Origin of the sequence: Actinomycetospora flava (assembly GCF_037400335.1) — a bacterium.
Classification (GTDB): domain Bacteria; phylum Actinomycetota; class Actinomycetes; order Mycobacteriales; family Pseudonocardiaceae; genus Actinomycetospora; species Actinomycetospora flava.
In genome coordinates, this window is the sequence record NZ_JBBEGM010000019.1 from 1 (window position 1) to 109,139 (window position 109,139).

At 74.3% G+C, this 109,139-nt stretch carries 119 protein-coding genes and 2 pseudogenes; 69 read left to right on the forward strand and 52 right to left on the reverse strand.

Features of this window, described 5'->3' with window-relative positions; genetic code table 11:
• A partial coding sequence (locus WCD58_RS30425; protein WP_337706884.1) for an HNH endonuclease occupies positions 1–214 on the forward strand: 214 nt, incomplete at its 5' end.
• Positions 215–335: 121 nt separating this feature from the next.
• Here WCD58_RS30425 and WCD58_RS30430 read toward each other — a convergent pair.
• Entirely contained in the window at positions 336–1,175 is an 840-nt protein-coding gene (locus WCD58_RS30430) for a helix-turn-helix transcriptional regulator (RefSeq protein WP_337707002.1), read from the reverse strand.
• Between the two features lie 182 nt (positions 1,176–1,357).
• On the opposite strand from WCD58_RS30430, the gene WCD58_RS30435 reads away from it, so the two are divergent.
• A complete protein-coding gene (locus WCD58_RS30435; RefSeq protein WP_337706885.1) occupies positions 1,358–2,338 on the forward strand; it encodes an SDR family oxidoreductase in 981 nt (326 codons plus the stop codon).
• Here the strand turns inward: WCD58_RS30435 and WCD58_RS30440 are convergent.
• Entirely contained in the window at positions 2,308–3,039 is a 732-nt protein-coding gene (locus WCD58_RS30440; protein WP_337706886.1) for an SDR family NAD(P)-dependent oxidoreductase, read from the reverse strand. The two genes, WCD58_RS30435 and WCD58_RS30440, sit on opposite strands and share 31 nt — an antisense overlap.
• Positions 3,040–3,172: 133 nt before the next feature.
• Here WCD58_RS30440 and WCD58_RS30445 point away from each other — a divergent pair, with 133 nt between their 5' ends.
• On the forward strand, positions 3,173–4,045 hold the full coding sequence (locus tag WCD58_RS30445) for a bile acid:sodium symporter family protein (RefSeq protein WP_337706887.1): 873 nt from the start codon (positions 3,173–3,175) through the stop codon (positions 4,043–4,045).
• Positions 4,046–4,062: 17 nt separating this feature from the next.
• Positions 4,063–4,518 carry an NUDIX hydrolase gene (locus WCD58_RS30450; RefSeq protein WP_337706888.1) on the forward strand — a complete coding sequence of 152 codons (456 nt, stop codon included), beginning with the start codon at positions 4,063–4,065 and terminating at the stop codon, positions 4,516–4,518.
• A gap of 1 nt (position 4,519) precedes the next feature.
• On the opposite strand, the gene WCD58_RS30455 is transcribed toward WCD58_RS30450, so the two are convergent.
• Both WCD58_RS30455 and WCD58_RS30460 read right to left on the reverse strand, forming a co-directional pair.
• Positions 4,520–5,629: a mandelate racemase/muconate lactonizing enzyme family protein gene (locus tag WCD58_RS30455; RefSeq protein WP_337706889.1), complete on the reverse strand. Its 1,110-nt coding sequence runs from the start codon at positions 5,627–5,629 to the stop codon at positions 4,520–4,522.
• Positions 5,630–5,654: 25 nt separating this feature from the next.
• On the reverse strand, positions 5,655–6,404 hold the full coding sequence (locus tag WCD58_RS30460) for an SDR family NAD(P)-dependent oxidoreductase (protein ID WP_337706890.1): 750 nt from the start codon (positions 6,402–6,404) through the stop codon (positions 5,655–5,657).
• A 128-nt stretch (positions 6,405–6,532) separates the two neighbouring features.
• On the opposite strand from WCD58_RS30460, the gene WCD58_RS30465 reads away from it, so the two are divergent.
• Complete coding sequence (locus WCD58_RS30465; protein ID WP_337706891.1) at positions 6,533–7,399, forward strand: MBL fold metallo-hydrolase; 867 nt, start codon at positions 6,533–6,535, stop codon at positions 7,397–7,399.
• Positions 7,400–7,489: 90 nt separating this feature from the next.
• Complete coding sequence (locus WCD58_RS30470; RefSeq protein WP_337706892.1) at positions 7,490–7,642, forward strand: CsbD family protein; 153 nt, start codon at positions 7,490–7,492, stop codon at positions 7,640–7,642.
• A 12-nt stretch (positions 7,643–7,654) separates the two neighbouring features.
• On the opposite strand, the gene WCD58_RS30475 is transcribed toward WCD58_RS30470, so the two are convergent.
• Positions 7,655–7,927, reverse strand: coding sequence for a hypothetical protein (locus tag WCD58_RS30475; RefSeq protein ID WP_337706893.1), 273 nt, complete (start codon positions 7,925–7,927; stop codon positions 7,655–7,657).
• 133 nt (positions 7,928–8,060) lie between these two features.
• Between WCD58_RS30475 and WCD58_RS30480 the strand changes: the two genes are divergently transcribed.
• Both WCD58_RS30480 and WCD58_RS30485 read left to right on the forward strand, forming a co-directional pair.
• Positions 8,061–9,233, forward strand: coding sequence for a uroporphyrinogen decarboxylase/cobalamine-independent methonine synthase family protein (locus tag WCD58_RS30480; protein ID WP_337706894.1), 1,173 nt, complete (start codon positions 8,061–8,063; stop codon positions 9,231–9,233).
• 104 nt (positions 9,234–9,337) lie between these two features.
• A complete protein-coding gene (locus WCD58_RS30485; protein ID WP_337707003.1) occupies positions 9,338–9,724 on the forward strand; it encodes a GNAT family N-acetyltransferase in 387 nt (128 codons plus the stop codon).
• 3 nt (positions 9,725–9,727) lie between these two features.
• Here the strand turns inward: WCD58_RS30485 and WCD58_RS30490 are convergent, their stop codons facing one another.
• A complete protein-coding gene (locus tag WCD58_RS30490; RefSeq protein ID WP_337706895.1) occupies positions 9,728–10,306 on the reverse strand; it encodes a TetR/AcrR family transcriptional regulator in 579 nt (192 codons plus the stop codon).
• A gap of 73 nt (positions 10,307–10,379) precedes the next feature.
• Here WCD58_RS30490 and WCD58_RS30495 point away from each other — a divergent pair, with 73 nt between their 5' ends.
• Genes WCD58_RS30495 through WCD58_RS30510 form a run of 4 tightly spaced genes read left to right on the forward strand, consistent with a single transcriptional unit; the run spans position 10,380 to position 14,248 of the window.
• Positions 10,380–11,252 carry an SDR family NAD(P)-dependent oxidoreductase gene (locus tag WCD58_RS30495; protein WP_337706896.1) on the forward strand — a complete coding sequence of 291 codons (873 nt, stop codon included), beginning with the start codon at positions 10,380–10,382 and terminating at the stop codon, positions 11,250–11,252.
• A 53-nt stretch (positions 11,253–11,305) separates the two neighbouring features.
• Entirely contained in the window at positions 11,306–11,971 is a 666-nt protein-coding gene (locus WCD58_RS30500; RefSeq protein WP_337706897.1) for a hypothetical protein, read from the forward strand.
• 58 nt (positions 11,972–12,029) lie between these two features.
• Positions 12,030–13,268 (forward strand): MFS transporter, encoded by a 1,239-nt coding sequence (locus WCD58_RS30505; protein ID WP_337706898.1) that lies wholly within the window; start codon positions 12,030–12,032, stop codon positions 13,266–13,268.
• Positions 13,269–13,279: 11 nt separating this feature from the next.
• Positions 13,280–14,248 carry a zinc-binding dehydrogenase gene (locus WCD58_RS30510; RefSeq protein WP_337706899.1) on the forward strand — a complete coding sequence of 323 codons (969 nt, stop codon included), beginning with the start codon at positions 13,280–13,282 and terminating at the stop codon, positions 14,246–14,248.
• Here WCD58_RS30510 and WCD58_RS30515 read toward each other — a convergent pair.
• On the reverse strand, positions 14,238–15,530 hold the full coding sequence (locus tag WCD58_RS30515; RefSeq protein WP_337706900.1) for an alpha-amylase family glycosyl hydrolase: 1,293 nt from the start codon (positions 15,528–15,530) through the stop codon (positions 14,238–14,240). The two genes, WCD58_RS30510 and WCD58_RS30515, sit on opposite strands and share 11 nt — an antisense overlap.
• Before the next feature lie 11 nt (positions 15,531–15,541).
• Here WCD58_RS30515 and WCD58_RS30520 point away from each other — a divergent pair, with 11 nt between their 5' ends.
• Complete coding sequence (locus WCD58_RS30520; RefSeq protein WP_337706901.1) at positions 15,542–16,519, forward strand: alpha/beta hydrolase; 978 nt, start codon at positions 15,542–15,544, stop codon at positions 16,517–16,519.
• A gap of 13 nt (positions 16,520–16,532) precedes the next feature.
• On the opposite strand, the gene WCD58_RS30525 is transcribed toward WCD58_RS30520, so the two are convergent.
• Positions 16,533–17,456 carry a LysR family transcriptional regulator gene (locus WCD58_RS30525; protein ID WP_337706902.1) on the reverse strand — a complete coding sequence of 308 codons (924 nt, stop codon included), beginning with the start codon at positions 17,454–17,456 and terminating at the stop codon, positions 16,533–16,535.
• 72 nt (positions 17,457–17,528) lie between these two features.
• Here WCD58_RS30525 and WCD58_RS30530 point away from each other — a divergent pair, with 72 nt between their 5' ends.
• On the forward strand, positions 17,529–19,871 hold the full coding sequence (locus WCD58_RS30530; protein WP_337706903.1) for an arylsulfatase: 2,343 nt from the start codon (positions 17,529–17,531) through the stop codon (positions 19,869–19,871).
• On the opposite strand, the gene WCD58_RS30535 is transcribed toward WCD58_RS30530, so the two are convergent.
• Genes WCD58_RS30535 through WCD58_RS30550 form a run of 4 tightly spaced genes read right to left on the reverse strand, consistent with a single transcriptional unit; the run spans position 19,863 to position 23,333 of the window.
• Positions 19,863–20,711: a formylglycine-generating enzyme family protein gene (locus tag WCD58_RS30535; protein ID WP_337706904.1), complete on the reverse strand. Its 849-nt coding sequence runs from the start codon at positions 20,709–20,711 to the stop codon at positions 19,863–19,865. The two genes, WCD58_RS30530 and WCD58_RS30535, sit on opposite strands and share 9 nt — an antisense overlap.
• Positions 20,711–21,475, reverse strand: a complete 765-nt coding sequence (locus tag WCD58_RS30540) for an SGNH/GDSL hydrolase family protein (RefSeq protein ID WP_337706905.1) — start codon at positions 21,473–21,475, stop codon at positions 20,711–20,713. Before WCD58_RS30540 ends, WCD58_RS30535 begins: the two co-directional genes overlap by 1 nt.
• A gap of 15 nt (positions 21,476–21,490) precedes the next feature.
• Positions 21,491–22,318 carry a sulfite exporter TauE/SafE family protein gene (locus tag WCD58_RS30545; protein WP_337706906.1) on the reverse strand — a complete coding sequence of 276 codons (828 nt, stop codon included), beginning with the start codon at positions 22,316–22,318 and terminating at the stop codon, positions 21,491–21,493.
• 16 nt (positions 22,319–22,334) lie between these two features.
• Positions 22,335–23,333, reverse strand: a complete 999-nt coding sequence (locus WCD58_RS30550; protein WP_337706907.1) for a carbon-nitrogen hydrolase family protein — start codon at positions 23,331–23,333, stop codon at positions 22,335–22,337.
• A 133-nt stretch (positions 23,334–23,466) separates the two neighbouring features.
• Between WCD58_RS30550 and WCD58_RS30555 the strand changes: the two genes are divergently transcribed.
• The 3 genes from WCD58_RS30555 (at position 23,467) to WCD58_RS30565 (ending at position 25,703) form a co-directional block, all read left to right on the forward strand.
• Positions 23,467–24,510: a methylenetetrahydrofolate reductase C-terminal domain-containing protein gene (locus WCD58_RS30555; RefSeq protein WP_337706908.1), complete on the forward strand. Its 1,044-nt coding sequence runs from the start codon at positions 23,467–23,469 to the stop codon at positions 24,508–24,510.
• Entirely contained in the window at positions 24,507–25,289 is a 783-nt protein-coding gene (locus tag WCD58_RS30560; RefSeq protein WP_337706909.1) for a class I SAM-dependent methyltransferase, read from the forward strand. The genes WCD58_RS30555 and WCD58_RS30560 overlap by 4 nt, the downstream gene beginning before the upstream one ends.
• A 90-nt stretch (positions 25,290–25,379) precedes the next feature.
• Positions 25,380–25,703: a putative quinol monooxygenase gene (locus WCD58_RS30565; RefSeq protein WP_337706910.1), complete on the forward strand. Its 324-nt coding sequence runs from the start codon at positions 25,380–25,382 to the stop codon at positions 25,701–25,703.
• Positions 25,704–25,745: 42 nt separating this feature from the next.
• Here WCD58_RS30565 and WCD58_RS30570 read toward each other — a convergent pair whose 3' ends face one another.
• Both WCD58_RS30570 and WCD58_RS30575 read right to left on the reverse strand, forming a co-directional pair.
• Positions 25,746–26,579 (reverse strand): SAM-dependent methyltransferase, encoded by an 834-nt coding sequence (locus tag WCD58_RS30570; protein ID WP_337706911.1) that lies wholly within the window; start codon positions 26,577–26,579, stop codon positions 25,746–25,748.
• Between the two features lie 402 nt (positions 26,580–26,981).
• Positions 26,982–27,470: a GNAT family N-acetyltransferase gene (locus tag WCD58_RS30575; RefSeq protein ID WP_337706912.1), complete on the reverse strand. Its 489-nt coding sequence runs from the start codon at positions 27,468–27,470 to the stop codon at positions 26,982–26,984.
• Positions 27,471–27,542: 72 nt separating this feature from the next.
• Here WCD58_RS30575 and WCD58_RS30580 point away from each other — a divergent pair, with 72 nt between their 5' ends.
• The 12 genes from WCD58_RS30580 to WCD58_RS30635 all read left to right on the forward strand — a co-directional run bounded on the left by WCD58_RS30580 (position 27,543) and on the right by WCD58_RS30635 (position 38,160).
• Positions 27,543–27,896, forward strand: coding sequence for an ArsR/SmtB family transcription factor (locus tag WCD58_RS30580; RefSeq protein ID WP_337706913.1), 354 nt, complete (start codon positions 27,543–27,545; stop codon positions 27,894–27,896).
• A 20-nt stretch (positions 27,897–27,916) separates the two neighbouring features.
• Entirely contained in the window at positions 27,917–29,353 is a 1,437-nt protein-coding gene (locus tag WCD58_RS30585) for an ABC transporter substrate-binding protein (RefSeq protein WP_337706914.1), read from the forward strand.
• Between the two features lie 136 nt (positions 29,354–29,489).
• The gene (locus WCD58_RS30590) at positions 29,490–31,046 is read left to right on the forward strand and encodes an amidase (RefSeq protein WP_337706915.1); all 1,557 of its coding nucleotides are present in this window, start codon (positions 29,490–29,492) and stop codon (positions 31,044–31,046) included.
• A gap of 29 nt (positions 31,047–31,075) precedes the next feature.
• Positions 31,076–31,765: a nitrile hydratase subunit beta gene (gene nthB / locus WCD58_RS30595; RefSeq protein ID WP_337706916.1), complete on the forward strand. Its 690-nt coding sequence runs from the start codon at positions 31,076–31,078 to the stop codon at positions 31,763–31,765.
• 23 nt (positions 31,766–31,788) lie between these two features.
• Positions 31,789–32,418: a nitrile hydratase subunit alpha gene (nthA, locus tag WCD58_RS30600; protein ID WP_337707004.1), complete on the forward strand. Its 630-nt coding sequence runs from the start codon at positions 31,789–31,791 to the stop codon at positions 32,416–32,418.
• Positions 32,419–32,429: 11 nt separating this feature from the next.
• Complete coding sequence (locus WCD58_RS30605; RefSeq protein ID WP_337706917.1) at positions 32,430–32,843, forward strand: nitrile hydratase accessory protein; 414 nt, start codon at positions 32,430–32,432, stop codon at positions 32,841–32,843.
• The gene (locus tag WCD58_RS30610; RefSeq protein ID WP_337706918.1) at positions 32,840–33,028 is read left to right on the forward strand and encodes a hypothetical protein; all 189 of its coding nucleotides are present in this window, start codon (positions 32,840–32,842) and stop codon (positions 33,026–33,028) included. Before WCD58_RS30605 ends, WCD58_RS30610 begins: the two co-directional genes overlap by 4 nt.
• Positions 33,025–34,437: an amidase gene (locus tag WCD58_RS30615; protein WP_337706919.1), complete on the forward strand. Its 1,413-nt coding sequence runs from the start codon at positions 33,025–33,027 to the stop codon at positions 34,435–34,437. Before WCD58_RS30610 ends, WCD58_RS30615 begins: the two co-directional genes overlap by 4 nt.
• Before the next feature lie 56 nt (positions 34,438–34,493).
• A complete protein-coding gene (locus WCD58_RS30620; protein ID WP_337706920.1) occupies positions 34,494–35,519 on the forward strand; it encodes a hypothetical protein in 1,026 nt (341 codons plus the stop codon).
• A 39-nt stretch (positions 35,520–35,558) separates the two neighbouring features.
• Entirely contained in the window at positions 35,559–36,110 is a 552-nt protein-coding gene (locus WCD58_RS30625; protein ID WP_337706921.1) for a Clp protease N-terminal domain-containing protein, read from the forward strand.
• A gap of 26 nt (positions 36,111–36,136) precedes the next feature.
• The gene (locus tag WCD58_RS30630) at positions 36,137–37,126 is read left to right on the forward strand and encodes an alpha/beta fold hydrolase (protein ID WP_337706922.1); all 990 of its coding nucleotides are present in this window, start codon (positions 36,137–36,139) and stop codon (positions 37,124–37,126) included.
• A gap of 77 nt (positions 37,127–37,203) precedes the next feature.
• Positions 37,204–38,160 carry a helix-turn-helix transcriptional regulator gene (locus WCD58_RS30635; RefSeq protein WP_337706923.1) on the forward strand — a complete coding sequence of 319 codons (957 nt, stop codon included), beginning with the start codon at positions 37,204–37,206 and terminating at the stop codon, positions 38,158–38,160.
• Between the two features lie 20 nt (positions 38,161–38,180).
• Here the strand turns inward: WCD58_RS30635 and WCD58_RS30640 are convergent, their stop codons facing one another.
• From WCD58_RS30640 to WCD58_RS30670, 7 genes are read right to left on the reverse strand one after another with little or no spacing between them, the layout of a single operon-like run.
• On the reverse strand, positions 38,181–39,224 hold the full coding sequence (locus WCD58_RS30640; protein ID WP_337706924.1) for a 2,3-butanediol dehydrogenase: 1,044 nt from the start codon (positions 39,222–39,224) through the stop codon (positions 38,181–38,183).
• Positions 39,224–39,982: an SDR family NAD(P)-dependent oxidoreductase gene (locus tag WCD58_RS30645; protein ID WP_337706925.1), complete on the reverse strand. Its 759-nt coding sequence runs from the start codon at positions 39,980–39,982 to the stop codon at positions 39,224–39,226. The genes WCD58_RS30640 and WCD58_RS30645 overlap by 1 nt, the downstream gene beginning before the upstream one ends.
• Positions 39,983–40,021: 39 nt before the next feature.
• Entirely contained in the window at positions 40,022–41,545 is a 1,524-nt protein-coding gene (locus tag WCD58_RS30650) for an FAD-dependent monooxygenase (protein WP_337706926.1), read from the reverse strand.
• On the reverse strand, positions 41,546–42,154 hold the full coding sequence (locus WCD58_RS30655) for a VOC family protein (RefSeq protein ID WP_337706927.1): 609 nt from the start codon (positions 42,152–42,154) through the stop codon (positions 41,546–41,548).
• Entirely contained in the window at positions 42,151–43,149 is a 999-nt protein-coding gene (locus WCD58_RS30660) for an alpha/beta fold hydrolase (RefSeq protein WP_337706928.1), read from the reverse strand. The genes WCD58_RS30655 and WCD58_RS30660 overlap by 4 nt, the downstream gene beginning before the upstream one ends.
• Positions 43,146–44,015 carry a fumarylacetoacetate hydrolase family protein gene (locus WCD58_RS30665; protein WP_337706929.1) on the reverse strand — a complete coding sequence of 290 codons (870 nt, stop codon included), beginning with the start codon at positions 44,013–44,015 and terminating at the stop codon, positions 43,146–43,148. Before WCD58_RS30665 ends, WCD58_RS30660 begins: the two co-directional genes overlap by 4 nt.
• Positions 44,016–44,028: 13 nt before the next feature.
• Entirely contained in the window at positions 44,029–45,246 is a 1,218-nt protein-coding gene (locus WCD58_RS30670) for an acyl-CoA dehydrogenase family protein (RefSeq protein ID WP_337706930.1), read from the reverse strand.
• Positions 45,247–45,364: 118 nt separating this feature from the next.
• Here WCD58_RS30670 and WCD58_RS30675 point away from each other — a divergent pair, with 118 nt between their 5' ends.
• Positions 45,365–46,141: a GntR family transcriptional regulator gene (locus WCD58_RS30675; protein ID WP_337706931.1), complete on the forward strand. Its 777-nt coding sequence runs from the start codon at positions 45,365–45,367 to the stop codon at positions 46,139–46,141.
• Here WCD58_RS30675 and phtC read toward each other — a convergent pair.
• The 7 genes from phtC to WCD58_RS30710 all read right to left on the reverse strand — a co-directional run bounded on the left by phtC (position 46,108) and on the right by WCD58_RS30710 (position 52,021).
• Entirely contained in the window at positions 46,108–46,824 is a 717-nt protein-coding gene (phtC, locus tag WCD58_RS30680; protein WP_337706932.1) for a 3,4-dihydroxyphthalate decarboxylase, read from the reverse strand. The genes WCD58_RS30675 and phtC overlap by 34 nt on opposite strands.
• The gene (gene hcaB / locus WCD58_RS30685; protein WP_337706933.1) at positions 46,821–47,600 is read right to left on the reverse strand and encodes a 3-(cis-5,6-dihydroxycyclohexa-1,3-dien-1-yl)propanoate dehydrogenase; all 780 of its coding nucleotides are present in this window, start codon (positions 47,598–47,600) and stop codon (positions 46,821–46,823) included. The genes phtC and hcaB overlap by 4 nt, the downstream gene beginning before the upstream one ends.
• Entirely contained in the window at positions 47,593–47,817 is a 225-nt protein-coding gene (locus WCD58_RS30690) for a dihydrodiol dehydrogenase (protein WP_337706934.1), read from the reverse strand. Before WCD58_RS30690 ends, hcaB begins: the two co-directional genes overlap by 8 nt.
• Positions 47,814–48,380 carry a 3-phenylpropionate/cinnamic acid dioxygenase subunit beta gene (locus WCD58_RS30695; protein ID WP_337706935.1) on the reverse strand — a complete coding sequence of 189 codons (567 nt, stop codon included), beginning with the start codon at positions 48,378–48,380 and terminating at the stop codon, positions 47,814–47,816. Before WCD58_RS30695 ends, WCD58_RS30690 begins: the two co-directional genes overlap by 4 nt.
• Positions 48,377–49,753, reverse strand: coding sequence for a Rieske 2Fe-2S domain-containing protein (locus tag WCD58_RS30700; RefSeq protein WP_337706936.1), 1,377 nt, complete (start codon positions 49,751–49,753; stop codon positions 48,377–48,379). Before WCD58_RS30700 ends, WCD58_RS30695 begins: the two co-directional genes overlap by 4 nt.
• 85 nt (positions 49,754–49,838) lie before the next feature.
• Positions 49,839–50,624, reverse strand: coding sequence for an IclR family transcriptional regulator (locus WCD58_RS30705; RefSeq protein WP_337706937.1), 786 nt, complete (start codon positions 50,622–50,624; stop codon positions 49,839–49,841).
• 38 nt (positions 50,625–50,662) lie between these two features.
• A complete protein-coding gene (locus WCD58_RS30710) occupies positions 50,663–52,021 on the reverse strand; it encodes an SLC13 family permease (protein WP_337706938.1) in 1,359 nt (452 codons plus the stop codon).
• A gap of 66 nt (positions 52,022–52,087) precedes the next feature.
• Here WCD58_RS30710 and WCD58_RS30715 point away from each other — a divergent pair, with 66 nt between their 5' ends.
• The 3 genes and pseudogenes from WCD58_RS30715 to WCD58_RS33810 all read left to right on the forward strand — a co-directional run.
• The gene (locus WCD58_RS30715) at positions 52,088–53,782 is read left to right on the forward strand and encodes a thiamine pyrophosphate-binding protein (protein ID WP_337706939.1); all 1,695 of its coding nucleotides are present in this window, start codon (positions 52,088–52,090) and stop codon (positions 53,780–53,782) included.
• Positions 53,783–53,801: 19 nt separating this feature from the next.
• The gene (locus WCD58_RS30720; RefSeq protein WP_337706940.1) at positions 53,802–54,791 is read left to right on the forward strand and encodes a substrate-binding domain-containing protein; all 990 of its coding nucleotides are present in this window, start codon (positions 53,802–53,804) and stop codon (positions 54,789–54,791) included.
• A 334-nt stretch (positions 54,792–55,125) separates the two neighbouring features.
• Positions 55,126–55,542 (forward strand): annotated as a pseudogene (locus WCD58_RS33810) (GNAT family N-acetyltransferase); the annotation flags it as partial.
• A 212-nt stretch (positions 55,543–55,754) separates the two neighbouring features.
• On the opposite strand, the gene WCD58_RS30730 reads toward WCD58_RS33810, so the two are convergent.
• Complete coding sequence (locus WCD58_RS30730) at positions 55,755–56,207, reverse strand: MarR family winged helix-turn-helix transcriptional regulator (RefSeq protein WP_337706942.1); 453 nt, start codon at positions 56,205–56,207, stop codon at positions 55,755–55,757.
• Between the two features lie 50 nt (positions 56,208–56,257).
• On the opposite strand from WCD58_RS30730, the gene WCD58_RS30735 reads away from it, so the two are divergent.
• On the forward strand, positions 56,258–56,740 hold the full coding sequence (locus tag WCD58_RS30735; protein ID WP_337706943.1) for a VOC family protein: 483 nt from the start codon (positions 56,258–56,260) through the stop codon (positions 56,738–56,740).
• Positions 56,741–56,750: 10 nt separating this feature from the next.
• Here the strand turns inward: WCD58_RS30735 and WCD58_RS30740 are convergent, their stop codons facing one another.
• Together WCD58_RS30740 and WCD58_RS30745 are read right to left on the reverse strand one after the other, a co-directional pair.
• Positions 56,751–57,656: a DUF5996 family protein gene (locus WCD58_RS30740; protein ID WP_337706944.1), complete on the reverse strand. Its 906-nt coding sequence runs from the start codon at positions 57,654–57,656 to the stop codon at positions 56,751–56,753.
• Positions 57,653–59,182, reverse strand: a complete 1,530-nt coding sequence (locus WCD58_RS30745; protein WP_337706945.1) for a S10 family peptidase — start codon at positions 59,180–59,182, stop codon at positions 57,653–57,655. Before WCD58_RS30745 ends, WCD58_RS30740 begins: the two co-directional genes overlap by 4 nt.
• Positions 59,183–59,306: 124 nt before the next feature.
• Between WCD58_RS30745 and WCD58_RS30750 the strand changes: the two genes are divergently transcribed.
• A complete protein-coding gene (locus WCD58_RS30750; protein WP_337706946.1) occupies positions 59,307–59,723 on the forward strand; it encodes a cupin domain-containing protein in 417 nt (138 codons plus the stop codon).
• Between the two features lie 88 nt (positions 59,724–59,811).
• Here the strand turns inward: WCD58_RS30750 and WCD58_RS30755 are convergent, their stop codons facing one another.
• On the reverse strand, positions 59,812–60,192 hold the full coding sequence (locus WCD58_RS30755; RefSeq protein ID WP_337706947.1) for an MDR/zinc-dependent alcohol dehydrogenase-like family protein: 381 nt from the start codon (positions 60,190–60,192) through the stop codon (positions 59,812–59,814).
• Between the two features lie 8 nt (positions 60,193–60,200).
• Here WCD58_RS30755 and WCD58_RS30760 point away from each other — a divergent pair, with 8 nt between their 5' ends.
• On the forward strand, positions 60,201–60,458 hold the full coding sequence (locus WCD58_RS30760; RefSeq protein WP_337706948.1) for a hypothetical protein: 258 nt from the start codon (positions 60,201–60,203) through the stop codon (positions 60,456–60,458).
• Here WCD58_RS30760 and WCD58_RS30765 read toward each other — a convergent pair.
• Complete coding sequence (locus tag WCD58_RS30765; RefSeq protein ID WP_337706949.1) at positions 60,430–61,272, reverse strand: alpha/beta fold hydrolase; 843 nt, start codon at positions 61,270–61,272, stop codon at positions 60,430–60,432. The genes WCD58_RS30760 and WCD58_RS30765 overlap by 29 nt on opposite strands.
• A gap of 56 nt (positions 61,273–61,328) precedes the next feature.
• Between WCD58_RS30765 and WCD58_RS30770 the strand changes: the two genes are divergently transcribed.
• From WCD58_RS30770 to WCD58_RS30785, 3 genes and pseudogenes are all read left to right on the forward strand, one after another.
• Positions 61,329–61,742, forward strand: a complete 414-nt coding sequence (locus tag WCD58_RS30770; protein WP_337706950.1) for a winged helix-turn-helix transcriptional regulator — start codon at positions 61,329–61,331, stop codon at positions 61,740–61,742.
• Positions 61,743–61,836: 94 nt separating this feature from the next.
• Complete coding sequence (locus WCD58_RS30775) at positions 61,837–64,035, forward strand: HNH endonuclease signature motif containing protein (RefSeq protein ID WP_337706951.1); 2,199 nt, start codon at positions 61,837–61,839, stop codon at positions 64,033–64,035.
• A 242-nt stretch (positions 64,036–64,277) separates the two neighbouring features.
• Positions 64,278–65,824, forward strand: a pseudogene (locus WCD58_RS30785) (ABC-F family ATP-binding cassette domain-containing protein).
• Positions 65,825–65,830: 6 nt separating this feature from the next.
• Here the strand turns inward: WCD58_RS30785 and WCD58_RS30790 are convergent.
• Entirely contained in the window at positions 65,831–66,046 is a 216-nt protein-coding gene (locus tag WCD58_RS30790; RefSeq protein WP_337706952.1) for a hypothetical protein, read from the reverse strand.
• A gap of 43 nt (positions 66,047–66,089) precedes the next feature.
• Positions 66,090–66,557, reverse strand: coding sequence for a cupin domain-containing protein (locus tag WCD58_RS30795; protein ID WP_337706953.1), 468 nt, complete (start codon positions 66,555–66,557; stop codon positions 66,090–66,092).
• A gap of 29 nt (positions 66,558–66,586) precedes the next feature.
• On the opposite strand from WCD58_RS30795, the gene WCD58_RS30800 reads away from it, so the two are divergent.
• The 10 genes from WCD58_RS30800 to WCD58_RS30845 all read left to right on the forward strand — a co-directional run bounded on the left by WCD58_RS30800 (position 66,587) and on the right by WCD58_RS30845 (position 77,348).
• On the forward strand, positions 66,587–67,051 hold the full coding sequence (locus tag WCD58_RS30800) for a MarR family winged helix-turn-helix transcriptional regulator (RefSeq protein ID WP_337706954.1): 465 nt from the start codon (positions 66,587–66,589) through the stop codon (positions 67,049–67,051).
• 50 nt (positions 67,052–67,101) lie between these two features.
• On the forward strand, positions 67,102–67,446 hold the full coding sequence (gene fdxA / locus WCD58_RS30805) for a ferredoxin (protein WP_337706955.1): 345 nt from the start codon (positions 67,102–67,104) through the stop codon (positions 67,444–67,446).
• Positions 67,447–67,479: 33 nt separating this feature from the next.
• Positions 67,480–69,066: a Na+/H+ antiporter gene (locus tag WCD58_RS30810; RefSeq protein ID WP_337706956.1), complete on the forward strand. Its 1,587-nt coding sequence runs from the start codon at positions 67,480–67,482 to the stop codon at positions 69,064–69,066.
• Between the two features lie 19 nt (positions 69,067–69,085).
• Complete coding sequence (locus WCD58_RS30815; protein ID WP_337706957.1) at positions 69,086–70,024, forward strand: NAD(+)/NADH kinase; 939 nt, start codon at positions 69,086–69,088, stop codon at positions 70,022–70,024.
• A 196-nt stretch (positions 70,025–70,220) separates the two neighbouring features.
• A complete protein-coding gene (locus WCD58_RS30820; RefSeq protein WP_337706958.1) occupies positions 70,221–70,952 on the forward strand; it encodes a GOLPH3/VPS74 family protein in 732 nt (243 codons plus the stop codon).
• 14 nt (positions 70,953–70,966) lie between these two features.
• Positions 70,967–71,347, forward strand: coding sequence for a GYD domain-containing protein (locus WCD58_RS30825; protein WP_337706959.1), 381 nt, complete (start codon positions 70,967–70,969; stop codon positions 71,345–71,347).
• Positions 71,348–71,544: 197 nt separating this feature from the next.
• A complete protein-coding gene (helR, locus tag WCD58_RS30830; RefSeq protein WP_337706960.1) occupies positions 71,545–73,749 on the forward strand; it encodes an RNA polymerase recycling motor ATPase HelR in 2,205 nt (734 codons plus the stop codon).
• On the forward strand, positions 73,746–74,633 hold the full coding sequence (locus tag WCD58_RS30835) for an MBL fold metallo-hydrolase (protein WP_337706961.1): 888 nt from the start codon (positions 73,746–73,748) through the stop codon (positions 74,631–74,633). Before helR ends, WCD58_RS30835 begins: the two co-directional genes overlap by 4 nt.
• Before the next feature lie 75 nt (positions 74,634–74,708).
• Entirely contained in the window at positions 74,709–76,670 is a 1,962-nt protein-coding gene (locus WCD58_RS30840) for a SpoIIE family protein phosphatase (protein ID WP_337706962.1), read from the forward strand.
• Positions 76,671–76,805: 135 nt separating this feature from the next.
• Entirely contained in the window at positions 76,806–77,348 is a 543-nt protein-coding gene (locus tag WCD58_RS30845) for a hypothetical protein (protein ID WP_337706963.1), read from the forward strand.
• On the opposite strand, the gene WCD58_RS30850 is transcribed toward WCD58_RS30845, so the two are convergent.
• A complete protein-coding gene (locus WCD58_RS30850; protein WP_337706964.1) occupies positions 77,305–77,499 on the reverse strand; it encodes a helix-turn-helix domain-containing protein in 195 nt (64 codons plus the stop codon). The genes WCD58_RS30845 and WCD58_RS30850 overlap by 44 nt on opposite strands.
• A gap of 75 nt (positions 77,500–77,574) precedes the next feature.
• Between WCD58_RS30850 and WCD58_RS30855 the strand changes: the two genes are divergently transcribed.
• Complete coding sequence (locus tag WCD58_RS30855) at positions 77,575–78,408, forward strand: enoyl-CoA hydratase-related protein (RefSeq protein WP_337706965.1); 834 nt, start codon at positions 77,575–77,577, stop codon at positions 78,406–78,408.
• On the opposite strand, the gene WCD58_RS30860 is transcribed toward WCD58_RS30855, so the two are convergent.
• Genes WCD58_RS30860 through WCD58_RS30880 form a run of 5 tightly spaced genes read right to left on the reverse strand, consistent with a single transcriptional unit; the run spans position 78,405 to position 83,995 of the window.
• A complete protein-coding gene (locus tag WCD58_RS30860) occupies positions 78,405–79,568 on the reverse strand; it encodes an acetyl-CoA hydrolase/transferase family protein (protein WP_337706966.1) in 1,164 nt (387 codons plus the stop codon). The two genes, WCD58_RS30855 and WCD58_RS30860, sit on opposite strands and share 4 nt — an antisense overlap.
• Positions 79,565–80,731 carry an acyl-CoA dehydrogenase family protein gene (locus WCD58_RS30865; protein ID WP_337706967.1) on the reverse strand — a complete coding sequence of 389 codons (1,167 nt, stop codon included), beginning with the start codon at positions 80,729–80,731 and terminating at the stop codon, positions 79,565–79,567. The genes WCD58_RS30860 and WCD58_RS30865 overlap by 4 nt, the downstream gene beginning before the upstream one ends.
• A gap of 10 nt (positions 80,732–80,741) precedes the next feature.
• On the reverse strand, positions 80,742–81,311 hold the full coding sequence (locus tag WCD58_RS30870) for a hypothetical protein (protein WP_337706968.1): 570 nt from the start codon (positions 81,309–81,311) through the stop codon (positions 80,742–80,744).
• A gap of 34 nt (positions 81,312–81,345) precedes the next feature.
• Positions 81,346–81,786 (reverse strand): CBS domain-containing protein, encoded by a 441-nt coding sequence (locus tag WCD58_RS30875; protein WP_337706970.1) that lies wholly within the window; start codon positions 81,784–81,786, stop codon positions 81,346–81,348.
• A gap of 37 nt (positions 81,787–81,823) precedes the next feature.
• Positions 81,824–83,995 (reverse strand): molybdopterin-containing oxidoreductase family protein, encoded by a 2,172-nt coding sequence (locus WCD58_RS30880; protein ID WP_337706971.1) that lies wholly within the window; start codon positions 83,993–83,995, stop codon positions 81,824–81,826.
• A gap of 290 nt (positions 83,996–84,285) precedes the next feature.
• Between WCD58_RS30880 and WCD58_RS30885 the strand changes: the two genes are divergently transcribed.
• The 3 genes from WCD58_RS30885 to WCD58_RS30895 are packed head-to-tail and all read left to right on the forward strand — an operon-like array spanning position 84,286 to position 86,438.
• Positions 84,286–84,636, forward strand: a complete 351-nt coding sequence (locus tag WCD58_RS30885) for a cupin domain-containing protein (protein WP_337706972.1) — start codon at positions 84,286–84,288, stop codon at positions 84,634–84,636.
• A gap of 3 nt (positions 84,637–84,639) precedes the next feature.
• The gene (locus tag WCD58_RS30890; RefSeq protein ID WP_337706973.1) at positions 84,640–85,794 is read left to right on the forward strand and encodes a GAF domain-containing sensor histidine kinase; all 1,155 of its coding nucleotides are present in this window, start codon (positions 84,640–84,642) and stop codon (positions 85,792–85,794) included.
• The gene (locus WCD58_RS30895; protein WP_337706974.1) at positions 85,791–86,438 is read left to right on the forward strand and encodes a response regulator; all 648 of its coding nucleotides are present in this window, start codon (positions 85,791–85,793) and stop codon (positions 86,436–86,438) included. Before WCD58_RS30890 ends, WCD58_RS30895 begins: the two co-directional genes overlap by 4 nt.
• A 7-nt stretch (positions 86,439–86,445) precedes the next feature.
• Here the strand turns inward: WCD58_RS30895 and gad are convergent, their stop codons facing one another.
• Genes gad through WCD58_RS30915 form a run of 4 tightly spaced genes read right to left on the reverse strand, consistent with a single transcriptional unit; the run spans position 86,446 to position 91,033 of the window.
• Positions 86,446–87,843, reverse strand: coding sequence for a glutamate decarboxylase (gad, locus tag WCD58_RS30900; RefSeq protein ID WP_507237437.1), 1,398 nt, complete (start codon positions 87,841–87,843; stop codon positions 86,446–86,448).
• A gap of 54 nt (positions 87,844–87,897) precedes the next feature.
• Entirely contained in the window at positions 87,898–89,286 is a 1,389-nt protein-coding gene (locus WCD58_RS30905) for an alkaline phosphatase family protein (protein WP_337706975.1), read from the reverse strand.
• Positions 89,283–89,801: a cytidyltransferase gene (locus WCD58_RS30910; RefSeq protein WP_337706976.1), complete on the reverse strand. Its 519-nt coding sequence runs from the start codon at positions 89,799–89,801 to the stop codon at positions 89,283–89,285. The genes WCD58_RS30905 and WCD58_RS30910 overlap by 4 nt, the downstream gene beginning before the upstream one ends.
• A complete protein-coding gene (locus WCD58_RS30915; protein WP_337706977.1) occupies positions 89,798–91,033 on the reverse strand; it encodes an acyl-CoA dehydrogenase family protein in 1,236 nt (411 codons plus the stop codon). The genes WCD58_RS30910 and WCD58_RS30915 overlap by 4 nt, the downstream gene beginning before the upstream one ends.
• A gap of 62 nt (positions 91,034–91,095) precedes the next feature.
• Between WCD58_RS30915 and WCD58_RS30920 the strand changes: the two genes are divergently transcribed.
• The 9 genes from WCD58_RS30920 (at position 91,096) to WCD58_RS30960 (ending at position 97,567) form a co-directional block, all read left to right on the forward strand.
• Positions 91,096–91,611, forward strand: a complete 516-nt coding sequence (locus tag WCD58_RS30920) for an isochorismatase family protein (RefSeq protein WP_337706978.1) — start codon at positions 91,096–91,098, stop codon at positions 91,609–91,611.
• Between the two features lie 62 nt (positions 91,612–91,673).
• Positions 91,674–92,021: an ArsR/SmtB family transcription factor gene (locus WCD58_RS30925; RefSeq protein WP_337706979.1), complete on the forward strand. Its 348-nt coding sequence runs from the start codon at positions 91,674–91,676 to the stop codon at positions 92,019–92,021.
• Positions 91,999–92,508, forward strand: coding sequence for an SRPBCC domain-containing protein (locus WCD58_RS30930; RefSeq protein ID WP_337706980.1), 510 nt, complete (start codon positions 91,999–92,001; stop codon positions 92,506–92,508). Before WCD58_RS30925 ends, WCD58_RS30930 begins: the two co-directional genes overlap by 23 nt.
• A 359-nt stretch (positions 92,509–92,867) precedes the next feature.
• A complete protein-coding gene (locus WCD58_RS30935) occupies positions 92,868–93,527 on the forward strand; it encodes a hypothetical protein (RefSeq protein WP_337706981.1) in 660 nt (219 codons plus the stop codon).
• 83 nt (positions 93,528–93,610) lie between these two features.
• Positions 93,611–94,426, forward strand: a complete 816-nt coding sequence (locus WCD58_RS30940) for an MOSC domain-containing protein (protein ID WP_337706982.1) — start codon at positions 93,611–93,613, stop codon at positions 94,424–94,426.
• Between the two features lie 10 nt (positions 94,427–94,436).
• Complete coding sequence (locus WCD58_RS30945; protein ID WP_337706983.1) at positions 94,437–95,198, forward strand: crotonase/enoyl-CoA hydratase family protein; 762 nt, start codon at positions 94,437–94,439, stop codon at positions 95,196–95,198.
• A gap of 40 nt (positions 95,199–95,238) precedes the next feature.
• The gene (locus WCD58_RS30950) at positions 95,239–95,718 is read left to right on the forward strand and encodes a DUF1707 SHOCT-like domain-containing protein (protein WP_337706985.1); all 480 of its coding nucleotides are present in this window, start codon (positions 95,239–95,241) and stop codon (positions 95,716–95,718) included.
• A gap of 99 nt (positions 95,719–95,817) precedes the next feature.
• Positions 95,818–96,264 (forward strand): hypothetical protein, encoded by a 447-nt coding sequence (locus tag WCD58_RS30955; RefSeq protein WP_337706986.1) that lies wholly within the window; start codon positions 95,818–95,820, stop codon positions 96,262–96,264.
• 91 nt (positions 96,265–96,355) lie between these two features.
• Complete coding sequence (locus WCD58_RS30960) at positions 96,356–97,567, forward strand: alpha/beta hydrolase family protein (RefSeq protein ID WP_337706987.1); 1,212 nt, start codon at positions 96,356–96,358, stop codon at positions 97,565–97,567.
• Here WCD58_RS30960 and WCD58_RS30965 read toward each other — a convergent pair.
• Positions 97,560–98,165 carry a TetR/AcrR family transcriptional regulator gene (locus tag WCD58_RS30965; protein WP_337706988.1) on the reverse strand — a complete coding sequence of 202 codons (606 nt, stop codon included), beginning with the start codon at positions 98,163–98,165 and terminating at the stop codon, positions 97,560–97,562. The genes WCD58_RS30960 and WCD58_RS30965 overlap by 8 nt on opposite strands.
• A gap of 5 nt (positions 98,166–98,170) precedes the next feature.
• Positions 98,171–100,066, reverse strand: a complete 1,896-nt coding sequence (locus WCD58_RS30970; RefSeq protein WP_337706989.1) for a flavin-containing monooxygenase — start codon at positions 100,064–100,066, stop codon at positions 98,171–98,173.
• 138 nt (positions 100,067–100,204) lie between these two features.
• On the opposite strand from WCD58_RS30970, the gene WCD58_RS30975 reads away from it, so the two are divergent.
• Genes WCD58_RS30975 through WCD58_RS30995 form a run of 5 tightly spaced genes read left to right on the forward strand, consistent with a single transcriptional unit; the run spans position 100,205 to position 104,099 of the window.
• The gene (locus tag WCD58_RS30975; RefSeq protein ID WP_337706990.1) at positions 100,205–100,855 is read left to right on the forward strand and encodes a nitroreductase family protein; all 651 of its coding nucleotides are present in this window, start codon (positions 100,205–100,207) and stop codon (positions 100,853–100,855) included.
• A gap of 1 nt (position 100,856) precedes the next feature.
• Entirely contained in the window at positions 100,857–102,395 is a 1,539-nt protein-coding gene (locus WCD58_RS30980) for a class I adenylate-forming enzyme family protein (RefSeq protein ID WP_337706991.1), read from the forward strand.
• A 19-nt stretch (positions 102,396–102,414) separates the two neighbouring features.
• Positions 102,415–103,062 carry a Dph6-related ATP pyrophosphatase gene (locus tag WCD58_RS30985; RefSeq protein WP_337706992.1) on the forward strand — a complete coding sequence of 216 codons (648 nt, stop codon included), beginning with the start codon at positions 102,415–102,417 and terminating at the stop codon, positions 103,060–103,062.
• A gap of 12 nt (positions 103,063–103,074) precedes the next feature.
• Entirely contained in the window at positions 103,075–103,749 is a 675-nt protein-coding gene (locus WCD58_RS30990) for an MBL fold metallo-hydrolase (protein ID WP_337706993.1), read from the forward strand.
• A 26-nt stretch (positions 103,750–103,775) separates the two neighbouring features.
• Entirely contained in the window at positions 103,776–104,099 is a 324-nt protein-coding gene (locus WCD58_RS30995) for a hypothetical protein (protein ID WP_337706994.1), read from the forward strand.
• Positions 104,100–104,127: 28 nt separating this feature from the next.
• On the opposite strand, the gene WCD58_RS31000 is transcribed toward WCD58_RS30995, so the two are convergent.
• From WCD58_RS31000 to WCD58_RS31020, 5 genes are all read right to left on the reverse strand, one after another.
• On the reverse strand, positions 104,128–105,648 hold the full coding sequence (locus WCD58_RS31000; protein ID WP_337706995.1) for a CoA-acylating methylmalonate-semialdehyde dehydrogenase: 1,521 nt from the start codon (positions 105,646–105,648) through the stop codon (positions 104,128–104,130).
• Positions 105,649–105,682: 34 nt separating this feature from the next.
• Positions 105,683–106,468, reverse strand: coding sequence for a CYTH domain-containing protein (locus WCD58_RS31005; protein WP_337706996.1), 786 nt, complete (start codon positions 106,466–106,468; stop codon positions 105,683–105,685).
• Between the two features lie 135 nt (positions 106,469–106,603).
• Positions 106,604–106,807 (reverse strand): hypothetical protein, encoded by a 204-nt coding sequence (locus WCD58_RS31010; protein ID WP_337706997.1) that lies wholly within the window; start codon positions 106,805–106,807, stop codon positions 106,604–106,606.
• 95 nt (positions 106,808–106,902) lie between these two features.
• The gene (locus tag WCD58_RS31015) at positions 106,903–107,451 is read right to left on the reverse strand and encodes a TetR/AcrR family transcriptional regulator (protein ID WP_337706998.1); all 549 of its coding nucleotides are present in this window, start codon (positions 107,449–107,451) and stop codon (positions 106,903–106,905) included.
• Positions 107,448–107,783, reverse strand: a complete 336-nt coding sequence (locus WCD58_RS31020) for a DMT family transporter (protein WP_337706999.1) — start codon at positions 107,781–107,783, stop codon at positions 107,448–107,450. The genes WCD58_RS31015 and WCD58_RS31020 overlap by 4 nt, the downstream gene beginning before the upstream one ends.
• A 62-nt stretch (positions 107,784–107,845) precedes the next feature.
• Here WCD58_RS31020 and WCD58_RS31025 point away from each other — a divergent pair, with 62 nt between their 5' ends.
• Together WCD58_RS31025 and WCD58_RS31030 are read left to right on the forward strand one after the other, a co-directional pair.
• The gene (locus tag WCD58_RS31025) at positions 107,846–107,971 is read left to right on the forward strand and encodes a hypothetical protein (protein WP_337707000.1); all 126 of its coding nucleotides are present in this window, start codon (positions 107,846–107,848) and stop codon (positions 107,969–107,971) included.
• A gap of 167 nt (positions 107,972–108,138) precedes the next feature.
• Positions 108,139–109,119: an AraC family transcriptional regulator gene (locus WCD58_RS31030; RefSeq protein WP_337707001.1), complete on the forward strand. Its 981-nt coding sequence runs from the start codon at positions 108,139–108,141 to the stop codon at positions 109,117–109,119.
• Positions 109,120–109,139: the final 20 nt, after the last annotated feature.

The window sequence follows — 109,139 nt, forward strand, 5'->3', positions numbered from 1 at the left end:
CCGCTGCCACGCCCACCACATCCGCCACTGGCGCGACCACGGCCCCACCCGGATCGACAACCTGGTGCTGCTGTGCAGCTACCACCACCAACTGCTCCACCACGGCCACTGGACCGTCACCATCCGGGACGGCCGGCCCTGGTTCACCCCACCCCACTGGATCGACCCCCACCAACGACCACGCCTCGGCGGACGACCCCGCGTCCCCGTCTGAGGCATGTGCTTCGAAAATCGAAGCAAGTTCACGAAAGCCGACGCGCCCTACGGCCGGTCGAGCCGTGCTTCACGTCGGCGGTGTCCGTGATCAGGAGCAGCGCCGGCCCGAATGACGCGCGTCAGTGCAACGCCTGCGCCCCGATCACGGACAACAGCTGCAGCTTTTCGTAGCTCTCGCTGCCCGGGACGGCCGTGTAGACGAGCAGCGACTGCGACTGCTCGGGGTCGAGGAGCGCCTGGCAGTTCAGGTCGAGCCGCCCCAGTTCGGGGTGGACGAAATGCTTCACGTCGTGCGGGCGGATGCCGACCTCGTGCTCGTTCCACACCGCCCGGAACTCCTCGTTGTCGGCGAAGAGCAGGTCCGCGAGGTACGCCGCGCGGGAGTCGCGGCCGCGCCGACCCATGACCTCCCGCAGGCCCGACGCCCACATCCGGGAGAGGAACTCGTGGTCCTCGGGCGCGTACAGCGAGCGGGCGGCAGGGTCGGCGAACCACCGGTACCCGATGCTCCGGAACGGCCCGGTGAAGCTCGTCGTGTCGCCGGTCAGGGCGACGCCCAGCGGGGTCTGGCGCAGCGTCTCGCCGAGCTCGGTGACGATCTCCGCGGGCGTGTCGTCGAGGCGGTCGAGCACCCGGAGCATGCCGGGACTGATGTGCTCGGCGGCCGCGCCCCGGGCCGGCGGGTGCTGCCCGGCGAGCCGGAAGAGGTGGTCGCGCTCGTCGAGCGAGAGATGCAGGCCCTGCGCGATCGAAGCGATCATCTGCTCCGAGGGCTGCGGCCCACGCTCACGCTCCAGCCGCGCGTAGTAGTCGGTCGACATGTGACACAGCGCCGCCACCTCCTCACGCCGCAACCCGCTCGTGCGGCGCCGCTGCCCCCGCGGCAGACCGACGTCCTCGGGCTGCAACGACTCCCGACGACGCCGCAGGAACTCCGCCAGCCCGGCCCGATCGATCATCGCCACCGCCCTCTCCCCGGTTCCTCTCGTTCGTACCGCCGACAACGGCCGCCAACCACGACCTGCCGATCCCCCCTTCGCGCGAGAGGGGTTCCCGTGATCCACGGATCGTCAGGCCGTGGTTGTCCGCGCGGTGACGCCGGAGTCTCGGTGGCAGACCCACCGACGAGAGGACGGCCGACATGGCCCGCACGCGTCCCGACATCACCCTCCCCGGCCTCGCCCCGCAGCGCGCCGTCGTCACCGGCGCGAGCGACGGCATCGGCCTCGGCATCGCGACCCGGCTCGCCCTGGCCGGCGCCGAGGTCGTCCTGCCGGTGCGGAACCCGCAGAAGGGAGAGGCCGCGCTCGCCTGGATCCGCGAGCGCGCGCCGAAGGCGACCGTCTCGCTGCGCGCGCTCGACCTCTCCTCGCTCGACTCCGTCGCCGCCCTCGGCGAGACCCTCCGCGAGGAGAACCGGCCGATCCACCTCCTGATCAACAACGCCGGCGTCATGACCCCGCCCGACCGTCAGACGACCGTCGACGGCTTCGAGGTGCAGTTCGGCACCAACCACCTCGGCCACGTCGCCCTCGTCGCCCAGCTGCTGCCGCTGCTGCGCGCCGGCCGCGCCCGCGTGACGTCGCAGGTCAGCGTGGCCGCGCGCGGCGGCGCCATCCACTGGGAGGACCTGAACTGGGAGCGCTCCTACGACGGGATGGGCGCCTACCGGCAGTCCAAGATCGCGTTCGGGCTCTTCGGGCTCGAGCTCGAGCGACGCAGCCGGGCCGGCGGCTGGGGCATCACCAGCAACATCTCCCACCCCGGGGTCGCACCCACGAACCTGCTGTCCGCCCGCGCCGAGCTCGGCCGCGAGCAGCCGACCCTGGGCCGCCGGATCATCGGCGCCATGGCCGCGCGCGGGCTGGTCGTCGGGACCGCCGAGTCGGCCGGGCTCCCCGCGCTCTACGCCGCGGCCATGCCGGACGCCCGCGGCGGGCGCTTCTACGGGCCGAGCGGGCTCGGGAACATGGGCGGCCCGCCCGCCGAGCAGAAGCTCTACGCGCCGCTGCGCAGTGAGGAGGAGGCCCGGCGCGTCTGGGAGGTCTCGCAGGAGCTGACGGAGTGCCGCTTCCCTGCCGCCGACGAGACTCAGGCGCGGACGAGCCCGCCGTCGACGTAGAGCGTCTGGCCGGTGACGAACGCGGCGTCGTCGGAGACGAGGAAGGCGAGCGACCCGGCGAGGTCCGCGGGCTGCTGCAGGCGCTTGATGGCCTGCAACTGCGGGACGATCTCGAAGAACGCCTCGGGGCCCGCCTCGGTGCCGGGCGTGCGGGTGAGGCTGGGCGCGATGGCGTTGACCGTGATGCCGTGCTCGGCGACCTCGGTCGCCAGCCCGCGGGTGAACCCGATGACGGCCATCTTGGTCGCCATGTAGTGGGTGAACCCGGTGACCGCCAGGGCGATCGAGTTCGAGGACATGTTGACGATCCGGCCCCAGCTCGCCGCGCGCATGGCGGGCAGGAACGCCTGCGTGACGTGGAAGAGTGCATCCACGTTGACGTCGAAGATCGCGCGCCAGTCGGCGAACGTGAGCTCCTCGAACGGCTTGTTCGGGTAGATGCCGGCGTTGTTGACGACGATCGACGGCGCGCCGACGCGCTCGGCGACCTCCTCGGCCGCGGCGGCCACCGAGGCGGGGTCGGTGAGGTCCACGCGTACCCCGATCCCGTCCCCGCCGGCCTGCTTGACCTCGGCGAGCGTGTCGGCGGCGTCGTCGCGGTCGAGGACGGCGACCGTCAGGCCGTCCGCCGCCAACCGCCCGGCGTAGCCGCGGCCGATACCGCTCGCCGCCCCCGTCACCACCGCGACCCGTGCACTCATCCCGGACCTCCTCGTCAACGACCGTTACCGGGACAAAGTGTGCACAGTTGACGAGCTCACGTCGAGGCTTGTCCGGACCGTCAGTTCTGTCCGAATATGAGCGCGCACCCGCCGCCGGCGCCCGGGAGAGCCGATGGACACCGCCCTGACCACCGTCGCCCTGGCCGTGGTGATGTTCGGCCTCGGGCTCTCGCTCACCGTGGGCGACTTCGCGCGGATCGCGAAGGAGCCGCGGGCCGTCGGGGTCGCGCTCGCGACGCAGATCCTCCTGCTCCCGGCGGCGTGCTTCGCGCTGGTCGTGGTCCTCGGCCTCGACCCGGTGCTCGCGGTGGGCATGATGCTGCTGGCCGCCTCCCCCGGCGGCACCACGGCGAACCTGTTCAGCCATCTGTTCCGCGGCGACGTCGCCCTCAACATCACGCTCACGGCCGTCAACTCGGTGATCGCCGTGCTGACCCTGCCGCTGGTGGTCAACCTCGCCCTCGGCTGGTTCGCGCCCCCGCTCGGGTCCACGGTCGGCCTGCAGTTCGACAAGATCCTGCAGGTGTTCGCGATCGTGCTCGTGCCGGTCGTCCTCGGGATGCTGGTGCGGCGGCTGTCGCCGGCGACGGCGGAGCGCGCCGAGCGTCCCGTGCGCATCCTCTCGGCGGTGGTCCTCGTCGGAGTGATCGCCGGCGCGCTGCTCGCCGAGCGCGAGGACCTCGGGACGTACCTCGCCGACGTCGGCGTCGTCACCACGCTGTTCTGCCTGATCAGCCTGACCGCGGGGTTCCTCGTGCCGCGGTTGTTCCGGGTGGGCTACCGGCAGTCGGTGGCCTCCGCCTTCGAGATCGGCATCCACAACAGCACGCTCGCGATCGCGGTGGCGCTGACGGTGCTCGGCGACGAGCGGCTCGCGGTGCCGGCGGCGGTCTACGGCGTGATCATGTTCCCGCTCGCCGCCGGCGCGGGCTACCTGCTCTCGCGCCGCGCCCCGACCCGCGAGCCGTCGGTCGTTCGTCCCTGACCCTGGACGATGGGCGGGTGCAGGAACGTCCCACCGCCCGCGTCGTGCTGCTCGACCCGCGCGGCGAGGTGCTCCTCATGCGCGTCGCGGGGCAGGACCCCGAGCTGTGGGTGCTGATCGGCGGCGGGATCGAGCCGGGCGAGACGGTGCTCGCGGCGGCGCGCCGGGAGCTCGCGGAGGAGACGGGCATCGTCGACGCGGAGCTGGGTCCCGTGCTCTGGTACGGCGAGCAGGTCCTCGAGTTCGACGGTGTCCCGCTCCTCTTCCGCCAGCACTTCGTCCTCGCCCGCTGCGCGTCGCGGGTGCTGTCCGACGCCGGCTGGACCCCCGAGGAGCGGGAGTTCGTCGCCGAGATGCGGTGGTGGTCGGTCGACGAGCTCGCCACCACCCCGCACACGATCGTCCCGCGGGACTTGGCGGCGCTGCTGCGCGACGGCGTCCCCCACGAGGTCCGCACTATCCCGCTGCGGTAGCTCAGGCCTCGTACACCGCCACCTGCCCGGTCAGCCGCTCCGGGCGCGGACGCACCCCGAGGCCGGGGCCCTGCGGCACCGCGATCTCCCCGTGCTCCACGACGACGGGGTGGTCGGGGTCGTAGTGGTGGCCGATGTACTCCTGGGCGATCCAGACCCCGTCGAGCAGGCGCGGCTCGACGGTGGCGGCGAGGTGGACGCACGCCGCGGCGATGACGTCGCCGCCCCACGCGTCGTCGACGGTGTGCGGCAGCGAGCGCAGCGCGCACAGGTCGCGGGCGACCGCGGCCTTCGTCAGCCCGCCGAGGCGGGTCACCTTGAAGGAGAAGCCGTCGCAGATCCTGTCGCCGATCGCGCGCAGCACGGTGTTGAGGTCGATCGTGGTCTCGTCCAGGGAGACCGGGTGGTCCAGGCGCCCGCGCAGCAGCTCCATCTCCTCGAGGGTGTTGCAGGGCTGCTCGAGCACGAAGGGGATGTCGGCGGTGAGCCGGTCGAACTGGATCGCGTGGGCGACGGTCATCCCGCGGTTCGGGTCGACGGTGAGGCGGGCGCGGTCACCGATCGCCTCCCGGACCGCGCGGACGGCCGCGACGTCCTCGCCGAGGTCCCGGCCGGCGACCTTGAGCTGGACGTGGCGGTACCCGCTGTCGACCTGCTGCGCCGCGCTGCGGGCGCTCGCCTCGGCCGACCCCACGATCACCGAGTAGTACGACGGCACGCGGTCCACCAGCGCGCCGCCGAGCAGCGTCGAGACCGGGACCCCGAGGCGCTGCCCGACGAGGTCGAGCACCGCGATGTCCACGGCGGCCTTCGCGTACTCGTGCCCTCCGAGCAGCGCGTCCATCCGCGCCGCGACGACCCGCGCCGACGAGGCGTCCGTGCCGACCAGGCCGGGGCCGATCCGCTCGAGCGCCGCGCGGGCCCCGAGCGCATGGTGGGGCTGGTACACCGGCCCGAGCGGGCACGTCTCGCCCCACCCCGACAGCCCCTCGTCGGTGACGATCTCGACCAGCGTGCTGTCGAGCGCCTCGACCGTCGTGCTCGACGTCCGGTAGGTGCCCGACGCCACCGGCAGCCGCGCCTCGTGGACGGTGATGCGCTCGATCCTCATGCGCGTCATGAGATCAGACATGAGCTCAGAACAGCCCCGGGTTCAGCGGTGACGCCGCGGTCATCCCGCCGTCGATGGTGAAGAACTGGCCGGTCACGTACCGCGCCTCGTCCGAGGCCAGCCAGGCCACCAGGTTCGCGACGTCCGCCGGCTCCCCGAACCGCCCGACCGGCAGGCGGGCCAGCGCGTCGCGGCGCGCTGCGTCCGGGTCGTCGGCCAGCGCGAACGCGTCCTGCGCCATCGCCGTCATCACCCATCCCGGAGCAACCGCGTTGCAGCGGACCGCGGGCCCGGGGTCGACGGCGATCGACCGCGTCAGCCCGTGCACGAACGCCTTCGACGCGTTGTAGAGCGCGAGCGACGGGTCGGCGACCTCCGCCGACGTGGAGCCGGAGTTGACGATGACCCCGCCGTGCTCGCCCATCTGCGGCAGCACGGCCCGGCAGAGGTTGAACACCCCGCGGCAGTTCGCCCCGACGACGAGGTCCCAGTCGGCGTCGGTCGAGTCGGTCACCGTCTTCTCGAGCTGCACGCCGGCGTTGTTGACCAGCACCGACACCGGCCCGAACGCCGCGTTCGCCTCGGCCACGATCCGCTCGGCGTCCGCGGGGACGGCGACGTCGGCGCGCACCCAGCGCACCCCGGGCGGGAGGTCACCGGGATCGGCGGACCGGCCGCAGGCCACCACCTGCGCGCCGTCGCGGTGCAGGCGGTCGACGACGGCCCGGCCGATGCCCCGGCCGCCGCCGGTGACGATCGCGGTGTGTGCGCTCATGGGCACAGCTTCCATCGCGATCGAGGACGCGGTGTCCAGCACCGTCGGACACCGGCCTTCCCGCCTGCCGTGCGGCGCGCTGCGATCGCGTCCGGGACGGGGGGCGTCCGCACCGGTGGAGGCTGCACATGCCCGACTACTCGATCCGCCCGCTGTGCTTCGCGCACGTCGACCTGCCTCGCGAGTTCTTCGGCGGGGTCCCGATCCACAGCGGCGAGGGGGTCTCGGCGTCCCCGATGATCTACGTGCTCGTGACCGGGCGGGACGACGACGGCACGACCCACCACTACCTCGTCGACGCCGGGTTCCACGCCGACAAGTGGATCCACCGGTTCGGCTTCTACGACTGGGAGTCGCCGGAGACGGTGCTGGACAAGGTCGGAGTGCGCCCGGCGCAGATCGAGAAGATCTTCCTGACGCACATGCACTTCGACCACGCCAACAACGTCGGCGCGTTCCCGAACGCCGAGGTGTTCGTGCAGTGGGACGAGTACCAGGGCTGGCTGAAGGCTCTCGCGCTGCCGGATCTGTACACCCCGCTCGGCGAGGAAAGCTGGATCACGTCGTCGTTCGACCGCGACGACGCCCGGGTGTTCGGCGAGCTCGCGCGCGACCACCGCCTGCTGTTCGTCGGCGACGACGAGGAACTCGCTCCGGGCATCCGCGGCCACCTGTCGAAGGACGGCCACACCTTCGGCACACAGTGGGTCTCCGTGGAGACCTCTGGCGGGCGCTACGTCGTCGCCGGGGACGCCGTGATGTGGTACTCGAACGTCGAGGAGATGTGGCCGAGCGGCTACACGAACGGCAACACCTACTCGATGCTCATGACCTACGGCGACATCCACCGCTACCTCGGCGGCGATCTCGACCGGATCGTCCCGGGCCACGACACCCTGCTGTTCGACCGGCACCCGAGCTGGACGGTCGGCCCGAACGAGGTCGCCGAGGTGCACGTCGCCGCGTGGGACACCTCCCTGCGCCCGGAGTCCTGAGCACCTCCGGACGGAGTCACTTCGCCGGGCAACCGGCCTCTTTACCGATGGCGCGCGACTGGTCGTGCACGACCCGGGAATCTCGATCACATGAGTGCCGACAAGACCGCCAAGAACCGCACGCAGCAGGTGAAGGGGAAGGCGAAGGAGGTCACCGGGCAGGCCACGGGCAACAAGAAGCTCGAGTACAGCGGCAAGAAGGACATGGCCGCCGGCGAGGTCAAGCAGCGCAGCGGGAGGTGACCGCCTCGCGGGTCATGCCCGGCGGCGGCGGTAGACGTTGCCGCCGGCATGGCTCGCGATGTCGGCGAACAGCGCCAGCGCGAGCCACAGGAAGTCGATCCCGACGACACCACCAGGCGCGACCAGCACGTACATCAGCGTCGTCCACGGCAGGATCAGGAAGCCGAGGATCGGCAGCAGCAACGTCCCGCCGAAGGCGACGCTCCAGGTCAACGGAGCGACCAGCCACCAGACGACGATGACGAAGCGGGGCCCGAGGAGCAGCAGCAGGATGAACAGGCACACACGTCGGTCGTAGTCCGCGCGGGCACCGGCGTCGCCACCCGTGGAGGATGAGGTCGCACGTTGACGTGATCTAGGTCACATCCTAGCGTCGGCGGCGGCTCCCCAGTCGCGACGACGAACCGGGAGCACCGTCATGACCGAGTACGACCCCCGCACCGCCACCGGGATCCCCACCGAGCCGGTCGGCTCGATGCCGCGGCCCGCGAAGCTCCAGGAGGCGTACGCGGCGTACGACGAGGGGAAGATCGACAAGGCGGCGCTCGAGGCCGAGCAGGACGCGGCCGTCGACGACACCCTCCGCCGTTACGAGGCCACCGGCGCTCCGATCATCTCCGACGGCGAGCAGCGGTGGTCGTCGTTCGCGACCTACCCGATCACCGACACCCTCGCCGGCACCGGTCTCGCGCCCTCGCTCGGGCCGGGCGGCCAGTTCTTCGCGATCTTCGCCGACGGCCACGGCCGCCAGCTGCCGCAGCTCGTGAAGGGCCCGTTCGAGTACGTGAACTACGCCGCGGACTCGCTGCGCAAGTCGATCGGGAAGACGTCGACACCGATGAAGCAGGCCGTCATCGCCCCGTCGATGCTCGCCCTGCTCTACCCGCTGCGCGACCCGGTGGAGGGCTACAGCCGCGAGGACTTCGAGGCGAAGCTGATCGACGAGTGCGAGAAGGACATCCGCCTCGCCTTCGACGCCGGCGCCGCGCGAGTGTCGGTCGACTTCACCGAGGGCCGCCTCGCGACGCGCGAGGACCCACGCAACCCCTGGACCGGCGCGGGCCTGCTCCCCCACTTCGTCGAACTGATCAACGGCGTCATGGCGCGCTTCACCCCGGAGGAGCGCACCCGCATCGGCATCCACACCTGCCCGGGCGGCGACCGCGACTCGGTGCACTCCGCCGACGTGCCCTACAACAACCTGCTGCCGGAGATGTTCAAGATCGATGCCGGCTACTTCCTCATCCAGCTCGCGAGCGAGCGGGAGAAGGACCCGGTCTACGAGTCGATCGGCAAGCACCTGCGCACCGACGCCAACGGCGTGATGCAGATGGCCTACCTGGGCGTGATCAACCCGGGCAACCCGCGCGTGGAGAGCGCCGAGGAGGTCGCCGACCGGCTCGTCCGTGCCGCCGACTTCATCGACCGCCAGCAGCTCGGCTCCACCGACGACTGCGGCTTCTCACCCTTCTCGATCGACGAGAAGCCCAACCACGGCTCCCCCGACTTCGCCCGCGAGGTGGCGTTCCAGAAGATCACGAACCGCGTCGCGGGGACGCGGATTGCCGCGGAACGGCTCGGGGTCTCCTGACGGCGGGAGACGGAGCGAAGCGGAGCTCGACCCAACACATCGTCTTCCGGGCCGCACGCGCCGACGAGTCGCCGGGCCGGGAGCTGCTCGCCGAGCTCAACGCGCTGCTCGACGCGCAGTACCCGGGCCGGGCGGCACGTCCGGGGTCGGTGACGACGCCCGACGAGATGGCGCCGCCGCACGGGCGGTTCCTCGTGGGCCACGTCGACGGCCGCCCGGTGGCGGTCGGCGGGGTACGGCGCCTGGAGGACGACGTCGCCGAGATCAAGCGGATGTACGTCGTGCCGTCGGCCCGCTCGCGCGGGGTGGGACGCGCGCTGCTGGCCGCCCTCGAGGAGGCCGCCCGCGAGCTCGGCTACGCCCGGGTCCGCCTCGACGCCGGCGCCGCGCAGCGGCACAGCCGGGCGCTGTTCGCCGACGCCGGCTACCGCGCGATCCCCCCGTACAACGGCAACCACATCGCGGTGTTCTTCGGGGAGAAGGCGCTGTAGCCCTCACGGCGTGAGCGTGCGCACCTCGGCCTCGACGGCGTCGAGGGCCTCGTCGAGCGTGGTGCCGTCCGGGCCCTCGAGCCAGCGGGTCAGCGCCTCGGTGACACACGCGATCCCGACGCCGGCCGTGAGGCGCGCGCGATCGTGGGGGTGGCCGCGGCGCACGAGCTCGTCGACGAAGAGCTGCTGCATCCGGGCGTGCTTCATGCCGTCGCGAGCCTGCAGCGCCGGCGTGCGGGCGATCACCCGCGCGCGCCGGGCCAGCGTCGCGCGGTCGGGCTCGATGACCTCGGCACCGGCGCGCACCGCGTGACGGAGGATCGCGGGCCCGGTGCTGCCGGCGGGCGCGGACGCCGCCGCCGCGGCCATGACCTGCGCGACCTCCTCGTCGCCGCCGAAGAGGAAGTCCTCCTTGTCGGCGAAGTGCCGGTAGAGGGTCCGCTGCCCCACCTCGGCGGCCTCGGCCACCTGGGCGACGGTGACCGCGTCGTAGCCGTGCTCGTCGAAGAGCCGGGTCGCCGCCGCGACGATGGCGTCACGGGTGCGCCGCTTCTTCACCTCGCGCAGGGACGGCGTGCTCACGAGCCCAGTGTGACAGGCTGCGCCATCTGGCAAAAATTGCCACATGGCACGTGTTGCCAGTAGCGTCGGCGTCATGCGCATCCTCATCACCGGGGCCACCCGCGGTCTCGGACTGGCCACCGCCCGCACGCTCGCCCGCCGCGGCGCCGACGTCGTCGTCAGCGGCCGCGATCCCGCCGCCGTCACGCGCGTCGCCGACGAGATCGGCGGGTCGCCGCTGCTCCTCGACCTCGCGCGCCCCGAGCACGTCCGCGAGGTGGCGGCGGGGCTGCCGGCCCTCGACGCGGTCGTCGCCAACGCCGGCGTGCAGTTCAGCGGGCCGACGCCGTCGTTCACCGCCGACGGCGTCGAGGAGACCCTCGCGATCAACGTCCTCGGCCACGTCGTCCTGCTCGACGCGCTGATGGCGGGCCCGCGCCCGCCGGCCCAGGCGGTTCTCCTGGGCTCGGGCACCCACGTCCCGGGCCTGACGGTGCTCATCCCGGACCCGGTGGAGGACCTCGACCTCGGCGCCCTCGCCCGCGGCGAGACGGCGGGCGCGAGCGGTCCGCAGCGCTACAGTACCTCGAAGCTGCACACCACCGCGCTCACCGGCGCCTACGCGCGGGCGTACCCCGCGACCCACTGGACCTGCTACGACCCCGGGCTGATGCCCGACACGGGCCTCGCCCGGTCCCGGCCCGCGTGGCAGCAGGGAGCGCTGCGGGTGCTCGCCGCCCCGCTCGTGGCGCTGGCGCCGTTCGCCCTCACGGCCGAGCAGTCGGGCGCCACGCTCGCGAGCCTCGTCCTCAACCCGACCGGCCCGTCCGGCGGTGTCCTGGACTACCGGCGCGGCTTCGGCGACCGGTCCTCCCGCGCGGCCGACCCGGCCTACCAGGACGGGCTGCTCGCCGCCGCCCGCGAGCTGCTCGCCACTCCGGCCGTGGGCAACCGTTCGGCGCGCTGAATCGGCGCGGCCCCCGTACGGTGGTGTGCGTCACTGCGCGGGGGTGGTCGGAGATGATGTCGACGTCCGACACGCCGGTGCGTCCCGACCGGCTGTTCGACCTGGTCACGGGCTTCCCACCGGACGACGCGATCGACCTCGTCGTCCCGGTGCCGCTCTCCCTGTCGCTGTACATGACCATGCTCGAGTCGACCGGCCACGCGTCGCCGGTGGCGGCGTTGCGGAAGATTCACGACCACGAGGCGTCGACCACGGCCCGCGCGGTGCAGGCGACCGTCGGGTACGTCCACGGGCCCGACGGCCCCGAGCCGGCCCGGCTGGCCCTCGCGCACGTCGTCGAGGAGCGCGTCCCCCGCGTCAACGGGGTGCGCCCGCACCTGCACGTCTACATCGGCGGGACCGCCGTCGCCCTGTCCGACGGGCGGCGGGTCCCGCTCGACCTCGACCTGCTCCAGTCCCGCGCTGACTCCGTCCTCTTCCCCGACCACCGCGACCGGCTGGCCGCGGCGTCGACGCAGGCCCTCGGGCTGGTGTGGGGCGAGGCGGCGACGGGGTCGCTGGAGCTCGCCGAGCCGCCCTGGCTCGCGGAGCGCGCCGCCCAGCTGCTCCGCGACGAGGAGCCGTTCTGCCCGGGCCCGTTCGGCCGGCGCCGGGTCGTGGCCGGCGAGCACCACCTGCGCCGGGTCGGCGAGGAGCTGCGGCACGCCGATCACGCCTAGACACTTCACCCGCTCCGGATGAGGCGCCCCCTACCCGCGACTCGTGAAGGTCGCTCCCGTGTCCGCCGTCGATGACCTCGCCGAGCTCGTCGAACGCGCCGGCGCCGCGGAGCGGGAGGCGCTGGCCTCGAAGTGGAAGGAGCGCGCGGACGTCGACGCGCTGCGCCGGCACGTCCGGCGGGTCCTCGACGACCAGCGGACCGCGGAGCGCCGGGAGCCGCTCGGCGCCGGGAGCGACGAGCGGCGTCTGCGGGTGCGGTCGGCGCTGCTCGCCGAGGACCACGCGGAGGACGGGCCCCCGCCGCCCGAGGCGGTGACCTACGCCGACGCCGCCCGCAGCGAGGCCGACGCCGCGGCCGCCGTCTCCGTGGCGCGGCTCGCCCTGATCGAGGCCCACCTCGCCGTGCTCGACGCCCGCCTCGCGCGGATCGACGCCGGCGAGGCCGAACCCGGGGCCGCGGCCGTGGACGGCCACGCCGTGCTGGCCGGGCGCACCGCGGTCGGGCGCCACGGACCGGCGCTCGCGCACGGCCTGCGCGGCGAGATCGGCTACATGCTCACGCGCAGGCCGCGCACGCTGCTCAAGAGCCTCGCGATCAGCCTGGCGCTCGGGCTGCTCTACCTCGGCGTGATCCGCCTGTTCCAGTGGGACCGGATGGCCCAGTATCTGCCCTACCTCGGGCTGTGGGCGGTCTCGGTGGTCATGGGCGGCGCGGTGTGCCTCAACGCGATGAGCTTCGACGGCGAGCGGGTGCGCGCGGCGCTGGAGAGCGGCGCCCGGCTCTGGCACCTCCTGATCACCAAGAACCTGGCGCTGATCTGCCTGGTGGCGCCGATCGGGTTCGTGATCAGCGCCCTGCTGTCCTGGCGGGCGGGGAGCTGGGAGGCGTTCCTCCGGGCCTGCGCGCTGATGATCTCGTTCATCGTCCTGTGGCTCGGCGTCGGCAACATCGCCTCGGTGATCGTGCCGATCCGCGACGAGCCGATCTGGCACCGGCGCAAGGACGGCACGCTCAAGCAGTTCGCGATCGTCTTCGCGGTGTCCTACGTGCTCGGCTATGTCGTGAACCTCATGCTCATCGTGCGCGTGTTCGCCGCGGAGCAGTGGGCGGCGCGGTCCGGCGTGACGGTGCTGCCCGCGATCTTCGTCGTCCTCAGCAGCGTGACGATGTGGGTGCTGCTCACGATCGTGGCGGTCGCGCTGTCGCAGCAGCCGAAGGTCCGGCGGGCCCTCATGAAGGAGCTCGTCGACACCAGCACGCCGCCCGCGACGCCCCCGCTGGAGCGCGCGACGTAGGTTCGGACGCCGTGCGCCGAGTGCTGTGTCGCGAGTTCGGGCCGACCGATCACCTCGAGGTCGTCGAGGAGCCCGACCCCACCCCCGGGCCGGGGCAGGTCGTCGTCGCCGTCGAGGCCGCCGGCGCCAGCTTCGTCGACGCGCTCATCGTGCGCGGCGGCTACCAGCTGCGTCCCGAGCTGCCGTTCACGCCGGGCAGCGCGGTCGCCGGGCGGATCGCGGCCGTCGGGGAGGGCGTCGACCGGCGGTTCGGCGGGTGCCGGGTCGCGGCGCTGATGATGGGGTTCGGCGCCGACGCGTCCCACGTGGTGGTGCCCGCCGAGGAGGTGGCGCCGCTGTCGGAGGACGTCGACGCCGCCGTCGCGGCCACCGCGCTCGAGAGCTACAGCACCCTGCTGTTCGCCGTCACCCACCGCCTGCCCATCGCCGCGGGCGAGCGCGTCGTGGTGCTGGGCGCCGGCGGCGGGATCGGGCTCGCCGCGGTCGACGTCGCCCGCGGGCTCGGGGCGCGGGTGCTGGCGGTGGCGTCGACCGAGGACAAGCGGCGGGCGGCCCTGGTCTCGGGGGCCGAGGACGCGATCGGCTACGACCAGCTCAAGGACGCGATCCGCGCGCACACCGACGGCGGCGCCGACGTCGTCATCGACCCGGTCGGCGGCGACGCCGCCGAGCCCGCCCTGCGCGCGCTGCGGCCGTTCGGGCGCTACGCCGTGCTCGGCTTCACCGCGGGCGCGATCCCCCGCCTGCCCGCCAACCGGGTCCTCATCGGCAACCGCACCGTGGTCGGCGTCGACTGGGGCGACTGGGCGCGCACCTCGCCGCCGGACGCGACCGCGCTGATCGGCGACCTGCTCGCGCGGGTCGACCGCGGCGAGCTGCACCCGCCCGAGCCCGCCCGCCGCCCGCTCGACGAGGCCGGCGCGGTGCTCGGCCTGTTCGCCGAGCGCGCCGTGACGGGGAAGATCGCGCTCATCCCCTGAGCATGCGCCAGGTGTGCGGCGGGAGCAGGAGGGGGTCGTCGGTCCCCGTGGCCTCCGCGAGCGTCTCGCCGTGCGGCAGGTCCGGGAACCGCCGGGGCTCGTCGTCGGTGGAGAGCAGGACGACGACCGCCTCGTCGGGGCCGGTGCTGCGCAGCGCGAGGGTCGTGTTGTCGAGGTGCTCGACGGCGGTGCGGGCGCGGGTGAGCCACGGGTGGCGCCGCCGGACGCCGATGAGGCGCTGGTGCAGCTCGCGGGTCGGGGCGCCGAACGGGGCGAGCCCGGCGGGGTCGTCGGGGAACGGCGGGCGCACCGCGTCGTCGCCGAACTCGTGCTCCTCCTTGACCCCGGTGAACGCCTGCTCGTCGCCGGCGTAGATCGTCGGAACGCCGCCGACGCCCATCAGCACCGCGAGAGCGTGCCCCAGGTGCTCGCCGTTCTCGAGGCGGCTGGCGATGCGCGTGACGTCGTGGTTGCCGAGGAAGGTCTGCGGGGCGAAGGTGTCGAGCATCGCCGAGTGCCGCTCGATCGCGTGCGCGAGCTCGTAGAAGTTGCGGTCGTTGAGCGCGCTCCAGATCGCCTTCCACAGCTCGTACTGGGTCACCGCGTCGAGCCCGGTCTCGGTGACGAACGCGGCGTAGTCGCCGTGGATGACCTCGCCGACGAACCACGCGTCGGGGTGCTCGGCGCGCACGCCGGGCAGGACCGCGCGCCAGAACGCGTGCGGCACCTGGTAGGCCGCGTCCAGCCGCCACCCGTCCGCCCCGCGGCCGAGCCAGTGCCGCATCACCGCGCCGACGTGCTCCTGGACGGCCGGCTCGTCGTGGTCCAGGGCGACGAGGAGGTCGTGGCCCTCGAAGAACTCCGGGTGCTCGCCGTGCTTCCCGTGCCACCGGAACCAGCGGCGCGCCTCGGGGTCGCCCTGCTCGGCGCGCCGGAAGGGCTCGAAGTCGCGGCCGACGTGGTTGAACACGCCGTCGAGCAGCACCCGGATGCCCCGCGACCGGCACGCCTCGACGAGGCGGTCGAAGTCGCCGTCGTCGCCGAGGCGCGGGTCGATGCGGAAGAAGTCGGTGGTGTCGTAGCCGTGGCTGCCCGAGGCGAACACCGGGCCCAGCGCGAGCCCGGAGCAGCCGAGCTCGAGCAGGTAGTCGAGCCAGGGCTCGAGCCGCCCGAGGCGGTGGTGCGGAGCGTCACCCGGCGGCAGCGCCTCGCGCTCGGCGCCGACGAAGCCCAAGGGGTAGACCTGCCACCAGATGACATGGTCGGTCCACGGCGCACTCATGGGAGAGCAGCATGCAGGTTCGTCGCGACATGATCGACCCGGAGCTGCGCCGGCGCGGCGCGCTGATGGGCCGGATGCTCGCTGCGCGGTCGGAGGAGCAGCTGCGGCGCGGGATGTCCGTGCCCGCCGTCGTCGACACCTGGCTGCGCGGCCGCGTCCCCCGCGGGCTCACGCGCGACATCGAGCTGGTGACCCGGCCGGACGGGTCGACGCTGCGGCTGTTCGTCTACCGGTCGGCGGCGCCGACCCCGGAACCAGGACCGGCCCTGCTGTGGATCCACGGCGGTGGCTACGCGACCGGCGCCGCCGAGTACGAGGCGTCCGGCTTCCGCGCGCTGATCGGCGGCAGCGGGGCCGTCGTCGTCACCCCCGACTACCGGCTGAGCACCGAGGCGCCCTACCCGGCGGCGCTCGACGACTGCTACGCCGCGCTGCGCTGGCTGCGGGAGAACGCCGACCGGCTCGGGGCGCGGACCGACCAGATCGCCGTCGGCGGCGCCAGCGCCGGCGGCGGGCTGACCGCGGCGACGACGCTGCTGGCCCGCGACCGCGGCGAGATCGCCGTCGCGTTCCAGATGCCGATCTACCCGATGATCGACGACCGCGGCGACAACGACTCCACCCGCGACAACGACGCCCCGATCTGGGACGCGGTCACCAACCGCTCGGCCTGGCGGATGTACCTCGGCGACCTGGCGGGCACCGACGACGTGCCCGCGTACGCCGCGCCGGCGCGCGCCACCGACTACGCGGGCCTGCCGCCGACCATGACCTACGTCGGCGACATCGAGGCGTTCCGCGACGAGACCGTCCGCTACGTGGAGAACCTGCGCGCCGCGGGGGTGCCCGTGGAGTTCCGCGAGTTCCCGGGCGCGTACCACGGGTTCGACGCGATCGTTCCGAAAGCGGCGGTCAGCCTCGCGGCGCGCGCCTTCCGGGACCAGTGGTTCGGGTACGCGGCGCGGACCTTCGTGGCGCCGCAGCCCTGAGCGATCTCCACGCTCAGGCCGGGTCGACGGGGCCGAGGCCTTGGCCGGCGGCGGCGCGGGTGAGGGCGTCGATCACCGCGCGGACGGTGGGGCGGTCGTCGGCGTGCGGGAGGTGCGCGACGACGATGGTGCGGCGCAGCGGCTGCTCGAACGGCACGATGCGCACGCCGTCCGCCGGGGCGAAGACGCGGCCGAGGTCGCTGGCGAGCGTGACCCCCAGGCCGGCGGCGACCATCGCCAGCGCCGTGGCCAGGCCGTCGACGTGGTGGCGCACGACGGGGTCGAAGCCGGCGCGGCGGCAGGCGCTGCGCACGGCGCGCCCGTAGTAGGTGCGCGGCCCCGAGATGATCCAGTGCTCGTGCGCGAGCCCGGCGAGGTCGACGCCGGGCGCGTAGGGACTGTCGGCCGGGGCGGCGAGGTGGATCCGGTCGAGCCCCAGCGGGACGACGGCGAGGTCGCCGGCCCAGGGCTCGGGGGCGTCGGGGTAGTCGAGCAGGAGCGCGAGGTCGAGCTGGCCGTGGCGCAGGTCGGTGACCGCGTCGTCGGTGTCGATCTCGTAGCTGTCCAGGGTGATGCCCGGGTGGTGGGCGGCGAGGTCGGCGATCGCGGCGGGCAGCAGCGACGCGGCGGCCGCGGCGAACACGCCGACCTCGAGCCGCGCGGTCAGGGTGTGACGTGCCTCCTCGACCGCCGCGCACGCCCGCTGCTCGGCGCTCAGCAGGACGTCGGCGTGCTCGATGAGCACGCGGCCGACCGGCGTGAGCCGCACCCCCCGCCCGCGCCGCTCGAGCACCGCGGCGCCGACCTCCGTGCTCAGCGCCTCGAGCTGCTGCGACACCGCCGACGGCGAGTAGTGCAGGGACGCCGCGGCGGCGTTGACCCCGCCGCGGCGCGCCACCTCGCGCAGCGTCCGCAGCCGGCGCAGCGACAGCTCCATACAGGAGAGCTGAACACCCCTGTGCGATGACGTCCAGTGGACACGAACGATGGCCCGACGGAAGGTGGTGGCGTGAGCATCCCGGACGGCCGCCGTGTCCTGCCCGAACCCGACGTCCGGCAGCACGTGGTGACCGCTCTAGGTGTCGACGAGCAGCAGGGCGCGTTCGAGCCGGTGCGCCCGACGGCCGCGCCCGCGGGCGCCCCCAACGTCGTCCTCGTGGTGCTCGACGACCTCGGCTTCGGCAGCTCCAGCGCCTTCGGAGGCCCGTGCCGGATGCCGACCGCCGACCGCCTCGCCGCCGACGGCCTGCGCTACACGCGCTTCCACGTCACCGCGCTGTGCTCGCCGACCCGCCAGTCGCTGATGACCGGACGCAACCACCACTCGGTCGGCATGGGCGCCACCACGGAGATGGCGACCTCCGCACCCGGCTACACCGGCTTCCGCCCGCGCAGCGCGGCGACGCTCGCGCGCACGCTGCAGGGCAACGGCTACAGCACCGCCGCCTTCGGCAAGTGGCACCAGACCCCGCCGGCCGAGATCAGCCCCGTCGGCCCGTTCGACCGCTGGCCCACCGGCGAGGGGTTCGACCACTTCTACGGCTTCATGGCCTGCGAGATGAACCACTGGTACCCGCTGCTCTACCAGGGCACGACGCCCGTGGAGCCCACCCGCCGGCCCGAGGACGGCTACCACCTCTCCGAGGACCTCGTCGACCGCGCGATCGACTGGGTGCACACCCAGCGGACCATGACTCCCGACCGCCCGTTCTTCACCTACGTCGCCTTCGGGGCCTCGCACGCCCCGCTGCACGTCGCCCCGGGCTGGCAGGAGCGCTACCGCGGCGAGTTCGACGGCGGCTGGGACGAGCTGCGCGAGCGGACCCTGAAGCAGCAGAAGGCGCTCGGGGTCGTGCCCGAGGACGCCGAGCTCTCCGGATGGCCGGACGGCGTGCCGCACTGGGACGACCTCGACGACGACCGCCGGCGCCTCGGCGCCCGGTTCATGGAGACGTTCGCGGGGTTCACCGAGCACGCCGACACCCAGCTCGCGCGGTTCGTCGCCGAGCTCGAGGCGCTCGGCGAGCTGGACAACACGCTGTTCCTCTACCTGCTCGGCGACAACGGCGCCTCGGGCGAGGGCGGGATCGAGGGCACGCACGTCGAGCACCGCCTCGGGCACGGTGTCGTCGACGACCCGGCCGACATGATCGGCCACCTCGACGAGATCGGCGGGCCGGCGAGCTACCCCATCGCCCCGGTCGGGTGGGCGCTGGCGATGAACACGCCCTACCAGTGGACCAAGCAGGTCGCGTCGCACTTCGGCGGCACCCGCGACGGGCTGGTCGTGCACTGGCCGCGCGGCATCAGCGACGGCGGCGGCCTGCGCCACCAGTTCCACCACGTCGTCGACGTGCTGCCCACGATCCTCGACTGCGCGGGCGTCGTGGCCCCGACCAGCGTCGACGGTGTCGCGCAGCAGCCCATCGAGGGCACGAGCATGCGGTACACATTCGGCGACCCGGACGCCCCCGGCCGCCGCCGCACCCAGTACTTCGAGATGTGCGGCAACCGCGGCATCTACCACGAGGGCTGGACGGCGGTGACCCGTCACGGCATCCCGTGGGAGATGGTGCCGGCGCGTCGCGGCGCGTTCCGCGAGGACGTCTGGGAGCTCTACGACACCACCGTCGACCCGAGCCAGGCCCACGACGTCGCCGCCGAGCACCCCGAGACGCTCGCCCGGCTGCGCGACCTGTTCCTCGTCGAGGCGGCGAAGTACCAGGTCCTGCCCCTCGACGACCGCGTCACCGAGCGCGAGAACCCGCAGCTCGCGGGCCGGCTCGACCTCGTCGGCGACCGCACGTCGGTCACCTACCGGGGCGCGACGCGCCGGCTCATCGAGGAGACCACCCCGAACGTCAAGAACCGCTCCCACGCCGTCATCGCGGACATCGACGCGCCGGGCGAGGGCGTCCTCGTCGCCCAGGGCGGGCGGTTCGGGGGCTGGGCGCTCTACGTCCTCGACGGCCGCGCCTGCTACGTCTACAACTACTTCGGCCTGCGCCGGCACACGATCCGCGCCGGCGAGGCGCTGGGCGCAGGACGGCACGAGGTGCGGATGGACTTCGCGTACGACGGCGGGGGTGTCGGCCGGGGCGGCGTCGCGACGTTGCGGGTCGACGGGCGCGAGGTCGGGGCGGTCCGGATCGACGCGACGATCCCGTACTACTTCTCCTTCGACGAGACCTTCGACGTCGGCGTCGACCTCGGCACCCCGGTCAGCGACGACTACGCCGCGGGCGACAACGCCTTCACCGGCAGGGTGCACACGGTGCGCATCGATCTCACGGGGGCACACCGGGAGCAGGACGACACCGGCCTCCGTCGGCGCGTCCTGGCCTCACACTGACGCCGCACACCGGAACCCGAGGTTCCCCGAGCTCGACTCCGGGGTGTTCGAGGTGCGCGCCGCGACGCGGTAGCGGTTGCAGTACGAGTCGTGGCACAGGTACGACCCGCCGCGCATGACCCGCGCGGCGCCCTCCTCGGGCCCCACCGGGTCCTGCTCCGGGGAGCGGGCGTACCAGTCGGCGGCGAAGCGGTCGGCGCACCACTCCCAGACGTTGCCGACGGTCTGCCACAGCCCGAGCCCGTTGGCCCGGTACGTCTTCACCGGCGCGGTCGTCAGGTAGCCGTCGTCGCGGGTGTTCTCGGTCGGGAACCGGCCCTGCCAGATGTTGAGGGGCCATCTCGGGCCGATCGTGTCGCCCCACGGGAACCGCGCGCCCTCGAGCCCGCCGCGGGCGGCGTACTCCCACTCCGCCTCGGTCGGCAGGCGCTTGCCGGCCCACGCGCAGTAGGCGGTCGCGTCGTCCCACGACACGTGCACGACGGGGTGGTTCGCACGGTCGCCGATCGACGAGCCCGGCCCCTCGGGGCGCCGCCAGCACGCGTCGCGCACCGCGAGCCACCAGGGGGCACCGTCGACGCTGGTCAGGACGTCGGAGCGGTCCCCGGTGAACGCCAGGTGGAACACGGCCGACGAGCCCCAGCGCTCGGCGTCGGTGACGAAGCCGGTGTCCTTGACGAACCGCGCGAACGCGGCGTTGGTGACCGTGGTGGCGTCCATCGCGAACGGCGACACCGTGACCCGGTGCAGCGGGCGCTCGCCGTCGGCGGGGTCGCCGTCGCCGTGGTGGTCGCCCATGACGAAGGAGCCGCCGGGGATCGGCACCTGGCCGCGCGCCATCAGACCGACGTCCGCTCGGGGGGCGGCACCGTCACCCAGGAGACGTGCTTGCCGTCGCGGCCGTCGCCCGACGAGTGGCCCCGCAGCCGCCGGCCCACCCACGGGACCACGTGCTCGCGGTAGTAGCGCAGCTCGTCGAGCGGGCTCCGGCGCGGCCCGTCCGCAGCACCGGCCCCGGGCGCCGGCCCCTCCCCGAGCGCCGCCAGGATCAACGAGGCCACCCGCCGGTGCCCCGTCGGGCCCAGGTGCAGCCGGTCGGCCGACCAGTAGGCGGGCCGGCGGATCTCGGCGTCGTGGAAGACGTCGACGAAGTCGGTCCCGTACCGCGTCGCGAGCTCGGCGATCCCCGCGGTGAGCTCCTCGCCGCGGCGGTGCACGACCCCGCCGAGCGGGAGCCGCGCCGACGGGTCGGCCCCCGAGATGAGCACGAGGCGCACGCCGGCGTCGGCGCAGCGCTGCACGGCGGTCTCGGTGAGCGCGACCAGGTCGGGCGCCTCGATGTGCCGGCGCAGCATGTCGTTGCCGCCGCCGTTGAGGGTCAGCAGCGTCGGCGCCGGGTCGAGCGCGAGGGCGGCGTCGAGCTGGTCGGTGACGATCGGGGCGAGCAGGCGCCCGCGCACGGCCAGGTTCGCGTACCCGACGGGCTCGCCCCGCGTCCGCGCCAGGCCCGCCGCGACGAGGTCCGCCCAGCCGCGGGTCGACCCGTCCGGCTGCTCGTCGCCCACGCCCTCGGTGAAGCTGTCGCCGATCGCCGCGTAGTGCACGGCATCGTTTCTACGTCACGCGTGCCGACCCCGCCCACGGGCCAGCGCCACGATCTCCCGCACGGCCATGAGCAGCGCGAACGTCCCGAACACCAGCCCGAGCACCTCGGTGTCCAGCGCGAGCCCGAGCAGGGCCCCGGTGATCACGCCGGGCACGGAGGCCAGCCCCAGCAGCCAGCCCCAGCGCGCGGACGCGGTGCCCTGGCGGATGTGCACCCAGGAGCCGACCACCGAGTTCGGGATGAACATCAGCAGCGAGGTCCCGGCCGCGACGTGCAGCTCGACCCCGAACAGCAGCACCATCGCCGGCACGGCGAGCAGCCCGCCGCCCAGCCCCATGGCGCCCGCCCAGGCCCCGACCACCACGCCGACCGCGATCGCCGTCGGCACGAGGAACCACGGGTTCGCCAGCAGCCCGGGCGACACCAGCGCGTGGGTGAACAGCGGCGGGCCGAAGGCGTCGACCGCGAACTTCGCCGCGGTGAGCACCAGGATCGCGATCAGCAGCACCCGCAGCACGATCTCGCTGCTGCGCGCGAGCAGCCACGGCCCGAGGAACCCGCCGAGCGTCCCTCCGATCATCATCGGGATGCCGACGCGCAGGTCGATCGCCCCGCCGCCGACGGCGTACGCGGCGACCCCGGCCACGCAGAGGCCGATCTGGGCGATCGTCGAGGTGCCGTGCACACGGGCCCGGCTCATCGCCGTGAAGCGGTCGAGCGCCGGGACGTACAGCACCCCGGCGCCCCCGCCGATCAGGCCGCCGACCACCCCGCCGACCGCGCCGATCGTCGCGATCCCGACGCTCGATCCCCGCTCCGTCGCCCGATCCGTCGCCGTCACACCCCGGGAGGTTGCCCTACTCCGCGGGGCTGAGCCGGTCGGCGTCGACGAACCCGGGCATCGTCGTCTCCCGCTCGACGACGACCGGCGTCGGCGCACGGTTGATGAGCAGGCGCAGCACGTCGGGGCGCGAGTAGTGCCCGACCGGGTCGGCGGCCGACTTCGCGATGGCGATCATCGAGAAGTCCAGATCGGCGATCACCAGGCCCTCCTCGGTCTCGGCCAGGTCCCCGCCCAGCGGGCTGCCCTCGGGGCCGAAGATGCGCGCGAAGCCGCCGCCCTGCAGCAGGAGCTGGCGTTTGAGGTCGGTGTCGCACCACAGGTCGTGCCCGGCCCGGCCCACCACCGCACACGGGGCCACGACGAACGTCTGCCCCTCGACGGCGTAGACGAGGCTCGCGGCGTTGTTGACCTCCGGGCCCAGGGCCTGCGCGGCGCCGCGGTAGACCGAGAAGCTGGGCCACGCCCCGACGTGGATCTGCTCGCCGAGCGAGTACATCGCGTACTTCGTCAGCGGCTGGAAGTGCTCCCAGCAGTTCAGCGCGCCGACCCGGCCCAGCGCGGTGTCGTGGACCTGGATGTCGCTGCCGTCGCCCTCCCCGAACACCGAGCGCTCGACGTGGGTCGGCTTGAGCTTGCGGCGCACGCCGACGACCTCGCCGGCGTCGGAGATCAGCGCCTGCGACATGTAGAGGCTGCCGCCGGCGCGCTCGCTGAACCCGAGCACGACGTGGATGCGGTGCTCGGCCGCCGCCGCGGCGATCCGGCGCATCTCCTGGCCGTCGCGGGTCATCGAGTTCTCGGCGTAGCGGGGCACGAACGCCATGCCCGCGGCCGGCGAGTCCAGCCAGATCCACCACGGGTAGCCCGGGACGAACGTCTCCGGGAAGGCGACGAGCTGCGCGCCGCGGGCGGCGGCGTCGGCGATGTAGGAGATCACCTGCTCGACGCCGGCCTCCAGCTCCAGCCACCGCGGCTCGGCCTGCACCGCCGCCGCACGCACCACCTGGGCCATGGGTCCTCCTCGGTCTCGGTGCGACGAGCGTGGCGGACGGATCCGGGGCCGGACTGACGACGCGTGCCACGTGCCTCGCAGCGCGTGCCAGGTCACCGTTTGCCGGACGCCGCGGATCGGGCATCGCGCACCGATGAACGTCGACAGCTCCACCACCGAGGGCTGCCCCAAGCGGATGGTGTTCGGCCCCTGCGGCGGGGTCCGCGACACGGGGGGCTGCGAGCTCGACGCCGCGATCCCCTGCCCGTGGGCCGACGCCCACGATCCGGCGCCGGTGCACCCGTGGCCCGGCTCGGCCGTCGGGACCCGGCGGTCGACCGCCCCCGACGGGCTGCTGGCCCGGTCCCGGGAGGCACCGGTCGTGCTCACCGACCTCAGCGTGCCCTCGTTCGATCTCGAGGCCCTGACGACGGCCGCGGAGATCGTCGCGCCGGTGTCGGACGCGGTGCTCTCGGGCGACATCCATCACCAGCCGACCTTCCCCCCGACGTTCGTGGCGGCCCAGCTGCGGGCGGTCGGCGCGCACCCCTGGATGACGCTGACCTGCCGGGACCGCAACCGCGTCGTGCTCGAGCAGGAGCTCGCCGGGCTCGCCGCGCTGGGTGTCGAGGGCGCGCTCTGCGTCACCGGCGACATCCGCGGCCCCGACGTGCGGCCCGGCGTCACGCAGGTCTTCGACCTCGACGCCACCCGCCTGACCCACCTCGCCGCGACCTCCGGGCTCGCCGCGACGGTCGCGATCACGCCGTCCGCGCCGCCCCGGGAGGCCCGGGTGCGGGTGCTCGCCGAGAAGCAGCGGGCGGGCGCCTCGCTGGCGGTGTCCAACCACGTCGCCGCGCCCGCCGAGCTCGACGACTTCCTGCGCGACGCCCGCCGGCACGGCGCCGACCTGCCGGTCCTCGGGGCGGTCGCCGTCTACACCGACGAGGCGGCGGCCGACTCGCTGCTCGCCTTCCCGGGCCTCGCGATGGACCCCGTGCGGGTCGCCGCGGTCCTGGGCTCTCCCGACCCGGTCGCGGCCGGCATCGACGCCGCCGTCGAGGAGGCCGAGGCGCTGCTCGCGGTGCCCGGCGTCGTCGGGGTCAACCTGTCCGGCCGTGCCTCCTCGGCCGGCCACGTCGAGGCCGCCGAGGTGCAGGCCGAGATCGCACGGCGCGTGCGGAAGGCGGTCCGATGAGCGAGACGACCAGCGAGACGACCCCGATGGTGGCCGAGTTCGACACGGTCGCCGCGTGGACCGAGCAGGCGGTCGCCGAGCTGGGCCAGGCGCACGCCATCCCGGCCGCCTGCCGCGGCAGCGGGTCGCCGCCCGAGCTCGCCTGGCTCGCGGAGGGCCTCGGCCTCTCCGGCGACGACCCGTTCCTCGACGCGGGCGCGGGGCTCGGCGGTCCCGCGGCCTGGCTGACCGGCTACCTCCACGACCGCTGGCGCGGCCCCGCGCTGCTCGCCGAGCCGATGACCCACGCCGCCGCGGCCGCCCGGCGGCTGTTCGACCTGCCCAGCGTCGCCGCCTGGTCCCAGGACCTCCCGCTGCCCGACGACTCGGTGGCGGCGGCGTGGTTGCTCGGGGTGCTGTGCACGACGTCCGAGAAGCGCGAGGTGCTCACCGAGCTCCACCGCGTCCTGCGCCCGGGCGGGCGGCTCGGCCTGCTGGTCCTCGTCGCCGACCGGCCCCTGTCCGAGTCGCCGGAGGGCAACGAGTTCCCGACACGCGACTCGCTGCGCGCCGACCTGGCCGCCAGCGGCTTCCGCATCGACGACGAGGTCGACGGCGCGGCGCTGCCCGGCGCGCCGGAGGACTGGGTCGCGCGCGCCGACGCGGTCGACGAGATCGTGCGCCGCGACCACGGCGACCACCCGCAGTGGCGCCAGGCCCACCACCAGGAGGAGGTCCTGGGCCGGCTCATGGACAGCGGCGACGTCGAGACGGTGCTGCTGCACGCGACCGCGCGGTGACGGCTTTCTGCACCTGACGAGCCGATCTTGACCCGGGGTCGTGGACCTCACGACGATGGCCGGGCCGCTGTCGACCTCGTGGGAGCCGAGATGATCCTCATCAACATCGTCATGCCGATCCGCCCCGAGAAGATGGACGACTGGCTGGCGCTCGCCGACTCCTACGCGAAGGACGTCAACAGCGAGGAGGGCTGCCTGTTCTTCAAGTTCTCGCGCAGCCTGACCGACGAGAACGAGTTCGTGTGCATCGAGGGCTTCCGGGACGCCGACGCGGGCGCGACCCACGTGGCCCAGCCGTACGTGAAGAACTTCTTCGACCGCGCTCCCGACCTCGTCTCGGCGCAGCCGCAGATCCTCTACATCGACACCCCGCACGACGGCTTCGGCCCGATGGGGGAGATCCAGCCGCGCTGACCCGCGCCCGGAGGCCGTCTCCGCGCGCAGCGCCTCCAGCCGTCAGGGCTTGCGCCCGACACCGCCCGCGATGCAGCGCTGGACGGCCGCGAGGGGCTTGAGCAGCGGGCCGTCCGGCCACCAGCTCGCGCAGACCACGAGCCCGGGATCGACCATCTCGAGGCCGGGGAACATCGCCTGGATCTCGTCCCGCGTCCGGAACACGCCGCTGCCCATGGGGCTGTGCACGAACACGTCCTCCATGCGGCGGGCGAGCGCGCTGTCGTCGTCCTCCGGGTCGAAGAAGTGCGCGAGCACCACGAACGAGCCCGAGGGAAGGGCCTCGACGTACTCCTTCATGATGCTCTGCGGCGTGCGCGCGGGGTCGTCGTAGTGGTGCAGCGTGCCGTTCTGGATCAGGGCGATCGGCTCGCCGAAGTCCAGGAACTTCCGGATCGCGGGGTCCTCGAGGACGCTGCGCGGGTCGAAGATGTCCGCCGGGCTGAACATCGTGAACTCGTTGTCCTCGAGCAGCGCGCGCCCGTGCGCGACCACCGACGGGTCGTTGTCCACATAGACCACGCGCGCCTCGGGGCGCAGGCGCTGCACCACCTGGTGGGTGTTCTCCGCGGTCGGGAGCCCGGACCCGAGGTCGAGGAACTGGGTGACGTCGGTCTGTGTGGCCAGGAACCGCAGCGCCCGGATGAGGAACGCCCGGTTGTCGACGGCCAGGAGCGGCACCTCGGGGGCGACCTTGCGGACCGCCTCGATGGTCTGCCGGTCGGCCTCGTAGTGGTCCTTGCCGCCCAGCGCGTAGTCGTACACGCGGGCGATGCTCGCCACGCTCGTGTCGACGTCCGCGGGGGCGCGACCGTCACCGGTCCTCGAGACGGCCATCGGTTCGATCCCTCGCATCGCGCGTCGTGGGTCACTCGCCGTCACACGATAGCGGGCAGGAAGGTCGACTCCACATGCCTTGCCCCGCGCCCCGCCGAGGACGACGCCGGTCGCCGGGGCGGGGGTGGACAGGCGATGGATGCGCTCGACCTCGCAGCAGCTCAGGCCGTTCGGGGGGTCCCCGACGTCGACCGCGAGACCTGCACCCGCCTCGCCGCGCGCTACGGCGTGCCCGTGCGCCGCTCCGGGACCTCGCTGACGGACCTGGCCGCGGCGCTCTCGACGCGGCGGGCCGGCACCGACGCCCTGCGCACGGCGGTGGGCACGACGGGGGTGCCCGCCGGGGTCCTCGACGGCGTCCTCGACGGGCAGTGGCCTCCCTGCTGGCCGTCGCGATCTGAGTCAGCTCCCGGCCCGGGCCAGCGCCGCCAGCGCCGTCAGCGGCGTCCCGGAGACGCGGTGGACGACCCATTCGTCCATCGCCTCCGCACCGAGCGACCGGTAGAAGTCGATCGTCGGGGAGTTCCAGTCGAGCACCCACCACTGCAGGCGTGAGTACCCCTGCCGCTCGCACTCGGCGGCGAGCTCGACCAGCAGGGCCTTCCCGTGGCCGCCGCCGCGCCGGTCGGCGCGCACGACAAGGTCCTCGAGGTAGATGCCGTGCACGCCGTCCCAGGTCGAGTAATTGAGGAACCAGAGCGCGCAGCCGACCACCTCGCCGTCCTGCTCGGCGACGTGCCCGAACAGGTGCGGGTGCTCGCCGAACAGCGCCGTCGCGAGCTGGTCGGGCCTGAGCCGGCACTGGTCGGCGGCCTTCTCGTAGCGCGCCAGCTCGTGCACGAGGGCGGTGACGGTCGGGACGTCGTCAGGGGCGATCCGGCGCACGCTCACGGCTCCCGAATCTACGGCGACCCGTGGTGCGCGCAGATGTCGACAACCGTCGACCGGTGCTACGGTCCGTGGGTGGACCCGAAGGAGGACCTCGCGTTCGACGCCCTCTCCGACCGGGTGCGGCGGCGCATCCTCAGCGTGCTGGGCGAGGAGGGCGAGCTCTCGGTCAACCGGCTCGCCGAGCGCGTCGGCACGGTCGGTCGCACCACCGTGTCCAGCCACCTGCGGCTCCTGCGCACGTCGGGGATCGTGCGGGAGCGTCGCGAGGGCCGGAATCGCTACTATTCGCTCGACACCGACGGCGCCGTGCGCGACGCCTTCGTGTACCTGCAATCGATCATGCGGCAGGCCGTCGACGACATCGACGACGCCCCGGCCCCCGCCGCGAACGCAGAGCCGGGGGAGCGCGGGCGCGACACCGGCTAGGAAGCGGAGCCGGATCGCCGATGCACACGACCGTGGCGGCCGAGCGGACGGTGGCGCTCGCTCCCCCCGAGGCGTTCGCGCTGTTCGGGTCGCCCCGCGGCGAGGGCTGGCTGTTCGGCGCGCGCTGCGACAGCGTCGCCCCCGGCGCGGTCGTGTCGATGCGGCTGCCGCTGGACGAGCGGGGCGGCACGCGCGGGGTCGACGTCCTCGGCCGGATCACCAGGGTCGTGCCGTCGGCGGCCGTCGAGATCGAGCACACCCAGCCCTGGCGCGGGCGGCTGAGCCTGCGGTTCACGCCCGCCGGGTCCCGCGGCACCCGGGTGCAGGTGCGGGCGAGCGTGCCCCCGGAGGGCGTGGAGTGGCTGCTGCACCGCCGCGGCGTCCCGCTGCCCGAGCCGCCGGACGACGGCGCCGTGCGCCTCGGGGCGATCACCACCGCGTCGGGGCCGGGCGCGGTCTACTCGATGTCCGCCGAGCTGATGGCGCGGCTCGCCGTCGACGAGATCAACGCCGACGGCGGCGTCGCCGGCCACCGGGTGCAGCTCCTCACCGCGGACGACGCCACCGACGCCGAGCAGGCGGGCGTCGAGGCCGAGCGGATGGCGCGGCTCGGGTGCCGGGCGGTGTTCGTCAACGCCACCTCGGCGAGCTTCGACGCCGTGCGCCGCGTGCTCGACGGGCGCGGTGTCCTGGTCGTGCACACCGTCATCAACGAGGGCGGCGGCGACTCCCCCACCGCCGTCCGCTTCGGGGAGCGCCCGCAGGCCCAGCTCGACGCGCTCGTCGCGCCCGCGATGCGCCGCGCCGACGCCCGGCGCTGGTTCCTCGTCGGGCAGAGCTACGTCTGGTCCCACGGCGCGCACGCGTCCGCGCGCCGGGCGGTGGCCGACGCCGGCGGCCACGTCGCGGGCGAGGACCTCACCCCGCTGGGCACCACCGACTTCACCGGCACCATCGAGCGCATCGCGCGGTCGGGCGCCGACCTGGTCCTCAGCTCGCTCGTCGGGGCCGACGAGGTCGCGTTCGAGCGCCAGAGCGAGGCCGCGGGGCTGCGCCGCTCGGTGCGGACGGTGTCGCTGGTGCTCGAGGAGTCCACGCTCGCCCACATCGGCCCGCGCGCGGCCGCCGGCCTGCAGACCGCCCTGGGCTACTTCGAGGACAACCCGCTCGCCGGCAACGACGGCCTGCTCGCGCGTTACCGGGACGCCTACGGCTCCTGGGCGCCGCCGGTCACGGCGCTCTCGGAGCCGATCTACGAGGCGATCCACCGCTACGCCCGCGTGCTGCACACCGACCCCGACGGCGGTCCGTCCGCGCACGCCGCCGCGCTCGCCCGCCGGATCCCCGCCCCGCGCGAGGAGACCATCGGCTCCCGCGACCTCGTCGCCCCGCGCCTCTACGTCGCCGAGGTCGGCCCGGGCGGGCTGGAGATCGTCGACGCCGTCGCCGGCCGCTGACCCGCGGTCCCGGCGGATCCATGAACGGTCCGTCACGCGATCGAAACATGTGGATGCGTCGCTGAGTGTTGACGTGTTTTCCCGGGACTTCCTACGGTCTCTGCGTCCGGGCCCGGTCCGTCACCCAGGAGCGTCCATGCCTCTGCCCGTCCCCGATCACGACGCCCTCGCGGGCGTGGCCGCCGGCTACCGCCTCGGCCTGTCGCCGGAGAAGATCGACGAGTTCCTCCCGGCCGTGACCGGTCTGCTGGGGTCGTGGGACGCCGTCGCGGAGCTCTACGCCGCCGACGCCCCCGTGGCGCCGGAGCGGGCCTGGTCGCGTCCCGATCCGGCCGACAACCCGTACAACGCCTGGTACGCGCAGACGTCGATCACCGGGGCCGAGGGCGGCCCGCTCGCCGGGCGCACCGTCGCGATCAAGGACAACACCGCCGTCGCCGGGGTCCCGATGACCAACGGCTCCGCGACGGTCGAGGGCTACGTCCCGGCCACCGACGCCACCGTGGTCGCCCGGCTGCTCGCCGCCGGCGCCACGGTCGCCGGCAAGGCGGTGTGCGAGGACCTCTGCTTCGCGGGCGCCTCGATCACCGCCGCGAGCGGCGACGTCGAGAACCCCTGGGACACCACCCGCAGCGCCGGCGGCTCGTCGAGCGGCAGCGGCGCGCTCGTCGCGGGCGGCGTCGTCGACATGGCGACCGGCGGCGACCAGGGCGGCTCGATCCGCATCCCGGCCGCCAACTGCGGGCTGGTCGGGCACAAGCCGACCTGGGGCCTCGTGCCCTACACCGGCGCGTTCCCCATCGAGTACACCGTCGACCACGTCGGCCCGATGACCCGCACCGTGCACGACGCGGCGCTCATGCTCTCGGTGATCGCCGGGCCCGACGGCCACGACCCGCGCCAGCCCCGCGACCTCGTGCCCCAGGACTACCTCGCCGCGCTGGCCGCCGGCGCCGAGGGCCTCCGGGTCGGCGTCCTGCGCGAGGGCTTCGGGCTGCCCGAGTCCGAGGCGGCCGTCGACGACACCGTGCGCGCCGCGGTGGACACCCTCGCCGGCGCGGGCCTCGCGGTGTCGGAGGTGTCGGTGCCGTGGCACCTCCACGGGCCGAAGATCTGGGATGTCATCGCCACCGAGGGCGCCGCGTCCCAGATGATCGACACCTACGGGTACGGCCTGAACTGGAAGGGCCTCTACGACCCGGAGGTCATGGACCACTACGGCGCCCGGTGGACCGAGGACGGCAGCCGCTTCGCCGACACCGTCAAGCTGGTGCTGCTCGCCGGGAAGTACGGCCTCGACACCACACACGGCCGGCACTACGCGATGGCGCAGAACCTCGCGCCGAAGCTCGCCGCCGCCTACGACGCCGCGCTCGCCGACGTCGACGTGCTGGTGCTGCCGACCCTGCCGATGCGCGCGACCGTGCGGCCCGACCGGTCCTCCGCCTCGACGACCGAGGTGCTCGGCCGCGCGCTCGAGATGCTCGCCAACACCGCCCCGTTCGACGTCACCGGCCACCCCGCGTGCTCGGTGCCCGCGGGCCTCGCCGACGGCCTGCCCGTCGGGATGATGATCGTCGGCCGGCCGTTCGACGACGCCACCGTGCTGCGCGTCGCGCACGTCCTCGAGCAGGCCGTCGGCGGCTTCCCCTCCCCCGCCGCCTCGTCGACCCCGGCCTCCGTCCCCGCCTGAGCCCGCCCGACCCAACCGGAAGGATCCCCATGGACGGCATCCACGACCTCGGCGGCAAGCAGGGCCACGGCCCCGTGACCCATCCCGACGAGGAGCCGGTGTTCGGCTCCGCGTGGGAGAAGTCGGTGCTGACGATGTTCCCGGCGATGGCGATGGCCGGCGCGTTCAACCTCGACAGCTTCCGCTCCGGGATGGAGCAGATCCCGGCCGCCGAGTACCTGACCTCGCGCTACTACGAGCACTGGATGCACTCGATGGTGCTCCACGGCACCGCCGCCGGGATCTTCGATCTCGACGACCTCGAGCAGCGCACGCAGCACTACCTCGCCCACCCCGAGGAGGAGGCGCCGAAGGCGTCGAAGCCCGAGCTGGTCGACGCGCTCAAGGGGCTCATCGCGGGCGGGGACGACTACCGCCGCGAGGTCGAGGCCGCGCCGGCGTTCGCGGTCGGCGACACCGTGCGCGTGCGCCCCGACGCGTCGACCACCCACACCCGGCGGGCCTCCTACGTCCGCGGGCACGTCGGCGTGATCACCCACGCCCACGGCGCCTACGTCTACCCCGACACCCACGCCACCGGTGCGGGCGAGAACCCCGAGCACCTCTACACGGTCCGGTTCACCGCCGAGGAGCTGTGGGGCTCGGAGGCCGGGAGCGCCAACACGGTCGTCCACATCGACCTGTGGGAGCCGTACCTGACCACCCCCGACCAGAGCTGAAGGGACCGCACACCGCCATGACGATGTCTGCCGAGCACAAGATCCACCCCGTCGAGGGCCTCACGATGCACAGCGACGCGGAGCTCGCGGCGCGCGCGAAGGCCATGGAGGCGATCCTCGTCGAGAAGGGCCTCATCGGCTCCGACGCGATCGACTACATGTCGTCGGTCTACGAGAACGAGGTCGGCCCGCAGATCGGGGCGTCGATCGTCGCCAGGGCGTGGACCGACCCGGAGTTCCGGGCGCGCCTGCTCGCCGACGCCACCGAGGCCTGCAAGGAGCTCGGCTTCGGGGGCATGCAGGGCGAGGAGATGACCGTCCTCGAGAACACCCCGGAGGTCCACCACCTGGTCGTCTGCACCCTCTGCTCCTGCTACCCGTGGCCGGTCCTCGGGCTGCCGCCGAACTGGTACAAGTACCCGGCCTACCGCTCCCGCGCCGTCCGCGACCCCCGCGGCGTCATGAAGGAGTTCGGGCTCGACCTCCCCGACAGCGTCGAGATCCGCGTGTGGGACTCCAGCGCCGAGCTGCGCTACTGGGTGCTCCCGATGCGCCCCGAGGGCACCGACGGCTGGAGCGAGGAGCAGCTCGCCGAGCTGGTCACCCGCGACGCGCTGATCGGCGTCGGCGACGTGAAGACGCCGGGGGCGTGACCGTGCGGACGATGAACGAGCGCCCCGCGCCGGAGACCAAGCCCCGCGTCGACTCGCTGGTCGACGTGCTGCCGTTCAACGACCGGATTCCCCGCCACGACGGTGAGATGGCGTTCGACAAGGCCTGGGAGATCCGCGCGTTCGCGATGACCGTCGCGCTCCACGAGCAGCTCGGGTTCCCGTGGGAGGAGTTCCAGGCCGAGCTCGTCGCCGCCATCCGGCGCTGGGAGGCCGCGCAGGCGGACCTGTCGGGGTGGAGCTACTACGAGCGCTGGCTGGCCGCCCTCGGCGAGCTCGCGCAGAGCAAGGGATGGCTGACCGGCGACGAGCTCGCCTCCCGGACGCAGGAGATCCTCGACCAGCCCCCGACGACCGACCACCACCACGCCGTGCTGGAGCCGGTGGCCGTGGTGCCGGGCGCATGAACGCCGACGCCGTCACCGCGGCCGCGGTCCTCGCCGGGCTCCCCCTCGGCGAGGACCGCGCCGCGGCGGTCGCCGACCTGCTCGGCGCGTGGGTGCCCGCCGCGAACGCGCTGAGCGCGCGGATGCAGGCCGAGGAGGTGCGGGACCTGGCGCCCGCGACGGTCTTCGGGCCGGTGGTCCCGTGAGCGAGCTGCTCGACCGCACCCTGACCGACTCGGCCGACCTCGTCGCCGCCCGGGAGCTCTCGCCGGTGGCCCTCATGGAGGCGACGCTCGAGCGGATCGCGGCGATCGAGGGGACGCACGCGTACATCTCGGTGGCCGGGGAGCAGGCCCTCGAGGTCGCCCGCGCCAGCAAGACGATGATCGACGCGGGCCACCGGATCGGCCCCCTGCACGGGCTGCCGATCGCGCTCAAGGACAACATCGACGTCGCGGGCGAGGTCACCACGGCGGGCAGCAGGGTGCTCGCCGACCACCGGCCCGCCGCCGACGCCACCGTGGTCCGCCGCCTCCGCGCGGCGGGCGCGATCGTCGTCGGCAAGACGAACATGCACGAGTTCGCCTGGGGCGGGACCTCGGCGAACCCGCACTACGGGTTCGTCACCAACCCCTGGGACACCTCGCGCATGCCGGGCGGCTCGAGCGGCGGCTCCGGGGTCGCCGTCGCCACCCGCGCCTGCGCCGCCGCGCTCGGCACCGACACCGGCGGCTCGGTGCGGCTGCCCTCGGCGCTCAACGGCGTCACGGGGCTGCGGCCGACGATCGGGCGGGTGAGCAACGCCGGCGTGGTGCCGCTGGCCTGGAGCATGGACACCGTCGGCCCGATGGCCCGGACGGCGGCGGACTGCGCGCTGCTGTTCTCGGTGCTCGCGGGCCCCGACCCCGACGACGCCGGCTCGGTCGAGCACCCCGTCGCCGACTACGTGGGCGCGCTCGCCCGCGGCGTCGACGGGATACGGCTCGGGGTCATCGAGGGCTACTCGCTGCACCACCTGCAGCCGGCCGTGGACAAGGCGGTGCGCGAGGCGCTCGGGGTGTTCGCCTCGGTCGGCGCGCGCGCCGTGGACGTCGCCGTCGACGACATCGAGGGCAACATCTCCGCCCAGCTCACCGTCGAGGCGGCGGAGCCGAGCACCTACCACCAGCGCTGGCTGCGGGAGCGTCCCGACGACTACGGCGAGGACGTGCGCCTGCTGCTCGAGGCGGGCGAGCTGCTGCTCGCGACGCAGTACCTGCAGGCCCAGCGCTACCGGGCGCTGCTGCGGCGGCAGACGCTGGCGGCGCTCGCGCACGCCGAGGTGCTGGTATGCCCGACGCTGCCGTTCACGGCCACCCCGCTCGGCGAGGTCACCGTGGAGATCGATCCGGGCGCCCCGGAGGACATGCTCTCGGCGATCATGCAGTTCACGGGGCTGCCGTCGCTGACCGGGCTCCCGGCGATCAGCGTGCCGTGCGGTTTCGACCCCGACGGTCTCCCGATCGGCCTGCAGCTGATCGGGCGGCCGTTCGAGGAGGCGACGCTGCTGCGCGCCGCGGCCGCCTTCCAGGGGGCCACCGCGTTCCACGAGCAGGTCCCGCCGCTGGTCGGCTGATTCCCTCCGCGGCGTCGGGACGGTAAGCAGGACCGACGCCGCGGAGGGGGGCCACTGTGTGGACTGTCCGGACGCGACAGCGCGTCCTCGGCGTCGCCCTGCTCGCCGGCCTGGTGGTGGAGGCCACTCACCAGATCCGGGCGGTCGGGCCCCACACCTCCGACCTGCCGCTCGTCGACGACTGGCTGCACTCGGCGCTCATCCTGGCCTCGGCCGGGGTCTGCCTGTGGGGCGCCCGCCTGAGACCCCCGGGGCCGGCGCGGCGGGCGTGGTACTGCTTCACCACGGCGCTGGTGGTCTTCGGTGTCGCCGAGATCATCTGGAGCGTGCTCTACTCGGGCGGCGGCGACGTCCCCACCCCGAACCCCACCGACCCGCTCTACCTGGCGACCTATCCGATGTTCATGGCCGGCCTGGTGTTCATGGTGCGGGCCCGGGTGATCGACGTCCCGTGGCACCGCTGGCTCGACGGCTTCGTCCTGGTGCTCATCGTCGCGACGCCGGGTGTCCTGCTGGTGATCGTCCCGGTGGCCGCGGCGGCGCCGATCGACCCCCTCGGCCAGTTCATCACCGTGGCCTACCCGCTCGGCGACGTGCTGCTGTTCGGCGGGCTGCTCGGCACCCTGCCGCTGATCTCCTGGCGGCTGGTGGGCAGCTGGCCCTGGGTCGGTCTCGGGCTGCTGTGCCTGACCGTCGCCGACTCCGCGTACGCCCTGACCGCCGCGGACGTCGTGGCCCACGACGGTCCCTACGACTTCCTCTGGAGCGCGGGCGCGCTCGCGTTCGCCGTCGGCGCCATGCACCCCCCCGCGGGGGCGCGGCCCTCGCGGGAGATCACCGGGTTCCCCGCGATCGTGCTGCCCCTGGGCGCCCAGCTCGTCGCGCTCGCGACCCAGATCTACGGGTGGTACCGCCCGCTGCCGCCCGTGGAGCGCCTGCTGACCATCGCGGTGCTCGCGGTCGGCATCGCGCAGATCATCGTGTCCCGCCCGCGTCCCACCCGGACCGAGGTCACGGTGACCGAGACCGAGTCGGTGAGCGAGACCGAGTCGGTGGCCGGAGGCGGCGTGCGGCCGCCGTGACCCGTATCCCCGGTGGCGCGTGACTGGCAGGCTGGTCACGTGCTGTCGGGAGCCGGTGACGCAGCGCCCCCCGCGGGCGATGACCCGGGCGACCCCGAGCTCGTCGCGTGGGCCCGCGGGCTCGGCGCCCTGCAGGAGGCCGAACGGCTCGGGTCGTCGCGCGTCGGCACCGAGCACCTGCTGCTGGCCTGCCTGCTCGACCCCGTCGCGCGGCGGTTCGCCCACGACGCCGGACTCGACTTCACCTCCGTGCAGCGCCACCTCGGCCGTCCGGTGCACGCCGGCATCGGCGCGCGGCCGGGCCTCCTGCCCGGCCCCGACCAGATGCGGCTCAGCGACGGCGCGGGCCGCTTCCTCACCGCGTTGCGGGACGCCGCGGACGGCGACGCCCGGGTCGGTGACTGGGTGCGACCCGACCGCAGCACCGACCCCCGCGCCCGCAGCCTCCTGCGGCGCCGCCTGCTCACCCTGCTGCTCGAGGACGTGACCCCCGGCGCCGCCCGGTCGCTGCTCGACGGTCTGGACGTCGCGCCCGACGTCGGGTCGCTCGTCGCACGGCTCGCCGAGCCGGACGCACCGCTGGCGCACTGAGCCGTCTCCGGGGCCACGATGATCCGGTGCGGCGGGGTCTCGGACGGTGGGCGCGGCGGGTCGGGCTGACCCTCCTCGTGCTGGTCGCGCTGGTGTTCGTCGTCTCGGGCGCCTACCTGGGCTGGGACCGGCTCGACCCGGTGCGCCTCGCCGTCGTCCCGCCCGGGTCCACCGTCGACGCCGCCGGCGTGCGCACCCACGTGGAGCACTGGCCCGCGGCGCACCCGTCCGGTCGCGCGCCGCTCGTGCTGGTGCACGGCTTCGCCGAGTCGACGTACGTCTGGTCCCGCGTGGCGCCGCTGCTCGCCGCCGACCGCGACGTCTACGCCTACGACGTGCGCGACTCCGGGTTCACCGACCGCGTGCCGCCCTACGACCTCGCGGCCGACACCGACCAGCTCGCCGGGGTCGTCGCCGCGCTCGGGCTCGACAGGCCGGTGGTCGTCGGGCACTCCTCCGGCGTGGCGATCGCCCTGTCGCTCGCCCTGCGCGCGCCCGCCTCGATCCGCGGCGTGGTGGCGGCCAACGGCGACGGCACCCCGTACTTCGGCGGGGACGCCCGGGACGGCGCCGGCAGCGGCGGCGGGGCCCGGTGGCTGCTCGTCGACCCGGTCGCGCCCGCGGTGGTCACCGCCGTCGTGCGGCACCGGGCCCCGATCCGCTCGATCGTCGCCGCGCAGTGCGGTCCGGGGTGCCCGGTCGACGACGCCGCGATCGACCGCTGGCGGGCGCCCTTCCTCGAGCCGGGGGCGGTGGACGCGCTGGTCACCGTCCTGCGCAGCCCTCTCATCGGCCTCACCGACGCGCAGGAGCGTGCGGTCACGGTGCCCACCGCGATCGTGTACTGCAGCGAGGACGGGAGCTTCGGGCGCGCCGAGGCCCTGGCCATGGCGGAGCGCCTGCACACCGAGCGTGTCGTCGAGCTCCCCGGCGCGCGCCACCTCGCCCTCCTCGGCGACCCCGAACGCTTCGCCGCCACGCTCCGTCCCGAGATCGACGCACTCGGTGGACGCTGAACGAAGGACACGCGTGCGCTGCCCGGGTGACGGGCACCCGAGGAGTTTGCTGCCTCGGAAGGGGAAGAGTTCCGGCGATGACCGTCTCCCACGGAGCCGTGCAGCGCCACCGGGTGACCACCACCGACCCGGAGGAGGCCGTCGAGTACCAGCAGGCGTACGCCCGCTTCCGCGCCGGACCGGTGCGACGTGAGGGCTTCGAGTTCGTCCTGGAGACGGCGTCGATCGGGTCGATGAGCGTCGGTCACATGCGGCACGCCGCCCGGATGGAGGCCCAGGCCGAGCCGACCGCCGCACTCGTCGCGGTCGAGGTCCTCGCCGGTCGGGTCCACGTCCGTGACGACCGCGGGAACGAGGCCGCGACCGACGTCGTGCTCGCGCCGCACTGGGCGCGGCACGCGGCCCGCTGGGCCGGCTACCTGCGGCTGACGACCCTCGACCCCGCGGAGGTGGCGCGGGTCGGCGCCGAGCGGAGCGGTCTCGCCCCCCCGGACGTCCGCTTCGACACCATGACCCCGCTCTCGGCGGGCCACGGGCGCTACTGGACGCGGCTCGTCGACCACGTCGACCGCGACCTCCTCGCGTACGACGACCTCATGGCACTCCCTCTGCTGCGCCAGGAGGCCGCGCACCGGTTGATCGCGGGCGCGCTCGTCGTGTTCCCCAACAGCACCCTCGGCGCGCGGCCCGGCGGGCAGGACTCCGGCGAGCCCGCCACCGTGCGGCGGGCGATGGCGTACATCGACGCCCACGCCGACGAGGACATCACCGTCACCGAGGTCGCCGACGCCGCCCGCATGGGCCCGCGCGGCCTGCAGGCGGCCTTCCGCCGCCACCGCGGCGAGACGCCCCTGGCGTACCTGCGCCAGGTGCGCATGGAGCGCGCCCACCACCACCTGCTGGCCGCCGACCCCGCCGACGGCGTCACCGTCGGCGACGTCGCCGCCCGCTGGGGCTTCTCGAACGCGGGCCGGTTCTCCGCCGCCTACCGGCAGGCCTACGGGTGCTCGCCGCGGGAGACGCTGAACCGGTAGGGGCCCGGGCGGCTCCCTTCCTACAGGTCGATGAGCACCTTCATCCGCTCGCCGCGGCGCAGCTGGTCGTAGACGACGAGCAGGTCGTCGAGCGGGGCGTGGTCGACCCAGCCCTCGCCGGTGATCTCCCCGCGGGACATGCTGTCGATGACGTGGCGGTAGTCGTCGTCGGTGTAGGTCAGCGAGGCGACGATCTGCGCCTCGCCGAGCAGCAGCGCCGTCGGGTTGAGCTCCATCGCCTGCTCGTGGATGCCGACAACGATGATCTTCCCCTGCGGCGCCAGCGCCCCGATGCCGGTGAGGATCGCGGCGCCGACGCCGGCCGCGTCGAACACCACCTGCGCACCGAGGCCGTCGGAGGCCTCGTGGGCGGCCACGGCGACCTCGGTGGCGGTCGGGTCGATGACGTTCTGCGCGCCCAGCCCGGCGAGGATCTCGCGGCGCCGCGCCGACGGGTCGCTCGCGATGATGTTCGTGACCCCGGCCGCGCGCAGGGCGAAGAACAGCCCGACGCCGATCGGCCCGAGCCCCGCGATCACGGCGAGCTCGCCCGGACGGATGCCCGAGATCTTCACGGCGTGGTACGACACCGCCATCGGCTCGACCAGCGCCCCCATCTCCAGCGAGACGTTCTCGGGCAGCGCGAAGACCATGCTCTCGGGCAGCACCGTGTACTCCGAGAGCCCGCCGCCGGGCCCGGACAGGCCGTGGAACGCGAGGATCCGGCACGTGTTGGGCGAGCCGGCGCGACACGACGGGCACTGCCCGCACGTGTAGGTGGGGCGCACCGCGACGCGGTCGCCCTCGCGCACCGACGTCACCCCGTCGCCGGTGGCCACGACCGTCCCGGAGAACTCGTGGCCGAGGGCGACCGGCGCCTGGATGCCGGTCTGCGGGTGCGGGGCCACCGGCACGAACGTCTCCTGCGCGAAGTACTCGTGCAGGTCCGAGCCGCACACGCCGTTGTGCGCGACCCGGAGCTTGACCTGCCCCGGGCCGGGCTCGGGCTCGGCGACGTCGTCGATGCGGACGTCGTGCGGGTGGTGGTAGACGGCGCTGCGCATCAGCCGCTCATCCCCCCGTCGATGGCGAAGGTGGTGCTCGTGACCATCGCCGACGCGTCGGAGGCCAGGTACAGCGCGGCCTGCGCGATCTCGTCGACGGTGGTGTGGCGCCCCAGCGGGATCAGGTCGTCGAAGACGACCGCGGCGTCCGCCTGCGACTTGCCGGTCGCGCGCATCTCGATGTCGTCCTGGAACGGCGTCGACGTCGGCCCCGGGTGCAGCGTGTTGACGCGGATACGGCGGTCGGCGACCTCCTTGGCCGCCGAGCGCATCAGCCCGACCTGGCCGTGCTTGGCCGCGACGTAGGCCGACAGGTCGCCGAAGCCCACCAGGCCGACCACGCTGGAGGTGATGATGACGCTGCCGCCGTCGGTGACGTGCGGCAGCGTGTGCTTGAGGACGTGGAACGCGCCGGTGACGTGCACGGCGAGCGTGCGGGCGAACACGTCCTCCGGGTAGTCGACGATCTTGGCGACCTCGCCGGAGACGCCGGCGTTGGAGAACACCACGTCGAGGCGCCCGAAGCGGTCCACGCCGGTGGCGACCGCCGCGGCGACGGCGGCGGAGTCGGTGACGTCGGCGACCGCGGAGACGGCGTGCTCGCTGCCGATCTCCTCGGCCGCCGCCTCGAGCCGGTCCTTATCGATGCCGACGAGGACGACCTGCGCGCCCTCGCGCACGAACAGCTTCGCGGAGGCGAGGCCGATGCCGCTCTCGCCGCCGGTGATCAGGGCGACCTTGTCCTGGAGCTGAGCCATCGACCCATCATGGCGGGGATCGGCCGTGCACAACAGGACTCAGTCGCACGCTCCCCCGCACGCCCGCGCGAGGACCGCCCCCGCGTCGGCATCCGTGTCCCCGCGCCACGCCACGTGCTGGTCCGGACGGACGAGGAGGAGGCCCTCCGACCCCGGCCGGTGGAGCACCCGCAGGTCCACGCCCCGCTCGCGCGCCGCGGCGGTGAACGCCGTGGCGTCGGTGCCCGGTGGCGCCACCAGCGTCAGCTCCGGGCCCAGGTCGTCGTAGAGCGAGTGCCCGGGCGCGAGCCAGGCGTGCGGCAGGCGGTCGCCCGCGCCGTCGGCGACCACCGGCGAGCGGTCGTGGACGACGTCGAGCACGAGGTCGAGCGCGTGGAACTCGGCCGCCTTGGTCTCCTGGATCCGCCGGTGCGCCGCCGCGCGGGCCCGGTCGCCGGCGGCGTCGTCGCGGTCGAGGTCGTCGTCGAGCAGGTCGGTCGAGAGCGTCTTCATGTTGTCCTCGGCGGCGCGGATCACCCGCTCCTGCACGGGCCGCCGCTCGGCCTCGTAGCTCGCGAGCAACCCGGGCCCGCCCCAGCCCCGCAGCACCGCGGCGAGCTTCCAGCCGAGGTCGACCGCGTCGCCGATGCCGGTGTTGAGCCCGTGCCCGCCGAAGGGCGGGTTGAGGTGCGCGGCGTCGCCGGCGAGGAAAACGCGCCCCCGCCGCGCGGTGTCGACGAGCTGCATGCGCGCGGTCCAGGGGTCGGTCGAGAGGACCTCGGCGTCGACCGGCACGCCCGCGACCGCGTCGACGATCGCGCCCGCCCGGGCGTGCCCGGCGTCGCGCTCGACCCCGAAGGCGATCACCCACCACATCCCGTCGCGGTCGAGCGGGCCCATCAGCGCCGGGGCGACGGGGTTCACCGTCCAGTACTGCACCGCGGGGCCGTGCCGCACGTGCGGCCACAGACCGGGCGCGCGCACCACCATCCCGAAGTTCGGGCGCAGCGCGTGCTCGCCGAGGTAGTCGGCGCCGATCTGGGCGCGCACCACGCTGCGCGGTCCGTCGCAGCCGACGGCGTAATCGGCGAGGACCGTCCGGGACGTGCCGTCGTCGCCGGCAACCTCGACGCGGACGCCGTCCTCGTCCTGGGTCAGCGCGACCACCCGGTGCCCGGTCAGCAGCGTGCACGCGTCGAGCCCGCCGACGACGTCGCGCAGCAGCTCCTCGAGCACGTACTGCGGCGCCTGCTGGCCGGGCTCGGCGCAGCGGCCCTCCTCCGGCGCCAGGCCGAGCACCCCGTGGAAGCGCGACAGCTCGTGCCCGGCCAGCGAGGTGCAGAAGACGACGTCCTGCGACCACGCCACCGGCAGCGGGGCCCGCTCCCGCAGCCGGTCGGCGACGCCCCAGCGCCGCAGGTGCTCCATCGTGCGGACGTTGACGGTCTTGCAGCGGGGGCGGCTGCGCGAGACCTCCCGGCGCGGCTCGACGACGAGGCAGTCGATCCCGCGCCGGCCGAGCTCGACCGCGGTGGCGAGCCCGACCGGCCCGCCACCCGCGACGAGGACCTGGGCGCGGTCCACTCAGTAGACCTCGGGCAGCAGAAGGTCGGCGGGCGGGTTCTCCGGCTTGTACTTGCCGGCCCGGGCGCCCTCGTGGATCTCGTCCTGCGACAGGCCCTGCGCGCGGGCCTCGAGCAGCTGCTCCGGGTCGAACCACTCGCCGATCGGGTTCTCGGCGAACTCGCGCGAGGCCCAGATCCACTCCTTGGACACGGCCCAGTCGCCGAACGCGTCGAACTGGATCTCGACGCCGTTGCCCTCGGGGTCGGCGTAGTACATCGACATCGTGATGCCGTGGTCGAGGCACATGAACGGCGTGACGCCGTGGTCGCGCAGCCGCTCGTAGTTGTCGAGCCACTGGTCGAACCGGTCGTACTCGAACGCCGTGTGGTGCAGGCCCGCGCTGGTCGGCTTGTTGACCGGCGCGTGCACCGCCGGGTGCTTGATCAGGGCGATGCGGTGGTTGGCCTCGTCGTTGGTCAGCCACGCCGCGGACTCGGCGTAGTGCACGGGGTAGAGCCCGCAGACCAGCCCGTACCAGCGCACCATCTCGTCCAGCTTCAGCGTCAGGAACGTCGCGTGGTGCAGCTTCGGCGGGATGATCGGGCTCTGTCGGTGGGCGGCGGTCATGACGGGGCCTCCTGTCTGTCGAGGGTCGCGACGAAGTCGAGGACGGCCTCGACGTACTGCTTCGGCTCGTGCTCGTGCATCGAGTGCGGCGCCTCCGGGAACGAGCGGTACTCGATGCGCTGCCCGGCCTCGGCGACGAGCTCGCAGGCCCGGCGGGCCTGGTCGTCGGTGGACGCGCCGACGAGGCGCCCGGTGCGCGCGTCGACGGTGCGGAAGTGGTGGGTGAACAGCACCGGCACGCGGACGCGGCGCAGGAGGGCCTCGTGGTCGCACGACGCCGTGGCCGCGCCGCTGACGAACGCGCGGCCCCACTCCGGGTCGTACTCGCGCAGGTTCTGGCCCGGCGGCGGGTACGCGTCCGGAGCGGGCGGCGGGATCATCGACCCCAGCTCGCGCAGGATCTCCGGGGGCAGCGCGGTGGGCATGGCGCGCATCAGGCCCTCGAGGTCGCCGACCGTCCACTGGTCGCCGAGCCAGGTGTTCCACGCCGTGAACACCGGCCCGATGGCCTGCCGGATGCCCGGCCCGATCGCCGGTGTCGTCTGGCTCGCGAAGATCGGCGGGTCCTCCCACACGGCGGCCCGGATCTGGCCGGGCTTGGCGAACGCCGAGAGCCAGGCCGACAGGACGCCGCCCGAGGACATGCCGCTGACCAGGGTGGGGCGGTCGATGACGAGGTCGATGAAGCGGACGAGGTCGTTGCCGAAGTTGTCGATCGTGTAGCGGCCGGGCGTCCAGGTGGAGCGGCCCTGTCCGCGCAGGTCGACGGCGTGGACGTGGAAGTGCTCGGCGAGCAGCGGCATCGCGGGCTCGTAGCCCCACCACGACTCGGACTGCCCGGGGATCAGCAGCAGCGCGGGCGAGGCGGGGTCGCCGGCCGTCGCGTAGTTCATGCGGATCTCGCCGAGGTCGACGAGGTGCTCGCCGTAGGAGTGCGCGACGAAGGTGTCGCGACGATCGGCAGCCTCGCTGTAGGAGGTGAGGTAGCCGGTCACGACACGAACCGGTGCTGCATCTGGCCGATCCCGGCGCACCACGTCACCAGCTCGTCGCCGGCGCCGAGGAAGCGCGGGGGCGTCCGCCCGGCGCCGATGCCGGCCGGGGTCCCGGTGAAGACGACGTCGCCGGGCAGCAGCGTGACGATCGCCGAGAGCCGGGCGATCAGCTCGGGCACCGTGAAGATCATGGCGCCGGTGCGGCTCTTCTGGACGCTCTCGCCGTTGACGAGACAGCCCAGCTCCAGGTCGTCGGGGTCGAGCCCGGCGGCCCGCAGCTCGTCGACGGTGACGAGGCCGGGGCCCGTCGGGGAGAAGCCGGGGTACGACTTGCCCATCCCGAACTGCGCGGGCGGGGCGGCGAACTGCGTGACGCGGTCGGAGAGGTCCTGGCCGACGGTGAGCCCGGCGACGTGGTCCCAGCCCTGCGCGGCCGGGACGTCGCGCCCGCCCGTCCCGACGACCGCGACGAGCTCGACCTCCCAGTCGACCGTCCCCGGCGACAGGCGGATGTCACCGCGGGGTCCGGTGAAGCTCGAGGCGTACTTGGTGAACACGAGCGGCTCGGAGGGCAGCTCGAACCCGGACTCCTCGGCGTGGTCGCGGTAGTTCAGGCCGACGGCGAAGACCTGCGGGGGGCGGGGGGCGACGGGGCCGAGGGCGTCCGCGTCGAGGGGGACGGCGCCGGTGAGGTCCGTCGACGCGGCCCAGCCGCGGAACTCGTCCCACCGGTCGTAGACGGCCTGCGGGTCGGCGGTGAAGCGGCCGTCGGAGGCCTGCTCCACGTCGAGCCCACGCAGACCGCCGGCGGAGGCGGGGTCGGGCTCGACCAGGGCGAGCCGTCCCGCGTGGTTGGCGATGCGCACGGAGGATCCTTTCCTAGACCAGGGCGGTGACGCCGTCGGTGAGGCCGAGCAGCGCCCGGCCGTAGACCTCGCTCGAGATCGCCGGGCTGATGACCGCGTGGCGCGAGGCGACCTCGGAGTCGCGCCAGATCCGCTGCAGGGGGCTCGCCTCGGCGAAGGAGGCGGCGCCGTGGGCCGAGACGAGCGTCCGGATCGCCTCGCGGGCGTTCTCGATCGCGGCGCCGGTGTCCATCCGCACGCGGGCGCGCGCGGCGTAGTCGGGGTAGACGCCGTCGGCGGCGGCCTGGTCGATGTCGGCGGCGGCGCGGTAGGCGAAGAGGTGGGCCGCGTCCACCAGCGAGGCCGCCTTGGCCACGGCGAGCTGGAAGGTCGGGGCCTCGGTCTGGACGTCGTAGAACGTGTACGAGACCGAGCGCTTCGGGGCCTTCTCGATGACGAGGTCGAGCGCGGCCTGCGCGAGGCCCAGCTGCGGGCCGGCGAGCACGAGCGCGGCGACCGGGATGAACGCGGAGCGGTAGAGCACCTCGTCGGTGTGCTCGGTGCCGTAGCGCCCGCCGATGGCGGCCGGGATCGAGAGGACCCGGTGGGCGGGGACGTAGACGTCGCGCGCGACCAGGGTGTTCGACCCCGTGCCGCGCATGCCCGCGACGAACCACGTGTCCTCGATGGTCAGCTCGCCCATCGGCACCAGCGCCAGGCCCTGGTCGACGACCTCGCCGTGCTCGTCGGGCACCGGGAAGCCGACCACCGCCCACTGCGCGTGCAGGCAGCCCGACGCCCAGCCCCACGTCCCGGTCACCCGGTAGCCGCCGTCCACCTTCGTCGCCTCCGCCGACGGGGCGAGCACGCCGGCGATGCGCGCCTCCGGCGAGCCCTCCCACAGGTCGCGCTGCGCCTGGTCCGGGAAGAGGCCCGCGAAGAACGAGCAGACGTTCATCAGCGTGGTGACCCAGGCGGTCGACCCGCAGCCGCGGGCGAGCTCGCGGGACACCTCGAGCTTGGTGCGCATGTCGGTCTCGAGACCGCCGAGCCGCCGCGGCTTCATGATCGAGAAGAGGCCGGCCTCGTCGATCAGCGCGATGTCCTCGTCCGCGACCCGGCGGTCCTCCTCGGTGCGGGCTGCGTGGCGGGCCAGCACCGGGACGATCTCGCGCGCCCGTCCGACCAGGTCGGCCCGCAGGGCGCGGGCGGCGTCGGTCGTGCCGGGGCGGTCGAGCGAGCATTCAGACATCGAGGGTGACGTCATTGCGGAGCACCTCCGTCTCGTGGCCACCTCGGCGTGACCTGTGCCACGAACGGACGGTAGAGCGCTAAGTTATAAGATGTCAACGCGCGCTACGATGTCGCGCATGCCGGACCAACTGGGGGTGGCGGTGGACGGGGGCGTGCGCTCGGTCGCGTCGCGCAAGGCGTCGGCGGTGGACCTCGTGCTGCACGAGATCCGCCGCTCGATCCTGTCCGGCGAGCTGCCGCCCGGGCGCCCGTTCACGGTCCCCGCGCTCACCGAGCAGCTCGGGGTGAGCCATGTGCCGGTGCGCGAGGCGCTGCGCCAGCTCGAGGCCCAGGGGCTGATCACGCTGAGCCCGTCGCGCAGCGCGATCGTCACCCCGCTCGACCCGGACGACCTGCGCGCCATCTACCGGCTGCGGATCACCGTCGAGCCGGAGCTGGCCGCCCTGTCGGCGCCCGACCGCACCGACGAGGAGATCGCGTCCCTCGACGCCCTGGTGCGCGAGACGTTCGGCGAGGTGCTGCAGGAGGCGTTCTGGGCGCCGCACCGCACCTTCCACGCCGCGATGATCGAGCCGGCCGCGAGCGACTGGGACCGCCGCATGCTCGCCCCGCTGTGGGACGCCTCCGAGCGCTACACCCGGCTGGTCTTCGACCCCGTCGAGGCGCCCGAGTCGTTCGCGGAGCACCGCGCGCACGCCCACGACGCGATCGTCGACGCGGCGCGCTCCCGCGACCCGCGGCGTGTGCGCGACGCCGTGCGCGAGCACCTCGAGGACAACCTCGCGACGATGCTCCACGAGATGCGCACGCTCGACGCCGCGCGCCGGCAGCGGTGGAGCGGCCGGGACCAGGACAGCGATCAGGAGACGGGCGGCAGGCTCGCCACCTCGTGACGCCAGGCGGTGTCGTGGGTGAAGCCGCCGCCGAGGTCGGGGAGCTCGGCGAGGTCGTCGGGCGGGAGGTCGCGCGGGATGCCGCCGGCGCGGGCGACGGCGAGCGTCATCGCGGCGAGGGTGTCGACGCTGCGGGCGCGCAGCACGGCCTCCTCGACCGAGGCGCCCGTCGCGGTCAGGCCGTGGCCGCGCAGGAGGACGACCGGCCGGTCGCCGAGCGCCGCGACCATCTCGCGGGCGAGCGCCCGGTTCCGCACGAGCACCGCCCGCGGGTACACCGGCACTCCCCCGGCGGCGAGGTGCGCGCCGGGGATGTCGAAGGCGCCGACGATCGGGCGCAGGGTCAGGCCGGCGAGGTCGGCGGCGACGGTGTCGGGCGGGTGGGCGTGCACGACGGCGTGGACGTCGGGCCGCGCGCGCAGCACCTCGGTGTGCAGCGGCAGCTCGTTGGGCACGGTGTAGCCGTCCCCCTCGAGCATCTCCCCGTCGAGGGTTACGAGCCGCACGTCGGCGGGCTGGGTGAACGCCAGGCCGCGCTCCTGCGGGCCGCGGCAGCGCACGAGGCAGCGGTCGTGGCCGACCCGCAGGCTGACGTGCCCGAGCACGCCCGGCGCGAGCCCGCGGTGGGCGAGGACGCGGCACGCCGTGGCGATCAGTGCGCGCTGCTCGGTGAGCGCGGTCATCCCTTGACCCCGATGCCGCCGTCGGGGTGCACGACGTCGCCGGTGATCCCCCGCGAGCGCTCCGAGGCGAGCGCGACGTAGCTCCACGCGTGGTCCTGCGCGGTCAGCGCCACCTGCAGCGGCACACGCGCGGCGAGCTCGGCGGCGCGGTCCGGGGTATCGGCGAGGCGCCGGTCGGCCTGGCCGAGGCTCGCGGCCCCGCGCAGGTCGGTGTGCACGGTGCCGCCGGGTGCCACCGCGTTCACGCGCACCTCGGGGGCGAGCTCGTGCGCGAGCGCGGTGACGAGCCCGCGCACCGCGAACTTCGAGCCGACGTACAGGACGCCGCCGCGGCCCGGGTAGAACGACGAGGTCGAGGCGGTGAGCACGACCGCGCCGCGGTGCGCGCGCAGCTGCTCCAGCGCCGCCCGCACCCCGTGCAGGTGGCTCTTGACGTTGACGGCGAACACCTCGTCGAAGGCGGCGTCGAGGACGTCGGCGTCGATCTCGCCCAGGCCGCGGTAGAAGTCGAAGATCCCGACGCAGCTGACGAACAGGTCCAGCCCGCCGAACGCCTCGACCGTGGCGGCGACCGCGCGCTCGTTGTCCGCGCGGGTGGTGGCGTCGCCGGTGACGACGGGGACGCCGTCGGACCGCAGCGCCGCCGCCTTCTCCGGGTCCTTCTCCAGCGCGGCGACCCGGGCGCCCTCGGCGTGGAACGCGTCCACCACCGCGCGCCCGATGCCCGACCCCGCGCCGACGACCAGCGCGCGCCGGCCGGTGAGCCAGTCAGTCATCGCCCACCGGGAGCGGCCCGTAGGGGTTGCCGATCATCGCCGAGAACACGTCGTCGGACTGCCACGTCAGCGCCTCGAGCTCCAGCGGGCACAGCGACACCCACTGCCCCGAGCGCGGCGACTCGATCAGCAGCCGCGCGCCGTTGCGGGTCTCGACCTTGCGCACGCGCACCTCGGCGAACTCGTTGCCCACGACGATGCCGTCGTCGCCGCTCACAGGAAGATCGCCAGGTTCTGGGTTCGCAGCACCGACTCGTCGACGCTGACCGTGCGGCGGGCGAGCATCCAGTGCCCCGCCGACGGCGCGGCGCCCGTGGGGTCGCGGCGCAGCAGGTCCTCGCGGCCGGCGGAGATCAGCGAGGGCTCGCGGACGTCGCCGCGGCTGCGGAAGAGCAGCACGGCGGACTCGACGATCACCTCGTCGTCCGTGCCGTCCACGGGGAACGTCCGCACGTTGCCGACGTGGTGGCGCAGGCGCGACGGCGGGTCCTCGGTCCACGCGTGCTCGGTGGCGAACCGGGCCACGCGCCGCGAGAGGGAGTAGTGGTCCTCGTCGAAGTGGGCCATCCCCGGGGCGGTGTCGAAGCCCGCGCCGCGCGCCGTCGAGACCCGCACCGGCATGAGGTAGCGGACGTCCGCGGTCATCAGCGACATCCAGGTGTCGTAGTCCTGGGTGTCGAGCAGCGCGGCCTCGTCGACGAGGAACTGGTGCGCCTCGAGGTGGCGCGGATCGCCGAACGAGAGGCAGCGCGCGATGGTGCGAGGGGCCGGCGCGGTCACGGTGTCCCGCCCAGGTCCACGGTGCCGACCTCGGGCGGCGGCGCCTCGAGCGCGTCCGCCCAGGCCCGCAGCATGGCGCGCTGGTTGTACTCGCCGAACCCGACGTACGCGACGCCCGGCCCCGAGAAGTGGGCGAGCGGCGGCGACACGGGCTTGTCGTCGGCGAGCAGGCCCATGCGGCTGTTGAGCCGCAGGCGCCGGGCCATCGAGCCCGCCGCCGTCGAGGTGATCGACACCCAGTTCTCGACGTCGTCCTGCTCGAACATCCCCGTCGAGCCGAAGCACATGAGGTACGCCTTGTAGGACAGCTCCTTGAAGCGCTGCGGGGCGTTGCGGTCGACGGCGAACCAGGACAGCACCTCGGTCTCGTCGGCCGACACCGGCTGCCACTGCCGCAGGGAGATGAAGGGGACGACCTCGTCGGACGCTCCGTCTCCAGCGTCCTCCACCTTGGGCCAGTTGTGGACCAGCGAGAGGTTCGGGAACGCCGACGCGGCCGACACCATGAACCCGTCGTCGCCGACCATCGCCAGGTGCGCGTCGCTCCAGGTCGCGCGCATCCGGGCGATCATCTCGTCGGGGTAGCCGACGTAGCGCAGGCGCTCGTCGAGGGTGCCGGGCGGCAGCTTGTAGGTGGTCCCGCCGCCGCGTCCCGCCCAGTACAGCGCGCCCTCCTTGCGCTTGGAGGCCTTCGGCTCCCGGAAGAGCCCGATCTCCACGACGCTCGAGTGCGTGTGCGGCGTGTGGTAGCTGTCGCCGGCGAAGTTCTCCGCGCCGATCTTCCAGTTCGCCTTCACCCGCCAGCGCTGCGGCCCGACGAGCTCGATGCCCTCGGGGCTCTGCCGGGTGTAGAAGTCCAGGTAGAACGCGAAGTCGCCGAGGTACTCGCGCAGCGGCGGCGCCGCGGGGTCGAGGCTGACGAAGATCAGCCCGTTGTAGGTGTCGAGCGACGGGGCGGGTAGCAGGGTCTGGCCCTTGCGGCGGAACCCCTCCTCGCCGCCGTAGGCCTCGGCGTGGAACGGCAGGCCGACCAGGCGGCCGTCGTTCTTGTACGACCACCCGTGGTACGGGCAGCGGAAGTGCGACGCGTTGCCCATCTCGGCGCGGCAGACCTGCATCCCGCGGTGCAGACACATGTTGAACATCGCGCGCACCGCGCCGGACTCGTCACGGCTGACGATGAACGAGTCGTCGACGACCCGGCGCACGACGTAGTCGCCCGCGTGCGGGATCTCCGACTCGTGCGCCAGGAACATCCACGAGCGCCCGAAGACCCGCTCCTTCTCGAGCGCGAAGATCTCGTCGTCGTTGTAGATGTGCGCGGGGATCATCCCCTGCCGGACGTCCTCGAGGACGGCCCCCTGGTCCCGCATCCCGGAGCTCCGTTTCTGCTCAGCAGATAGCTTCTCCTTCAGGGAGAGAGAGTGCGGGACCTCAGGGGGCACGTCAAGACGTGGGTCAGAGCAGGAGGTCGTCGATCTCGCGGGCGGCCCCGCGCACGGCGTCGAGCATCGCCGACCACCGCGGCTCGCCGAGGCGGCTGACGGGCCCCGAGGCGTTGACGGCGTGCCGCGGCGTGCGGGCGCCGGCGAGCGCGACGGCGATCGAGCCGACCCCGTCCTCGCTCTCCTCCCGGCTGGTCGCGTAGCCGTCGCGGCGGATCGCGGCGAGGTGCTCGAGCAGCTCGGTGCGGGTGCCGATCGAGTGCTCGGTCATGCGCGCGAGCTGCTCGGACGGGTAGAGCGCGCGCACCTCGTCGTCGGTGAGCGTCGCCAGCATCGCCTTGCCGTTCGACGTGCAGTGCGCCGGCACCGAGCGGCCCAGACGCCCGCCGACACGCAGCGCGCGGCTGCTCTCCAGCGAGTCGATGAAGTGCACCTGGTCGCCCTCGAGGCGTCCGAGGTGCACGGTCTCCTCGAGCGTCACGTTGAGCTTCTCCAGCACCGGGCGGGCCAGGGTGCGCACGTCCTGGCGGCGCAGGATGCCGAGCGCGACGTCGTCGAGCGACGGGCCGGGCACGTAGCTGCGCGTCGCGGCGTCCTGCCGCACGAACCCGCGGTACTGCAGCATCGCGAGCAGCCGGTGCGCGGTCGAGGTGGCGACCCCGAGGTACTGGCTGACGTCGGTCAGCCGCAACCGGGGGCTGCTGCCCATCAGCAGCAGCACCTTGAGCGCGTTGTCCACCGAGTCGATCGGGTACTGCGGCGTCGCCCCGTACTCGGGTGCCGGCGCGGCCCTGTCCATGCGCCGAGCCTACGGACTGTCTGCTGTGCAGAAGACGCTCACGAGGCCGGGAGGATGAACGCCACCCAGCAGAGCACCGGGGCGACGAGGATGAGCGTCAGCCCCCAGGCCAGCAGGGTGCGGAACACCTGCGGGCGGCCCTCCTCCGGGGCGTTGGCGAGCGTCAGCGCGCCGACCGAGGAGAACGGCGTCGAGTCGACGACGGTCGCCGAGATCGCGAGCGCGACGATCACCCCGGCCGCCCCGATCTGCCCGCTCACCAGGAACGGCGCCGCGAGCGGGATGAGCACGCCGAGCAGGCCGGCGCTGGACGCGAACGCCGAGGTGGCCGCGCCGACCAGGCACAGCAGGAACGCGACGAGCAGCGGCACGCCGAGCCCGGAGATGCCGCGGCCGACGGCGTCGATCGTGCCGTAGCGCTCGAGCGCCTCGACGTAGGTGACGACGCCGCAGATCAGCAGCACGACGCTCCACACGATGCGCTTGTCGGCGCCCTTGACCCGCTCCGGGAACGCCAGGTGCAGCAGCGCCGCCCCGAGCAGCGCGAGGAACCCGATCTCGGCGCCGAACACCAGGGCGCCGACCGCCACGGCGACCACCACGACCAGCGAGATCCACTGGTCGACGCGCAGGGCGGTGCGGGGCTCGGTGCCGGTGACGGTCGCCGTGGTGGCCGGGGCCGTGACGACGGACCCGTCGGGACGCTCCGGGGCCGGCGCAGCGCCCGGCCCCGAGCCCTGCACCGCGACGGTGTCCTCGACGGAGCCCTCGGGCAGCACCGTGCGCCGTTCGCGCCACAGGCGCAGCCCGCCGAAGAGCGCGTACGCGACGGCGCCGAGCACCAGGTTCGCGACGAGGTTGCCGAAGAAGAGCTGGGCCGGGGCGACGTCCAGGCCCGCGGCGCCCGCGGCCCGGTTGACGATCACCGCGAGCCCGTTGAGCGGCGAGAAGTTCCCCGCCGAGGAGCCGTGGATGACCATGAGCGCGGAGAGCCGGCGGTCGATGCCGTAGCGCTCCCCCAGCCCCATGCACAGCGGGGCGAGCATGGCCACGCCGGCGGGGCCGAGCGCGCCGGCCATGGTCGGGATCGCGGCGAACAGGAAGATCAGCCAGGGCACGAGTGCCGGCCGGTCGCCGAGCAGGCCGCAGGCACGGTCGAGCAGCCAGGCGAGTGTGCCGTTCACCGTGACGAGCCCGAAGAGGTAGGTCACGCCGACCAGCAGCACGAACAGGTCGGGCGGGAAGCCGGACAGGAGGTCGTCGACGCCCTCGTGCGCCACCAGGGTCCCGACGAGGAACGTGGCGATGAGGGCGAGGACGCCGATGTTGACCGGGCGCAGCGTGCCGATCACGAAGACCAGCACGAGACCGATGACCCCGATGACGTGGATGGACACGGCGATCACTCCCGTTCAGCAGAAGTCTTCTCTGCGATGCAGAAGAGTGTCTGGCAGGCTCGCGCCGTGTCAACCGTCACAGGACGCAGCGCTTCGACCACCGCCTGCTCCGGCGCCGACCTCGTCGTCGCCTGCCTGGCCGCCGAGGGCGTCGACGTCGTGGCCGGCGTCCCCGGCACGACGGTGATGGAGGTGATCGACGCGATCGCCCGCCGCGGCGACGTCCGCTACCTGGCCACGCGCCACGAGCAGGTCGCGGGGTTCCTCGCCGACGGGCTGTCGCGGGGCGGTGGTCTCGGCGTCTGCCTGGTGTCCCGCGGGCCCGGGGCGGCGAACGCGGCGATCGCCGTGCAGAACGCCTACGACGAGTCGGTGCCGATGCTGCTGCTCGTCGGCCAGGTCGCCGACCGCATCGTGGAGCGCCGGGCGTTCGAGGAGGCCGACGTCGTCGCGACCTTCCGCCCGATGAGCAAGTGGGCGGTCGAGGTCCGGCGCGCCGACCGCATCCCCGAGCTGCTCCAGCGCGCCGTGCGCACCGCCGTCACCGGGCGGCCCGGGCCGGTGGTCGTGTCGCTGCCCCTCGACGTCCTGCAGGACACGGTCGACGCGGTCGACACCGCCCCCGCCGCCCGGTTCCGTGCCCACCCGCCCGCGCCGGACCCCGCCGGCGTCGCCGCGGCCGCCGCCGTCCTCGCGCGGGCGGAACGGCCGCTGGTGATCGTGGGCGGCGGGGCCGGGGGCGCTCCCGACGTGCTCACCGCGCTCGCCGACCGCGCGGGGGCCCCGCTGTGCACCACCTGGCTGCGTCAGGGCGCGGTGTCCCACGACCACCCCGCCTACCTCGGCTCGCTCGGCTACGGCGTCCACGACGTCACCTGGCGCGCGGCCGCCGAGGCCGACGTCGTCGTGGCGCTGGGCTGCCGGTTCTCGGAGTTCAGCACCCGGCGCTGGACGCTGCTCGCCGACGACGTCCGCCTCGTCCACGTCGACGTCGACCCCGTCGAGCTGGGGCGGGTGTACGTGCCCGAGGTCGGGCTCGTGGCCGACGCCGCGGCCACCGCGCGGGCGCTCACCGGCGCGCTGCCCGAGGCCCCCGCCGGCCGCCTCGAGCGACGACGCCGGCTGCGCGCGGAGTACGAGACCGCGAGCGCGCCCGACTCCCCGGTGCTCGACGCCGACGACGCGCGCGGCGGTGTCAGCAGCCGCGCCGCCGTCGCCGCGCTCCAGCCGCTGGTGAAGCGCGACGACCTCGTGCTCGTGCAGGACGCGCCCAGCTTCGGACCGTGGACCCACCGCTACCTGCGCCTGCCCGAGCCCGGGCGCTTCTTCGGGTCCGCGGGCGGCGCGATGGCCTGGGGCCTGCCCGCCGCGATGGGCCTGACCCTCGCCGACCCCGCCCGGCGCGCCGTCTGCGTCAGCGGCGACGGCAGCTTCTGGATGGTCGCCCAGGACGTCGAGACCTGCGTGCGCGAGCGGCTGCCCGTGGTCAACGTCGTCATGAACAACAACGCCTACGGCAACACCCGCGACCGCCAGCGGCTCGCGCACGAGGAGCGCTATCTCGGGGTGTTCTACGGCAACGCGGACCTCGCGGCGTTCGCACGGTCGCTCGGCGGGTTCGGGGTGCGCGTCGAGCGCGACGAGGAGCTCGCCCCCGCGCTGCAGGCCGCCCTCGACCAGGACCTTCCGGCGGTCGTCGACGTCATCCAGGATCCGATGTACGGGCTGCCGCCGGGGCTGGTCCCGCCCGCAGCCCGATGACGAGAGCGACAGGAGAGCCGTGCGCCAGCCGATCACCCTCGCCTGCTGGGACTACGACCGCACCCGCGCGCTCGAGGACGGCACCGTCGCCGTCGACGGCGTCGACCTCACCTACCTGCGCCTGCCGGTCGAGGAGACCTTCTTCCGGATGCTGCGCCACGGCGAGTTCGACGCCGCCGAGATGTCGCTCGCGTCGTACGTGACGAAGCTGGCCTCCGGGGACACGTCGCTCGTGGCGATCCCCGTCTTCCCGTCGCGGGCGTACCGCCACCACGGCATCTACGTCCACACCGGCGCCGGCATCCGCGAGCCGTCCGACCTGGCCGGGCGCGTCGTCGGCGTGCCCGAGTACCAGCTCACCGCGTGCGTGTGGATCCGCGGGATCCTCGCCGACCAGCACGACGTGCCCGTGGCGTCGGTGCGCTACCGGACGGGCGGCATGCACGCGCCCGGCCGCGTCGAGAAGCAGACGCTCGCCCTGCCCCCGGAGATCGACGTCGCGCCGATCCCGCCGGACCGCACGCTCGCGGACATGCTGGTCACCGGGGAGATCGACGCGCTCTACGCGCCCCGCACGCCGCAGCCGCTGCGGGACGGGAACCCCGCCGTCGCCCGCCTGTTCGCCGACCCCCGCGCCGCCGAGGAGCGCTACGCCGCGGCCACCGGCATCTTCCCGATCATGCACGTGATCGTGCTGCGCGCCGACGTCCACGCGCGCCTGCCGTGGCTCGCGCGCTCCCTGCTCGACGCGTTCACCCGCGCCAAGGCCGTGACCGAGGCCCGGCTCGACGAGGTCGCTGCGAACCCGACGATGCTGCCCTGGCTCTACGACGACATCGTCCGCGTCCGCGGCCTGCTCGGGCCCGACTTCTGGCCCTACGGCCTCGAGCCCAACCGGCCCGTGTTGGCGACGTTCCTGCGCTACGCCCACGAGCAGGGGCTGACCTCGCGGCTCCTCGCGCCCGACGAGCTCTTCGTCCCCTCGACCCGGGAGGACCACGTGGTCTAGCCGTGTTCCAGCCTGGCGGCCACGCTGACACTCATCGTCAGGAAAGCCCCCACGATCATGGGCGCGGGTGCGAGCGATGCGGCATCGCTGGCGTGTGACGCCAGGATCGCCACACGCTGGAACCGCGACACGCCGGCGCGCGCGGCGCCCGAAGATCACGGGCGCCGTCATCCACCCGCGCCGTCATCCACGCGCGCCGTCGACGTCGATGACGTCGCTCCTGATCTCCACGAGGTTCGCGGCCCTGCGGTTCGCTCGCCCCGCCGTTCCGGCGAGGTGTTCCCCTCGCTCACCTCTCCGACCGACGGTGCCCTTCGGTCGACCGGCCGGCGGGATGATCGCCGGCGTGGACGTCGAGCGGTGCCCGCAGTTCGGGCTGCGGGTGGCGCACGGCGAGCTGGCCCTCGTCCCGCCGACCGACGACGACCTCGAGGTGCTCGCCGCGATCGTCGCGACACCCGGGGCGATCGTCGCCGCGGACGAGGCGCACTTCGTCACCTGGCCGACCGGGACCGCCGGGGCCGCCGACGTCTTCCTCGCCTTCCACCGGGGCCTGCGCGTCCCGCCCACCCCGCAGCGCTGGCTCGCCCCGTTCGCGGTGCGGCGCGCCGGCCACGGACCGGTCGGCGTCGTCGTCCTCGAGTCGGCGTCCTGGACGGCGCACCGGTCCGTGGGGACACGCGCCTGGCTCGCCCGCGACCAGCAGGGCAGGGGCCTCGGACGACGCGCACGCCTCCTGCTGCTCGAGCTCGCGTTCGCGCACCTCGGCGCCGAGCGGGCGGTCACCGCCGCCGCCGAGGACAACGCCGCTCCCGCCGGATCACCGAGCGCCTCGGCTACCGCGAGACGGGCCGGGTACGGGCGCCCGACGGCGTTCGCGAGGTCCACTACGCGCTCGCCCCGCACGCCTGGCGCGCCCACCGCCTCGGCGGCGTCCGCGTCGAGGGCGCCGAGGCGTTCCGTTCAGCGATCTAACCGCGCCAGCACCGCGTCGGCGATCTCCGCCCAGGCCTGCACCTGGGCGTCGTCGAGGCCGTCGAACACCAGCGTCTGCACCGCCTCGACGTGCGCCGGCGCCGCCGCCTCGATGGTGCGACGGCCGGCGACCGTGAGCACCACGAAGGCCCCGCGGGCGTCGTCCGGGCAGTCCTGGCGTTCGAGCAGGCCGCGGCGCTCCATGCGCGAGAGCTGGTGGGACAGGCGGCTCTTCTCCCACTGCAGGTGGTCGGCGAGCTCCTGCACGCGCAGGGGCCCGTCCGACTCGCTCAGGGCGACGAGCACGTCGAAGTCGGACAGCGACAGCCCCGAGTCGGCCTGCAGGCGCCGGTTGAGCTGGGCGTGCAGCCGCGCCTGCAGGGCGAGGTGGCCGCGCCACGCGCGCTGCTGGCGGTCGTCGAGCCACCGGGTCTGCGTCACGCCCACGAGTCTAGTTGACGCGTCATCGAAATGCGAGGAAGATAGGTGACATGTCAACGATCACCGAGACCCGCGACCGCATCCGCGACACCTACCTCAAGCCGATCGGCGAGCGCCCCGCGTCCACGGCCCGCGGGCTGCACCACACCGCGCTGGTGTCGAGCGACGTCGAGCGGACCGTGCGCTTCTACCAGGAGATCCTCGGTTTCCCGCTCACCGAGCTGATCGAGAACCGCGACTACCCGGGCTCGTCGCACTTCTTCTTCGACATCGGCAACGGCAACCTCGTCGCCTTCTTCGACTTCCCCGGCCTCGACGTCGGCCCGTACGCCGAGGTCCTCGGCGGCCTGCACCACCTGGCGATCAGCGTCGAGCCGGAGCGCTGGTCGGAGCTGGTCGCCCGCCTGCAGGAGGCCGGCGTCGAGCACGAGGTGCACAGCGGGGTGTCGGTCTACTTCCGCGACCCGGACGGCGCGCGCATCGAGCTCATCGCCGACCCGCTCGGCGAGATGTACGGCCACCAGGTGCTCTGAGCACGCACGGCTAGGGACGCTCCAATGCCGCCCGGTCCCAGGAGCCGTGCACCGCGGCCGCCTCGTAGGTGTCCTGCAGGAACTCCGACACGGTCCGCTCGGGGTCCGCGCTCCGGCGCACCGCCTCGTACGGCAGCAGGAACTGCCCGCCCGCTTCGTAGTAGTAGGCGTCCGCCGGGCGGACCGGGTGCTGCGCGAACCCCGCCGGCTCCGGGTAGGCGTACGCGTAGAACGCGCCCTCCTGGCCGCCGCCGGGCCAGAACCCGGCGCTGGAGAGCTCGTGCGAGTAGCCCTCCACCATCACCCAGTCCCCGCAGTTGGGCGCGCCGCCGGGGTGCGGCGGCGCGGTGCGTCCGGAGAACCGGGTGACGGCCATGTCGAAGCTGCCCCAGAAGAAGTGGACGGGGCTGACCTTGCCGACGAAGCGCGAGCGGAACGCCGTCAGCACACGGTCGGTGGCGACGAGCTGGCCCCAGAACCGCTGCACGGCGTCGCCGTCGTAGTTCGCGTGCTCGTCGTCGTCCTCGAACGGGATCGCCCGCACGACCTCGACGGGCCGTGTGGAGATCGGGATGTCGAGGCCGAGGTCGTCGAGCGCGCGCCGCGTCTCCGCCCAGAACGCGGACACCGGCTTCGGCTCGAGCGCGACCGTGCGCTCCTCGCCGCTGGTCACGCGGATCCGCAGCACGTGTGCGACGAAGTCGAACTCGACGTCGAACAGCCGCCGGCCCCACGGGACCGACGACGTCGTCAGCCCGCGCGGCGAGACGTACAGCGGGACCTGCCACCAGTGGTTGACCATCGGCGCCGCGGCCAGGCGGAGCTTGCCGATCACCTGGGTCCACATGTGCAGCGTGTCCCGGGTGTCCTCCCAGTCGGCGACGCGCAGTGCGGGCCAGCCGTCGATCACCGTCACGACGGCGACGCTACCGGCGTCGCCTCGTCCACGAACCGCGCGATCGCCGCGGTGAACTCCCGCCGGCTCTCGGTCCAGGCGTAGAACATGTGCCCGCCCTCGAAGTGGTGCACGGTCAGGCGCTCGGCCGTGCCGGGGTCGAGGCGCATGAGGTTGCACAGGCGGTCGGTCGCGAAGTACGGCGTCTGCAGGTCGTGGCGGCCGTGGGTGATGAACGCGCGTGTGTGCGGGTTGAGCGCCATGCCGTAGCGGAAGTCGTCGGTCGCGCCGGGGATCGGCTGGAGGTACACGCCCGCGGCGTCGTTCTTCCAGCTCATCACCACGTCGGTGTTGAGGAGCTTGTACTCGCGGTCGGTGTCGACGCCGATCTCCGAGCGCAGGACGCGGTTGACCCCGGCGGTGAACACCGGGCCGATGCCCGTCAGCGTGGGGTCGCCGCCGGTGAAGACCTCGCGGTCCGGGAACGGGTCGGTGGTCGTCACGGTCGCGTCGTAGCGCCCGATCACGCGGCCCTCGTCGCGGAGCAGCTCGCGGGTGAAGGTGGCGACGCGCACGCGTCCGGCCATGCGCGTGACGAAGGCGAGCGACAGCCCGAGCAGGTCGGCGAGGCGCTGCATGACGCGCTCGCGATCCTCGACGGGCATGGAGGCGCCGCGGGTGAGGAACACGGCGTACTCGCCGGTCGCGAACTCCTCGGCCGCGCGGCGGACCTCGGCGAGCGCGGTCTCCGGCGCGAACGCGCGGGAGCGCCCGTGGTGGTGGGCGGCGAGCACCATCGTCGGGAGCACGTCGACCCACGGCACCACGTCGTAGTCGCCGCCGCCCAGCGCACCGACGGCGAGCCCGGCGAACTCGAGCGCCGGCGAGATGAGGATCGACCCGGCGATCCCGATCCCCGCGCTCTCCTGCAGCACGCGGGTCAGGCGGCCGACGCGGTAGCCGCCGTAGCTCTCGCCGGCGAGGAACACCGGCGAGCTCCAGCGCCCGTTCTCGGACAGCCACCGCCCGATGAACTCCGCCATCGCCGCGAGGTCGCGGTCGGTGCCGAAGTAGGCGGTGGGGTCGTCGGCGTCCTTCGACTCGCCGTCCTTGCCGTCCTTCTCGATCATGCGGCTGAACCCGGTCCCGACGGGGTCGACGAACACGAGGTCGGTGAACGCGAGCCAGGAGTCGTCGTTGGTGACGAGCCGCGGCGGCGGCGCGGGCATGGTGCCGTCGCCGGGGACGTCGACGCGCTGCGGGCCGAGCGCGCCGACGTGCAGGTACGCCGACGACGCACCCGGGCCGCCGTTGAAGACGAAGGTCACCGGCCGCTCCTCGCCGTCGCCCACGACGTAGGCGACGGAGAAGACCTCCGCGGTGGGCTTCTCCTCCTTGCGCAGCACCAGCCAGCGCGCGGTCGCCGCATACTCGACGCCGTGCCACGTGCCGGTCGTCGAGGCGCCCTCCGGCGGCTCGTGGGTCGGTGCGCCACCGGTGGGGGCCGACTTCTCGGGGGCCTTCTCGGGGGCCTCGCCGCCGCTCATGCGTCATTCCTCCTGCCGGGGACCATCACGGACTCCCGGTCATCGAAGGGCATGCCGCCGCGGCACGGTCAAGCCGGGCTCCGTGGGGTAGAGGCGACGGGGACGGACGTCGCACGCTGACCCCATGAGCGAAGCGAGCATCGAGCGCGCCGACGAGGGCGGCTTCCCCTACCTGCTGCACGAGGGGGAGGCGCCGGTGCAGGCGCAGTGGTACTTCCGCACGCGGACGCGCCTGCCCGTCGCGGTGCACCGGTGGGTCTTCCCGCCGGGCGCCACCGAGGGCAACCACGTCCACGGCGACGACCACCCGCTCGACGAGCTCTACCTGCTCGTCGCGGGACGGGCGACGATGACCCTCGGCGAGCGCCGCGTCGAGATGGTCGCCGGGGACGCGCTGCTCGCGCCGGCGGGCGTCGACCACGGCGTGCGCAACGACGGGACCGAGCCCGCCGAGTTCGTCGTCGTGTGGGGCGAGCCGGGCGCGGGCTTCGACTGGAGCCGGTACGGCACGGGGCGGGCCGCGGCGGCGGCGAGCCCGTGACCCCGGGCGTGACCTTCGGCAGATGGCGGCACGGCCGCCCGCGGCGAGGCTCGCCCGCCGCCGGGGTCGCCGTCGCCCTCGCCGTCGCTCACCGCGCGGCGCGTACCCGGTCGGGCCCGGGACCGGCGCACCCCGCGCCCACCACGGCCTTGCCGTGCAGCCCGCGCCCGAGCATCGCCTCGACCGCCGAGCCCACGTCGTCCCAGCTCCCCCGCCACGCGACGCCCGGGTCGAGCGTGCCGTCGCCGACCCGCGCGGCGAGCCAGGACAGGTCCTCGACGAGGGTCGGCACGCCGAGCAGGTAGAAGGTCACGAGGGACCGGTCGTGCGCCTCGGTCCCGCCCAGGAGCGCGCTGTAGAGGAACACCGTGTCCTCCCCCGACGAGTGCCCGACGGCGACGAGGGTGCCGTGCCCGGCGAGGCGCGCGAAGGCGTCGACGGCCTGTCGCCCGCCGATGCTGTCGATCACGCCGCACGGTGCCGGGGACGGCGACCGGCTCGTCGTACACCTCCTCGGCCCCGAGCGCCCGCCGCACCGCCCGCGCCGTCGCCGGCCTCCTGCGCGAGCGCGCCGGCCTGCCCGGCGACGACCCGCGCGTCCCGCTGTGCCTCGACGTCCTCGTCCTCGCGGTCAACCGCGCCGGGCGCGAGTGGGCCGTTCTGCCCGGCGAGCCCGGCCTCGACGAGCTGGCGCCGCGGTCCGCCGTCAGCTCGCCGCGCTGCCGGGCGCGGTGACGGTCACGGTCGGGTCCTGACGCAGCAGGGCCACGAGCGCGTCCGGGCGGTCGACGGGGACGATGTGGCCGCAGTCCTCGATCAGGTGGCCGGTGAGGTCGTCGGCGACACCCGCGAGCTGCACCTCGAGCGCGCGGCCGACGGGCGCCGCGCCGATCGCCGTGGTGGGCACGGCGAGCCGGGCGCGGGCGACGGCGTCGTGGAGCTGCCGGTCGGACTCCGGCAGCGCGCGGTAGTACCCGAGGGCGCACGCGAGGGCCCCGGGCTCGGCGAAGGCCGCCCCGAGTTCTGCGCGCAGGTCGGGGCGGACGCCGCGGTGGCGGGTGCCCTGGTCGTAGAACCAGCCGACGTACTCGTCCTCGTGGCCGGCCAGCACGCGCTCGGCCAGCCCGGGCACCTGGTGGAACCCGAACCACCACGGCGGGCCGCCGGCGGCGAATGCCTCGGCGCCGGGCAACGAGCCGAGGGTCGCCTCGACGAGCACCAGCCGCGTCAGGAGGTCCGGGCGGCGTAGGCCGAGCAGGAACGCGGGCGGGACGGCGGCGTCGATCGCGACGACGGTCGCCGGGCCGGTGCCGATCAGCTCCTCGAGGTCGCGGGACAGGGTGTCGGCGTCGAGCCCCTCCGCGGTGCGGGTGCTGGCGCCGAAGCCGCGCAGGTCGGGTACGACCACGCGGTGGTCGACGCTCATCGCGGCGGCCACCTGCGACCACACGGCCCCGGTGTGCGGGAACCCGTGCACGAGCACGAGCAGCGGGCCGTCGCCGGTCGTCCGGACCGCGAGCTCGACGCCGTTGACCGCTATCGCGTCCATTCCTGCACCTCCGAGGCGGTATCCGTTGGTGACCAGATCACCTAAGCTCGCCCTCGATGAGTAGGGAAGACGGCACTCGCGGCACCGGTGGTGACGTGGAGGTGACCACCGGGGCGCGGGGTGACCTCTTCTCCCCCGACTGCCCGACGCGGCTGCTGCTCGATCGGCTCGGCACGAAGTGGACGTCGATGATCGTCAAGCTGCTCGCCGCCGACGGCGAGCTGCGCTTCACCGAGCTGCGCCGGCGGATGCCGGGGGTGTCGCAGAAGATGCTGTCCGCGACGCTGCAGAGCCTGGTCCTCGACGGCCTGGTCGCCCGCCGCGTCGAGGACACGGTGCCGCCGCGGGTCCACTACCGGCTCACCGACCTCGGCCTCTCGCTGGAGACGCCGTTGGCCGCGCTGCGCGACTGGGCCGAGGAGAACATGCCGGTCATCCGGGACCACCGGGCCCTCGCGCACCGATCCTGAGTTGGGGATCGTTACCTTTTCGTGACCCTGCCTCGGACGTCGACCTGGGGTTTCTCGAGCGGGACTGTCGGGGGTCGGTCCTAGCGTCTTCGGTGTGAGCATCGAGCAGGATCAGCGGCCTGGGCTGGCGGCCCGGCTGTCGGGTCGTGCCCCGGATGCCGATCTGCACGCGCTGCTCGACACCATCGACCCGGCCGGGTTGGACGGCCCGGAGCTGGCCGCTTATGTGCGGGCGCGGTTCGCGGTGCACAACCGCGCCGAGGCCCAGCTGCTGGCGGGGTTGCGGGAGCTCGGCCTGGCGGTGGAGGACGCCGACGGGCGCCCGCGGCGGTTGCCGAGCTCGGACGAGTTCTCCGGCGACGAGGTCGCCGGGGTGCTGGGCTGTTCACGCACCATGGCCTCGCGGCGCCTGGAGCTGGCCGAGGACCTGTTCTGCCGGTTGCCGGCGCTGGGCGCGGCGCTGTGGCGCGGCGCGTTGGACGAGTCCAAGGTCCGGGCGATCAGCGAGTGTGTCGCCGACCTGTCCGCCGACCACGCGCGGCTGGCGGTGGCCGAGGTCCTCGACGAGGCCGCCGGGTTGCCGGTGATGGCGCTGCGCGAGCGGGTCGGTGAGGTTGCGCTGGCGCTCGACCCGGAGTGGGCCGAGCGTCGCCGTCGGCGGGCGGAGGCGCGCGGGCGGTTGGAGCTGCGGGCGAACCCGTCGGGGACGGCGACGTTGTCGTTCGTCGACGCCCCGTCTCTGGAGGGGATCGCGTCGACCTCGCGGGTGGAGGCGGTGGCGGCGCAGCTTCGGGCGGCGGGGGTGCTGACCCCGATCAATCGGCTGCGGATGCAGGTCGGGATGCGGCTGCTGAACGGGTCCACCGCCGGGATGACCGACCCCGAAGTGGTCGCCCTGCTCACCGCCGAGTACCACGCCGCGAACGGTCCCGACGACCCCGACGATGGGCCCGACGGTGACGGAACCGGCGGCCCCACCGATCCCGACCCCGACGACAGTGGCCCCAACGGTCCCGCCGAGAGCGGCCCCGACGGCCCCGGCGACTCCGATGACGACGGTGGCCTCGACGACGGTGGCCTCGACGACGGTGGCCTCGACGACGGTGGCCCCGATGACGGCGGGCCCGACGACGGCGGGCCCGACGACGGCGGGCCCGACGACGGCGGGCCGAACAGCGAGTCCGGTGGCTGCCCGGAGAGTGCGCCCGACGGGGGTCACGGCGACGGGCCGGCCGGTGGTCGCCACGCCCTCGCCCTCGTCGTGCCGCCGCGGTCGTCCGGCCAGGGCGTTCTGGACCTCCCCGGCCTGCCCAGGAATCCCGGTCCGTCCGGCGAGTGCGGGCCGGTGGTCGAGCCCGAGCCGGTGGAGCAGCGGGCCGGGCGGGTGCGCCACGGCACCGTCGAAGTCCGCCTCCGGCTGACCACCGCGTTGGGGCTCGACCAACACCCCGCCACCGTGCCGGGCTTCGGGGCGGTCACCGCCCCCGTCGCCCGCGACCTGATCGCCCAACGCCACCGCGGTGAGTGGCGGGTCGTGCTCGTCGACGACGACGGGCACCTCCAGCACGTCCTGCTCGCCCGCAGCCGACCAACCCGCCCCCGCAACCAGACTCGGGTGCGGGGGCGGGCACCGGGCGCGACCCGGACCGGGGCGGTCGTCGAACTCCAGGTTCCGACGACGATCCTGGCCGCCCTGGACCCGGATGATCACCCCGCCTGGGGTCCGCTGCTGCGCGAACTCCACGCCCGGCTCACGGACCTCGAGACCACCGGGCGGCTGGGGCTGCCCCCGGACGCCGACTCCGGGCCCGCCGACTGGTTGCGTCGGCGGCCGGGTGCCGAGGCCGAGCGCTGGACCCGCGCCCGCGACCGGCACTGCATCGTCCCGTGGTGTCGCCGTCCCGCGCACCGCGCCGAGATCGACCACACCCGCGACCACGCCCACAGCGGCCCGACCGTGACCTGGAACCTCGGCGCCTGGTGCAGCCACGACCACCGCGCCAAACACCACGCCGGCTGGCACGTCCGCCAACCCCTACCCGGCTGGTTCGTCATCCGCACTCGCGCCGGGATCACCCACACCACACGGCCACCACGCATCCTGCGACCACTCCCGGCACCCAGCTCGGCGCAGCGCCCGCGACCGCTACCCGACGACGGCTGCCCGGACCAGGACACCGAGTACCTCGACGACTGGCGCCGACGCTTCGCCGCCAAGTTCGGCAAGGCCAGCACCCCATCGGCCCCTGAACCGCCGGCCCGCCACGACCCCGACGACCCGCCGCCCTTCTGACCGGGCCACGGGGCCTTCGCGACCGGGAATCAGGTCGCGCCGCGTCGCTAACCTCGCTCGCATGTGCCACGGCTCCTGGTCGCAGAGGCTCCGCACCGCCCGCTGACGGCGGCGCCCTCCTGATCTGACCTGCGCCCGCCGTCCCCGGTGTCCTTCCCGGGCGGCGCGTCCCGTGCTGCCCGGCTCGATCCCGAGCTGCGGAGCCCCCTGTGCACCCCTCCGACACCATCCCCTGCGACACCCTGCCCGCCGCCGACATCGGCACCGCCCACCTCCGCGCCGAAGGCGTCGGCGTCACCCGCGGCGCCCGCCGCGTGCTGAACGACGTCACCGTCACCGTCTCCCACCGCTCGCGCCTCGCGATCGTCGGCGAGAACGGCCGCGGCAAGTCCACCCTGCTGCACGTCCTCGCCGGCCTCCTCGTGCCCGACGAGGGGCGGGTCACCCGCACCGGCACGATCGGCTCGCCCGCCAGGAGCTCACCGCCACGCCGGGCGCCACGGTCGGCACCCTGACCACCGCGGCCCTGCACGCCGCGGTCACCGCCCTCACCGCCCTGGACGCGGCCACCGCCGAGCTGGTCGACGGAACGGACGGCGCCGACGACCGGTACGCGACCGCGCTCGACGCCGCGACCCGCCTCGACGCGTGGGACGCCGAGCGGCGCGTCGACGTCGCGCTCGAGGCCCTGGGCGCCTGCACCGACCGCGAGCGCGCGCTCGACACCCTCTCCGTCGGCCAGCGCTACCGCGTGCGGCTGGCCTGCCTGCTCGGCGCCCACCACGACCTGCTGCTGCTCGACGAGCCCACCAACCACCTCGACGCCGACGGGCTCGCGTTCCTGACCCGCACCCTGCGGGAGCACGCGGGCGGGCTCGCGGTCGTCAGCCACGATCGCGCGCTGCTCGGTGACGTCGCCGACCGGTTCCTCGACCTCGACCCCAGCCGCGACGACCGCGCCACGCTGTACGCCGGCGGGTACGCGGCCTGGCAGGACGCGCGGCGCCGTGACCGCGAGCGCTGGGCGCAGGACCACGGTGAGCAGCAGGACGAGCGGCGCCGGCTCACCGAGGCGGTCGCCCAGGCCCGCGACCGCCTCTCCACCGGCTGGCGCCCGGACAAGGGCACCGGCCGCCACCAGCGCCAGTCCCGCGCGCCCAGCGTGGTCCAGGCGCTGCACCGCCAGCAGGACGCCCTCGCGGCGCACGAGGTCACCGTCCCGCCCCCGCCCCTGACCCTGCGCTGGCCCGCGCTCGGCGCCCGCCGGGGCACGCGGCTGCTGCGTGCCGACGGCGTCACCGTCACCGGCCGTCTCGCCGAGCCCGTGTCACTAACCCTGGACGCCGGCGACCGGCTGGTGGTCACCGGCGGGAACGGGGCGGGGAAGTCGACGCTGCTGGCCGTCCTCGCCGGACAGCTCGCGCCGACCACGGGCCACATGACCCGCAGCCCGCGGATCGCGCTGCTGACCCAGGAGGTGCCGGCGTGGGTCGGGACCGCGGACACGCGCGGCATCGGCGCCCTCGGACTGCTCGACCGCGAGGCGATGCGCACCCCGGTCGACCGCATGTCCGAGGGCCAGCACCGGCGCCGGCACCTCGCCCTGGTCCTGGCGACGGAGCCCGACCTCGTCCTGCTCGACGAGCCGACCAACCACCTGTCGGCGACCCTCGTCGACGAGCTCACCGCGGCCCTGCGCGAGACGGGCGCCGCCGTCGTCGTCGCCACCCACGACCGGCAGATGCTGCGCGACCTCGACGACTGGCCGCGGCGGCACCTGCGCCCGTGAGCGCCGTCAGTGCTCCGGGTGCGGCGTCCGGAACGGCGGTGCCGGGCGGTCGCGCAGCTCGTCGGACAGCGTGTCCCCACCCGGCTCCGTCTCGGGGAACACGTCCGGCTCGTGGTGCTCGCCGAAGCCCGGGGCCTCGTGCGGAGCACCTGCACCGGGGTCGGCGGCGGCGATCTCGTCGGGATGCACGTGGCCGGGGACGTGGAACGGCTCGTCGGTCATACCTGACCCTGGCGCACCCGGGCGAACGGCAGGTGAACCCGGGTCACGTCGTGACCGGCACCGGCCCCAGCATCTCGATGCCGTGCCGCTGCGCGATCGCCAGCACGTCCTCCATGCGCGGCTCGCCGCCGGCCGCGAGCGCGTGCGCCTCCCGCGTGAACGCCTCCATCGGCCCTGCCGGCGCGTGCACCCCGAACGCGACCGCGTCGGCGTCGGACTCGTTGCGGATCGTGTGGGGCGTGCCCCCGGCCATCGGCACCACGTCGCCGGGCCCGCCCACGACGCGCCGCACCGGGTCGCCCACGTAGAACGTGAGCTCGCCCGAGATCACCGAGTAGATCTCGCTGGGCGCGTGCCGGTGCATCACCGGCGGCCCGCCGCCCGGTGGCATCCGGAGCTGGACGGCGAGCAGCGCGCCGCCCGTCTGCTCCGCGCTCATCAGCACGACGATCTCGTCGGTGCCGAGCCGCAGGCACTCGCAGGTGGCGATGTCGACAGGTAGCTTGTCCATGTTGGCCAGTTAGACAGGAGGCTTGTCCAATGTCAAGGCCCCGGCCGGTCACCGACGGGCGCGAGCGCCCCGTCAACCTCGCCGTCCTGATGCGCGACGGGTTCAAGGCGCTCAACGACCGCGTCCTCGTGCGCCTCGCCGAGGAGGGTCACGCCGCGGTGCGGCCGGCGCACAGCGCGGTGTTCGAGTTCCTCGACGAGGACGGGACGACGGTCAGCACGCTCGCCGAGCGCGCCCAGATGACCAAGCAGGGCATGGCGGAGCTGGTGCGCCACCTCGAGGACCACGGCTACGTCGCGCGGGAACCGGACCCGGACGACCGCCGCGCCAAGCTCGTGCTGCTCACCCCGGCCGGGCGCGAGGTCGTCGGCATCGCCCAGGCGCTCGTGCCCGAGCTCGAGGCGCAGGTCGCCGCACTCGTCGGCGCCGAGCGGATGCGCGCCCTCCACGACGACCTCGCGAGGATCGCCCAGCTCGGCGCGACCGACCCGTGACGTTCTACAGTATTGCCACGTAGCGAGTTGAGTTTGTAGATTCTCGGGTCATGCCGTTCGTCATCGCCGACCCCTGCATCGACGTCACCGACAAGTCGTGCATGGAGGAGTGCCCCGTCGACTGCATCTACGAGGGCGCGCGCAAGCTCTACATCAACCCGTTCGAATGCATCGACTGCGGCGCCTGCGAGCCCGCGTGCCCGGTCGAGGCGATCACCGAGGACCGCCACGTCGCCGAGGGCAGCGAGGCCTTCGTCGACGACAGCGCCGCGTTCTTCACGATCGTCCTGCCGGGCCGCGACAGCGCGCTCGGCGAGTACCCCGGCGGCGCCCAGGGCGTCGGCGCGGTCCCGGCCGACACCGAGATGGTCACGAACTTCGCGCGTCAGGAGTGACGTCCGACGTCCCACCGGACGAAGCTGGGCGCCATGTACGACCCCACGGGTCTGACCGTCCTCGTCCTGTTCGGCGTCGTCATCCTCGTGCTCTCGATCCTCGCGCGGCGCACCGGAGCCAACGCGCCCGTCCTCCTGACGCTCGGCGGGGTCGCGCTCGCGTTCATCCCGGTCACCGCGGACCTGCGCGTCCCGCCCGAGCTCGTCGTGCTGCTCTTCCTGCCGGCGCTGCTGTACTGGGAGTCGCTGACGACCTCGCTGCAGGAGATCCGCCAGGACCTGCGCACGCTCGTGCTGTCGTCGGTGTTCCTGGTGCTGGCGACCGCGGGTGCCGTCGCCGTCACCGCGCACCACGTGCTGGGGATCGGCTGGCCGATCGCCTTCGTGCTCGGCGCGATCGTCGCGCCCACCGACGCCACGGCCGTCTCCGCCGTCGCCCGCTCCCTGCCGAGGCGCGAGCTGACGATGCTGCGCGCCGAGAGCCTCGTGAACGACGGGACGGCGCTCGTGCTCTTCGGCGTCGCGCTCGCCGTGGCCCTCGGCGAGCAGGAGTTCTCGCCGCTCGGCGCGCTCGGCGACTTCGCCCTGTCCTACGTCGGCGGCACGCTGATCGGCCTCGCCGTCGCGTGGCTCGCGGTCCTCGCCCGCCGCGCGGCCCGCGACCCGATGCTCGAGAACGTGGTCAGCGTCCTCACCCCGTTCGTCGCGTTCCTGCTCGCCGAGGAGATCCACGCGTCCGGGGTGCTCGCGGTCGTGGTGTGCGGCCTCGCGATCGGCCGGGTCGGACCGCGCCTGATCAGCGCCCGCACCCGCGTGCAGGCCCACGCCTTCTGGCGGATCACCACGTTCCTGCTCAACGCCGCACTCTTCGTGCTCGTCGGCGTCCAGCTCCCCCGGGCCCTCGCCGACGTGTCGTCGCGGTCGGTCGGCGCGGCGATCGGGGCCGCCCTGCTCATCGCCGCCGTCGTCGTCGTCACCCGCCTGGCCTGGTACTACACGATCCCCTACCTCATCCGGCTCGTGGACCGCCGCGCCGCGCAGCGCGCCAGGCGCATCAGCGCGCGCGGCCGCCTGCCCCTCGGATGGTGCGGCTTCCGCGGCGCGGTGTCGCTCGCCATCGCGCTCGCCGTCCCGCTCACGACCACGACCGGCGCGCCGTTGCCCGAGCGCGACCTGCTCATCGTCGTCGCCTTCGGCGTCATCCTCGTGACCCTCGTCGGGCAGGGGCTGACGCTGCCGTGGGTGATCCGCTTCGCCCGCTACGCGCCCGACACCGCGGTCGACGAGGAGATCCTGCTCGCCCGGCGCCGGACCCTCGAGGCCGCCCTCGACGCCCTGGACCGCGTGGCCACCGAGCACGCGGCCTCCGAGGACGTCGTCCGCCGGCTGCGCACCGAGCACGAGCGCCGCCGCCACCTGCTCGACCCGCCCGACGAGGACCCCGACGAGGCCGACCACGACGCCGAGAAGTCGCTGCGGATGGCCCTGCTCGAGGAGCGGCGGGCCCGGCTGCTGCGGCTGCGCGACGAGGCCGAGATCGACGACGCCGTGCTCATGGTCGTCCAGGCGGAGCTCGACAACGAGGAGATGGGCCTGCGCGGAGCGCCGGGTCCCGAGTGACTCGGGCACGATCGAGGTCATGAACGCGTCCCGCCTGGCGACCGTCGGCGTCGTCGTCCACCCGACGAAGACGGTCGGCGACTCGCTCGCGACGCTGCGGCACTGGGCTGCGGGGCACGCCGTCGAGGTCGTCGCCCGCGAGGCCGAGGCCGCGCGGGTGCCCGGCGACGTGACGGTGCTCGGCGAGGACGACTTCCTCGCCCGCGTCGACGCGGTCGTCAGCCTGGGCGGCGACGGCACCATGCTCGGCGCGATGCGCCTGACGGTCGGGCGCCCGGTGCCCGTGCTCGGCGTCAACCACGGCAACGTCGGCTTCCTCGTCGAGGTCAGCCCGGCGGAGCTCGGCGGCGCCCTCGACCGGCTCGCCGAGCACCGGTTCGTCGTCGAGCCCCACAGCGGCATCGAGTTCGAGCACGACGGCACGACCGTGATGGCGTTCAACGACGTCGTGATCGGCGCCGACGTCCCGGGCGGGTCCGTCGAGCTGGACCTCGAGGTCGAGGGCAACCGGTTCGGCTACTACCGCTGCGACGCCCTCGTGCTCGCCACGCCCACCGGCTCGACCGCCTACAACTACGCCGCCGGCGGCCCCGTGATCTCCCCCGCCGCCGACGTCCTCGCGCTCACGCCCGTGGCGCCGATGTCGGGCATCAGCCACCCGATCGTCCTGCCGGCCGGCGACACCGTCCGGCTGCGCCAGGCCCGCGCCGAGGACCACGCGCTCGCGCGGGTCGACGGGGTGGCCACGACGCCGTACCCGCCCGGGTCGGTCGCGACCGCGCGGCTGCGCCCGGACGCGGCCCAGGTCGTGCGCATCGACCCGGACCGCCACGCCGCGCGCAGCCGCATCAAGCTCAGCCTGCTCGACCTCCCGCTGCGCCGCGAGCAGCTCGCCGAGCTGCTGCCCTCCGACGTGCGGGAGGACCTCCAGAACCTGCGCGGTCGCAAGGTCTTCTAGGGCTGCCCCACGCCGGGGAGGACCGGTGGACCTGCGGCCGGTTCGACCACTCCCGGACGGTGTCGAACGCGGAGAACGGTCCCGGGGTCGTCGGCACCGACGGAACCCCGGCCGTCACGACACACTCAAGGCCGCTCGCAGGGTGATCCGGGACACGGTTGACCCTGCCGCGGCGGCACGGTGTCGGCTCGTCGCCGTGACCCTGCCCCAGCAGCTGCTCCGGCTCTCGTACGACACCGCGAAGGGACGCCTCGACGTCGCCAGCGGGCTCGTCCGGGGTCCGCTCCTGCGCGCCGCCGCGGCCGCCGAGCTGACCCTCGGCGGCCGGCTGCACACGGCCGGCGGGCGGGTCGAACGGACGCCGGGCGCCACCGGTCCCGACGACCCCTTCCTCGCCGACGTCCTCGCCGCCGTGCCGCCGGAGCGGCCCCGGAACTGGTTCCGTGTGATCGACGAGGGCTTCGAGCGGGCCGAGGACGCGGTGCTCGCGCCGGGCGGGGCGGTCCGGACCGTGCGGCGCCGGCGGTGGGGCGTCGTCCCCGGGCGGGGGATCGTCGCCGACCCCGCGGCGGTGCACACCCTGCGGGAGCGGGTGCGCGACGCGGTCCTGGGCGGGCACGACCCGGACCGGGTCCCGATCGCCGACGCCGTGCTCGCCCTGCTCGCCGCCGATGGCCATGTCGCCGTCACCTTCGGCGTCCGCGAGCAGCAGCGGCACCGCGACGCGTTCCGGGCGGTCGCCGGCCGCGTCGAGTCGCGGCTGCCCGGCTTCCGGGAGGGCACGCTCTTCGCCGTCGCCGCCCGCCGCGCCGCGGCCGCCGAGCTGCGGCCGAGAGCGCGGCGGACGTCCCCGCTCCGTGACAGCAGTGCAACGACACTGCGTCCCCAGGCCACCCGGGTGGAGCAGTACGCCCCTCGATTCTGCTGAGACAGTGACGTCCCGTGACGTCCCGTGACGTCCACGGGACGACACCGCACTGGGGGTGGACCATGCCCAAGTACGCCGCGTTCTTCACCTACACCGAGGAGAGCTGGGCGAAGATGATCGCGAACCCGACCGACAGGGAGGCGGCCATCCGGGCCAGCGCCCAGGCGGTCGGCGCCGACGTCGAGTGCGTCTACTACATGCTCGGCGGGACCGACGGGTTCGTCATCTTCGATGCACCCGACACGACCACGATCGCGGCGATCTCGGTGGCCGTGTCCAGCTCCGGGGCCGCGCGCAGCGTCGGGACCCACGAGCTCATCGCCCCGTCGGACATGCCGGCCGTGCTCGCCAAGGCCGCCGAGGTCCAGGGCAGCTACCGCACGCCGGGGAGCTGACACCGACACCGACCGTGCCGCCGTCGGCCACAACAGCGCCCGCGGGGTCTTCGGCTCGGGCCCCCGTGACCGGCCCGTTCGAGGGCGATCGGACCCGGCACGCTTCTTCCGCCGTATCCAACGTATAGCGGGTGGGGGGACTTGCCGCAAGACCCGGGTCGTTCCGCACAATTCTGCGGTCTCGACCGAGGAGGCCTGTGTCGGATCAGGGGTACGACGAGGAATTGCAGGACGAGCGCCGCTACGTGGCCGGGCTCTACGCGCGTCTCGACGCGCTGCGCGCGCAGGCGCGGGAGGCCCACCGCACGGCGATGCGGGGTGAGGGCGAGCGGCCGATGGACCGGGACGTCAAGGTCCGGGCCACGGCGGCGCAGGTGAGACGGCTGGACGTCGCCGACAACGGGCTGTGCTTCGGGCGGCTCGACAGCCTCGACGGCGAGCACACGCACATCGGACGTCTCGGCATTCTCGACGAGGAGAACGACTTCGCGCCATTGCTGATGGATTGGCGCGCCCCGGCGGCACGCCCGTTCTACACCGCCACCGGCGCGAATCCGGAGAACATGCGCCGGCGTCGACAGTTCCACACCCGCGGGCGCCGGGTGGACGGTTTCACCGACGAGGTGCTGGGCCGCCCGGGAGAGGACGGCGGCAACGACGCCGACGCGGCGCTCCTGGCCGCGGTGAACGCGCCGCGCGGCGAGGGCATGCGCGACATCGTCGCCACGATCCAGGCCGAGCAGGACGAGATCATCCGCCTCGAGCACCCGGGCGTGACCGTCATCGAGGGCGGCCCGGGCACGGGGAAGACGGTGGTCGCGCTGCACCGCGTCGCCTACCTGCTCTACACGCAGCGCGAGCGCATCGAGCGCCACGGCGTGCTCGTGGTCGGGCCGAACCCGGCGTTCCTCGACCACATCGGCCAGGTGCTGCCGTCGCTGGGCGAGTCGGACGTCGTGTTCATGACCCCCGGCGACCTCGTCCCCGGCCGGCACGTCACCGCCGAGGACGGGCCCGAGGCGGCGCGGCACAAGGGGTCGCTCGCGGTCCTCGACGTGCTCGCCGCGGCGATCGCCGACCGCCAGGGGGTGCCCGAGGAGCCGCTGCCGATCGAGCTCCAGGACCTCACGGTGCGGATCGACGCCCCCACGGCGGAGTGGGCCCGCGAGGAGGCCCGGGCGACCGGGCTGCCGCACAACGAGGCGCGCGCGACGTTCCGCGAGATCGTCGTCTACGTCCTCACCGAGCGCGCGATCGGCCGCATCGCGAAGGGCTGGCTGACCCGCGCCGACACGGCCGCGTGGGAGCAGATGCGCACCGAGCTCGTCGACGAGCTCGCGGAGCACGAGGGTTTCGCCGCCGCGCTCGAGCTGCTCTGGCCGATCCTGACCCCCGAGGACCTGCTGGCACCGCTCTACGAGTCCCCCGAGCGGCTGCGCGCGGCCGGCGCCGACCCGTCGCTGTGGCGGGCCGACGGCACCGCCTGGACGGTGTCGGACGTACCGCTGCTCGACGAGCTCGTCGACCTGCTCGGGCGCGACGCGACCGCGGTGAAGGCCGAGAACCGCGCCGTCGCGGCCGAGCAGGCCGCCGAGGCCGAGTACGCCGCGGGCGTCATGGAGATCCTGACCCTCGACACCGAGGAGCTCGACGAGGACCTCGGGGTGCGGGTCCGCGACCTCACGCACGCCGGGGTGCTCGCCGACCGGTTCGTCGAGACCGACACCCGCGAGCTCGCCGAGCGCGCCGCCGCCGACCGCGACTGGACCTACCGGCACGTCGTCGTCGACGAGGCCCAGGAGCTGTCGGCGATGGACTGGCGGGTGCTGATGCGCCGCTGCCCGGCGCGCGCCTTCACCGTCGTCGGCGACCTCGCCCAGCGCCGCTCCCCCGCCGGCGCGACGTCGTGGGGCGCGATGCTCGACCGCTACGTCGCCGACCGCTGGGTGTACCGCTCGCTGACCGTCAACTACCGCACACCCGCGGAGATCATGGCCGTCGCCGCCGACCTGCTCGCGGAGTTCGCGCCCGGCGTCGAGCCGCCGGAGTCGGTGCGCGCGAGCGGCGTCGCGCCGTGGTCGCGGGAGGTGTCCGGGGACGAGCTGGCGGCGGCGATCGGGGAGTTCGAGCGTGACGAGTCGGGACGGGAAGGGACGAGCGTGGTCATCGGGCCCGCCCACGTGCCCGGTGCCGTGGTGCCGTCGGACACCAAGGGCCTGGAGTTCGACGCCGTGCTGGTCGTCGAGCCGGAGCGGATCCTCGCCGAGGGGCCGCAGGGTGCCGCCGACCTCTACGTCGCCCTGACCCGCGCCACCCAGCGCCTCGGCGTCCTGCACCGGGAGCCGCTGCCCGCGGCGCTGCGCGGGCTCACCGAGGTCGCCGCTGCCAGGGTGGGCGGGTGAGCACTCTCGACTGGTACGGCTGCGCGACGTTCCGCCTGCGCACCGCCGAGGGCCTGACCGTCTGGCTCGACGCCTACCTGGACCGCGTCCCGGACGCCGCGCAGAGCGGGGTCGGGGTCGACGACGTCGAGGCCGCCGACTGGATCCTCGTCGGGCACAGCCATTTCGACCACCTCTGGGGCGCCGAGCGCATCGCCGTGCGGACGGGCGCGACGGTCGTCGGCTCGTACGAATCGGTGCGCGTGCTCGCCGCGGCCGGGGTGCCCGAGGAGCAGCTGCTCGCCGTGGCCGGCGGGGAGCGGGTCGCCCTGGACGACACCACGTCGGTGCGCGTGCTGCCGAGCCTGCACTCGTGCGTGTGGTCGTCGCAGCCGATGCCGCCCGCCGACGAGGTGTGCCTCGGCGAGACGGGCCTGACGCTGCAGGAGCGCACCGAGCGGATGCGCGCGCTGTGGGCGGGCTTCGGCGCGATGGGTGACGACGTGCGGGCGCACATGGAGGCCGCCGCCCAGGGCGAACGGGGCGACGGCGGCGCGCTCGTCTTCGTCGTCGAGACCGCGGAGGGCAGCCTGCTGTTCCAGGACAGCATCGGGTGCTGGAGCGGGGTGCTCGGGCACGAGTCCCCCGACGTCGCGATCCTCGCCGTCGCCGGCCGCGGCAACCGCGACGGCGAGCCGGTGCAGGGCACGACCGCGGACTTCGTCGCCGAGCAGGCCGCGGCCCTCGGCGCGCGCACGGTCGTGCCGTGCCACCACGACGACTGGCTGCCCGGCTTCTCGCGGGCGATCGACACGGCGCCTGTCCGGGCCGCGATCGAGCGCACGGCACCGGGCACGACGCTCGTCGACCTGGGCTACGCCTCGGGGTTCGAGCTGTTCCGGTAACCCGGCCACGGGCTCCAGCGGCCCGTCCGACGCTTCGGACGTGTGAGATCCGCTCCCACCGGTGATGGTGGGGGCATGGCCGCAGACGGGCCCGTCGAGCAGCCGGCGGGCATCCCCACGGACGTCGTCGCCGCCTTCGAGGACATCCCGGCGGTGCTCTGGGCGTTCGAGGGCCCCGAGCACCGCGTCGTCGCCGCCAACCGCGCCGCCCGCGCGAGCATGGGGTTCCGCCCGGGCATCGTCGGGCGGCCCATCCGGGAGGTGGCGCCGGAGCTCGAGGGCCAGCAGGTGTTCGAGACGCTCGACGAGGTCTGGGCCCGCGGCGAGCCGGTGCTCGGCGACGAGCGGCGCATCCTCGTCGACCGCGACGGCGACGGCCGCCTCGAGGAGGACTTCTACTCGTACACCTTCGTCCCCACCCGGCACGCCGACGGCTCGATGCGCGGGATGACGGTGCACATCGCCCGGGTCACCGACGAGGTGCTGCGCCGGCGCAAGGCCGAGACCTCGGCGGCGGAGTCGGAACGGCGGGCGCAGGCCGCGCAGGACGTCGTGCTCACCCTGCAGCGCTCGCTGCTGCCGGCCGGCCTGCCGGTGCTGCCGCGCGCCCGCCTCGCCGCCCGCTACGTCGTCGCCGGGCAGGAGCTCGCGGCCGGGGGCGACTGGTTCGACGCGGTGCCGCTGGCCGACGGCCGGCTGGCGGTGGTGGTCGGCGACGTCGTCGGGCACGGCGCGGCGGCGTCCGCGGCGATGGGGCGCCTGCGCGCCGTCGGTGCCAACGCGCTCGAGGCCGGCCGCGGCGTCACGGGGACCCTCGCCGAGCTGGACCGCTTCGCGGCCCGCGAGCGGGCGACCCGCGCGGCCACCGTCTGCGTCGCGGTGCTCGACCCGCGCACCGGCGAGCTCGAGGTCGCCGGCGCCGCCCACCCCCCGCCGTTCGTCGTCACCGCGGACGGCACGGCCCGCTGGATCGCGCTCGGGCCCGGCGCGCCGCTGGGCACCGGCCGACCCGTGGCGCCGCCGGCCGTCGACCGGCTCGAGCCCGGCGACGTGCTCGTCCTGTACACCGACGGGCTCGTCGAACGGCCCGGGCACACGCTCGCCGAGGGTCTGGAGGCGCTCGCGCGCACCGCCGTCGCGGCCGGTCACGAGCACGTCGACGACGACACGACGCTTCCCACCGCGCAGGTCGACCGGATCGCCGCGCTCACCGTCGAGCGGATGGGCTGGACGGGCGGTGGGCACGCCGACGACGCGACCCTGCTCGCCGTGCAGCGCACCGCCGCGCCGCCGGCGCCGTTCGCGCTCGAGATCCCCACCGACCCGCGCGGCCTGCGCACCCTGCGGCGCGCGCTCGACGCCTGGCTCGAGGCGGCCGGGGTCGGCGAGGACGACGTGGTCGCGCTGGTCCACGCCGCCGGGGAGGCCGCGACCAACGCACTCGAGCACGCCTATCCCGAGCCGCCCGCGGACGGCGTCGGTGCCCGCGTCACCGCCGGGCTCGACGACGGCGGGCGCGTGACGATCACGGTCGCCGACACCGGGACCTGGCGCCCCGCCGCCGACGACCCGGGCGGCCGCGGGCGGGGGCTGATGATGATGCGCGGCCTCGTGGACCACGTCGACGTCGCCACCGGCCCCGGCGGCACCACCGTGACGCTGGGGGCGCCGCTGCGGCGCGACGTCCTCGTCGGTTCCTACGGGGACGAGGTCGCCGCCCCCGGGCGCGGCGCCGGCGACGAGCTGACCACCGCGCTGGGCGACGGGGAGGTCCTCGCCGTGAGCGGCCCGATCGACACGGGCACGGTCGAGCGGTTCCGTCACCACGTCCTCGAGGTCGCGCGCGGCGGGGCGCGCGGGCTGACCGTCGACCTGGACGGCGTCACGGTGTTCTCGAGCGCCGCCGTCCAGGCCGCGCACGAGCTGCGCCGCGACCTCCCCGGCCTGCGCCTGCGCGCCGCCGCCGGGAGCGTCGCCGGGCGCGTGCTCGCGCTCACGGGCCTCGAGGACCTGCTCGACGCGGCCGAGGAGTCCTGACCCGGGCCGGCACGGTCGACCGTCGGTCGCTGTCGGGGAAACGCTTCGATCATCGAAGCATGTCCACGAAAGTGAAGCCGCTCCCGCCGCAGGATCGTCGTGGCCACGCCCAGCCCCGCGCGGCATGCTGCGGCGATGGACGAGGTCGACGCCCGGCGGTGGACCGACGAGGAGCTCGCGCGCCTGACCGTCCGGGAGCGCGAGGAGCTCGTCCGGCGGCTCGTCGCGACGGGCATCACCCACCCCACCCTCCCGAGCGGGCGACGCCGGCGCCGCTTCCTGCTGCTCGCGGCGCTCGGGTCGCTCGTGCTCGTGCCGTGGATCGGCGTGCTCGCCGCGACGCTGCCCCACCGCTACGAGGCGCGGCACTGGACGCTGGCGTGGGTCGGGTTCGACGTGGCGCTGATGGCCGGGCTCGCCGTCACTGCCTGGATGGCGTGGCGCGCCCGGCCCGCGCTGGTCGTCCCCGCGCTGATCACCGCCACGCTGCTGGTGTGCGACGCGTGGTTCGACACCACCACCGCGCAGCGCTCCGACGTGCTGGTCAGCGCGCTGTCGGCACTGCTCCTGGAGCTGCCGATGGCCGCGGTGCTGGTCGGCGCCGTGGTGATCGTGCTGCGCTCGCTGGTGGTGCTCAGGTCGTCCGGGGACGGCTCCCGCCGCGCGGACGCAGGGTGACGCCGGCGTCGAGGAGCAGGCGACGCACGTGGCCGAAGCTGCGGCCGGTGTCCTCGGCGAGCCGCATCAGGCTCGCGCCCGCGGCGTAGCGCTCGACGACGTACCGCGCGAGCGCCGCCCGATCGTTCGACACCGTCTTCGACACTGGCATCTCCCCTCCGTCGGTTCGCGGCGGAACACTAGGCACGGGCGGACGTCGAGTTCGTGAACCGTCCAGGATTGAGACATGACCAGCCTGTGGCCCGAGCCCCCGCCACCCACCGAGGACGAGGTCGCCGCCCGCGTCCGGACCGAGCGCCGGGGTCACGACGGCCACGTGCTGGCCGTGACGATGACCCGCACGGACAAGCGCAACGCCATCGACCTGCCCATGACGACCGCCCTCGACCGCGCCCTCGGCACCCTCGACGACGACCCCGAGCTGCGCTGCGGCGTCCTGTCCGGCGGGCCGGACGTGTTCTGCGCGGGCACCGACATCGCCGTCGGCCCGGGCGCGCCGACGCCGCGGGGCGGCAACTACGGGGTCGTCGCCCGGCGGCGGACGACGCCGCTGGTCGCCGCGGTCGAGGGGATCGCGTTCGGCGGCGGCTTCGAGATCGTGCTCGCGTGCGACGTCGTCGTCGCCTCGCGCACCGCGCGCTTCGGGCTGCCTGAGGTCGGGCTCGGGCTCGTCGCCAACTGCGGGGCGCTGTTCCGGGGGCCGCGCGCGCTGCCGCCGACCGTGGCGCGCCAGATGCTGCTCACCGGCGACCCGATCTCCGCCGAGCGGGCGTACGAGCTCGGGCTGGTCAGCGAGCTGGTCGAGCCCGGGCAGGCCGGGGAGCGGGCCCTCGCGCTCGCCGACCGGGTCGCCGCGCGCTCCCCGGTCGCCGTGCGAGCCACGCTCGCCGCCCGACGCCGGGCTGCGCCACGCCGACACGCAGGGCTGGGCGGACACCGACGCCGCCGTCGCGACGGTCGTCGACAGCGAGGACCGCGCCGAGGGCGTGTCGGCGTTCTTCGCGAAGCGCGCACCGGTGTTCCCCGGGCGTTAGAGGGCGTCGCTAGAGGTCGCCGCTAGAGGTCGTCGCGGTGCTCGGGCGCGGCGATCGCCCGCAGCCGCCGCGCCCGCTCGCTCTCGGGACATCCGCGCAGGTGGGCGACGCCGTGCTCGGTGACGACGGCGTCGACGTCGCCGCGCGCCGTGGTCACCGGCCCGGTCAGGGCGCGCACGATCGTCGAGCGCGCGCCGGCGGTGGAGCGCAGCGCGATGACCGAGCGCGCGCCCGTCCGCGCGGCGGCCCCGGAGAAGTCGGCCTGGCCCCCGATCGCACCGAGGCGGCGGCCGCCGACCGACTCGGCGCCGACCTGCCCGGTGAGGTCGACCTCGAGCGCCGAGTTGATCGCGACCAGCCGGCGCAGCCGCGCGAGGACGCCGGGATCGTGGGTGTAGCTCGCGGGCCGGACCACCACGGGCAGGTCGGGCACGCGCGCGTAGAGGTCCGCGCCGCCGATCACCGTGCCGGTGACGAGCAGCCCGGCGTCGATCTCCTTGCGCGCGCCGGTGATCACGCCCTGCTCGACGAGGCGCCGCACGCCGTCGGTGAGCATGCCGGCGTGGAAGCCGAGGTCCCGGTGCCCGGCCAGGCCGGCGAGGATCGCGGTGGGCAGCGCGCCGACGCCGATCTGCACGGTGTCGCCGTCCTCGACGAGCGCGGCGACGTGCCCGGCGATCGCCGCGTCGACCGCGTCCGGGGTGCGGTCGGGCACCGGGACGAGCGGGCGGTCGGTCTCCACGGTCGCCGCGAACCGCTCCCTCGGGATGCCGGGCGTGCCCGTGGTGCGCGGCATCCGGTGGTTGACCTCGGCGAGCAGCACGCGGGTGTGGGGCACGGCGTCGGCGGCGTAGTCGGCGCCGATCCCCAGCGAGCAGCGGCCGTCGGCGTCGGGCGGCGCGACCTGCACGAGGCCGACGTCGGTGGGCAGCAGGCCCTCGGCGAACAGCCGCGGCAGCACCGAGTAGTGGGCGGGCACGACGTCGAGGTCCGGGGTGGCGCGCAGCTCCCCCAGCGCGCCGTACGAGGTCAGGGCGAGCCTGCGCACGCGCGGGTTCACCGTCAGCCCGCAGAAGGCGCGCACGGGCACACCGCTCTCCAGCAGCGCGTCCACCAGCGGCGTCGCCTCCGCGCCGGCCTGGCCCCACCAGACGCCGTCGCCGGGACGGACGTGCTCGGAGATCAATACGAGCGCTCCAGCCCGAGCACCGACTGCGCCAGGTAGTTCAGCGCCATGGCCTGCGGCAGCGGCGCGAGGCGCTGGAGCCGGGCCTCGCGGAAGTAGCGCTCGACGTGGAACTCCTCGGCGTAGCCGAAGCCGCCGTGGGTCTGCACCGCGGTGTCGGCGGCGAAGAACCCGGCCTCGGCGGCCACGAACTTGGCGGTGTTCGCCGCCTCGCCCGCCGGGTCGCCGCGGTCGACGGTCCACGCGGCCTCGGCGACGACGAGGGCGGCCGCGTGCAGGCGCGCGTGCGCCTCCGCGAGGGGGTGCGCGACCGCCTGGTTGGCGCCGATGCTGCGCCCGAACACGCGGCGCTCCTGCGCGTACACGACGGCCCGGCGCAGCGCCGCCCGGCCGGTGCCCAGCGCCTCGGCCGCGATGAGCACGCGCTCGGCGTTGAGGCCGTCGAGCAGGTAGCGGAACCCGCGACCCTCCTCGCCGACGAGGTCGTCGCCCGAGACCGCGAGCCCGTCGTAGGACACCTCGCAGGACGCGACGGCGTTGCGGCCCATCTTCGGGATCGGGATTATCGTCACCGCGGGGTCGCGCAGGTCGGCGAGCAGCAGGCTCAGGCCCTCGGTGCGCTTCGCGACCTCGGACGGCGGCGTCGTGCGCACCAGCAGGAGCACCTTCTCCGACTCGAGCGCCTTCGACGTCCAGACCTTGCGGCCGTGCACGCGGTACCCGTCCCCGTCACGGACGGCGCGCGTGGTGATCGCCGTCGTGTCGAGGCCCGCGTCCGGTTCGGTGACGCCGAAGGCGACGTGGAGGTCGCCGGTCGCGATCCGGGGCAGGTAGCGGGCGCGCATCTCCTCGCTGCCGTGCAGGACGACGGGGTGCATCCCGAAGATCGACATGTGGATCGCGCTGGCGCCGTTCATGCACGCGCCCGATGCGGCGACCTCCTCGAGCACGATCGCGGCCACCGCGATGCCCTGCCCGCCGCCCCCGTACCGCTCGGGGATGGCGACACCGACCCAGCCGCCCGCGGCCATGGCGTCGTAGAACGCCCACGGGAAGGTGTGCGTGCGCTCGCGCTCCGCCCAGTAGTCGTCGTCGAAGCGGGCGCAGAGGTCGCGGACGGCCTCGCGGACGAGGCGGTGGTCCTCGGACTCGGCGAAGTCCATGCCCCGATCTCTACACGTCGTCGGCCTTCTTCTGCAGCGCGCGCTCGACCGTCGTGCGGTCGCGGTGGTCGCGCTCGTGCTCGAGGGCGCGCTGCGCGGTGTCCGGGTCGAGGGTGCGGGCCTTCTTCGCCGCCGCGTCGGCCTTCATCTCGTCGAGGTGGGCGCCCTGGCGCTCCTTCTTGGCGGCGTCGGTGTTCGGGACGTCGCCCTCGCCCTGCCGGGAGGCCTCGCGCTTGCGCTTCCGCGTCTCCTCCTTCTCCTCGCCCGACATCTCCTCCCAGGCCTGCTTCGGCAGGTAGCGGTCGGTCTCGCCGTCGCCGCGTGCCTCGGTGGACCCGTCGGCGGTCTGCCACTGCTCGTCGGTCCACTGCTTCAGGCTCTGCTGGGCGTCGGTCGGCTCGTCCTCGTGCCGGTAGCCGCCGCCCTGCTTCTCGTACTCCTGGGTCAGCAGCTGGCTCTTGCGCGCCGACCACTTGCCCGGCGCCCCGCCCTTGTCGGACTGCTTGATCTCCTCCTTGAGCCGCTCGCGCAGCTCGGGGTGGGTGTAGTCCTGCGCGTAGTCCTGTGCGCCCTTGGCCATGGGGCCGGTTACCCACCGGCCCCGGCCCGCTCGCCTATCCCGCGAGCCGCCGTTCCCGTTCCCGCGCCGCCACGTCGTCCGCCGAGCAGAACCCCCGCCGGCTGCGCTTGAGGCACAGCAGGCCGAGCAGCCGGCCCTGCGGGTCGACGACCGCGAGGCGCCGCCCGCTCATCGCTCCCCAGGTGGCGTGCAGGTCGGCGTCCGGGCCCACGACCCGGCCGAGGAGCAGCCCGTGCTCCACGGCCGGCGAGGTGTCCGGCGCGTCCTCGAGGTCGGCGCGCTCGACCACCGCCAGCAGCACCCCGGCGGCGACCACGAGCAGGGCGTGCACGTGGTCGTCGCCGAGCATCTCCCGGGCCTGCGCGACGGTGGTGCCCGGCGCGCAGACCTTCGGGCGGCGCAGCATCGCCTCGGCGACCCGCGACCCGGCGGGCCACGGGTCGCCGCGGCAGATCACCACGGACGGGGTGGTCATGCTGGGACCTCCCGGCGTCGGCGTGGCATCGAGTCTGCTACAGACCCGCGAGGGGCGCCTGCGTGAGGTCGTCCTCGACCTTCTCGACCTCCACGAGATTGTCCGAGTACACCCCCGCGTTGCCCAGCTGGTTGTGCCGATCGGCGGTGATGGTGTTGACGGTGCTGCCCGACGCCTTGTTCTGCCAGTGGCCGACGTTGGCCATCACCAGGCCCGGCATGACGACGTCGTCGACCACCGCGGGCCCCTGGAACTGGCCGCGGTCGTTGAAGACGCGCACCATCTCGCCGTCGATGATCCCGCGCCCGGCGGCGTCGTCGGGGTGGATCCAGACGCGCTGGTCGCCCTGGGCGCGCTGCTTGGTCTCGGCGTTGGCGTACTGGCTGTTGAGGAACGCGTGCGGCTTCGGCGAGACGATGTTCATCGGGTACCGCTTCGCCAGCTCCGGCGCGGAGTCCGCCGACTCGAACGGCGGCACGTAGTCCGGCAGCGGGTCGAGCGCGTCGCCGGGCTGCATCGCGTCGTACATCGATCGCCACACCGGGACGACGAAGTTGCCGCCCTCGGCGAGGCTGGAGCGGAACTCGCACTTGCCCGACGGGGTCGGGAAGTTGCCCTCGGCGTGCGGGGCGCGCTCGTGCGGCAGGCCGACGTTCAGGCGCGCCCAGCCGGTCTCCTCGAGCGAGTCGTAGGTGATGCCGTGGAGGGCCGGCGCGTCCCAGTCGTGGAAGTCGCGCAGCATCTGCTCGTCGGTGCGGTCCCAGTAGTCGTCGGTGAACCCCATCGTCCGCGCGAGCCGCCGGAACAGCTCGGAGTTGGGGATGCACTCGCCGGGCGGCGCGATCGCCGGCTGGTTGAGCGAGATGTACAGGTGGCCCCAGGTGACCATGATGTCGAGCTGCTCGGCCTGCATCGTCGCGGGCAGCACGAGGTCGGCGAACTTCGCGGTGTCGGTGACGAAGTGGTCGCTGACCACGGTGAACAGGTCGTCGCGCATCAGCCCCGCCATGGTCTTGGCCTGCGCGGGGCCCTGCGAGACGGGGTTCGAGTTGTAGACGAACAGCGACCGGATCGGCGGGTCGAGCGCCATCTCGCCCGTGAGCGCCATGCCGAGGTCGAGCTCGTTGATCACCCGGGTGCCCTCGGGGATCCACTGCGGCATGCAGATCTTGTCGAAGAGCGTCGGGAACTCCCAGATCGGCATCTCCATCGTGCCGCCGCCGACGTGGCGCCACGCGCCGACCAGCGCCGGCAGCGACGTGATGGCGCGGATGGCCTGGCCCCCGCCGCGGCTGCGCTCGATCGCCACGCCCTGCCGGATCGCGGACGGCTGGGAGGTCGCGTACTCGCGGGCGAGGGTGCGCACGTCCTCGGCCGGGACGCCGGTGATCTCCTCGACGCGCTCGGGCGGGTACTGCGCCGCGCGCTCGGCGAGCTCGGCGAAGCCGACGGTGTACTTCTCGACGTAGTCGTGGTCGACGAGGTCCTGCGCGACGATCTCGTGGATCATCCCCATCGCGAGCGCCCCGTCGGTGCCGGGACGGATGCGGATGTGCCAGTCGGCCTGGCGCGCGGTGCGCGTCCGCACCGGGTCGATGACGACGATCTTCGCGCCGTTCTTCTTGCGCGCCTCGAGCAGGAACGGCCAGCCGTGGAGGTTCGTGCTGGTCATGTTCATGCCCCACACGACGATGTACTGCGAGTGGGCCATCGACTCGACGTCGAGCCCGCCGGTGCCGCCGACGGTCATGTGCCAGGCCGTCGAGGAGCCCGACTCGCAGTAGGTCTTCTCCGCGACGCTGGCCCCGAGGCGGTTGAAGAACGCGTCGCCCGCGGTCAGGCCGTTGATCACGCCCTGATGCCCCAGGTAGGCGTGCGGCATGATCGCCTGAGGGCCGTGCTCGGCGATGATGCCGGTCCAGCGCGTGCGGATCTCCTCCAGCGCCTCGTCCCACGTGATGCGCTCGAACTCGCCGGCGCCCTTCGGGCCGACCCGCCGCATGGGGTGGATCACGCGGTCGGGCTGGTAGTGGTGCTCCGGGAAGTCCTTGAGCTTGACGCACAGCCCGCCCCGGGTCATCGGGTGCTCGGGGTCGCCCTTGACGTCGACGAGCGTGCCGTCCTCGACGTGGTAGAGCATCGCGCAGGTGTCGGGGCAGTCGTGCGGGCACGCACCCCGGATGATCGTCAGTTCGCGAGCGAGCGTCATGAGCGCTGACCTCCGGCGGCGGGTTTCGGGTGGTGGGGCCGGGGGCGTCGACCCCGCCGGCCTTTCCCAGTCACGCAGCGCGGAATTGCACGGCCATGACGCGTCCGTTACGCCCTTGTCAATCGCGGGCGATACCTGCATCTGCAGCCACGACGTGTTTCTTCCCGATGAAATGCCTGTTCAGGGGCCTATCAGTGGGCCGTACCCGCAATTGCAGGCTGTTCCTGGGCGACGCCCCGGGGATACGTTCCCGGTCGACCGATCACCGAACCGAAAAGGAAGTGCGCAGCATGGCGACGACGACCTCCGAGTACACCCGTTCCGTGGCCGACGCCACGGAGTGGGAGCCGTTCATGGCCGGCGGCGAGGCCGTCGGCGAGGTGCACTGGATCCGCACCGAGGGCGCGGAGGGCGCCACCCTGAACGTCGGCCTCTGGCGCTCGGAGCCGCAGAGCTTCCCGTACCCGTTCACCGCCGACGAGACGATCCACGCGCTCGAGGGCGAGCTGGTGGTCGACCTCGTCGAGAGCGGCGAGCAGGTCGTCCTGCGCCGCGGGGACATCGCGTCGTTCACCAAGGGCACCAAGTCGACCTGGACGGTCACCGAGCCGTTCAAGAAGTTCTTCGTCATCAGCGGCTGACCCGTGTGCTACTCGGTCAAGTCGATCGAGGACGTCCGCCGCCTCGTCGTCGCCACCCGCGGGCTCGCGGGTCTCTCGGGCACGCCCGCCCTGATCGCCACCGCCTGCCGGCGCCTGGTCGAGCTCGTCGACACCGACGTGGTCGCCGTGGCCCTCGTCGAGGGGGCCGACACGCTCGTCGTGGGCGCGTCGGCGGGCACCGTCGGCCTCGAGGGGATGCGCCTGCCCGAGGGACCGGGTCTCGGCTGGCGCGCCCTGCGGCGGGCGATGGTGACGACGACGGGCGACTGCGCCGCGGACCCCGACGCCGACGACCTCGCCCGCGCGGTCGCCGGCGACGGGGTGCGCGGGCTCGGCGCGGTGCCGGTGACGTGGGGCGGGCACTGGCTCGGCGTGCTCTACGCGGGCAAGCGGGGCCGCCGGGTCTCCCCGCACACGACGCTGCTGATGAACGAGTTCGCGGCCTCGCTCGCCCCGCTGCTCGTCGGCACCGTGCGGGCCGAGCAGGCGGGCCGGATCGCGGTGGCCGACGAGCGGCGCCGCATCGCCGAGGAGCTGCACGACACCGCGGGGCAGCTCCTGTTCCGGATCTCCATGTCGGCGAAGGAGATCCAGCAGGGCGCGGCCGACACCGACGGGACGGTGGCCGCGGCCCGGGCGATCGAGCTCGCCGCCGCGGAGGCATCGGGCTACCTGCGCCGGGCGATGCACAGCCTGCTGCCCGCCGACGACGCCCTGCCGGTGACGCTGCGCCGCGACGTCGCGGCGTTCGCGGCGCGGGCGGGGATCACCGCCGAGCTCGTCACCCTGGGCGAGCCGGTGCCCGCGCCGGCCGACGTCGAGGGCGTCCTCGTGGCCGTCCTGCGCGAGGCGCTGCACAACGTCGAGAAGCACGCGGGGGCGGGCGCGGTGCTGGTGTCGCTGGCCTACCGGCCCGGCGAGGTGACCCTCGGCGTCGAGGACGACGGCAAGGGCCTGCCCGACGACCTCGCGCTGCACCCGGTGCCCCGGCGCGGGGAGGGGCAGGGTCTGACGGGGCTGGGTCTGCCCGGGCTGCTCCAGCGCGTCGCGGGCGTCGGGGGCGAGCTGGTGCTCGACGGCAACGACGACGGCGGCACGAGCCTGCGGGTCCGGGTGCCGACGGGACGGGCGGCGTGACCGCTCCCCGGGTCCACACCGTCCTCATCGCCGACGACCACCCGCTCGTCGCGCACGGCATCCACCGGGTGCTCTCGGCGGCGGCCGAGGAGTTCGCCGTGGTCGCGACGTGCCACTCGGGCGCGGAGACCCTGGACGCCGCCGCCCGCGAGCGTCCCGATCTCGTGCTGCTCGACGTCCGCCTCGGCGACCGCAACGGGGCCGACGTGGCCCGGTCGCTGGGCACCGCGTCGCCCCGCACGAAGGTGATCATGCTGACGGCGTTCAGCGACACCGAGAACCTGCGCCGCTGCCTCGAGGCCGGCGCCGCGGGCGTGCTGCTCAAGGGCGCGCTCGACCTCGACCTCGTGGCGGCGCTGCGCGAGGTCCGCGACGGGCGGATGGTGGTCGACGACGGCATCGCCTGCGCCCTCGAGGCCACGGGCGGGCTGCGCGGCGACGGCGGTCCGGTCCCGCGGCTGCGGCCCCGCGAGGTCGACGTGCTGCGGCTGATGGCGGCGGGCATGACCACCCGCGACATCGCCGCCGAGCTCGACCTCGCCGTCAACACGGTCCGGACCTACACCCAGGCGCTCATGACCCGGCTGGGCGCGCACACGCGGGTGCAGGCGATCGTGCTCGCGCAGCAGCTCGCGCTCATCTGAGGACGGCTCACCGGGCGGGGGCGCCGGTGTGGCTGAACGACGCGTCGTGGGCGGCGTCGCGCTGCGGGCGGTCCTGGCGCCCGAGGCGGTCGAGCACGCGGCGCAGGTCGTCGAGCAGGAGGTCGGCGAGGCTGTGCGTCATGCCGTTGCGGACGACGAAGCGCAGCACCGCGAGGTCGGTCCGGTCGGCGGGGAACGTGTACGCGGGCACCTGCCAGCCGTGCTCGCGCAGGCCGGCGGACACGTCGAACACCGAGTACGCCGTGACGTCGGGCTGCAGCGTCGCGGCGAACACGGGCAGCTCGTCGCCGCGGGTCAGCAGGCGGAACGGGCCGAGGCGCTCGAGGCCGAGGGCGAGCTTCGTCGCGACCTCGCGGCAGTGGCGCTGCACGCGCGTGTAGCCGTCCCGGCCCAGGCGCAGGAACTGGTAGTACTGCGCGGCGACCGGCGCCCCGGCACGCGAGAAGTTGAGCGTGAACGTCGCCATCTCGTCGCCCAGGTAGTTCACGCGGTAGATCAGCTCCTCGGGCAGCGCGGCCTCGTCGCGCCACGCCACCCAGCCGAGCCCGGGGTAGACGAGGCCGTACTTGTGCCCGCTGGTGTTGATCGACGCGACGCGCGGCAGGCGGAAGTCCCACACGAGGTCGGGGTCGAGGAACGGGGCGACCATCGCGCCCGAGGCCCCGTCGACGTGCACGGGCACGTCGGGCCCGCCGCCGGCGGCGAGGTCGTCGAGGGCGGCACAGATGTCGGCGACGGGCTCGTAGCTGCCGTCGAACGTGGAACCGAGGACGGCGACCACACCGATCGTGTTCTCGTCGACCCGCGCGAGCGCCTGCTCGGCGTCGAGGTGGAAGCGCTCGCCGCTCATCGGCACGAGGCGGGCCTCGACCTCGAAGTAGTTCGCGAACTTCTCCCAGCAGATCTGCACGTTGCCGCCCATGACGATGTTCGGGCGGCCCGGCCTCCCCTGCGCGGCCCAGCGCCGCTTGAGCGCGAGCCCCGCGAGCATGCACGCCTCGCTCGACCCCGCCGTCGACGTGCCGGGCGCCGTCCGCGGGTGGGGCGCGTGCCAGAGGTCGGCGAGCATCCGCACGCACCGCTGCTCGAGCTCGGCGGTGCGCGGGTACTCGTCCTTGTCGATCATGTTCTTGTCGGCGCACTCGGCCAGCAGCATCTCCGCGTGCGGCTCCATCCACGTGGTGACGAACGTGGCGAGGTTGAGCCGCGCGTTGCCGTCGAGCATCAGCTCGTCGCGCACGAGCTGGTGCGCGACCTCCGGCGCCAGCTCGTGCTCGGGCAGCCGGTGGTTCGGCATCACGCCCGGCTCGGCGGTGAACGTGGGGACGACGGCGGCGTCGAGGCCGCTGCCCGCGTAGGGGGCGTGACCGTGCTCGGAGGACATGGCGGTGATCGTGGTGCATCCCCGGCCGTCTCGGTCGACCGCACCGGACGCTGCTCAGCTCGTGCGACGCGCCCGTGACCGCGGCGGCAGCACCATCGGCTCCGGGGCGTCCGGGAGCGCCGCGGTGGGGCGCGGGGTCGCGCGGTGGCCCAGGAACGCCGCGCGGTTGGCGTGCCCGAGCAGCAGCGGCAGCAGCTCGCGGGCCTGCAGCGCGCCGTACCACCCCGCGGCCGCCGGCCCCTCGCCGAACGCCTCGACCGCGTCCCGGCGCACCGTCGGGCCCGCGACGACCAGGGGCGTGGGATCGCCGGTGTGCAGCACGCCGCCGGTCGAGGGCGTCGCGTGGTCGCCGGTGACGGCGACGATCGCGCGGTGGGCGAGCTCGTGCAGCGCGCCCAGGCCCGCGTCGGCGGCCTCGAGCACCTCGAGCTTCGCGCGCGGCTCCTTGGTGTGCCCGGCGTCGTCGGTGGCCTTGGTGTGCACGTGGACGAACGCGGCCCCGTCGTCGAGGAGCTCCTGCGCGGCGGCGAGCCGGTCGGCGAGCTCGGTGCCCAGGTCGTGGCGCGGGTTCAGGGAGGGCGGGATGTGCCGGGTGCGGAGGTCCAGGAGCGCGCCGAGGCCGCGGTAGAGCCGGGTGCTCGTCACCGCCGCCCCGCGCACGCCGACGTGGTCGACGAACCGCGGGACCGCGCCGCGCGCGCCCGACCACTTCGTCGTCAGCACGTCGAGCGGCGGCCGGTCGCGGTCGCGGCGGGCGGCGTTCACGGGGTGCTCGACGAGGACCGACCGCGCCTCGAGCAGCAGCGCGGTCAGCGCCTCGGCGGTCGGGGCCGCGCCCTCCTCGCACGCCTGCACCCGCAGCCAGGGGTGGCGGTCCTCGAAGAAGGGGTCGGAGTCGGTGACGGCGCCCGCCGACGACCCGTCACGACCGTCCAGCACCAGCAGCGCCTCCCCCCGCCCGCCCAGCGCCTCCAGCCGCGCGCCGTGCGACGCGACGACGGGCCCCAGGGCCTCGAGCAGCGCTGACGCGTCGTCGACGTCCCACCCCGCGGCGCGCCCGGTGATCCACACGCGGCCGTCGGCGGCGACCGACGACGTGCGCAGCGCCGCGTGCGTGACGGCGGTGTCGGCGGGCACCTCGATCCCCGCGCCCAGTGCCTCGAGCACCGCGCGCCCGGGGAACGGCACGTCGGCGTACCCGAACATCGCCCAGTGCGCGAGCTCCGAGGACGGCGCGCGCCCCCAGCCGAACGGCAGGTGCCAGCCCGACGAGCCGCGCGCGGCGAGCGCGTCGAGCACCGGCGTGCGCGCGGCCTCGGCGTGCGTGAGGTCGCCGAGCTCGGGCACGGGCCGGTCGCCGAGACCGTCGAGGACGACGAGCACCACCGGCAGCCGGTCGTCGTCGAGACGCGGCTGGCCCTCGCCGTAGCCAGGAGGTCTCACCGCCGCTCCAGCAGCCCGGTCAGCACCGGCACCGTCGCGGGCGGCACGAGCTCCGCCCACGTCCCGTCGCCGAACCTGGCGCGGATCGTCGCGGCGTCGAGCTTGGTCGCCGGGTCGCCCTCGACGACGACCACCCCGTAGCCCCCGTCGGCCAGCCGCTCCGCCTTGTCCTTCTCCCACGCCGAGTAGGCCCGCACGTAGTGCACGGCGTCGCGGGGGACGTACTCCGCCCACACCTCGGGGCGCGTGAGGTCGAACGGGACGACGGTGGTGCGCTCCGCCATCCCCGCGCCGGCGAGCGCCGCGGTGAGCAGCTGCAGGCGCTCGAAGTAGGTGAAGGGGTTGGCGTCGTCGGTGTGGCGGTGCGTGGAGGTGGCCGCGACGTGGCGGGCGGCGGTGTCGGGGTTGGTGACGGCGACGACGAGGTGGTCGTGCTCGGCGAGGGCGAGCGCGAACAGCTCGAGGTGCTGGGCGTGCACCGGCTGGAAGCGCCCGGTGACGGCCGCGAGCGTCATCGCCGGCCGCGCAGCAGGCCGCGGGCGATCGCGTTGCGCTGGATCTCCACCGTGCCGGCCGGGATCTTGAGGTTGCGCGCGAGCCGGAACAGCTTCTCCTCCGGAGACCCGAGCCGCAGGCCCGTCCCCCCGTGGACCTGCACCGCGTTGTCGGCGACGCGGAAGAACGCCTCGTCGTTGATCACCTTGACCAGGCTCGTCAGCCGGGGCGCGTCCGGGTGCAGCGGCAGGCCGAACGGGCCGCCGGGCAGGGCGTCGAGCTCCCCCTGCGCCTGCAGGGAGGCCGCGCGGGCCGCGTACACGTCGGCGTCCATGTCGGCGAGCATGTGCTGCACCGACTGCAGCTCGGCGATCGGCGCGCCGCCCGACGTGCGGTGCTGGGCCCGGTCGAGGGCCCGCTCGAGCAGCCAGGTGCCCCAGCCCGCGCACATCCCGCCGCGGCAGAGCCGCCGCCAGTTGATCCACGCCATGGCCAGCGCGAACCCGTCGCCGACCTCGCCGACGACGTTCTCGGGCGGCACCCGCACCCCCTCGAAGTGCAGCTCGCCGGTCAGCCCGTCGTTGAGCATCGTCGGGATGTCGCGGCCGCGCGTGAAGCCCGGGCTGGTCGCGTCGACGAGGAACATCGACAGCGACCGGGTGCCCGCCCCGGGCTCGGTGACGGCCATGACCTGGACGACGTCGCAGAAGTGCGCGTTGGTGATCCAGGCCTTGCTGCCGTCGAGGATCCAGTCGTCGCCGTCGCGGCGGGCGGTGGTCTCCATCGCGAGGACGTCGGTACCGACGTTGATCTCGGTGTTGGCGAACGCCGCGGTGATCTCGCCGGCCATCAGCGGCTCGAGCCACTCCTTGCGCGCGGCGTCCGAGCAGTGCTCGATCGCCGGGTTCGCGCCCTCGGTCCAGCCCAGCGCGGCGAGCCCCAGGCCCAGCCCGGAGCGCCGGTAGACGAACTCCTCGACGTGCTGCATCTCGGTGCGCGTGAACCCGCCCCCGCCGACCGCGGCGCCGACGTGCGGGTTGTAGAGCCCGGCGGCCGCCGAGCGCCGCTGCACCTCGCGGCGCGCCTCCCACACCGCGGCGTGCATCCGGCCGGCCTCGTCGAGGCGCGGGTTGAAGGCCGTGCCGACGTCGCGCGCCGCCAGATCCTCGGAGAGCGGCGCGACCTCGGCGTCGAGGAAGGCGGCGAAACGCTCGGTGTAGTCGGCGACGCGGTCGGTGAGGCCTGTGGTCACGGTGATGCCCTACGGCGCCGGGGCGGGTCCCGTCAACTGCTCCCGCGTTCTACCGTCGTGCCGTGCCACTGATCACCGCCGCCGGCTCGACCCTGCTCGTCGTCGATCTGCAGGAGCGCCTGATGCCGGCGATCGCCGGCGGGGACGCCGTGCTGGAGAACGCCGGGCGTCTCGTCCGGGCCGCGGGCCGGCTCGACATCCCGGTCACGGCCACCGAGCAGAACCCCGCCGGGCTGGGCCCGACCGTGGGCGCGGTCGGCGACCTGCTGCCGGAGCCCGCGATCGCGAAGACGGCCTTCGCCGCGCCCGTCGAGCCCGCCCCCGGCACGGTCGTCGTGGCCGGGTGCGAGGCGCACGTCTGCGTGCTGCAGACCGTGCTCACCCTGCGCGCGCGAGGCCGCGACGTCGCGGTGGTGTCGGACGCCGTCGGCAGCCGCCGCGAGACGAGCCGCGAGCGCGCCCTCGACCGGATGCGCGCCCACGGCGTCGACGTCGTCACCACCGAGATGGTCGTGTTCGAGTGGCTGGGCACGAGCGAGGACCCGGCGTTCCGCGAGGTGCAGAAGCTGATCAAGTGAGGGACCTGGCCGTCGCGATGCGCGTGCGCTAACGTTCGTCGTCGCTGACAGAGGAGGCGCGCGTGGCCGACGACGACCCGGAGACCGTGACGCTGCGCGCGCTCGTGGAGCCGCGGCGCCGGTCCATCCTGCGCCTGGTGGCCCACGAGGAGCTCTCCGCCGGGGAGATCGCCTCCGCGTTCGACGTCACCCGGCCCGCGGTCAGCCAGCACCTCACGGTGCTCAAGGACGCCGGGCTGCTCACCGAGCGGCGCGACGGCACGCGCCGGCTCTACCGCGCCCGCCCCGAGGGGCTCCACGGTCTCCGCGCGTTCCTCGAGGACATGTGGGCGTCGTCACTGGACACCGCGCGGCGCCTCGTGGAGGCAGACAGGGGGATCGACCAGCATGACGAGCACGCCGCCGGCTGAGAACGGCACCGTCACCGCGCTGCGCCGACCGCCCATCCGGCAGGCGACCATGGTGCGCAGCAGCCGCGAGCACACGTTCGACGTCTTCGTCTCCACCATCGGGCAGTGGTGGCCGCTGCAGCCGTACTCCGCCGGCAAGGAGCGCGTGCGCGCCGTGCACGTCGAGCCGCGCCTCGAGGGCCGGGTCTACGAGCGGTGGGACGACGGCACCGAGTGCGACTGGGGCCGGCTGCTCGCCTGGGAGCCGCCCGAGCGCTTCGTCATGACCTGGACCATGACCCCGGAGCCGACCGAGGTGGAGCTGACCTTCACCGCGCTCGGCCCGTCCCTGACCCGCGTCGCCGTCGAGCACCGGGGCTGGGAGGCCCTGTCCGACGCGCAGCTCGGCGCCGACTGCGCCCGCCCCGGCGGCTACCTCGGCGGGGCGTTCGTCCGCGGCTGGGAAGAGGTGCTGGGCGCCCTCGCCCGGGCGGCGGAGGCGGGCTGACGACAGCCGATCCCCGGCGCGCGTTCCGCTGCGTTCCGGCGAAGGGTGCCCCTCGCCGGTCTATGCGACCGAAGGGCGCCTTCGGTCGGATCGGGCGCGTCCCGCGCGTTCCGGCGAAGGGTGACCCTCGCCCGTCTACCCGACCGGAGGGGCCCTTCGCTCGGATCGGGGACCGGGAGGCGGACACCGGGCACATCGGGGGACATCGGGGGACATCGGGGGACGAGGAGCGGCGGATCACGCGCGCCCGCGCCCCCGGGTGCGGGTGCCCTGACCTGCATGCGGCACCGTGCGGGGGGACACGGCACCCCACCCGGCGCGCCCGTCAGGAACTCCTGCGCGCCGCGAGAGGACTGACGATGGCCGACTCCGGCCGCAGCGAGACCCTGACCGACGAGCGCGCGGACGAGATCACGGACGACGCCACCTCCTCGGAGGACACGGACGCGCAGACCTCGACGGAGGCCGTCGACGAGGGGACCGACGACCAGGCCGACGACCGGGCCGACGACACGCCCACCGCCGTCGCGGACACCGATGACGTCGACGACACCGACGACGACCTCCTCGACGAGGACGAGGACGAGGACGACGAGGACGAGGCGCCGCAGCGTCCCTGGGCGCTCATCGCGGCCACGACCGTCGCCGCTCTCGCCGTCGTCGCGCTCGCGGTGACCGCGCTCCTGATCCCGGGGTGGGCGATCAGGCCCGGCTCCCCCGACCGCGTCGCCGAGCAGGCCACGGCGGCGCTCGCCGCGAAGGACCCGGCGCAGCTCGACGCCGTGTCCTGCCGCAACCAGCAGGGAGCCTCGGCCAACCCGTTCCCGCCGGACGCGCTGGGCCTGATCCAGCAGGCCACGCCCGCCGGCCCGCCGATCCTCGAGCTCGACACGCAGGCCCGCGCGCCCGTGGACCTCGTGCTCAGCGCCCAGGGGCAGTCCCAGCAGCTGCCCGCCGACATCGTCCTCGGCGTCACCGACGGGAAGTGGTGCATGGCGGGCATCTCCCAGCGCGCGTGACCCCTCGATGACGTCCCCCGGTGCCCGGCGGCCGGATACGGTGCGCGGGGCACGGGGGGACGGCGTTCGACGAGGGACGGCAGATGCAGATCACCGCGCTGTGGCGGTACCCGGTGAAGTCCATGCTCGGCGAGCCCCTCGAGGGCACGCGGCTGGACCACGGCGGGCTCGAGGGCGACCGCGGGCTCGCGCTCGTGGACGAGACGACCGGCAAGGTGGCCACCGCCAAGCACCCGCGGCTGTGGCGGGACCTGCTGCGCTACTCCGCCGTCGCGGCGGACGGCCGGGTGCACATCACGTCGCCGGCGGGCTGGACCCGCGACGCGCTCGACCCGTGGGTCGCCGGCGCGCTGGGCGACGAGCTCGGCCGCGCGGTGCGGGTCTCCGCGCAGCGCCCCGAGGCGGCGGAGGTCGAGCGCCCGGACCCCGAGGACGTGCTGGACCGGGGCGTCGAGGCCGAGGTCGACGCGCCCGCCCTCGAGATCGCCCAGGGCACCACGGGCGCGTCGTTCGTCGACCACTCGCCGGTGCACCTGATCACCACGGCGACGCTGGACGAGATCGGCGTCGAGTACCGGCGCTACCGCCCGAACCTCGTCATCGAGACCCCCGCGGGCACCCCGCCGTACGTGGAGAACACCTGGCTGGGGCGCGAGCTGCACCTCACCGCGTCCGACGGCACGACGGTGACGCTGGCGGTGTCGCTGCCGACGCCCCGGTGCTCGGTGCCGACGCTCGAGCACGGGACGCTGCCCCGCGAGCCGCACGCGGTCCGCGAGCCGATGCGCGCCAACCGCGTCGAGGTCCCCGGCTTCGGGGTGCTGCCGTGCGCGGGGGCCTACGCGCAGGTGACGCGGGGCGGCGCGCTGCGGGTGGGCGACACCGTGACACTCGCCTGAGGAGCAACGGATGAGCACCGTCCTCGTCGAGCGCCGGGACGCGGTGACGGTCGTCAGCCTGAACCGCCCGGAAAAGCGCAACGCGGTCGACCGCGACACCGCCGAACGCCTCGCCGACGCGTTCCGCGCCTTCGACGCCGACGACGACGCGGCGGTGGCGATCCTGCGCGGGGAGGGATCGTCGTTCTGCGCGGGCGCCGACCTCGCCGCTGTGAGCAGCGGCGACGGCAACCGCGTCGAGCCCGACGGCGACGGCCCGATGGGTCCGACGCGCCTGCGCCTGTCGAAGCCGGTGATCGCCGCGGTCCACGGGCACGCCGTCGCCGGCGGGCTCGAGCTCGCCCTGTGGGCGGACCTGCGCGTCGCCGACGCCTCCGCGATGTTCGGGGTGTTCTGCCGGCGCTGGGGCGTGCCGCTGATCGGCGGCGGCACGGTGCGCCTGCCCCGCCTGATCGGGCGCAGCGCCGCGATGGACCTCGTCCTCACCGGCCGGCCCGTCGACGCCGACGAGGCGCTGCGCCTCGGTCTCGCGAACCGCGTCGTGCCGGCCGGGGAGGCGCTGACGGCGAGCCTCGAGCTCGCCGGCCGGCTCGCGGCGTTCCCGCAGACCTGCCTGCGCGAGGACCGCGCCTCGCTGCTCGAGCAGGAGGGGCTCGACGAGGACGAGGCGCTGCGCCGGGAGTTCGCGCACGGCCTGCTGTCGCTGCGCGCCGACACCGTCGCCGGCGCCACCCGCTTCGCCGGCGGCGCCGGGCGGCACGGAGCGTTCTGACGGGGGTGCGGCGGGCTCGCCGAGTGGCATGCTCACGACCATGACCGAGCCGGCGCCCCCGCCGCACCCCTCGCCCCGCATCGGCACCGCCGACCGGGACGCGGCGATGAAGGCGCTGGACCAGCACCTGGAGGCCGGCCGCCTCGACGCGGTCGAGTACGGCGAGCGCAGCGCCCGCGCCGCCGAGGCGCGCACCGTCGACGACCTCGTGCCGCTGTTCGCCGACCTCCCCCAGCCCCACCCGCCGCTGCCCGGGGAGACGTCCGCCCCGGCGGTGGCACCGGCCGCGTCGGCCCCGCCCGCGTCCCCACCTGCCCGGCGCCGTGAGCCCGGCGCGCTCGTCCGCTACGGGCCCGTGATCAGCGGGGCGCTGCCGATCATCGCGCTGATCCTGTTCTTCACCGTCCCGATCGCCAACTCCTGGGTCTTCTTCCTGCTCATCCCCCTCGGCGGGGCGCTGTTCGCGAGCTCCCGGCGCCAGGACGAGCGCGACGGGAGTGACGAGCGGGACGGGAGGTGACGACGGAGCGGATCGCCGGTTCGTCGCCTCTCGACCCGGTGGCCGGTTCAGGAGGACCATCGCCCTTCACCAGACGGCGGGCGGGACGAGGTGGCGGACATGGCACACGCGGCAGGCGGCCCGGTCGGACCCGGTGAGAGCCCCACGGTCCGGATCGCGCGCGGCGAGCGCCGCTCGACGATGGTCTGGCAGGTGCTCAGCGCCCTCGCCCTGCTCGCGATGGGCGGCATCCACCTCTACCTGACGGTCTGGGGCGGCACCGGCGGCGTCCTCGGGAACCTGTTCCTGCTCAACGCGCTCGGCGGGCTGGTCCTGGCCATCGCCGTGGTGGTCACGCGCGGGCAGCTGCTCGCGATCTCGACGGTGCTCGGGCTGCTCTTCATGGCCGGCACGCTGGCCGCGCTCGTCGTCGCCCTGACGCCGTTCGGGCTGTTCGGGATCCAGTCGAGCCTCGACTACGACCTGGCGCCGACCACGCTGGTCGTGGAGTCGGTCGGCACGATCGTCCTGCTGGTCACGACGGCGCTGGTGCTGCGCCGGCGGTGACTCCCGGTGCTCTCGGTGACCACGGCGGCGCGCCGTGCACACGAGCGAGATGGCGGATGTCCGGCGCGGGCCGGCGGAGCACGGTAGGTGCATGCTGCTCCCGTTCTTCACCGACCACGCCTTCGACTTCTCCGCCCGCACCGCCCTGGGTCACACCGGGCTGGGGGTCGGCGACGTCGGCATGGCCGTCGGCGCCATCGACGAGACCACCGACGGCGACGCGATGTCCTGGTACACCGCGTGGCACGGCCGCGCCGAGCGCCTGCGCCGCGACGCCGACGCCGCCCGCGCCGCCGGGCGCCTCGGCACCGCGGCGTTCCTCTACCTCGGGGCGTCGGGGTTCCACGACGAGTCGCTCGCGTTCGTCGACGGCATGGAGGACACGTCGCTCCTGCTGCCGACCTTCCGGGCGCACCGCGCCGCCTGGGACGCCTTCGTCGCCTGCTCCGACGGCCGGCACCTGCCCATCGACCTCGCCTACGAGGGCGTCGCGATGCCCGGCTACCTGTTCCGCCCCGACGCGAGCGGCACCCCGCGCCCGACGCTCGTCGTCACCAACGGCAGCGACGGGGCGCTGTCCGGGCTGTGGGCCACCGCGATCCGCCCGGCGCTCGACCGCGACTGGAACGCCGTCGTCTTCGACGGCCCGGGCCAGCAGACGCTGCTGTTCGAGCGCGGCATCCCGTTCCGGCACGACTGGGAGGCCGTCCTCACCCCGGTCGTGGACACCCTGGTGGCGCGGCCCGACGTCGACGAGCACGCCCTGTTCGGCTACGCGATCAGCCAGGGCGGCTACTGGCTGCCCCGCGCGCTGGCGTTCGAGCATCGGTTCGCCGCGGCGGTCGTGGACGGCGGGGTCGTCGACGTCGCCCGCAGCTGGAACGTCAACATCCCGCCGCCGCTGCTGGCGCTGCTGCGGGCCGGCGACCGGGACCGCTTCAACGAGGCCATCAGCTCCGGGCCCGCCGACCCGGTGCGGGCGCGGACGTTCGCGTTCCGCGCCCGGCCCTACGGCGGCGAGACCCCGTACGACGTGTTCAGCGCGGTGCAGCGGTTCACCCTCGACGGGCTGACCGACCGGATCACCACGCCGCTGCTGATCACGGACCCGGACGACGAGGACTTCTTCGGCGGCCAGTCCCGCGAGCTGTACGACGCGCTGCCCGGCGAGAAGGAGATCGTCCGGTTCACCGCCGAGCAGGGCGCGAACCGCCACTGCGAGGCGATGGCCCGTGGGCTCGTGGGCGTGGTGATGACCGACTTCCTCGGCGCGCACCTCCCCGCCGGCGCCTCGCTCACGTAGGGCCGGCGCGCAGGCCCCCGAGGAGCAGGGCCGTGTGGCTCGCGACGACGTCGTCGGCGTCGGTGTCGTCGGTGCCGCGGATCCAGCCGCTGACGCCGTTGAGCATGTCGAGGATGCCCAACGCGGCGAGGCCCGGGTCGAGCGCGCGGAACTCCCCGCTGCGCATGCCGGCGGTCAGCACGTCGCGCACGCGGCGGTTGTAGTAGTGCAGGTATCCGTCGACGTCGGCGCGGTGCTCGGGGGTGAGCGCGGGCCGTTCGTGCAGGCCGACGAGGTACTCGACGCGCCGGTGCAGCAGGTGGCGGATGTGCGCGCCGATCAGCGCGGTGAGGCGCTCGGTCGGGGTCCCGGCGGCGTCGAGCAGCGGCAGGTTCTGCTCCACGGGCTCCTGGGTGACCGTCAGGCAGATCGCGTAGAGGATCTCCTCCTTGGAGGAGAAGTGGTGGTAGAGGCTGGCGCCGCGGATGCCGATGGCGTCGGCGATGTCGCGCATGCCGACCGCCGCGTACCCGTGGTCGGCGACGATCCGTGCCGCGGCGCTGACGATCTCGGTCTGCCGTTCGGCGCTGCTCTTCCGGCGCGCGACCCGTTCCTCCATCCGGATCAGTGTTCCCGGCGCGGTTCGGTGGCGTACTCGGCGAGGTCCGCCTCGTGGGTCATGCGCCAGTAGTCGACGATGCGCCACGGCATCGTGGAGACGACCCGCCCCGCGTCGTTGCGGTACCAGTTCGTCATCCCGGGGTGCGTCCACAGCATCCGCGCGTGCGCCTCGTCGTGGCGGCGGGAGTACTCCTGCTCGACCTCGGGGCGCACCTCCACCGCGCGCAGGTCCTCGCCGGCCATCCGCGCGAGAAGGTCGACGATGTAGCGCACCTGGCACTCGGCGATGGTGATGTAGCTGCCGCCGTGCCCGAGCACGGTGCCGGGCCCGCAGGTGATGAACAGGTTCGGGAAGCCCGGCACCGTGATCCCGAGGTGGGCGCGCGCGTCCTCGGGCCCCCACACGTCGGCGAGGCCCACCCCGCCGCGGCCCCGGATGTCGATCGGCCACAGGTAGCGGTGGGTGTGGAACCCGGTGGCCATGACGACCACGTCGGCCGGGGTCTCGGTGCCGCCGTCGCCGCGCAGCCCGGTGGGGGTCACCTCGGCGACGCCCTCGGTCACGAGCTCGACGTCGTCGCGGCGCAGCGCGCGGTACCACCCGTTGTCGAGCAGCATCCGCTTGCCGAAGGGCGGGTAGTCGGGCAGCGACTTCTCGACCAGGTCCGGGCGGCCCTCGAGCTCGGCCTCGAGGTAGCGGGTGAACACCCGGCGGTGCGCGTCGTTCACCGCGTTGACCGACCGCCCGGGGTGCTCCCACTCCGGGTCGACCTGCAGCGACGGGTGGACGCGGTCGTTGAAGTTCCACGCGAGCCGCGCCCGGTACCAGGCGCGGTAGTACGGCACCCGGCGCATCAGCTCGTGCACGGCGGTGTCGATGGGCGCGAAGTAGACGTCGTTGGGCGCGACCCACTGCGGCGAGCGCTGGTAGACGGTGACGCGCTCGGGCACGCCGGCGATCGCGGGGACCACCTGCATCGCGCTCGCCCCGGCTCCGACGACGGCGACCCGCCGGCCGGTGAGGTCGAGGTCGTCGGGCCACTGCGCGGTGTGGAACAGCGCCCCGTCGAACGTGTCGAGCCCCGGGATCGCCGGGAGCTTCGGGCGGTTGAGCGCCCCGGTCGCGCTGATCAGCACCCGCGCGGTGACGACCTCGCCGTCGGCGGTGCGCACGCGCCACACCGCGGCGTCCTCGTCGTACTCGGCGGCGACGACCTCGACGCCGAAGCGCACCGACCGGCGTACGTCGTGGGCGTCGGCGACCTCGCGCAGGTACTGCTCGACCTCGTCGCGCTTGCCGAAGTGGGTGCTCCAGTCGCGGGGCGCGAACGAGTACGAGTACAGGTGGCTCGGGGTGTCGACGCCCGCGCCCGGGTAGGTGTTCTCCCACCAGCCGCCGCCGACCTCGGTGTTCTTCTCCAGCACGACGTGCTCGACGCCGGCCTCGCGCAGCTTGATCGCGGCGAGCATCCCGGAGACGCCGGCGCCGATGACGACGGCGTCGATGTCCGCGCCGGCGGGCACCGACGGTGCGGGCTCGGGGGCGAAGCCGAGGTCCTCGGCGAGCATGTCGGCGTACTCCGGCGGCGCCGGCTCACCGGTGGCGAGGGTGAGCAGCTCGGTGAGCAGCTCGCCGGTGGGGGCCGGGATCGCGGCCGGGGCGCCGGCCTCGTGGGCCAGGACGGCGTCGAGCACCGCCGCGCGGATCTCGGCCGCGACCTCGTCGGCGAAGCCCCCGCCGTCGTTGTTGTCCATGCCGCGGCTGCGGGTGGGACGGTAGGGCTCGCGGCACCACCGGCGGTCGCCGGTGAGCTGCACGAGCACCGGCACCAGCGAGGGCAGGTTGGCGTGCTCGAGCGCCCTGGCGAGCACGGGGTCGAGCGACGTGCCGTCGGCCATGCGATCCCCTTCCCTATCGGTGGTTAGGTTAGCGATCCACCCCGCCCGCCGTCCACGACGTCGGGTTCTTGACAGCCGCAGTGGGCCACACCACCATCGCCGTCGACGAACCTAACTGTGGATAGGCAGGTGTTGGCGATGGAGCTGACGGACGCGATGCGCACCGTGGGGACCTGCCGCTACTTCACGGGCGACGCCGTGCCCGACGACGTGCTCTACCGCGCGTTCGACGCGGCGCGCTTCGGCCCCCAGGGCGGCAACCGCCAGCCGGTGCGGTGGGTCGTGGTGCGCGACGCGCAGCGCAAGCAGGCGCTCGCCGACCTCTACCTGCCGCTGTGGAAGGCCTACCTCGGCGCGATCGGCGACGGCTCGGTCAACGTCGGGGCGCTGCCGAAGACCGTCCAGGACGCCGACCACTTCGCCGAGCACCTGGCCCAGGCGCCGGCCATCGTCGTCGTGTGCGCCGAGATCGACGGGCTGCACCCGACCGACCTCGAGCTCGACCGGTTCTCGGTCGTCGGCGGGGCGTCGATCTACCCGACGGTGCAGAACTTCTGCCTCGCGCTGCGCGACCAGGGCGTCGGCTCCGCGGTGACGACCCTGCTGTGCCACCACGAGCCGCAGGTCCGCGAGCTGCTCGGGCTCCCCGACGGCGTGATCACCGCCGCGCACGTCGCGATCGGCTACCCGGCCAAGGGCTTCCCCCGCAAGCTGACCCGGTCCGCGGTCGAGGACATCGTCTCCGCCGAGTCGTACGGCACGCCCTACTTCGCCGGGGCGGGCGTCTGACGTGCCCGACCTCGCCCCGCACCACCGCACGCTGCTCGGCCGCGCCACCATCGGCGACCAGCTGCGCCGCCACGCCCGCACCCAGCCGCACAAGGTCGCGTTCATCGCCTACGCCGCCGACGGCACGCGCACCGAGACCACCTACGGCGCGCTCGACGAGCGCGCCAACCGCTTCGCCGCGCTGTTCACCGCGCGCGGCATCGGCCGGGGCGGGCGCATCGCGTCGATGGCCCGCAACAGCGTGGACGTCGTCGCCGCCTACTACGGCGCGCTGAAGATCGGCGCCGCGTTCACCGGCGTCAACCCGCTCTACCGCGAGGCGGAGGTGGCCCACCAGCTCGGCCACAGCCGGGCCGCGCTCGTGCTCGTCGACGACGCCTTCGCGGCGGTGCTCCCCGGGGATGCTGCGCGCCTCCACTACGGCCCGGAGCTCGACGCCCTGCTGGCCGAGCAGCCCGCCGGCGAGCCGGACGTCGAGCTCGACGAGAACGACGTCGCGCTGATCGTCTACACCTCCGGCACCGAGGCCGCGCCCAAGGGCGTGCTCATCCCCCACCGCAACTACCTCGCCTCCACCGCGCCCGCGTGGGGCTGGGGGCTGCAGACCGGGCCCGCGGACACCTGGCTGTTCGTCATGCCGTTCCACACCATCGCGGGGCTCGGGTCGATGACCAGCCTGACGCTGATGGGCGCCACCCTCGTCCTGCCCGCGAGCGCCGACCCCGCGACCGCCGTCGAGATCATCGGGCGCGAGCGGATCACGGTCATCGCGCAGACCCCGACCTTCTACATCGGCCTCGCCGCCCAGGGCGCGTTCGGGCCGGAGACGGTCGGGCAGGTCCGGCGCGCCATGACCTACGGCGGGCAGATCCCGCCGCACGTCATCGACGCCTGGTCGGCGGCCGCGCCCGACGTGCTGTGGGGCACCTACTGGGGCCAGTCCGAGCTGTCCCAGCTCGGCACGGTCGGCTTCTTCCGCACGCTCGACGACGTCCCCGGCGGCGACCCGACGTGGATCGGCAAGCCGGTCACGCACCTCGAGATCCGGGTGGTCGACGCGGACGACGAGGACGCCGAGATCGGCGAGCTGATCTGCCGCACGCCCTCGGCGATGCTGGGCTACCTCGACGACCCGGAGCGCACCGCGGCGGCGTTCCGCGGCGGCTGGGTCCGCACCGGCGACATGGTCCGCGTCGACGCCGAGGGCAACCTCTTCTTCCACGACCGCGTCAAGGACATGATCAAGTCGGGCGGGATGAACGTGTCGTCGCAGGAGGTCGAGCGCGTCGTGCACGGCCACCCGGCGGTGGAGCGCGCGGCGGTCGTGGGCGTGCCCGACCCGTACTGGTCGGAGGCCGTCACCGCGTTCGTCGTGGTCCGGCCCGGGCACGAGCTGACGGGCGAGGAGCTGGTCGCGCACTGCAAGGCCGTGCTCGCGACCTTCAAGGTGCCCAAGGCCGTGCACCTCGTCGACGAGCTCCCGGTGGACCCGCAGGGCAAGGTGCTCAAGCGACGCCTGCGGGACGCGGCGCCGGCCTGATGCGCCTAGCCTGGCGATCATGACCGGGCAGGCGTGGATGAGCTGGTCGGGCGGCAAGGACTCGGCGTTCGCGCTGGCCGCGGCGCGCGGGACCACCACCGTCGCCGGCCTGCACACGACGGTGCGCGCGGACGGGGAGGTCGCCGCGAGCTACCTGCCGCTCGCCCTCGTCCGCGCGCAGGCCGCCGCGCTCGGGCTGCCGCTCGAGACCGTCGAGCTGCCCTCGCCGTGCCCGAACGACGTGTACGAGCAGCGCACGCGCGCCTCGTGGGCGCGGCTGCGGTCCTCCGGGGCCGACGAGGTGATCTACGGCGACCTCTTCCTCGCCGACATCCGCGCCTACCGCGAGCAGGCGCTCGCCGGCACCGGGCTCACCGCGCGCTTCCCGCTGTGGGAGCGGCCGACCGGGGAGCTCGCGCGGTCGATGCTCGCGGGCGGCGTCCGCGCGGTCGTCGTGTGCGCCGACCCCGCCCGCGTCCCCGCGGCGATCGTCGGGCGGGCGTGGGACGCCGACCTGCTGCGCGCGCTGCCCGGGGACGTCGACCCGTGCGGGGAGAACGGCGAGTTCCACACGCTCGTCACCGACGGGCCCGGGTTCGCGCACCCGGTCGCCGCGACGGTCACGGGCACGGCCGCGCGGGACGGGTTCGTCGTCGCCACGTTCTGACAGGCTCTCGGGGTGGCCCCACCGCTCACCGAGATCGCCGACGGGGTGCACGTCGGCGCGCTGGCCCCGGCCAGTCTCCTCAACACCGTGCTGATCGAGGGTCCCGACGGCGACGTCGTCGTGGACGCCGGGTTCCCGTGGTCGGCCCGGCGCCTCGCCACGCTGCTGCGCGGGCGGCACGTCGCCGAGCACGCCGTGACCCACGCGCACGGCGACCACGTCGGGGCCACCGCGTGGCTCTGCCGGCAGACCGGCGCGCCGCTGGCGATGGGCGAGGCCGACGCCGGCCGGTTCGAGAACGGGCGGCTCGACACGCACGCCGGCGCGCTCGGCCGCGCGGTGCTCGCGCCGCTGGCCCGCGAGCGCCGGACGGTGGACCGGCGCCTCGTCGAGGGCGACCGCGTCGCGGGGTTCTCGGTCCTGGCCGTGCCCGGGCACAGCCCCGGCACGCTGGCGCTGTGGCGTGCCGAGGACCGGGTGCTGATCGTCGGCGACGGCCCGGTGAACGTGTCCGACGACCCGCGCTCGCCGCGGTGGCTCCCGCTGCCCCGGGGCCTGCACGACGACCCGTCGAAGGCCGGCGCGTCGCGGCGCCGACTGGCCGAGCTGCGTCCGGCGCTCGTCGTCGCCATGCACGGCCGACCGGTGGCGGCGCCCGGGAAGTGGGCCCGCGAGGTCGGTGTGTGAGCGGCGTCCGGGCGTAACGTCGCCGGATGGCCAAGGACACCGCCAAGGACAAGAAGCCTCGTGAGGACCCCGTCGCGACCGCGCTCATCGCCCCCGACACCCCGGTGAACGCCGAGCCCCCGACGAGCGGGCTCCCCGCGCGGCAGGACACCTCCCGCGGCGTCACCGACTCCGTCGTCGAGGTCGCCGCGGACACCGCGCACGCGGTCCGGCGCGTGCTCCCGCACCGCACGCCCGTCTACCTCGGGGGCGCCGCCCTGCTCGTACTCGGGCTGGTCGACCTCCCCGTCGTCGCCGGCGGCGCGCTCGTCTACGAGGCGCTGCGGCGGTGGCGCCCGGCGACCCGGTGAGATCCCCGGTGAGGTGATCGACGGCCCGTCAGGTGTTGCGCGGGAAGCCGAGGTCGAGCTCCGCCGACCCGCCGCGCTGCGCGGGGTCGGTCCAGCGGGCGGTGACGACCTTGCCGCGGGTGAAGAAGTGCACGCCCTCGACGCCGTGGGCGTGCGTGTCGCCGAACATCGAGCTCTTCCAGCCGCCGAAGCTGTAGTAGGCGGCGGGCACGGGCACCGGGACGTTGATGCCGATCATCCCGACCTCCACCTCGTGCTGGAAGCGCCGCGCGGCGCCCCCGTCGTTGGTGAAGATCGCGGTGCCGTTGCCGTACGGGTTGGCGTTGACCAGCGCCACGGCCTGCTCGTAGGTGTCCACGCGCAGCACCGACAGGACCGGCCCGAAGATCTCGTCGGTGTAGATCGACATGTCGGTGGTGACGTGGTCGAAGAGCGTCGGGCCGACGAAGAAGCCACCGTCGCTTCCTTCCGGCGTCTCGGCGTCGGGCTTCACGCCGCGCCCGTCGACCACCAGCGTCGCCCCGGACGCCTCGCCGGCGTCGACGTAGGACGACACCCGCTCCTGCGCCGCGCGGGTGACCAGCGGGCCCATGTCCGCGTCGCGGCGCCCGTCCCCGGTCACCAGCCCGCGGGCCCGCGACGCGATCCTCTCCACCAGCGGGTCGCCCGCCGAGCCCACCGCGACGACGGCGGAGATCGCCATGCACCGCTCCCCCGCCGACCCGAACCCGGCGTTGACGGCCTGGTCGGCGGCCATGTCGAGGTCGGCGTCGGGCAGCACGACGGCGTGGTTCTTCGCTCCGCCGAGGGCCTGCACACGCTTGCCGTGCGCGGTGCCGGTCTCGTAGACGTGGCGCGCGATCGGCGTCGACCCCACGAAGCTGATGCTCTTCACCTCGGGGTGGGTCAGCAGCCCGTCCACGGCGACCCGGTCGCCGTGCAGCACGTTGAACACCCCGTCGGGCAGCCCCGCCTCGCGCCAGAGCTCGGCGAGCCACTGCGCGGCCGACGGCACCTTCTCCGAGGGCTTGAGCACCACGGTGTTGCCCGCGGCGATCGCGATCGGGAAGAACCACATCGGCACCATGGCCGGGAAGTTGAACGGGCTGATGATCCCCACGACGCCCAACGGCTGGCGGATCGACGTGACGTCGACGCCCGTGGAGGCGTTCTCCGTCGCCGAGCCCTTGAGCAGGTGCGGCATCCCGCACGCGAACTCCACGACCTCCTGGCCGCGCGCCACCTCGCCGGCGGCGTCGGAGAGCACCTTGCCGTGCTCGGCGGTGATGATCTCGGCGAGCTCGTCGGCGCAGGTGTTGAGCAGCTCGCGGAAGGCGAACAGGATCTGCGTGCGCCGCGCCAGCGACGTGTCGCGCCAGCCCGGGAACGCGTCGCGCGCCGCCCCGACCACGGCCTCGACGTCGGCCTCGGTGGCGAAGGCGACCCGGCGCGTCACCTGCCCGGTCGCCGGGTCGGTGACGTCGCCGAAGCGGTCGGTCGCCGACGTCAGGACCGCGCCGTTCGCCCAGTGCTGGAGCGTCGTCGTCATCACCGGGAGGCTAGGCGCCAGACCGGTCCCCGGCCTACCGAACCCGCGCCCGGCGCAGCTGCTCGGTCCACAGCGAGGTCTTCGTGCGGTGCGGCGGCGCGGGCGCGAGCCCGTGCGTGGCGAGGAAGACCGCGACCGCCTCGGCCGTGCGGCGGGCGTCGGCCGGGGCGCACCGCGCCGAGAACTCCTCCAGCACGCGGCCGCCGGGGAACCGGAAGCGCTCGTGGCGGGCGTGCGGCAGGCCGCAGCGCGCGCGGGGCACGGTGGCGCGCTCGATCACCAGCGGGCCGAAGAGACCCAGGTCCTCGCTCGCGAGCGCGCCCGCGGCCCCGGCGAGCAGCGCCGCCTGGGGATCGGTGAGGACCTTCTGCACGGGCACGCGGCCGTCGCGGACGTCGAGCGCCAGGGCGGCGGCGAGCACCGTGCGCACCTCGGTGCTGCGGTGCACGACACCGGGCAGCATGTCGAGCTCGACGCGGGACTCGGCGGGCGGGACGCCGCCCGGGACGGGGTCCTCGCCGCGCACGCGCACCGTGAGATCCCAGCGGTCGCGGCCTCGGTCGCGCAGGCGGACGTTGACGCCGAGGTGCGCGAGCGCCAGGTCCGGCGTGTCGAGCAGGTGCAGGCGGCGGGTCCGGACGCGCCCGTGGCGCCCGACGAGGTGCACGGTGGAGCCGGGCTGCGGCGTGAGCAGCACCTTCAGCTCGACGCTCTCGGCGCCGTCGCCGACGACCCGGGCCCACGCGTCGTCGTCCGGCGGCGGGAAGCCGAGGGCGGCGGCGAAGTCGGCGCCCGGCAGCGTCTCGCAACGCTCGAGCATGCGCGCTCCTGCCACGAACGTGGTCGTCGGCGGTCGAGGGCGTCGCGGCGGGCTTCTCGACCGCGGTTGCGCCGACCGTACCGATCCCGCGCCGGAGCGCCACCCCATCGAGCGGCGGGCCCTGTCGCTCAGGGGTCAGACCGTGGACTTCTTCTTGCCCTCCCACAGCTCGCCGCCGGTGAGCACGTACACGAACGGCACGATGGGCACGAGGGCCAGCACGGCCCAGACGATCTTCGCCGTCCCGCTGAGCTCCGGGCGGACCACGAGGTTGAGCCACACGAGCACCACGGCCACGGGGTGCAGGAAACAGACCAGGAGCTCGGCGAGCTTCTTCATCGGCGCGTCCGCGGTGCTCGGGGGTCGCCCGGACGGGCCACCGGTGAACACCGACCGTAGCGGGACGTCCGGAACCGCACCAGATCTCCACCTCGTCAGGCGGGGACCAGCGCGCGCAGCACCCCTTCGACGTCCGCGGCGGCCCACGGAGCGGGGTCGCACCAGCAGCGCAGGAACAGCCCGTCGACGGCGGCGGCGACCGCGGCGCGACGGCGCGGCTCGGGCACGACGGGGGCGAGCACCGCGTCGAGGGCGCGGGTCCAGCGGACCCACTCGTCACGCAGCGCGGGGCGCCGGCCCGCCTGCAGGAACAGCTCGTACTCGGCGTCGACGGTCCGGCTCGGGTCGATCGCGCCGTCCGCCACGAGGGCCGCGAGGGCGGGCAGCGGGTCGTCGTGCTCCGTGCACCTCTGGAGCGCCGCGACCCAGTCGTCGTTGACCGCGGCCAGGGTGGCCGAGAGCAGCCCGTCGACGGTCGGGAAGTGGTAGCTGACGAGGCTGGGTGTCATCCCGGCCTCGGCGGCGACCGCCCGCTGGGTCACCGCGGCCACCCCGCCGCGGCCGATCACGCGCATCGTCGCCTCGCGCAGCAGGCGGCGGCGCTCCTCGCCCTTGCGCCGCCGGCCGTCGACCTGCTCGCTCATGCGGCCGTACTGTGCGCCGCCCCGAGCTCGAGGGCGAGCACCCCGGCGATGACGAGGCCGATGCCGCCGACCTGCACCCACGTCAGCGACTCGCCGAGGAACAGCGCGCCGGCCGCGGCGACCAGCGCGACGCCCGCGGCCGCCCACACCCCGTAGGCGACGCTGACGCCGAGGCCGCGCGCGAGGGCCTGGGAGAGCAGACCGAAGGCGACGAGGTAGCCGACGACCACGACGACCGAGGGCACGAGTCGCGTGAAGCCCTCCGAGAGCTTCAGCGAGACCGTCGCGACCACCTCGGACGCGATGGCGAGCGCCAGGAACAGGTAGGGCACGGCCGCCGTCCTTCCCGAAAATTAGGTCATCTGCCCAGTATTCTAGGTGAGAGGCTCCCGCGGTGGCCACGAGCGTCGCCGACGTCACCACCGCCCTGCACGAGCTCGACGTCGTCCCGGCCCAGGTGCTCGCGGAGTTCCCGGACCTCCCGTCGCTCCTCCTGACGGCGGTCGCGGCGCAGAGCTGACCCTGGAGCTCACACGGATCCCACGCGGATCTCCCCTGTATCCGACGTTCGTCACGTCCATGCCTGATGTCGCCCGGACGTGGGGATTCCGATGATCACGGAAACGTCGCCCGGACGAGATCGGTCGGACATAATCAATCGCGCACGATCGAGTAGGGAGCGTGAGGATGGCGGGCGGGAGCCGACCGGAGCCGGTCACGCGGTACCAGTGGGCGAGCACCGACCCCGAGGCCGCGAACGACTACCTCCGCGCGACCTACACCGACTTCCGGCCGGTGGCGACCGAGCCGGAGGGGTTCACGTTCTGGACCGAGGTGGCGACGACCGGCCTGTTCGGGATCGGGCGCCTGCGCCACTCCGGGCCGATCAAGGCCAGCTGCGACCCGCTGCAGGCGCTGGTGGTCGTGCAGAACCTGGCGGGCGGGCCCCACCACGTCGACGACGGCACGGGCTTCGTGGGCGGCACCCTCAAGCTCGCCCCGACCTGGTCGGACTACGACACGGGCTGGCAGGACGTCACCGTGCAGACCGCGGTGCTCGACCACGACGAGGTCAGCCGCGTCGCCGCCGAGCTGTCGGGCCTGGACCCCGAGACCGTCGCGTTCACGTCCGCGGCCCCCGTGTCGCCGGCTCTGGCCGACTACTGGGGCCGGCTGAGCACCCACGTGTACGACGACGTCCTGAGCTCCGACGCCCTCATGGGCGCGCCGCTGGTGCGGTCGAACACGATGCGCCACCTCGCGACCACCCTCATCTCGACGTTCCCGAACACCGCGCTCGACGTGCTCATGGACCCCGCGGCGAGCGACCCCGGGAACGCCGAGCCGGCGACCGTGCGCCGCGCGGTGGAGTTCATGGACGCGCACGCGCACGAGGACATCGGGCTGACCGAGATCGCCGACGCGGCCCGCATCGGCGCGCGGTCCCTGCAGCTGGCGTTCCGCCGCCACCGCGACAGCACGCCGCTCGAGTACCTGCGCCGCGTGCGCCTCGAGAGCGCCCACCGCGACCTGCTCGCCGGCGACCCCACCCGCGGCGACCGCGTCGAGACCATCGCCGCCCGCTGGGGCTTCGGGCACCCGGGCCGCTTCTCGGTGATCTACCGCGAGCACTACGGCCGCTCGCCGAGCGCGACGCTGCGCCTGTGACGCAGCGTGGTCGGTGCTGA

Coding starts and splice junctions, on each gene's coding strand:
- WCD58_RS30870 (WP_337706968.1), bottom strand. CDS start 81,311: ATGGCCAAGGGCGCACAGGACTACGCGCAGGACTACACCCACCCCGAG.
- WCD58_RS30815 (WP_337706957.1), top strand. CDS start 69,086: ATGAACGCGTCCCGCCTGGCGACCGTCGGCGTCGTCGTCCACCCGACG.
- WCD58_RS30445 (WP_337706887.1), top strand. CDS start 3,173: ATGGACACCGCCCTGACCACCGTCGCCCTGGCCGTGGTGATGTTCGGC.
- WCD58_RS30865 (WP_337706967.1), bottom strand. CDS start 80,731: ATGGACTTCGCCGAGTCCGAGGACCACCGCCTCGTCCGCGAGGCCGTC.
- WCD58_RS30875 (WP_337706970.1), bottom strand. CDS start 81,786: ATGACCACCCCGTCCGTGGTGATCTGCCGCGGCGACCCGTGGCCCGCC.
- WCD58_RS30800 (WP_337706954.1), top strand. CDS start 66,587: ATGTCAAGGCCCCGGCCGGTCACCGACGGGCGCGAGCGCCCCGTCAAC.
- WCD58_RS30430 (WP_337707002.1), bottom strand. CDS start 1,175: ATGATCGATCGGGCCGGGCTGGCGGAGTTCCTGCGGCGTCGTCGGGAG.
- WCD58_RS30670 (WP_337706930.1), bottom strand. CDS start 45,246: ATGTCTGAATGCTCGCTCGACCGCCCCGGCACGACCGACGCCGCCCGC.
- WCD58_RS30855 (WP_337706965.1), top strand. CDS start 77,575: ATGACCAGCCTGTGGCCCGAGCCCCCGCCACCCACCGAGGACGAGGTC.
- WCD58_RS30640 (WP_337706924.1), bottom strand. CDS start 39,224: ATGCGCAGCGCCGTCTACCACCACCCGCACGACGTCCGCATCGACGAC.
- WCD58_RS30935 (WP_337706981.1), top strand. CDS start 92,868: ATGGCCGACTCCGGCCGCAGCGAGACCCTGACCGACGAGCGCGCGGAC.
- WCD58_RS30910 (WP_337706976.1), bottom strand. CDS start 89,801: ATGACGCTCGCGGCCGTCACCGGGCGCTTCCAGCCGGTGCACGCCCAG.
- WCD58_RS30840 (WP_337706962.1), top strand. CDS start 74,709: ATGGCCGCAGACGGGCCCGTCGAGCAGCCGGCGGGCATCCCCACGGAC.
- WCD58_RS31030 (WP_337707001.1), top strand. CDS start 108,139: ATGGCGGGCGGGAGCCGACCGGAGCCGGTCACGCGGTACCAGTGGGCG.
- WCD58_RS31005 (WP_337706996.1), bottom strand. CDS start 106,468: ATGCTCGAGCGTTGCGAGACGCTGCCGGGCGCCGACTTCGCCGCCGCC.
- fdxA (WP_337706955.1), top strand. CDS start 67,102: ATGCCGTTCGTCATCGCCGACCCCTGCATCGACGTCACCGACAAGTCG.
- WCD58_RS30610 (WP_337706918.1), top strand. CDS start 32,840: ATGAACGCCGACGCCGTCACCGCGGCCGCGGTCCTCGCCGGGCTCCCC.
- WCD58_RS30885 (WP_337706972.1), top strand. CDS start 84,286: ATGGCGACGACGACCTCCGAGTACACCCGTTCCGTGGCCGACGCCACG.
- WCD58_RS30700 (WP_337706936.1), bottom strand. CDS start 49,753: ATGCGGGACCAGGGGGCCGTCCTCGAGGACGTCCGGCAGGGGATGATC.
- WCD58_RS30520 (WP_337706901.1), top strand. CDS start 15,542: ATGCAGGTTCGTCGCGACATGATCGACCCGGAGCTGCGCCGGCGCGGC.
- WCD58_RS30440 (WP_337706886.1), bottom strand. CDS start 3,039: ATGAGTGCACGGGTCGCGGTGGTGACGGGGGCGGCGAGCGGTATCGGC.
- WCD58_RS30705 (WP_337706937.1), bottom strand. CDS start 50,624: ATGGACAGGGCCGCGCCGGCACCCGAGTACGGGGCGACGCCGCAGTAC.
- nthA (WP_337707004.1), top strand. CDS start 31,789: ATGTCTGCCGAGCACAAGATCCACCCCGTCGAGGGCCTCACGATGCAC.
- WCD58_RS30995 (WP_337706994.1), top strand. CDS start 103,776: ATGGCCAAGGACACCGCCAAGGACAAGAAGCCTCGTGAGGACCCCGTC.
- WCD58_RS30470 (WP_337706892.1), top strand. CDS start 7,490: ATGAGTGCCGACAAGACCGCCAAGAACCGCACGCAGCAGGTGAAGGGG.
- gad (WP_507237437.1), bottom strand. CDS start 87,843: ATGTCCTCCGAGCACGGTCACGCCCCCTACGCGGGCAGCGGCCTCGAC.
- WCD58_RS30525 (WP_337706902.1), bottom strand. CDS start 17,456: ATGGAGCTGTCGCTGCGCCGGCTGCGGACGCTGCGCGAGGTGGCGCGC.
- WCD58_RS31015 (WP_337706998.1), bottom strand. CDS start 107,451: ATGAGCGAGCAGGTCGACGGCCGGCGGCGCAAGGGCGAGGAGCGCCGC.
- WCD58_RS30850 (WP_337706964.1), bottom strand. CDS start 77,499: ATGCCAGTGTCGAAGACGGTGTCGAACGATCGGGCGGCGCTCGCGCGG.
- WCD58_RS30465 (WP_337706891.1), top strand. CDS start 6,533: ATGCCCGACTACTCGATCCGCCCGCTGTGCTTCGCGCACGTCGACCTG.
- WCD58_RS30845 (WP_337706963.1), top strand. CDS start 76,806: ATGGACGAGGTCGACGCCCGGCGGTGGACCGACGAGGAGCTCGCGCGC.
- WCD58_RS30975 (WP_337706990.1), top strand. CDS start 100,205: ATGGAGCTGACGGACGCGATGCGCACCGTGGGGACCTGCCGCTACTTC.
- WCD58_RS30945 (WP_337706983.1), top strand. CDS start 94,437: ATGAGCACCGTCCTCGTCGAGCGCCGGGACGCGGTGACGGTCGTCAGC.
- WCD58_RS30955 (WP_337706986.1), top strand. CDS start 95,818: ATGGCACACGCGGCAGGCGGCCCGGTCGGACCCGGTGAGAGCCCCACG.
- WCD58_RS30495 (WP_337706896.1), top strand. CDS start 10,380: ATGCGCATCCTCATCACCGGGGCCACCCGCGGTCTCGGACTGGCCACC.
- hcaB (WP_337706933.1), bottom strand. CDS start 47,600: ATGACTGACTGGCTCACCGGCCGGCGCGCGCTGGTCGTCGGCGCGGGG.
- WCD58_RS30565 (WP_337706910.1), top strand. CDS start 25,380: ATGATCCTCATCAACATCGTCATGCCGATCCGCCCCGAGAAGATGGAC.
- WCD58_RS30585 (WP_337706914.1), top strand. CDS start 27,917: ATGCACACGACCGTGGCGGCCGAGCGGACGGTGGCGCTCGCTCCCCCC.
- WCD58_RS30965 (WP_337706988.1), bottom strand. CDS start 98,165: ATGGAGGAACGGGTCGCGCGCCGGAAGAGCAGCGCCGAACGGCAGACC.
- WCD58_RS30960 (WP_337706987.1), top strand. CDS start 96,356: ATGCTGCTCCCGTTCTTCACCGACCACGCCTTCGACTTCTCCGCCCGC.
- nthB (WP_337706916.1), top strand. CDS start 31,076: ATGGACGGCATCCACGACCTCGGCGGCAAGCAGGGCCACGGCCCCGTG.
- WCD58_RS30570 (WP_337706911.1), bottom strand. CDS start 26,579: ATGGCCGTCTCGAGGACCGGTGACGGTCGCGCCCCCGCGGACGTCGAC.
- WCD58_RS30970 (WP_337706989.1), bottom strand. CDS start 100,066: ATGGCCGACGGCACGTCGCTCGACCCCGTGCTCGCCAGGGCGCTCGAG.
- WCD58_RS30550 (WP_337706907.1), bottom strand. CDS start 23,333: ATGGCCCAGGTGGTGCGTGCGGCGGCGGTGCAGGCCGAGCCGCGGTGG.
- WCD58_RS30940 (WP_337706982.1), top strand. CDS start 93,611: ATGCAGATCACCGCGCTGTGGCGGTACCCGGTGAAGTCCATGCTCGGC.
- WCD58_RS30985 (WP_337706992.1), top strand. CDS start 102,415: ATGACCGGGCAGGCGTGGATGAGCTGGTCGGGCGGCAAGGACTCGGCG.
- WCD58_RS30460 (WP_337706890.1), bottom strand. CDS start 6,404: ATGAGCGCACACACCGCGATCGTCACCGGCGGCGGCCGGGGCATCGGC.
- WCD58_RS30790 (WP_337706952.1), bottom strand. CDS start 66,046: ATGACCGACGAGCCGTTCCACGTCCCCGGCCACGTGCATCCCGACGAG.
- WCD58_RS30675 (WP_337706931.1), top strand. CDS start 45,365: ATGCCGGACCAACTGGGGGTGGCGGTGGACGGGGGCGTGCGCTCGGTC.
- WCD58_RS30605 (WP_337706917.1), top strand. CDS start 32,430: ATGAACGAGCGCCCCGCGCCGGAGACCAAGCCCCGCGTCGACTCGCTG.
- WCD58_RS30555 (WP_337706908.1), top strand. CDS start 23,467: ATGAACGTCGACAGCTCCACCACCGAGGGCTGCCCCAAGCGGATGGTG.
- WCD58_RS30645 (WP_337706925.1), bottom strand. CDS start 39,982: ATGGCTCAGCTCCAGGACAAGGTCGCCCTGATCACCGGCGGCGAGAGC.
- WCD58_RS31010 (WP_337706997.1), bottom strand. CDS start 106,807: ATGAAGAAGCTCGCCGAGCTCCTGGTCTGTTTCCTGCACCCCGTGGCC.
- WCD58_RS30560 (WP_337706909.1), top strand. CDS start 24,507: ATGAGCGAGACGACCAGCGAGACGACCCCGATGGTGGCCGAGTTCGAC.
- WCD58_RS30745 (WP_337706945.1), bottom strand. CDS start 59,182: ATGAGCGGCGGCGAGGCCCCCGAGAAGGCCCCCGAGAAGTCGGCCCCC.
- WCD58_RS30535 (WP_337706904.1), bottom strand. CDS start 20,711: ATGGCGCGCGGCCAGGTGCCGATCCCCGGCGGCTCCTTCGTCATGGGC.
- WCD58_RS30480 (WP_337706894.1), top strand. CDS start 8,061: ATGACCGAGTACGACCCCCGCACCGCCACCGGGATCCCCACCGAGCCG.
- WCD58_RS30880 (WP_337706971.1), bottom strand. CDS start 83,995: ATGACGCTCGCTCGCGAACTGACGATCATCCGGGGTGCGTGCCCGCAC.
- phtC (WP_337706932.1), bottom strand. CDS start 46,824: ATGACCGCGCTCACCGAGCAGCGCGCACTGATCGCCACGGCGTGCCGC.
- WCD58_RS30590 (WP_337706915.1), top strand. CDS start 29,490: ATGCCTCTGCCCGTCCCCGATCACGACGCCCTCGCGGGCGTGGCCGCC.
- WCD58_RS30735 (WP_337706943.1), top strand. CDS start 56,258: ATGTCAACGATCACCGAGACCCGCGACCGCATCCGCGACACCTACCTC.
- WCD58_RS31000 (WP_337706995.1), bottom strand. CDS start 105,648: ATGACGACGACGCTCCAGCACTGGGCGAACGGCGCGGTCCTGACGTCG.
- WCD58_RS30810 (WP_337706956.1), top strand. CDS start 67,480: ATGTACGACCCCACGGGTCTGACCGTCCTCGTCCTGTTCGGCGTCGTC.
- WCD58_RS30930 (WP_337706980.1), top strand. CDS start 91,999: ATGACGAGCACGCCGCCGGCTGAGAACGGCACCGTCACCGCGCTGCGC.
- WCD58_RS30515 (WP_337706900.1), bottom strand. CDS start 15,530: ATGAGTGCGCCGTGGACCGACCATGTCATCTGGTGGCAGGTCTACCCC.
- WCD58_RS30435 (WP_337706885.1), top strand. CDS start 1,358: ATGGCCCGCACGCGTCCCGACATCACCCTCCCCGGCCTCGCCCCGCAG.
- WCD58_RS30795 (WP_337706953.1), bottom strand. CDS start 66,557: ATGGACAAGCTACCTGTCGACATCGCCACCTGCGAGTGCCTGCGGCTC.
- WCD58_RS30635 (WP_337706923.1), top strand. CDS start 37,204: ATGACCGTCTCCCACGGAGCCGTGCAGCGCCACCGGGTGACCACCACC.
- WCD58_RS30750 (WP_337706946.1), top strand. CDS start 59,307: ATGAGCGAAGCGAGCATCGAGCGCGCCGACGAGGGCGGCTTCCCCTAC.
- WCD58_RS30655 (WP_337706927.1), bottom strand. CDS start 42,154: ATGACCGCCGCCCACCGACAGAGCCCGATCATCCCGCCGAAGCTGCAC.
- WCD58_RS30950 (WP_337706985.1), top strand. CDS start 95,239: ATGACCGAGCCGGCGCCCCCGCCGCACCCCTCGCCCCGCATCGGCACC.
- WCD58_RS30500 (WP_337706897.1), top strand. CDS start 11,306: ATGATGTCGACGTCCGACACGCCGGTGCGTCCCGACCGGCTGTTCGAC.
- WCD58_RS30770 (WP_337706950.1), top strand. CDS start 61,329: ATGAGTAGGGAAGACGGCACTCGCGGCACCGGTGGTGACGTGGAGGTG.
- WCD58_RS30765 (WP_337706949.1), bottom strand. CDS start 61,272: ATGGACGCGATAGCGGTCAACGGCGTCGAGCTCGCGGTCCGGACGACC.
- WCD58_RS30455 (WP_337706889.1), bottom strand. CDS start 5,629: ATGAGGATCGAGCGCATCACCGTCCACGAGGCGCGGCTGCCGGTGGCG.